Raw genomic sequence first — 115,343 nt, 5'->3', positions numbered from 1 at the left:
ATTTTAAAATTCAATAATCGGGTAATGAAACATCTCGACCATTATATCTATGATCGTTTTGGATTTAAAATCGATGAATTTTCCACTTCCAGATTTGCCCAATCCATCAGCAAAAAGGGATTGTTGTTCCATGATAAACTTGATAACATAACTCCTTACCATGCCTCGGTCAAAGTCAATAAAAATTGGCGTGGCAGTGAACTGGTAAGTACCGAAGGATTTGGTCATTCCATGCATCAGGAAGATGTCAACAATCAAATCATTACTTTTTTGGAAGCTAAATAAACTTGCGCTATTTTTCGGAAAAAATAAATCATGCAGAACATAACCCCTTTTCACGTAGCCATCCCTGTTCATAATTTGGATGAATGTAGAACTTTCTACCGCGAAGTTTTGGAATGCGAGGAAGGTAGAAGTGCCGAACATTGGGTAGACTTCAACCTATTTGGTCACCAACTTGTTATTCACTACAAACCAAAATCGGAAGAGGATCTGCATACCAATCCTGTAGATGGAAAAAATGTGCCCGTACCCCATTATGGTGTGGTATTGCCTTGGGATACTTTCCAATCATTTTCAAAAACTTTAGAGGAAAAGGGAATTGATTTTGTTATTGAGCCTTACATCCGTTTTAAAGGGGAACCAGGAGAGCAAGCAACCATGTTTTTCTTAGATCCTGCTGGAAATGCTTTAGAGTTTAAGGCCTTTAAGGATATGGGGCAGTTGTTCGCCAAATAATTACACCAGATTCAGCCCTTTTTTACGCACCCATAAATGGGCGAAGATAATATTGGGCACCCAGCACAACCAAGCCACTATTTTATAGGCAATTAAAAACTCTCCGAATAGTATCGATAAGAGAGGCAACCAGATTCTAAGGGTTACTGCTGCGAAGCATGCTGCATAACTATATACCATCATTCCTTGATGCAGGGATAAATCTTTCTTTTTAACAGCTACATAAGCTCGTAGCGTAGTAAACAGCCAAATTACTCCTAAACTGATAAAACCAATAGAAGGAATGATACCGCCCGTGGCAAAAAAACCCAAATAGACCCCACAAAGGCCACTGATCAATACGGAAACCACGTAAATTTTGCCCAGATTTCTATGTAAGTTCAATCTTTTGGCTCGTAACTTTTTACTGAATTGCGACCAGCCCATTAAAAGCGCCAAACCACCTAAACTGATATGGCCATAAAAGGCCAAGTTCCATATTTGATTGGTCAAAAGGGCATCGGATTTGCTCAAAAGCAGTCCAAAATCTTCTTCGGCGAATAAATAACTTAAGGGATATAGACCAATGCCAATGGCCAAAAGTGCGAATGCAATCCAAGCCACTTTATTCCTTACTGTTTTTGCCATATTGGTTGGTTTTCAGGAAGTAAGTTATCGAATAATTGGATATAAAAACAAGAATCTAATGCTGAAATCGTTATAAAACAACAAACAGGCATTGGATGCCTACCCAAATCCTACGAAATGAAGACAATTTTACTTTTGATTACACTTATCATGGCAAGCTTGGCAGTTTCAAGCTGTACGAATGACGAATCTGACACCGACTTTGAGTTCCTGAATCCAGATGAAGAGCAACAAGCTACTTTAAAAACGGAACAGGAAAATGTAAATTGAGTTTACGCTTTGTTATGGCGCTCACGTGCCAATAAGGTATTTTTCAACAACATGGCAATGGTCATGGGTCCTACTCCTCCAGGAACTGGGGTGATGTAAGAAGCCTTTTGGCTTACATTTTCAAAATCTACGTCTCCAGTGATGTAGTATCCCTTTTCTTTGGATTCATCGGAAACACGCGTGATCCCAACATCAATAATCACCACACCATCTTTTACCATATCCGCTTTTAGGAAATTAGGAACTCCCAATGCGGAAACTATGATATCCGCCTGAAGCGTTAAAGATTTAATGTCCTTGGTTCTACTATGAGTTAAGGTAACTGTAGAATCGGCAGCTTTCCCTTTTTGACTCATTAAAATACTAATGGGCCTTCCCACAATATGACTTCTACCAATAACCACGGTGTGCTTACCTGAGGTTTCTACATTGTATCGTCGCAAAAGTTCCATGATTCCAAATGGCGTAGCAGAGATAAATGTCTCCATATCCAATGCCATTTTTCCGAAGTTGGTCGGATGGAACCCATCCACATCCTTATCTGGATCTACGGCCATCAACACTTTTTCCTCATCAATATGTTTGGGCAATGGCAATTGCACAATATAACCGTCAATATCAGGATTTGCATTGAGTTCGGCCACTTGTTTCAACAGTTCTTCTTCGGTAGTTTCTTCGGGAAGGTGAATCAAGGTAGACTCAAAACCAATTTTTTTGCAAGAACGTACTTTACTGCCCACATACGTAAGGCTGGCTCCATCATTACCTACCAAAACTGCTGCTAAATGTGGTACTTTTTCTCCACGATCGCGCATTTGAGCCACCTCAACGGTGATTTCTTCTTTTATCTGATTGGATATTTTTTTTCCGTCAAGGATTTCCATGGGTTGTGTTGGTTTATTTTTTCTTGGTTGAATTATCGCATATTCTGCATCATCTGCATCATCTTTTTGCCGCCACCGCCTTGCATCATCTTCATCATTTTGCTCATTTGGTCGAACTGTTTCAGCAATTGATTCACTTGTTGAATTGAAGTTCCGCTACCTGCAGCAATACGTTTTTTACGGCTTGCGTTCAACAATGATGGTGTAGACCTTTCATCTGGTGTCATGGAATGAATAATAGCCTCAATATGTTTGAAGGCATCATCATCAATATCCAATCCTTTCAATGCTTTTCCAGCACCAGGAATCATTCCAATGAGGTCTTTCATATTCCCCATTTTCTTGATTTGGTGTATTTGCGTCAAGAAATCGTCGAAACCAAACTTGTTCTTGGCAATTTTCTTTTGGATTTTTCGGGCTTGTTCCTCATCAAACTGTTCTTGGGCACGTTCCACCAAAGACACCACGTCTCCCATTCCCAAAATACGATCGGCCATACGTGAGGGGTGGAACACATCGATGGCTTCCATTTTTTCACCCGTACCAATGAACTTGATGGGTTTATCTACTACCGATTTAATGGAAATGGCTGCACCACCTCGGGTATCACCATCCAATTTGGTTAAGATTACCCCGTCGAAATTAAGGACATCGTTAAAGGCTTTGGCTGTATTCACGGCATCTTGTCCAGTCATGGAATCCACAACAAACAAGGTTTCTTGCGGTTGAATGGCTTTGTGGATATTGGCAATTTCGTTCATCATCTGCTCATCCACTGCCAAACGACCTGCGGTATCGATGATCACTACGTTGCAGCCCAATGATTTTGCATGGGCAATACCTGCTTGTGCTATAGCAACTGGGTCATTGTTTTCTCGGTCCGAATATACCTCAACCCCAATTTGCTCACCAACGACATGCAACTGATCAATCGCTGCAGGACGATACACATCACAAGCGACCAAAAGTGGTTTTTTGGTTTTCTTATTTTTAAGGAAGTTCGCCAATTTACCTGAAAAAGTGGTTTTACCCGAACCTTGTAGACCAGACATCAAAATCACGGATGGATTGCCTGTTAGATCAATATCCTCAGCATCACCTCCCATTAATTGGGTCAGCTCATCCTTAACGATCTTGACCATTAACTGCCCTGGCTGGAGGGTGGTCAATACATTTTGGCCCAAAGCCTTTTCTTTTACCGTATTGGTAAATTCTTTGGCAATTTTAAAGTTAACGTCGGCATCCAACAAGGCTCTTCGTACCTCTTTTAAGGTCTCTGCTACATTGATTTCCGTAATCTGCCCATGACCTTTGAGGACGTGAAGTGCTTTATCTAACTTGTCACTTAAATTATCGAACATATGTTCTTTGTTTTAAAGAGGGACAAATTTAAGAATAAATAAAAAGAAAAAGGACGGCTTTGGGGAGAGCCGTCCTTCTTTTAAAAAAAGATTGGGGCAAAAATCTTATGGTTTTTCAAAAACCAAGGTTTTTATAGTTCCATCACCACTTTCATCTTTCAATTCGATGCGTGTTGCGGTCATGGACACGAACTTCCAGTCTTCTGTTAGTTCGGCCAAATCATCCATGGTGTCAAAGTTGATATATAGCTTCAACCCTTCTTCTGAATCACGAAGTACTCTCCATAATCCGTCTGCAACAGTATTTGTACCCATTGACACTTGCAATTGGTGAACTTCTTGGAAAGTAAAGTCCATTCCAGCATAAGAAGGGGATAAATCCACTTCTCCATATTGGTATAGTGCTACATTCCAAGCACCGCCCATTAAGGTATTTCTGATTTCCAAAACGTCTCCATCATCTGCACTATCCTCGCAAACTTTTAATAGAATCATTTCGTGGTCTGTCGTTTCATTCTTGAATTTCAACCTTGAATCCAAGAGGTCAATCAATGGCCATTCAAAACTTAATTGTGCTTCTGCCTCAATTGCAATCATCAAAGAAAGTTGCATTTGACTGTTTAATCCAATATCCCAAGTTCCTTCGGAAGCAGATACTCCATTGCCCAAAGTCACTACTCCACCAGCCATGAACTTGAATTCATAACCAAGTAGTCTTTCTATTTCTTCACCTCGGTTTTTCACCTTTTTAATGATCCACTCGCAATTTTGTAAAATGGAAATCAAAGTTTCACGATCAACTTCAGGTGAAGGCTCAGCTTCACAATTTTTTCGGAGTACAATTCGGTTGCCATTATCCTTATAGAATTTGATAACACCTTCTTCGAGTTCGTATACGTACCATTCTAGTGTGAAGTCTGCCATAGTTTCAAAATCCAAGCTCAACAACACACCGTTATCAGTTTGACTGGTACTCCATGTTCCATTAACCTCTGCGTTTAATACTCCGTGATATGTTACCGTTCCATCTTCATTGAAGATCATGAGTCTTTCTAAATATTGCTCGGTACTATCAACTTCATTTCTAATAACCTGTCTGATTTCAAAAGGACAGGATACTAAAATGGCATCCAATTCTTCTTCGGTAAAATCATCATCGTTATAATCGTTATCGTCATCTTCATCACACATATCTTTTGCCAAGGCCAAAGCTTGTGCCAACTCTGCATTATTATTTACAGTAATAACAGTACCGTCATATTTTTTAAGCGAAATAGGGTATTGAATACTCACTAGGGCATCAGATTCCAATTCTGCAAAAAAGCGTCTCAAACCAAAATCACTTTCAACAGCGACTTCTCCTGTTTGTTGATCATTGATATCAAATGTGTAAAGGGTTATGGGGTATACAAAATCAATACATTCTATATCATCATCATCTCCACCTTCCAAACAATCATCAATATAGGTTTCCAATTGTGCTTGGTTTTCGATAGTAATCTCAGTAAAATCGGAAAGTGTGATCGTAATAGGGAATAGAATATCCAAAACATGATCGGCTTCTTCCAAAGAATCGAAAATTTCTTCGACCACATCTAGATCGGCTTCAGAATCGATAGTAATATCAACACCATTTACAGAAACGGTGTATGGAAATTGAATCGCAACACAACTAGCTCCATCTACAATATTATCATAAGAACCATCGTGTGACGATGTTTGCTCAATTAAAAGAGCAGTTGAGGAACCAACTTCAATAGATTCTGGGTCTCCTCCAATATCTTCAAACTCTTCTTGGCAGGAGGTAAAACTTAATACTAAAACAACAAGGGCAAATTGCAGAATGTTGTTAACGAACTTTTTCATAACAAATGAATTTTGGGGTTATAATTCATGAGTAAAACAACACACATAAAAAAAACCCTACTTTTTCTAAATAATTTTCAAATATATTTGAGCCATAAACAAACCACTGATTATGAGCAACGTTTGTGAAGACCAAATTTTCAGCTCCATTTTCAAAGCACATTCCAAAACGGTTTTTAATTACATCTATTATAAATTCGGTAATGAGGAAAAGGCCAATGATGCTGTGCAGGAAGCTTTTGTGAAACTTTGGGAGAATTGTGCCAAGGTGAGTCCCGATAAAGCAAAATCTTTCGTGTACACCGTTGCCAACAATCTTTACCTTAATGTTATAAAAGCAGAAAAGGTTCGGTTAAAATACGCAGACCATTCCAATGACCGCTCCAATGAATCTCCAGAATTTTTGATGGAGGAACAGGAATACAAACAAAAATTGGATGATGCCCTAAATGCACTCCCTGAAAATCAGCGCACTACTTTTCTATTAAATAGGATTGATGGCAAAAAATATGCAGAAATTGCCGAAATGGAAGGTGTAAGTGTAAAAGCAATCGAAAAAAGAATGCATTTGGCACTAAAAAGTTTGCGCGAAAAAATAGATGGCATTTAACCCTACATAAAATAATATGCTAATTTTTAGAATTTTAGGTAGGGTATTTTAAAAGTTGATTGTTATAAGAACGTAAAGCATTAAACCCATGCAAGAAAATTATTTGGCAAAATGGCTTAGTGGAGAGCTCTCGGAGGAGGAACTCGCAGCATTTAAACAGTCTGCAGAGCACCAGTCCTTTGAAAGACTCAAAGAGGTTTCAAGCACGATGAAAGCCCCTAAATTTGACATGGACCAAGCTCTGGAACGCACCAAGGAAACTATTGGATCCGCTCCAAAAGTTATCACACTTAAGCCTTATAAAGCATTCTTGCGTATTGCAGCCGTAGTTGCTATACTTCTTGTTGGTTCCTATTTTTATTTAGGGACCTTGGGAGAGACCGTAAGCACGGATTTTGCCGAAAACACCAATGTTATCTTGCCAGACGATTCAGAAATTATCCTGAACGCAGCATCCCAAATTACCTACAGTAAAAAGAATTGGGATAAAGAAAGAAATATCAACCTTGAAGGTGAAGCCTTTTTTAAGGTAGCCAAAGGAAAGAAATTTACAGTGGCTACCGATCAGGGTACAGTAGCTGTTTTGGGAACCCAATTTAATGTGGAAAACAGAGAAGGCTTTTTTGAAGTCACCTGCTACGAAGGATTGGTAAGCGTTACGCACAATAATAAAGAAACCAAACTACCTGCTGGCAATTCCTTTTTGGTCATCAACGGTAAAATTATATCCGATTTGGATAAACCAACGGGAAATACTCCCTCCTGGATGCAAAACGAAAGTAGTTTTAACAGTATTCCATTGCAATTTGTATATGCAGAACTCGAAAGACAATTCAATATAAAAGTTACCACAGAAAACGTAGATACTAACCTGCTATTTACAGGTAGCTTTAACAACACTAACCTAGAAATGGCGTTAAAAAGTATTAGTACCCCGTCTCAAATCCGATTTAAAGTAGAAGACGACAACGTACTTTTTTATGCTGGAAACACATCCAAATAAATACGCTGGCCTCCTCATAGGTTTTTTGTTTTTCTTGTTTTGTTCATTTTGGATTCAAGCGCAGGAAAAACAGCAAACCTCTATTGACCTTATTTCCCATATCAAGGAACTGGAGACCACCTACAGCATTAAATTCTCTTATCTTAATAAAGATGTAGGGGGGCTTCAAATTACACTGCCAGATTCACTGAATACCCTCCAAAAACATTTGGATTTTCTGGATCTCAAGTTTCAGATCAAATCTGAAAAGCTTAGCGAACGTTTTTACACCCTTACCAAAGTCTCTTATATTGACATTTGCGGAATTGTGCTTGATAATTTCGCAGAGAATACGGTGAATGGGGCCACAGTGGAAATTTTAGGAGCAAATAATGCGCAAATTACTGGAGCTGATGGCTCATTCTACCTATCAAAAGTTGATCGGACAGCCTCAATTCGAATAAGATACCTTGGTTACAACTTAAAAATCATAAAAGCTAGTGATTTGCTAAAAGGTGAAAACTGCCCAAAAATATTGCTGTCGCCACGTTACGAGCAATTGGATGAGGTCATCGTGTACAAATTCCTTACCGCGGGGATTATAAAAGAGACAGATGCAAGTTTTACGTTAAACACCGCTGAATTTGGAATTTTGCCTGGTATGATCGAGCCCGATATTTTACAAACGGTGCAAGCACTTCCTGGTATTAAAAGTATAGATGAAACCGTTTCCGACATCAATATCCGTGGTGGAACCAACGACCAAAACCTAGTGCTTTGGAATGGAATTAAAATGTACCAATCTGGTCATTTTTTTGGTTTGATATCCGCCTTTAGCCCTTATCTAACAGACGAGGTTACCATCTATAAAAATGGCACTCCTGCAGCTTATGGGGATGGAGTTAGTGGAGTTATCCAAATGGAGACCAACAACCATATTACCCAAGATTGGTCGGGCGGTGCAGGATTTAATCTGATTAGCGGTGATGTTTATGCCGAAGTACCCCTTAGTAGAAAGTTAGGAGTTCAATTTTCAGCGCGAAGATCTACCACTGATTTTGTGAACTCTCCTACCTACAACCAATTTTTTGACAGAGCTTTTCAAAATAGTGAAATATCTGACCAAAACAACAGATCTGTAGATGATGACATTGTTCGTGACGAAGATTTTTTCTTTTATGATTTTTCAGGCAAATTACTCTACGACATTAATGACAACCATAAACTCCGAATTAGTGCCATTCACATTAAAAACGACCTGAAATATGAGGAGCAGAATCAAACCGAAAATGAGACCAGCATAAGTTTATTGCAGCAAAGCAACCTATCCTTGGGAACACAGCTAATGAGTCAATGGAACGATCATTTTTCATCCCATCTCAATGTTTATTATTCCAAGTATAATCTGGATGCGCAAAACCTCTACGGGAATCAAGTGCAACAACTTTTTCAAAACAATCAAGTCATTGAAAATGCCCTAAAGTTTGACACCAAGCTTAAATTAAAAAACACATTAAATTGGAACAATGGCTACCAATTTATTGAAACAGGTATTACCAATATCACTGTACTCAGCGAACCCACTTTTAATAGTGACATCAAGGGAGTAATACGTATCCATGCTCCTTATACCGAATTTGACTATCATTCCGAACAAAACACATTTATCGCCAAAATAGGAACACGATTCAATTTTATAGAAAATCTAAACACCTTTTCCGATTTTTTGATTGAACCTAGAGTGAACCTCAATTTTAAAATCGCCAATTATTTACGAGGTGAAGTTTTGGGGGAATTTAAAAGTCAGACCACCAACCAGATCATAGATTTGGAGCAAAACTTTTTGGGCATAGAAAAGCGAAGATGGACCTTATCCAACGGGAGTACTCTACCTGTAACCAAAAGCAAACAAGGTTCGGCAGGCATCAACTATGAGAAAAACGGGTTTTATGTTGGTTTCGAAAGCTTTTATAAAGAAGTGGATGGCATCAGTACAAAAACACAAGGATTTCAAAATTCCAACCAATTCTCAGGTGAAATTGGCAGCTATAAAGTCAAGGGCATTGAATTTTTAACCAATAAAAAAGGAGACAATTACAGCGTTTGGCTAAGCTATGCTTACAATAAAAACGACTATACTTTCGATTCGATTGCTCCACCCAATTTCCCAAACAACTTGGACATTAGGCATACGATTACTTTTGCAGGCACCTATGATTACAAAGACCTAAAATTGAGTTTGGGAATGAATTACAGAACTGGCAGACCCTATACCGAACCTTTGGATGGTCCTGAAGGATTGAACAACGATTTTTTCCCACCTCAAATTAATTACAAAGAGCCCAACAGCAGCAGATTACCTGAATATTTTAGAGTAGATGTCTCTGCCATTTATAATTTTCAACTTACGCGAAGATTAAAGGCCAATGCAGGTATTTCGGTCGTAAATATTACCAACCGCAAAAACTCCTTGAACAAATATTATCGGGTTAATTCGGACAATGAGATTGAAACTGTGGAAAACATTTCTTTGGGTATCACCCCAAATGTTAGTTTTAGGGTCAGTTTTTAACTTTCCAATTCGGGTCGCTTAAATCGAAATTGAACATGGTTCTCACTATTTCGAAGAGCTGAGGAAAATTTCTTTTGAAGGTTTCTGGTGTCTCAATAAAGCTTTCAGCCACAACGGCAAAGAACTCTACAAAATTGGTCTTGCCATAGTCCCTAAAATAAGATGTTGCCGCCAACCTACTGATAAACTCTTCTGAATGGTACATCTCATTCATTTTTAAAAGTCCCACCTTAAATCGTTTGGCTTCATAGCTCTGCTTTTTATGAGTATCTATCATTAAAGCATGGGCAACCTCATGAATCCCTAGATTGATATTGTCATTGGGGATACTGAAGCCATCTTTCAAACTTTCGGCAGAAAAAACGAGCGTTCTTAATCTTGGATTATATTCCCCAACATGGTGATTTCTGGCAATTCGAGAATAATATTTGCTAGGGTAAATAATCACACGTCGAATAGACTTTTCAAACCGATAATCGTTCAACCCTAATGTCAACAAAATGGCCGAAGCCGAAACATAAGCCTTAATATGTTCTTGGTTTTGGATATTCCCATAAAAAACAAAATGCTTTTTGGATTTAAACCAGGCAAAGCGACGCAAAAACTCCTTTCGTTGGGCAGGAGACAAATCGTGAAATGGCTTCAAAAAGTTTAAGATGAAAAGTCGTTCCTTGGCCGATATCCTCTTAACTGGATGGAACAAATTATAAAGCGTCAATCGCTCCTTCAGGACATTTTCGTAGATGGCTTTAGCAAATACAACAAATAAGCCCGCAACCAATACAATGGCAGCAATTTCTTTATCAGATTCAGAAATCTGCTGCATTACATTCGTTCTGGAACATCAATCCCTAACAAACGGAAAGCTGATTGAATTACTTCGGCCACTTTTTGGGACAATTGCACCCTAAAGTTTTTCTTTTGCTCATCGGTTTCTCCTAAAATGGACACTTGCTGATAAAAAGAATTGAACTCTTTCACCAAATCGTAAGTATAGTTGGCTACCAAAGCTGGACTAAAGTTTTCGGCTGCCAATTGGACCGTTTCGGGGAACAATTGAATCTGCTTCAATAACTCTTTCTCTTTTTCATGAAGTTCCATGGTCATGTCGAGCGCACTCGAGACATCCTCTGCCTTTCGCAAAATAGATTGGATTCGAGCGTAAGTGTACTGGATAAAAGGCCCTGTGTTTCCTTGAAAATCCACCGATTCTTCTGGGTTGAAAAGGATTCTTTTTTTAGGATCCACTTTTAAAATGTAATATTTAAGAGCACCCAAACCTATGGTTCGGTACAACTGTTTTTTCTCTTCCTCGGAATAGCCATCCAACTTGCCCAGTTCTTGGGAAATAGATGCTGCGGTATCTTCCATACTTTGAATCAGGTCGTCCGCATCCACAACAGTTCCTTCCCTACTCTTCATTTTACCACTTGGCAAATCCACCATACCATAACTTAAATGGTACAATTGCTCCGCCCAAGCATAGCCCAATTTTTTCAGAATGAGGAACAACACCTTAAAGTGGTAATCCTGCTCATTACCTACGGTATACACCATTCCATTGATATCTGGAAAATCCGTCACCCTTTGAATGGCAGTACCAATATCTTGGGTCATATAAACGGCAGTACCATCGGAACGCAACACGATTTTTTCGTCAAGTCCATCTTCAGTGAGGTCTATCCAAACACTTCCATCCTCTTTTTTAAAGAAAACACCACGTTCCAGACCATCCTTAACCACATCACGACCCAACAAATAGGTGTCACTTTCATAATACAGAGTGTCAAAATCAACCCCAAGGTTTTTGTAGGTCGTATCAAAGCCTTCATATACCCAACCGTTCATTTTTTTCCAAAGAGTCACCACCTCATCATCACCAGCTTCCCATTTACGGAGCATTTCTTGGGCTTCCAATAAAATGGGTGCTTCTTTTTCGGCCTTTTCTTTTTCAGTTCCAGCTGCAACCAATTCGGCTATCTGTTCTTTGTAGGCCTTATCAAAAGCCACATAATATTTCCCAACCAAATGATCACCCTTCAAACCTGAAGTCTCAGGAGTTTCACCCTCACCAAACTTTTGCCAGGCCAACATACTTTTACAGATGTGGATACCACGATCATTAATGATCTGGGTCTTGTATACCTTTTTTCCCGAAGCCTTTAAAATTTCAGCCACGGAATACCCTAAAAGGTTGTTTCTAATATGCCCTAAGTGCAAAGGTTTGTTGGTATTTGGGGAGGAATATTCCACCATTACCGCATCATCGGACTGGGATTTTACATAACCGAAATCCTTTTCAGAAAATATATCGTTGAAGAAATTCAGGTAGTAACTGTCCTCAATAACAATGTTCAAAAAGCCTTGAACCACATTGCATTTGGATACCTCATCAACATTTGCCGTCAAATATTCCCCAATTTGGGTTCCAATCTGCACAGGATTTCCCTTTACATGACGCAACATAGGAAACACCACCACGGTAATATCCCCTTCAAAATCCTTTCGGGTGGGTTGAAATTCTACCGAGGGCAACTCAACTTGGTACAGTTGTTTTACGGCCTCGATTACTTTTTGGGTCAAATCGTTCTGCAAACTCATTTATAAGGCTTTTCAGGGCGCAAAACTACGCATTTTTTGGGCTTTTCCCTCACCCCAAATTTAATGGTCCGCCCTAATTTGATTAATTTTAAGCATGCTTTTGAATGTTTCGTACTCCGACAAAAACATCACCAAAAAAATAGACGATGCCGTGGGCAAACCCATTCCCTTGAAAGAACGTTGGGCCATGGGCGGTATTGGGTCGCCAAAACTTCACATTACCGAAGCAAGCGTTGAGATCAATAACCTACTCATCCTCGACAATAATTTGAATACCTGCAATATTGAACTTCGACCTAAGGGCATCATTGTTGGATTCCGTTCTAGATTGGAGAGCTATGGACTGATCATCCCCTACTACAAATTAAATGTGTACAAGGGTGAGATGTCCATTCGTTCCATTTATATGGATCATTATTTTATTAAAGTGCGAACGGATACCAAGGCGATTCAAAAATTCTTTCGGAAAATGCTCGACCATCGTGCCAATAACCTTCCCACCAACATTGAAGATTTATGAAGATTCTACTAACAGGGGCAAATGGGTATATTGGAATGCGCTTGTTGCCCCAATTTTTGGAAATGGGGCATCATGTGGTCTGTGCTGTTCGTGATGAAAAAAGATTGTCGGTAGACGAAAACACCCGTTCGAAAATTGAAGTGGTGGAAATTGATTTTCTGGAAGACCCAACAAATCAAAACGTACCATCGGATATTGATGCTGCTTATTATTTGATTCATTCCATGACCTCTTCAGTCACTGATTTTGATGAAAAAGAAGCACAAGCAGCAAAAAACTTCAACACTTTATTGGCCAAAACGCAATGCGAACAAGTAATTTACCTAAGTGGCATTGTAAACGACAAAGAACTATCCAAACACCTCAGCTCACGGAAAAATGTCGAGGACATTCTCTACCAAGGCAAATTTAAACTTACCGTTCTACGTGCTGGAATTATTGTAGGATCTGGCAGCTCTTCTTTTGAAATCATTCGAGATCTCTGCGAAAAACTTCCCGTAATGATCACACCAAAATGGGTGCTTACCAAAACCCAGCCCATCGCGATTAGGGATGTGATTCAATTTCTGACGCAGGTCTTGGGCAATAAAAACACTTACAACCAATCTTTTGATATTGGTGGCCCCGATGTGCTCACTTATAAAGATATGTTGCATGGCTATGCGAAGGTACGGGGTTTTAAAAACTGGATTTTTACAGTACCAGTGATGACACCCAAACTCTCTTCCTATTGGCTCTACTTTGTGACTTCTACCTCTTATAAATTGGCGATGAACCTCGTGGATAGCATGAAAATGGAAGTGGTAGCCAAGGACAATCAACTTCAGCAAATGTTGGACATTGAAACCCACACTTATGAAGAGGCCATTGATATGGCTTTTAAAAAAATTGAGCAGAATCTGGTTATTAGCAGTTGGAAAGATAGTATTGCCAGTGGACAAATCAAGAAAGATTTAGAAAACTACATTCAAGTGCCCAAATATGGAGTTTTGCAGGACAAAAAGTCCATTCCCATCACTAATGAAAAAAAGGTGTTGAGAAATATATGGAGTATCGGAGGAGAAACAGGATGGTATTATGGCAATTGGCTCTGGAAAATCCGTGGATTTTTGGACAAGCTTGTTGGAGGGCCAGGACTTCGACGCGGCCGCACCCACCCCGATAAAATATTTCCTGGAGATGCCTTGGACTTTTGGCGGGTGTTATTGGCAGATAAAAAACGAAAACGATTACTCCTCTTCGCAGAAATGAAAACTCCTGGTGAAGCTTGGTTGGAATTCAAAATTGAAGATGGCATACTGTACCAAACCGCAACTTTTCGCCCCAAAGGTTTATTGGGTCGACTGTATTGGTATTCGGTGCTACCCTTTCACCTTTTTATTTTTGGGAACATGATCAAGAACATTGCAAAATCTTAAACTTCCCTTACAAGGAAGCTGTCACATCCGACGCCCGCCTGCGGCAGGCAGGCAGACGAGATGCAAAAATTGTTTACATTTTAAATTAAATTTCTCGACTGCGCTCGAAATGACAATTACCCCAACCCCAAGCTGTTAAAATACTATTAAGCCATATGGACGATTGCCTTTTTCTTCGCACATTGTCACAAATTCCCCTCAAGTTCGTCTAAACCACAGGCAACCTTTCACCCCCAAAAGGTGTCTTAATCATATAAACACAAACCAAGATGTCTGTAAAAAAGACCCTGTTTCTCACCTATTTTGTCACATTAATGGCATTTCCATTGGCGGCTCAAAGCATTAGTTCCCGATTGGTTGATGCCAAAACACAAAATGGGATTCCCTATGCCACCATTCAATATGGAGAACACAAAGGAGTTATCACCAACGAAGAGGGGCGATTTAGTTTTGTTCTGGAAGAAGGTGCTACCCTACCCGACTCGATTTATGTAACCTCAATGGGGTATGAGAAAAAAGGTTTCACTTTGGAACAATTGCAAGATAGTTTGGTGTTCCTAAACGCCAAAGCCATCGAATTGAGCGGAGTTTATGTGTTTGATAAGGAACTGGATGTGGAGGATATCATTGATAAAATGATAGAAAACATTCCTAATAATGTGAATAAAAGTCCTGTAAAGCAGCGATTTTTTCTTCGGAAAGCAGAACTGGCCAACATGGAAAAAGTGGATTTTGGATTTGAAAAATCATCCATTGAAGAGTTGAACAAAGAACTCATGGACAGCATTGCCAGATCCATCCCAAAAAATGCATCGCACTACACGGAAAGTTTTGGTGACCTCTATAAAAATAATACCAAGTACAAACTGAACATAATTAAAGCGGCCGATCTCTACGACAAACGAGATGTAAGTTCTTTTGAGGATTTGGCCGAACATATGGAAGAAATTTTCAAGCAAAATGTGAAACCTGGCTCCTATTTAAAAATCAAATCGGGCATTTTTAGTGAAAAGATCCAAGTGGATTCTATTTTGGATACGTTGGATGATGAACGTGTTGATCAAGTTAAAAAAGTAAAAGCACAGGTTGAAAAAGACAGTGTATCGGGATTGGTGGACAGCCAACGTTGGTCATTTCAAGAAATGCTGAGCCAGTTGTATTACAAAGAAGACACCAAATTAAACCTTATTGACAAATACAATAGGTATGAGTTTAAACTGGCTGGTTATGCCGACATTGGTGATGCAGGGGTATATGTTGTTGACTTTTGGCCCAAACGAAGCAGCGCCGATTTTAAAGGAAGACTCTATATAAATATAGAGGACTTCGCTGTAATGCGCCTTGATTTTTTCAACGTGCAACGTCTACGAAATTTCAAACTTTTGGGTATTACCTATCGGGAAACTGTGTACAAAGGCACTATGCGATTTGCCAAACTATCCAATGGAAAGTACGATCTTCAATTCATGGATTTTTCCGATGGAAAATACTTCGGAATTGACCGCCCGTTAAAAGTGGTGGAAAAAAACAAGCACGTAAAAGGTCGCCGCAAACAGAACGAACTCAAACTGAATATTGATTTTCGAATGAACATCACAAACAAATGGGAATTGGTGGTGTTCGACCAAGATCAAATTGCGGAAAACGAGTTCAAAAACTATAAAGAGGACAAAACCGTCCGCGCAACCTACATGCCTCGATACAATCCCGAATTTTGGAAAGGGTACACCATTATGGAGCCCAACCAAGCGATTCGTGGATTTACAGCCGAGGAAGAGTAGCCTGTTTTAATATTAATAAAAGCATTGTTCATTTAACTAATAAATAAATCGCTTTATCTAATTGCAAATTCATGGTTGTTTTAAAATCACAATTAATTAGTAGATTTGAAAAACAACCAATTTGAATGAATAATCTTACATTAAGAGTAATTATATTTTTATATATTTTTACTTTGATTTCTTGCTCCTCAGACCACTCCAGTGAAGAACAAAACATTGATACTACGCCCCCAGAAATTAATCTTGAAATTGCTGGTTTTGGAAAAAATTCTACTGACCCCATAATTGTTGGCCATAGCATAGATCTTAATCCAAACACGACGGACAACGAGGGTATTAAATCTGTGACTATTTTTTTAAATAATGAAGTTGTGGCGCAATCAAACACTCCTCCATTTAATTTTACAATCGATTTATCTAGTTACACTTCCAAGGTTGCTGACTTGACCAAATACAAGGAATATGTCTTAAAAGTTGTTGTAGTGGATATAAATGACAATTCCTCCGAGGTGGAGCAAATAATATATATTGATAATGATTTGCCTTCAATTTCAAATGTCACAATTGAAAATGGCACTATATTAAATGGTGATGAGAACATTGTAACCTTTAATGCTTATGATGAACAGGGAATAAAGGAGGTAAGTGCCATGGTTGACAACTCGTCTATTGTTGTTGCTGAGACAGAGACTGGATTTACCCTTGACCTCAACACATTGAATTCTGCAGATGGAGAACATTCACTTGTAATTATCGCAGAGGATTTCGCAGAAAACATTACTTCGTATCAGGTTGATTTTATTTCAGACAATACAGGGCCCGAACTTATTGTAGAAGGAATAATGGATGATATTATCCTTGGTGAGAAAACAATAATCTCAACCTCCCTTTCAGATGAATTTTCAGAAATATCAGGATTTAAAATATCAGTTGGTGATTCTCTTGTGAAAGAATTTGAAAATTTTGATGAATTAAACTTTGAATTTGATCCTGAAAGCTATGCTGTTGGAGAGTATGAATTAATTTTTGAAGCTAGTGATAGCGTTGGTAACATTTCTCAAATCAATGTTCCCATCAAAATAAAAAGATTATTGATGATAATTGATATAAAGGAAGACTATTTACCATCAAATTATCCTGCTACCCAACTTTTTTATTTAGCCTCGGACATTAACGGTAAGGTACTTGATTTTGCCAAAGGTGAAAATAATTCGATAGTGAAATTATATTCCGAAAGAGAATTTTCATTGGAAGAAGAATTCATGTTAACTCTGATGGAAATTTCTGGATACTTAAATGGTCCCCAATCGGGTGAAATGTTTACTATATCCAATCTAAAACGAAATATACATAATACATACACTTTAAAAACTAGAAAGCAAAATCCCAATTACAAAATAACAACTGACTTTAAGTTAACTGGAATGGATCCATGTGCTCAGAACTTGACTTGTTATGGTCCAGGCTATAATATATTTTACAGTCATTCCGGAGACGAAGATATTCAAATACGAACCTTTGATCACCTAGGAGACCCAACATTGTCATCAGATAAGATTTACTTGTTTTTGGAGTTTAGCTGTTTTGATCAGTATAAATATTTAGCTTTTGACAACCCACTGCCTGAGGATATAGAAACTAATATCAGTGTTTCAGATTTTATTGATGAGGGCATACAAAATTCAAGTGTAGAATTTAGCAATGTTGGATTAGTTGACATTGATATTAAGGGGTATGATTCCTTAGAAGATTATAGAACCAACAATGGATATTCAATTTTTGATGATTTAAAAAGCACCTTCTATCACCCTGGTCCAGTAAATTATTTCTGGTTAGATGTTTTTCAAGAATATAAGTTTAAAATTGTGTCTGATGACTTTGCAGTGATAGGAAGAGGACTACCTGAAACATATTATGAAGTTCCAGATTGGTCTGTGGATCATTTGCTAAATGATAAAACCATCCAATATACAATTGACTCTGGAGAGCATACCGTAGGAAAAACGATAATACAAAGGTATGCTAACCAATATGAAGGACAATTTGAATGGATTTTTGTTTTTGACAGTCAAAAAACTCAAGAAATTACAATCCCTGAAATTCCTGAAGAATTAAAAGATTATCAATTATATAATCATATGCAAAATCGAGATTTCATGTTGTATCAGTCTCAAATAACAAAATATGACGGAATTGAAACCTATGATGAATATTTGGAGAAAATTATTTTACCAAATAAATCCTATCAATCCTTTGGTGATAAAATGACTGCAAAATATAGGGTACATGAAAATGCCAGTAATGCTTTTATTATAGATGATTTTTTTATGTATCGCATTCTTTATTAATTACAAAATTGCTGTACACTGTAGTATTAAGAATTGTATATCCTTTGGTCAGTTCGTGAAAATCCTGCCTACTACAGGCAGGAGTGTCATATTAAAAACCTTCATTAGAATAAAGATTCTTCACGCTATACAGAATGGCAAAGTATTTTGTTATGCCTTTGGCAAAAACACCTCCGCCATCATACAACGGGCACTACCCCCACCACAAGTTTCAATGGTGTCCAACGGACTATGAATTATTGGACAATGCTTTTCAATCGCCTTTATTTGAGCATCAGTAAGACTATTGTATGCTTGTGTGCTCATAACCATATAACGTTGGTCGTTTGCTCCAATAACCTGAAGCATATTCCCAGCAAAATGGTACATCTGCTTTTCGGTGATGTCAATAATTTCCCTACCGTCCTTTTTAATGTGATCGACAACATTTTTGCGCTCTTTTTTGTCATCAATGGTGCTCAAGCAAATTACCACAAAGGTTTCGGCCATGGCCATCATTACATTGGTGTGGTAAATGGGCAATCGTTTGCCATCCACAGTTTGGTTGGCATGGAAAATCACAGGAAAGCAGTCGAAATCCTCACAAAACTCAATGAACAATTCTTCATGGGCACGTTCGGAAAGTGCACAATAAGCCTTTTGATTGGTACGGTCCTTTAAAATACTGCCTGTTCCTTCCAGATAAATTTCTTCATCTTCGGCCGAAGTGTAGTCCATGACATTGTTGATCACAAACCCATTTTCCTCCAAAAGCTCAAATACATCTTCGCGACGTTCCTTTCTTCGGTTTTCTGCAAACATCGGATATACGCATACGGTTCCACTTTCGTGAAATGATACCCAGTTATTGGGAAATATGGAATCAGGAGTATCTCGCTCCAACGTATCACTTATCGTAATAACATTTACACCGTGTTCCCGAAGTACCTTTACAAACTGGTCAAACTCCTCTTGTGCCTTTTTGTTGATCTCGGCATTTTTTAAGTGCGGGTCTTCTTGAAAATAATTGTTGACTGCGGTCTGTTCGTTCATCCTAAAGTTTACGGGACGAACCATTAAAATAGTGTTGGTGATCTGTGCTCTCAATCCTCTTACAAAATTAGTGCACCTGTGGCAGCAGGAATTGGGTTATAATTTATGATCTAATCAGTGGCATGGTACTGCAACGCAACAAGCCTTCTTGTTTGGCAATCTCGGCATATGGAATTTCCTCAACGGTAAATCCTTGCTCTCGCAACCAATTGTTCAAACGGGTAAAGCTTTTTTCCGAAACCACCACTTCTGGCGAAATGGAAAACACATTACTGAACATTTGATACATCTCATCTTTTGAGATTTCAAAGATATTCTCCTTTCCGAAATAATCCACCAAATATTGGTATTCCTCTTCCACCAAAAATCCGTTTTTGTGCAAAATGGCCTTGTTCTTTCCTATGGGCTGAAAGCAACAGTCCAAATGCAAAGCATTCTCCCTTGGATCGGTATTGGATTTTCTTAGTTCGAAAGATTTAACCGTTTTATTCGGAAACATTTCACGTATAAACTCTACGGCTTCAATATTGGTTCGGGCTGTAATATAACTGGCATAATCTACACCAGTATAAGTACCGATAAAAATATGATCGTTCCAAGGCATAACATCCCCGCCTTCAATATGAACTTCTTCTGGAGGACGAATAATTTTATTGGGGTCGATTATCTCCAAAACTTCATGAATGGCCTCAAACTCTCGTTCACGATCGGGCAGAATATTGGCATGAAACAATTTGTCCTCAATAACAAATGCAATATCCCGTGCAAAAATCTGATTGCAATCTTGCAAAACCTCTGGACGATACACTTCCACCCCGTATTTTTGAAAAACGGCTGCAAAGGCATCCATCTCTCTGATCATATCTTCTTCCTTTGGATAAGTGCCTGCTTTTATAAACTCAACGGATTTTGGGTCGTATGCTTCCTCAATGGTTGGTACTGGTCCATTACTTTTTGCCGTGCCTAAAATCACAGCTTTCAACGGACTCGTTTCATCCACGATGTTCAATTGCATCATATTTTAATTCTTTTAAAAGAGATTTAAGGAAATCCCACAAAAATTCTAGGGCAAATCTAGTGTTTTAAAGCAGATTTCCCACTTACAAAAAATGGAAAATATCCTATTAATCTACGGACTGCATTTCGGGCATTGCTAAAAATATAATTTTTACAACCTTTTGTTAATCAATTGTTTAAAATACACTACTTACAACGTTTTTTTGGTTCTTGATTTTGAAGTGAAAAATTTTAATAACTACATTTGTATTAAGATTTTTCTTACATATGAAAAAATTATTGTTCCCCACAATTTTAATCACCGGCGTTTTTGCCGTTGTAGGAAGTATGAAATCAATTTATGTTGAAGGCTCAGATACTATGGTGAGTACCCATGTAATTTCTCAAAATTATTCGGCCAAATACAAAGACTGTATTGATGAACAGGATTTTCCAGAAAACTATACCCCTTCTGTGGATTCGGTTGCCGTAAAAAGAGATTGGGATATTACCAAGGTCAATGCCTCAATTCAAAAATATGGTAAGTCAATGGATTCGACGGTTAAAAGCCTAAATGCCATCGATGCCCATGATTTTATACATAAAGAGTTTCAAAGATCTAAAAATATCCTTGCCGACAGTGGACTTTCGGAGATCCGAAAGCATTACCATTGTGAAATTATGCGAATTTGCTATGACAGCGATAGGTCCTTAAATGAAAGTGCCTTTGGCAGGTAGACTGTTACCCCTAAAATAAAAGGGGCAATTCTTATCGCCCCTTTTAAAATCTTTAGTCCCAAATCTTACCTTTTTTCCAAGGAAACAAATGGTCTTAAGTTTTCTCCGATATAAACCTGTCTTGGTCTTCCGATAGGTTCTTTTCTCAAACGCATTTCTCTCCATTGAGCAATCCATCCTGGCAACCTACCCAATGCAAACATTACGGTGAACATTTCGGTTGGAATACCCAATGCGCGGTAAATAATCCCTGAATAGAAATCTACGTTCGGGTACAATTTTCTATCTACAAAGTATGAATCTTCCAAAGCTTCTTTTTCCAAACCTTTGGCGATATCCAAAATTGGATCTTCAATACCTAAGTTGCCCAATACATCATCAGCTGCTTTCTTAATGATTCTAGCTCTAGGGTCGAAGTTTTTGTATACTCTGTGTCCAAAGCCCATTAATCTAAATGGATCATCTTTGTCCTTGGCCTTGGCCATATATTTTTTGGTATCTCCTCCATCAGCTTCAATAGCCTCCAACATTTCCAATACAGCTTGGTTGGCACCTCCGTGCAATGGACCCCAAAGTGCAGAAATACCTGCAGACAAGGAAGCAAACAAGCCAGCATGTGAAGAACCAACGATTCTCACGGTTGATGTAGAACAGTTTTGCTCGTGATCTGCATGAAGAATCAATAATTTATCCAAAGCATCGATAGCGATACGGTCCTTTTTGTATTCTTGGTTGGGTCTCTTGAACATCATTTTGTGAATGTTCTCCACATAGCCCAAGGTATCATCACCATAATCCAAAGGAAGTCCTTTTTTCTTGCGAAGTGTCCAAGCTACCAATACTGGGAATTTAGCCAAAATGCGCACAATTGAATTGTACATGGCACTTTCGGAAGAAACATCAACAGAAGTTGGGTTAAAGGCAACCAATGCACTGGTCAATGAAGACAATACGCCCATTGGGTGAGCTGATTTTGGAAAACCATCCAAAATTTTCTTCATTTCCTCATCCACTTGGGATTCTTCCTTAATGTCATTATGGAATTTTTCAAGTTGCTCCTTGTTTGGCAATTCACCAAAAATCAAAAGGTAGGCAACTTCCAAAAAGTCGGCTTTCTCGGCAAGGTCTTCGATGGAGTACCCACGATATCTCAAAATTCCCTTCTCACCATCGAGAAAGGTGATGGCACTTTCACAGGAACCAGTGTTTTTGTAACCTGGATCTATGGTTACCATTCCTGTTGCTGCACGCAGTGTTTTGATATCTATGGCCAATTCATCTTCAGTACCTTTAATCACAGGGAATTCATACCTTTCTCCCCCATATTCGAGTATTGCTTTATCCGACATTTTATATTTTAATAAATTAGTAAAAATAGAATGCGGAAATTACGAAAAAGCACAACCATTAACAATTTCAATTTGCTATTTGTGCAGATATTAACGCTAAAATGATATAGAAAAAATTACTTAACTCAATTTATAGAGTAGCGTGTAGTATTCATCCACAGATTTTTTCCACGTAAATCGTTTTCTCCGTGCTGCGGCTTGAATTTTTTTCCATGTTGGTTTATCATTTTCAAAGACATCGAGGGCCACATCAAACGATTCCAACATGTTCTTTATTTTCTCATCATAGGTGTCCCCATCAAAGCTAAATCCAGTCACCATATGTTCCACGGTATCTTTAAGTCCACCTGTATGGTGTACCAAACAAGGATTGCCATTTCTCATAGCCAACATCTGGCTGATACCACAAGGTTCAAAAAGGCTGGGCATAAAATAAAGGTCCGATTCCAAATAGAGGGAATCGATAAGTTTTTCGGACTGACCGTTGGTAAAAACAAAGTTCTTGTGTTTGTAGCTTAAGTCCCTAAACAGTTCTTCGTATTCAGGAGCTCCTGTTCCCAAAAGCATAAAAATGCCGTTCACTTTTTCCAATCGCTTTAAAATCTCTACGAAAGCTTCTGGCGAACGCATGAAAAAATAAAACTTCTGCTCTGTCAATCGTGCCACACTTGAAACAATAAATTTTGGTCGTTCTTCCACAAATGCCATGATTTTTTCACCTGTGTGGGCCAAAAAGTCGGCCTTATATTTTTTGGATTCTTCTTGCAACCATTGGAACAAGGCTTTTACCGTATTGCGATAAATATTCCCCTTTTTCTCTTTGTTGATGTTTTTATAGTTACAACCATTTAGAATGCCGAACAATCGTCCTTCTTCATGGGCTTGGACCAAATCATTTTCCAAACCTTCGCCACCAATAAATTCGGGAGGCGAGCTGGGTTTCATCACGTCTTCCATATAAGATGGGGAAACCGTATGCACTGCATCGGCAAAACGAATTCCCACGGCCATTAGGTTGATACAATCCTGATAACGGTAATCCATCAATCGTTGATAATTGATATCCACATCGGGGAACCAATTTTTCACAGAAGAATAATTTCCACTGAATGGGCGGATGCCTTGGATGGCCAAATTATGGATACTGTACACCACACGAATATCCTTGAGATTGGTATACTCGGGATGATATTCCCTTAGGAACAACAACAAACTTGAGTGCCAATCGTGTAAATGAACCACATCCACATCACCAAAAGCTCCCGCCTTTATAGCTTCAGCTACGGCAGTACAAAAAATAAAGTACTTGATGGCATCGGTATAAAATGGTTCTTCTGGGTCGTTGTGATAAATATGCGCAATGTCACCAGGTTCTATTTCTGGATGGTGCAATACATAATGGAATATGTTTGGAAACTCCTTTTTGGGTTTTACTTCATAAAGTTCGGCCGTGTACACCATGCCACGGAGCATAAAGTTTAAAGTGGTCTTAGGAATTCCTCCATGATGCAATCTGGAGTAAGCAGGCACAATTACGTGTACTTTATCTCCATGCTCAGAAATTTGACGTGGCACATCTCGAACCACATCACCCATTCCGCCTGCTTTGCAGTTTGCCAAAGCATCATTTTCAGCGGCAACAAAAAGAAAATTATTCATGAAGGAAATTTAAAAAAGGTGATTCTTCCACCCTTAATTTAACCAAACTTTGTTAGTGTAACAAAAAAAAGCCTTTCCAGTTTTGGAAAGGCTTCTTCTATGCTAAAAAATCATTATGCTTATTTTACCTTGAAGGCTTTTTCTTTTGGGTAATATGCGATATCTCCCAATTCTTCTTCAATTCTAAGCAATTGATTGTACTTGGCCATACGGTCACTACGAGAAGCGGAACCTGTTTTGATTTGTCCTGTGTTCAAAGCCACTGCCAAATCAGCGATGGTGTTATCTTCAGTTTCTCCAGAACGGTGAGACATTACGGAAGTGTACCCAGCATTTTTAGCCATGTTCACTGCAGCAATGGTTTCGGTCAAGGTGCCAATTTGGTTTACCTTAATCAAGATTGAGTTGGCAATTCCGTTTTCGATACCTCTAGACAAACGCTCTACGTTGGTCACGAACAAATCGTCACCTACCAATTGAACTTTATCGCCGATTTTTTCGGTCAACAATTTCCAACCGTCCCAGTCATTTTCGTCCATTCCATCCTCGATAGAGATAATTGGATATTTTTCACAAAGATCAGCCAAGTACTGTGCTTGTTCTTCGGAAGTTCTTACCATTCCTTTATCTCCTTCAAATTTAGTGTAGTCGTATTTTCCGTCTACGTAGAACTCAGCAGAAGCACAATCCAAAGCGATCATTACGTCGTCGCCCAATTTGTATCCTGCTTTTTCAACTGCTTTTCCGATGGTATCCAAAGCATCTTCGGTACCACCTTCCAAAGTTGGAGCAAAACCACCTTCGTCACCAACTGCAGTGCTCAAGTTACGGTCGTGCAATACTTTTTTAAGGTTGTGGAAGATTTCAGTTCCCATTTGCATGGCATGGCTAAAATCTTTTGCTTTAACTGGCATTACCATGAACTCCTGGAAAGCGATTGGTGCATCGGAGTGAGAACCACCGTTAATGATGTTCATCATTGGTACCGGCAATGTATTGGCACTAACACCACCTACGTAGCGATACAATGGCATTCCCAATTCGTTGGCTGCAGCTTTTGCAACGGCCAAAGACACACCTAGGATTGCGTTTGCTCCCAATTTCGATTTGTTTGGCGTACCATCCAATTCGATCATGGTTTTGTCAATATAGTTTTGCTCGAAAACAGATGTTCCGATCAATTCTTCTGCTATAACTGAATTTACGTTGTTCACGGCTTTACCAACACCTTTTCCCATAAAGGAGTCTCCACCATCTCGCAACTCAACAGCCTCATGCTCTCCTGTAGAAGCTCCTGAAGGAACTGCTGCCCTTCCCAAAATACCATTTTCGGTAACTACGTCTACCTCTACTGTTGGATTTCCTCTTGAATCCAATATTTGTCTTGCATGAATGTTGATAATAATGCTCATTTTATCTCAATATTTAGTGTTGTGATTATTCGAGTAAAGATACGAAAAGGCATGCTTTTTCCTTTATGATATCTTTCACAAATAGCTGGAAATAACTTAAAAATAAAACTACAACGTTTTAATTCTTACTGGTTTTGATCGCATCGAAAAATTGGTCGAACAAATACTCGGCATCGTGTGGTCCTGGACTTGCTTCTGGGTGGTATTGCACCGAGAAAACGTCCTTTTCCTTCATTTTGATTCCTGCCACAGTATGATCGTTCAAATGCGTATGTGTGATTTCCAATTCTGGATGCGCTTCGGTCTCTTCCCTGTTAATCGCAAAACCATGGTTTTGGGAAGTGATTTCTCCTTTACCTGTAACCAAGTTCAAAATTGGGTGGTTGATCCCGCGGTGTCCGTTGTGCATTTTATAGGTTGAAATCCCATTGGCCAACGCCAAAACTTGGTGTCCCAAACAAATTCCAAACAAAGGTTTTTCTGAATTGATCATTTCTTTGGCAGCTGCCACAGCCTCTGTTAATGGTTCTGGATCCCCAGGACCATTGGAAATGAAGTATCCATCTGGATTCCATTCTTTCATATCTTCAAAAGAGGCATTGTATGGATATACTTTGATATAGGCTCCTCTTTTGGCCAAGTTTCTTAGGATATTCTTTTTGATTCCGATATCCAAGGCTGAAATTTTAATCTCAGCATTTTCATCACCGTAGAAGTAAGGCTCCTTTGTAGATACTTTGGAAGAAAGTTCCAAACCTTCCATACTTGGCACTTGTTTCAACTCTTCTTTCAAAGCATCGATCTCATCTACTCGGGTAGAGATCAAAGCGTTCATGGCTCCATTGTCTCTAATGTAGCTAACCAATGCACGGGTATCCACATCTGAAATGGCCAATAGATTGTTTTCATTTAAAAATTCCAACAAGCTCATATTCGCGCTTGGTCTGGAATAATCGTAACTGAAGTTTTTACAGATTAAGCCCGCAATTTTAATTGAATCGGATTCTATTTCTTCCAAATGGGTACCATAATTACCAATATGGGCATTGGTAGTCACCATTAACTGTCCATAGTATGAAGGATCGGTAAAAATTTCTTGATACCCTGTCATTCCAGTATTAAAACATACTTCACCTACAGCGGTACCTTCCTTTCCTCCAACGGCCTTACCATAAAAAATGGTTCCATCGGCCAACAAAATCAACGCTTTTTTCTTTGTGTGATACTTCATTGTGTGCTCTAAAAATTCAGTTTAACAAAAAAACATAAAAAAAGGATAAGTTCTCACTTATCCTTTTTCCACTAATACAATAGTTAATAACATTCTTCTTATTCTTCAGAATCGTCAGTTTTGGTTTCAGCTGCTGCTGGAGCAGGTGCCTCAGCTTTGCTACTTCCTCCTCTTCTACTTCTTCTGGTAGATTTTTTCTTAGGTTTACCAGCGTTGTACACTTCGTTGAAGTCTACCAACTCGATCATCGCCATATCGGCGTTATCTCCCAATCGGTTTCCCAATTTAATGATTCTGGTATATCCACCTGGTCTGTCACCCACTTTTTCAGCCACTGTGCTGAACAATTCAGTGATGGCCTCTTTGCTTCTAAGGTTACTGAAAACAACTCTTCTGTTGTGCATACCTTTTTCGGTAGTCTGGTTGTTTTCGGTTTTGGCCTTAGTAATCAAAGGCTCAACAAACTGCTTCAAAGCTTTTGCTTTAGCTACAGTGGTGTTGATGCGCTTGTGCTCGATTAAGGAACAAGCCATATTGGCCAACATCGCCTTTCTGTGGGCAGATTTTCTTCCTAGGTGATTGATTTTTTTTCCGTGTCTCATGTTTCTAATTTATCATCTTGCTTCCAGACCCAATTTTAGTTGGGGAGCAAAATATGATTATTAATCTTTATCTAATTTGTATTTGCTCAAATCCATTCCAAACTGAAGACCTTTGTTGATTACCAACTCTTCCAATTCGGTCAAAGATTTTTTACCAAAGTTTCTGAACTTCATCAAATCGTTCTTGTTGAAGGAAACCAAATCTCCCAAAGTATCTACTTCAGCAGCTTTAAGACAGTTCAAAGCCCTAACGGACAAGTCCATGTCTACCAATTTGGTTTTTAACAACTGACGCATGTGCAATGATTCCTCATCGTAAGTCTCAGTTTGAGCAATTTCATCAGCCTCAAGGGTGATACGCTCATCAGAGAACAACATAAAGTGGTGAATCAAAACTTTGGCAGCTTCGGTCAAAGCATCTTTTGGGTGGATGGAACCATCAGTGATGATTTCGAAAACCAATTTCTCGTAATCGGTTTTTTGCTCTACCCTATAGTTTTCGATGCTATATTTTACGTTTTTAACTGGAGTGTAAACAGAATCAACTGAAATGCTTCCCAAGGGTGCATTTGATTTTTTGTTTTCTTCTGCTGGAACGTATCCACGTCCTTTTTCGATTACAATCTCCATGTTAATGCTCACTTTTGGATCCATGTTACAAAGCACTAAATCTGGGTTTAGTACTTGGTATCCAGAAATGAATTTTTGGAAATCTCCAGCGGTCAATTGTTCTTTTCCACTAACGGAAATAGATACAGTCTCGCTCTCAACATCATCAATCTGTCTTTTGAACCTAACTTGTTTAAGATTCAAAATGATTTCGGTCACGTCTTCTACAACGCCTGGAATAACAGAAAACTCATGTTCAACTCCATCTATGCGAACAGAAGTGATTGCAAAACCTTCCAAAGAGGAAAGTAATACTCTTCTCAGCGCATTCCCAACTGTTAATCCATAACCAGGTTCCAAAGGGCGAAATTCAAATTTCCCTTCGAAATCTGTGGAATCGATCATTATAACTTTATCGGGCTTCTGAAAATTAAGTAATGCCATAATTGGATTAATGTTGAATTCTTATTTAGAGTACAATTCGACGATCAGTTGTTCCTTGATGTTTTCAGGAATCTGAAGTCTTTCTGGAATAGTTACAAAAGTTCCTTCTTTTGTAGCTGAGTTCCAAGTAATCCATTCGTAAACACTACTATTGTTTGCCAATGAATCTTCGATAGCTTGAACAGATTTAGATTTTTCCCTTACACCAACAACATCTCCTGGCTTTAATTTGTAAGATGGAATGTTTACTAAATCACCGTTAACGGTAATGTGACGGTGTGATACCAATTGACGAGCTCCTCTTCTTGATGGAGAGATACCCATTCTGAACACTACGTTGTCCAAACGGGACTCACATAATTGAAGCAAAACCTCACCGGTTACACCTTCTTTTCTTTTCGCCTCTGCGAAAAGGTTACGGAACTGACGCTCCAAAATACCATAGGTATATTTGGCCTTTTGTTTTTCGGCCAACTGAATAGCGTATTCAGATTTTTTACCACGGCGACGGTTGTTACCGTGTTGTCCTGGAGGATAATTTTTCTTTTCAAAAGACTTGTCGTCTCCGAAAATCGCCTCTCCAAACTTTCTGGCGATTTTTGTTTTTGGTCCTGTATATCTTGCCATCTTCTAATTTTTAAAAGGTACGATTATGAATTAAGGCTTATCCTTCGATAATCTGATTGCACCTTTGATGAAGACCCTTTTTAGGGGGCCCGTTAAACAATATAATTGATAATTAAACTCTTCTTCTTTTAGGTGGTCTACACCCGTTGTGTGGTAGTGGAGTTACGTCCACGATTTCGGTTACCTCAATACCAGCATTGTGAATGGTACGGATAGCTGATTCTCTACCATTACCTGGTCCTTTAACGTACACTTTTACTTTTCTCAGACCTGCTTCGTGTGCTACTTTGGCACAATCTTCAGCGGCTACCTGAGCTGCGTAAGGTGTGTTCTTTTTAGAACCACGGAATCCCATTTTACCAGCAGAAGACCAAGAGATTACGTCTCCTTTTTTGTTGGTTAGGGAAATGATAATGTTGTTGAAGGATGCTACCACGTGCGCCTCACCAGTAGATTCTACTACTACTTTACGCTTCTTTGCTGTTTTGGTACTTGCCTTTGCCATATTTTTTAGTTTCTAGTGTTAGCTCTTAGTTATTGGAATCCTAGACTTTTACATTTCAAACAGATTCTTCTAACGTCTAAATACTAACTAATGACTGTTACTGCTTATTATTTAGTTGCTTTCTTTTTGTTGGCAACTGTTTTTCTTTTTCCTTTTCTGGTCCTAGAGTTGTTCTTGGTACGTTGACCTCTTAGTGGCAATCCAGCTCTGTGACGAATTCCACGGTAACAACCAATGTCCATCAAACGCTTGATGTTCATTTGGGTTTCTGAACGAAGCTCACCTTCAATGGTGTAAGCAGAAACTGCATCCCTGATTTTACCAATTTCTTCATCGGTCCAATCTTGAACTTTAGTATCCTCGCTTACTTGGGCGGTCTTCAAAATCTCCTGCGCCCTGCTATTACCTATACCGAAAATATAGGTAAGTGAAATAACGCCACGCTTTTGTTTAGGTATATCTACACCTGCAATTCTTGCCATAATTACCCTTGTCTTTGTTTAAATCTAGGATTCTTTTTGTTGATTACGTACAATCTGCCCTTTCTGCGTACTATTTTGCAGTCGGCACTTCTCTTCTTTATTGATGCTCTTACTTTCATGTAATTAGTATCTATAAGTAATTCTTGCTTTTGTTAAATCGTATGGACTCATCTCCAACTTTACCTTATCTCCGGGAAGCAATTTGATATAGTGCATTCTCATTTTTCCTGAGATATGTGCTGTTACCACGTGCCCATTTTCCAATTCTACCCTGAACATTGCATTAGACAATGCTTCAATAATAGTCCCGTCTTGTTCTATTGCTGGCTGCTTTGCCATATATTATGCTACTTTTCTATTTTTTCCGGTTTTCATCAAGCCATCGTAATGTCTGTTCAACAAATAAGAATTTACTTGTTGCACCGTATCGATTGCTACACCAACCATAATCAAAAGGGATGTTCCACCGTAAAATAATGCCCATGATGCTTGAACATCCATCAATTTAACCACAATTGCAGGCAATACTGCCAATAGCGCCAAGAAAACTGAACCTGGCAATGTGATCAATGACATAATTTTATCTAAATAGTCACCTGTTTCCTTTCCTGGACGAATACCTGGTATAAAACCTCCACTTCTTTTCAAATCATCGGCCATCTTATTGGTAGGCACGGTAATCGCGGTGTAAAAATAGGTGAATATTATAATTAATAGGGCAAATAGAATATTATAAGCCAATCCGAATATATCAGCGAATTGAACTTCCATCCATTGACCTGCTGCTGTATCATTAAATGTTCTACCGATTAAACTTGGCGCAAACATAATTGCTTGTGCAAAGATAATTGGCATTACACCAGATGCATTCAACTTTAAAGGAATATACTGGCGAGCTCCCATAATGTTTTTCTCATAACCACCGGAAGCAGTTCTTCTTGCGTATTGTACTGGAATCTGTCTAACTGCCATTGTTAAATAAACACTGGCCAAAATTACCAAGAACCAAACAATCACTTCAATTAGAACGAACATCAATCCACCTGCAGCTCCAGTAGTTCTTGAATCAAATTCTTGTGCAAAAGCAACAGGCATGGTAGCAATAATACCTACCATAATCAACAAAGAGATACCGTTTCCGATTCCTTTATCGGTGATTTTTTCACCCAACCACATTGCAAATACACATCCTGTTACCAAGATGATTACTGCTGGAACAATGAAATCCAAACCTTTACCCAATACAAATGCGCTATCTGGAACACCAAGTGCACCTAGACCGTACAAGTAAGCTGGTGCCTGAACTATACAGATACCAATGGTTAACCAACGTGTAATTTGGTTGATAGTCTTTCTTCCACTTTCTCCTTCTTTTTGTAGTTTTTGAAGATAAGGTATGGCAATACCCATCAACTGTACTACAATGGATGCTGAGATATAGGGCATAATACCCAAAGCGAATACCGAAGCATTCGCGAAAGCACCACCTGTAAAAGCATTAAGAATACCCAAAATTCCGCTTTCTGTTTGCGAATTCAATTGGGCCAATTGGGCAGTATCGATACCCGGAAGAACAACTTGGGCTCCAAATCGGTAAACCAATAGTAGTCCCAGTGTTAGGATGATACGTTGTCTTAGTTCATCAATCTTCCAAATATTGGATATGGTCTCAATAAATTTCTTCATGCTCTATTTCTTATAAACTTATTGCCTCACCTCCTGCAGCTTCGATAGCAGCTTTAGCGGAAGCAGTAAATTTATGTACTGATACTTTAAGAGAAGCTTTCAATTCGCCATCTCCTAAAATCTTTACCAAATCGTTTTTGTGGGCCAACCCATTTTCTACAAGGGCATCGAAAGTTACTTCGCTTTTGAAAGTACCATTGTCTACCAACTCTTGTAGTGTTCCTAGATTGATTCCTCTGTATTCCTTTCTGTTGATGTTTTTAAAACCAAACTTGGGAACACGTCTTTGCAATGGCATCTGACCACCTTCGAAACCGATCTTTTTGGAATAACCTGATCTAGATTTGGCTCCTTTGTGTCCACGGGTGGAAGTTCCTCCTTTACCAGATCCTTCTCCTCTTCCTACTCGTTTTCCTTCTTTGTGCACAGCGCCATCCGCTGGTTTTAGATTATTCAAATCCATGTGCCTTTATATTTTAAGCTTCCTCTGTGGAAACCAAGTGTTTTACCTTTTCTACCATTCCAAGGATACTAGGGGTTGCATCGTGTTCAACAACCTGCCCGATCTTGCGCAAACCAAGTGCCTCCAAAGTTCTCTTTTGGTTCTGTGGCCTTTTGATGGCGCTCTTTTCTTGTTTAACTTTAATCTTTGACATAATATCCTATGTTTATCCTTTAAAGACTTTTTCCAAAGAAACTCCTCTTTGTTTTGCTACAGTATCAGCACTTCTCAATTGCAACAAAGCATCGAAAGTAGCTTTTACTACGTTGTGAGGGTTGGAAGAACCTTGTGACTTAGACAATACGTCTTGTACACCTACTGCTTCCAATACCGCTCTCACAGCTCCACCGGCAATTACCCCGGTACCATGCGATGCAGGTTTAATGAAAACTCTAGCACCACCAAACTTACCTTTTTGCTCATGAGGAAGTGTAGCTTTTGTTAAAGGAATACGAACCAAGTTCTTTTTGGCATCCTCGATAGCTTTTGCAATTGCAGTGGCTACTTCTTTGGATTTACCCAAACCATGTCCAACAACTCCGTTTTCATCACCAACAACAACGATTGCTGAAAAACCAAAGGCTCTACCACCTTTTGTTACTTTGGTAACTCTTTGTACTCCAACCAAACGGTCTTTCAACTCCAGTCCTCCTGGCTTTACTGTTTCTACGTTTTTGTAATTCTGGTACATAGTTTCTTAAAATTTTAATCCTGCTTCCCTTGCTCCTTCGGCCAATGATTTTACTCTACCGTGATATAGGTTTCCACCTCTATCGAAGGCTACAGTCTCAATGCCGAGCTTTTGAGCTTTCTCTGCAATAGCTTTACCTACATTGGTTGCAACTTCAGACTTTGTACCTGTAGCTTCAACATCTTTATCTCTAGATGAAGCTGATGCCAAGGTAACACCGTTGTTGTCGTCAATCAACTGGGCATATATTTCTTTATTGCTTCTGAACACAGACAATCTTGGTCTTGTTTCAGTTCCGAAAGATACTTTGCGTATTCTTCTTCGGATGCGTAATTTTCTTTCAGTCTTAGATAATCCCATAGTCTTAATTATTAAGCTGATTTACCTGCTTTTCTTCTTAGTATTTCACCAACAAACTTAACTCCTTTTCCTTTGTAAGGCTCAGGCTTACGGAAAGATCTGATCTTGGCAGCTACTTGACCTACCAATTGCTTGTCGTGAGACGTTAGTTTTACAATAGGGTTTTTCCCTTTTTCGGATACGGTCTCGATTTTCACTTCTGGAGCAATATCCAAAACAATATTGTGAGAAAATCCAAGGGCAATATCCAATTTTTGTCCTTGATTGCTGGCTCTATAACCAACACCTACAAGTTCCAATTCCTTGGTCCATCCTTTGGATACACCCAAAACCATATTATTGATAAGTGCACGGTACAAACCATGCTTAGCCTTGTGCTCTTTTGATTCCGAAGGTCGTTCCAAAACAACACTTCCATCCTCAACTTTAACATCAACTCCTGAAAACTCTTGGCTAAGTTCTCCTAGACCACCTTTTACAGTAACCATGGAATCTTTCACTTCTACAGTGACTCCATCGGGAATTGCAATTGGACTATTACCTATTCTTGACATTTTTCTACTCTTTTCTCAATTAATATACGTAGCACAATACTTCACCACCTACGTTCTCTTGCTGAGCTTGCTTGCTGGTCATTACACCGTGTGACGTAGACACGATAGCAATACCCAACCCGTTCAATACTCTTGGTAAATCACCAGAACCTGTGTACTTACGCAAACCTGGTTTACTTACTCTTTGCAATTTTTTGATGATAGGTTCTTTTGTGAATTTATCGTACTTAAGGGCGATTTTAATATTACCCTGTACTTTATCTTCTTCGAACTTATAGCTCAAAATATATCCTTGGTCGAACAATATTTTGGTAATCTGTTTCTTTAGATTGGAAGCGGGAATATCCACTACTCTATGACCTGCCATGTTGGCATTTCTCAATCTGGTCAAATAATCTGAAATTGGATCTGTAAGCATTTCTTTTCTATATCTAAATTACCAACTTGCCTTTTTAACTCCTGGAATTAACCCTTGATTGGCCATTTCCCTAAAAGTAACCCTAGAGATACCGAAAGTTCTCATGTATCCTCTTGGTCTTCCGGTCAATTTGCAACGGTTGTGCATACGTACTGGAGATGCGTTTACAGGCAACTTTTGTAGCGCTTCGTAATCACCAGCTTCTTTTAAAGCTTTTCTTTTCGCAGCGTATTTTGCAACCATTTTTGCCCTTTTTCTTTCACGGGCTTTCATTGATTCCTTGGCCATACTAGTTCTTTTTAAAGGGTATTCCCAATTGAGTTAACAATGATTTTGCTTCTTTATCAGTTTCAGCAGAAGTTACAAAGGTAATATCCATACCGTTGATTCTGTTGATTCTGTCGATGTTGATCTCTGGAAAGATGATCTGCTCAGTGATACCCAAGTTGTAGTTACCTCTACCGTCGAATCCAGTAGCTCTTACTCCTTGGAAGTCACGTACCCTTGGTAGGGCAGATGTGATCAATCTATCCAAAAACTCATACATGCGTTCTCCTCTAAGGGTTACTTTTGCCCCAATAGGCATCCCTTTTCTAAGTTTGAATGTAGCAACATCCTTTTTTGATAGGGTAGCAACCGCTTTCTGACCTGTAATATTGGTCAACTCATCTACAGCGTGATCAATCAATTTCTTATCGGAAACTGCGGCACCAACACCACGGCTTACAACAATTTTCTCCAACTTAGGAACTTGCATTACGTTTTTGTAACCAAATTCGTCAGTAAGCGCTTTGATCACACGCTCTTTATATTCTGATTTTAATCTTGGAATGTAACTCATGACTAAATTACTTCATTGGATTTTTTGGAAAACCTTACTTTCTTTCCATCTCTTTCTTCATATCCAACACGTGTGGCATCGCCAGACTTAGGATCGATCAAGGATAGGTTAGAAATATGGATAGGCGCTTCCTTTTTAGTTATGCCTCCTTGAGGGTTCTGTGCACTTGGCTTCTCGTGTTTAGAAACGGTGTTCACCCCTTCTACGATAGCTTTGTTCTTTTCACGGTCTACCTTAAGTACTTTACCTTCACTGCCTTTGTGGTCTCCCGCAATGACTTTGACCGTATCCCCTGTTTTAATTTTCAACTTCATCTCTGTGATATTTCTGTTAAAGCACTTCTGGCGCCAATGAAACAATCTTCATGAACTGTCTGTCCCTCAACTCTCTCGCAACAGGTCCGAATACACGGGTACCTCTCATCTCTCCAGCTGGGTTCAACAACACACAGGCATTGTCGTCAAAACGGATGTAAGATCCATCTGGTCTTCTTACTTCCTTTTTGGTTCTAACAACAACCGCTGTAGAAACAGAACCTTTCTTTACAGTACCGTTTGGAGTAGCTTCTTTTACGGTAACTACAATTTTGTCACCCAAAGATGCGTATCTTCTTTTTGTTCCTCCTAGTACGCGGATGGTCAAAACTTCTTTTGCACCAGTGTTGTCCGCAACCTTTAATCTTGATTCTTGTTGTACCATAATTATTTAGCTCTTTCTAGGATTTCTACCAATCTCCAGCACTTCGTCTTACTCAATGGTCTTGTTTCCATTATTTTAACGGTATCGCCTTCGTTGCAATCGTTCTTTTCGTCGTGGGCAACATATTTCTTGGTCTTCAAAACGAATTTACCGTACATAGGGTGCTTCACACGCTTAACTTCTGAAACCACAATTGATTTCTCCATTTTGTTGCTGGTAACAACCCCTATTCTTTCTTTTCTTAAATTTCTGTTTTCCATAAGGCAGAACCAATTATTGTAATTCCCTTTTAGTTAATTCAGTTGCAAGTCTTGCTACCGTCCTTCTAGTCTTTCTGATCTGTAAAGGATTTTCCAATGGAGTAACGGCGTGAGCCATTTTAAGATCAGCGTGTTGCTTTTTCAACTCGGCCAATTTCTCCTTTAGCTCTTCAATTGAAAGTTCTTTTATTTCTGATTGTCTCATCTTTTCTTCTCAATTAAAAATTAAGCGGAATAATCCCTAGCTACAACAAACTTAGTCTTCACAGGTAGCTTTTGTGCCGCAAGCCTCAAGGCTTCTTTAGCAATATCCATAGGTACACCGGCAACTTCAAACATGATTCTACCTGGCTTAACTACGGCCACCCAATATTCTGGAGCACCCTTACCTTTACCCATACGTACCTCAAGAGGCTTTTTGGTGATAGGCTTGTCCGGGAATATTTTGATCCACAACTGACCTTGTCTTTTCATATATCTAGTCGCAGCGATACGCGCAGCCTCGATTTGTCGGGAGGTAATGAAGTGAGAATCCATGGACTTGATACCGAACATTCCATTGGAAAGTTGGTGCCCTCTCTGTGAGATTCCCTTCATACGCCCTTTCTGGGCTTTACGAAATTTCGTTCTTTTTGGCTGTAACATCTTACCTTAACTTTATCTTATTACTTTCTACGGCGTGGTTTTTTACCACCATCTTGTTTGCCGCCTTTTCCTTGACTCTTGCTCAATCCTACCAAAGGAGAAAGTTCTCTCTTACCGTAAACTTCACCTTTCATAATCCACACTTTAATACCCAATCTACCATAGGTAGTGTGAGCTTCGTGCAATGCATAATCAACATCTGCACGGAAAGTGGACAATGGAATTCTACCTTCTTTGTAAGATTCTGAACGCGCCATCTCAGCACCGTTCAAACGTCCGGAAATCTGAATTTTGATACCTTCTGCATTCATCCGCATTGCGGCTGCAATCGCCATTTTAATGGCTCTACGGTATGAAATTCTGCTTTCAATCTGTCTTGCTACACTAGCAGCAACCAAATTAGCATCCAATTCAGGTCTTTTGATCTCGTGAATGTTGATCTGAACTTCTTTGTTGGTGATTTTCTTAAGCTCTTCCTTAAGTTTATCAACCTCTTGTCCTCCTTTACCGATAATGATACCTGGCCTTGCGGTGGTAATGGTAATGGTGATCAACTTCAACGTTCTTTCTATAATTACTCTAGACACACTAGCTTTTGCCAAACGTGCATAGACGTACTTTCTGATCTTATCGTCTTCAGCTAGTTTATCGCCGTAATCGTTTCCTCCGTACCAGTTGGATTCCCATCCTCTGATAATTCCTAAGCGATTTCCTATTGGATTAGTCTTCTGTCCCATATTCTATATACTAGCTTTCAACGTTGTTATTGGCTTCCAAGATCATGGTTACATGGTTGGAACGCTTTCTGATTCTGTGTGCCCTTCCTTGTGGAGCTGGTCTCAATCTTTTCAACATAGTTCCTCCGTCAACACGGATTTCCTTGATGTAAAGGTCAGCATCCTCAATGCTTGCATCTTCGTTCTTAGCTTCCCAGTTAGCGATAGCAGAAAGCAAAAGCTTTTCCATCTTTCTAGAAGCCTCCTTAGGGTTGAACCTTAAAATAGCCAAAGCCATTTCGATTTGTTTCCCTCTTACCAAGTCAGCAACCAAACGCATCTTTCTTGGAGATGTTGGGCAATTGTTAAGCTTTGCAATAGCAAGTTGCTTTTTCTCTTCTTTTAACCTTTCGGCCATTTGTCTTTTACGAACTCCCATAGCTTACTTACTTTTTACCTTTGTTTTTAGCTCCAGCATGACCTCTAAACGATCTTGTTGGTGAAAATTCTCCAAGTTTGTGACCTACCATGTTTTCAGTTACATACACAGGAACAAATTGTCTTCCGTTGTGTACTGCGATGGTCTGTCCCACAAAGTCTGGGGTTATCATAGAGGCTCTAGACCACGTTTTGATAACTGATTTCTTACCTGATTCTATATTGGCTTGAACTTTTTTCTCCAAGCTAAAATGAACGTATGGTCCTTTTTTTAACGAACGTGCCATTTACTTTTCTTTTATTTCTTTCTACGTTCTATGATATATCTATTGGTGTCCTTGGTCTTAGAACGAGTTCTAAATCCTTTAGCAGGAATGCCGTTCTTAGATCTTGGGTGACCTCCTGAAGCTCTACCTTCACCACCACCCATTGGGTGATCAACAGGGTTCATAGCTACTGGTCTAGTTCTTGGTCTTCTACCCAACCATCTGCTTCTACCTGCTTTACCAGATACCAACAATTGGTGGTCAGAATTGGAAACCGCTCCAACAGTAGCCAAACAAGTGGCCAAAATCAAACGGGTTTCACCAGAAGGCAACTTAATGGTTACGAACTTACCGTCTTTTGCCATCAACTGCGCAAAAGTACCGGCACTTCTTGCCATAATTGCTCCTTGACCAGGTCTTAACTCAATACAAGAAACAATGGTACCCAATGGAATTTCACTCAATGGAAGTGCATTTCCAATTTCAGGAGCAGATCCAGTTCCAGAAACGATCTTCTGACCTACCTGCAAACCATTTTGTGCTACCACATATCTTTTCTCACCATCGGTATATTCAACCAAAGCGATAAATGCAGTTCTGTTTGGATCATACTGGATAGATGCTACAGTAGCCTCTACACCTTGTTTATCCCTTTTGAAATCGATGATACGATATCTTCTCTTATGACCTCCACCTCTGTGGCGCATGGTCATTTTTCCTTGACTGTTCCTACCACCTGACTTTTTTAACGGAGCAAGCAAGCTTTTTTCCGGCTTATCAGTAGTAATCGCGTCAAATCCGTTTACTACTCTAAAACGCTGTCCAGGGGTTATCGGTTTTAATTTTCTAACTGACATTTCTCGTCTTTATAGATTACTGTAAAAATCAATAATATCACCTTCAGCTACATCTACAATCGCTTTTTTCATTGCGTTTGTTTTACCGTGCTGAATTCCGGTTTTTGTATAACGACTCTTACGCGTTGGACCATAGTTCATGGTTCTTACCTTTTCAACAGAAACACCATAAGTTGTTTCTACCGCTTCTTTGATTTCCAACTTGTTAGCTCCAGGCTGAACGTAGAAACCGTAGCGATTGAAAAGCTCGCTATCCGCGGTCATTTTCTCCGTAATTATCGGTCTTATCAACACACTCATGATACTTCTATTTCTTTAGGTTCGATTCAATTCCCTCCAAAGCACTTTCGGTAAGAACTAAACTTTTTGCGTTAACAATTTTGTAAGTGTTTAATTCTGAACCAGTTACAACTTCGGAGCGCTCCAAATTACGCGACGACAAATATACGTTATTATTTGAATCGCCCAACACAATAAGAGACTTTTTATTTTCTATTCCCAAAGAAGTCAGGAAACTAACAAAATCTTTAGTCTTAGGAGCTTCAAAATTGAAGTCTTCCACAACTACCAAAGCTTGTTCTTTAGACTTAAGAGTCAAGGCTGATTTACGAGCCAATCTCTTAACGTTTTTGTTCAATTTTTGGGTATAATCTTTTGGTCTTGGACCAAAGATTCTACCACCACCCCTGAATACAGGAGACTTGATACTACCCGCCCTTGCGGTACCAGTACCTTTTTGTTTCTTGATCTTACGGGTACTTCCTGCAATCTCAGCTCTTTCTTTAGCCTTGTGCGTACCTTGTCTTTGATGGGCCAAATATTGCTTAACATCCAAATAGATGGCATGCTCATTAGGCTCTATTGCGAAAACATCGTCAGAAAGCTCAATGCTTCTTCCGGTTTCTTTTCCTTTAATATCTAGTACTGCAACCTTCATTACTTCTCAATTGTTACGTAAGCATTCTTGTGACCTGGAACACAACCTTTCACTACGATAAGGTTTTTATCTGCAACCACTTTCAATACTTTCAAGTTTTGAACTGTTACTCTTTCTCCACCCATTCTACCGGCCATTTTCATACCCTTAATTACTTTAGCAGGATAAGAAGCGGCACCAATGGAACCTGGAGCTCTTAATCTGTTGTGCTGACCGTGGGTCGCTTGACCTACACCGCCAAATCCGTGACGTTTTACAACCCCTTGGAAACCTTTTCCTTTGGATGTTCCGATCACATCAACAAATTCTCCTTCTGCAAAAAGGTCGGCACCAATGGTGTCTCCCAATTTGTATTCACCTTCAAAATCTTGGAATTCAACGACTTGTTTCTTTGGAGAAGTACCTGCTTTTTTAAAGTGACCTGTTTCGGCCTTGTTAGCACGCTTTTCTGCCTTGTCATCGAAACCAAGCTGAAGAGCACTGTACCCGTCAACCTCTTCGGTTCTGACTTGGGTAACCACGCATGGTCCAGCTTCGATTACGGTACATGGAATGTTCTTTCCATTCTCGTCGAAAATGCTGGTCATACCGATTTTTCTACCTATTAACCCAGACATATTTATTAATTATTAATTGTTTACTTGTTTTTAAAACTGCCAATTTCTTGGCAAAAAAATTGGGTCAAGAAAACTTTCTGCTCTGACCCAGATTTTTTTCTTTCTCCGTTTTTCTCGAACCATCGTTCGAGACATGTGCTTTTTGTTAGTTTTAAGTGTTGAGTTGAAAGTCATAAGTTAGCTACAACCTAAAACTCAACACTTAGAACTTTTATCAGACCTTAATCTCAACTTCAACACCACTAGGAAGTTCCAACTTCATTAGGGCATCGATAGTTTTTGATGAAGAACTGTAGATATCCAAAAGTCTCTTGTAAGAGCTCAATTGGAATTGCTCTCTAGATTTTTTGTTCACGTGAGGTGAACGCAAAACTGTAAATATCTTTTTGTTTGTTGGCAATGGAATTGGACCCGTTACCACCGCACCAGTAGTTTTTACTGTTTTCACGATCTTTTCAGCAGATTTGTCCACCAAATTGTGATCGTAAGATTTCAATTTAATTCTAATTTTTTGACTCATCTTGCTAAATTTAAGCGGTTACTCCTTTTGCTGCTTTGATAACTTCTTCAGCAATATTGGAAGGAGTTTCTGCATAGTGTGAAAATTCCATGGTTGAAGTTGCTCTACCAGATGACAATGTTCTCAATGCTGTAACATATCCGAACATTTCAGACAACGGCACCTCTCCCTTAACTACTTTGGAACCAGCTCTGTCGCTCATGCTACTGATAGTTCCTCTACGTCTGTTCAAGTCACCTACGATATCACCCATGTTTTCTTCAGGTGTCAACACCTCAATCTTCATGATAGGCTCCATCAATACTGATCTTGCAGATTTAGCAGCTGCTTTATATCCCATTTTGGCTGCCAATTCAAACGATAATGAATCGGAATCCACAGGGTGGAAAGAACCATCCTTAAGGGTAACTTTCATGCTATCCATTTCAAATCCAGCCAAAGGACCATTTTTCATAGCCTCTTTGAAACCTTTTTCTACTGCTGGAATATATTCTTTAGGAATGTTACCACCTTTAATCACATTTACAAATTCAAGACCTTCTTTACCTTCTTCGGCAGGCTCCATTGTAAATACGATATCAGCAAACTTACCACGACCACCTGATTGTTTCTTGTAAACTTCTCTGTGATCGGCAGATTTTGTGATAGCCTCCTTGTATTCTACTTGAGGTTGTCCTTGGTTTACTTCAACCTTGAACTCTCTTCTTAAACGGTCAACGATGATATCCAAGTGAAGCTCACCCATTCCAGAAATAATGGTCTGTCCTGAAGCTTCATCTGTTTTCACCTGGAAGGTTGGATCTTCTTCAGCCAATTTAGCCAAAGCCATACCCAATTTATCCACATCAGCCTTAGTTTTTGGCTCAACCGCGATACCGATTACTGGATCAGGGAAGTCCATACTTTCAAGAACGATAGGCGCATCCTCAGCAGACATGGTATCACCAGTCTTAATATCTTTAAATCCTACAGCCGCACCAATATCACCAGCCTCGATATAATCGATAGCATTTTGCTTATTGGAGTGCATTTGATAGATTCTGGAAATACGCTCTTTTTTACCTGAACGGTTGTTCAAGATGTAAGACCCCGCATCCAAACGACCAGAATATGCTCTAAAGAAAGCCAAACGACCTACGAAAGGATCAGTAGCAATCTTAAATGCCAAAGCAGCAAATGGTGCTTTTGGATCTGGTTTTCTAGTGATAGCCTCACCAGTATCAGGATCAGTTCCTACGATATCATCTTTATCCAATGGAGATGGCAAGTAACGACATACAGCATCCAACAAGAACTGAACTCCTTTGTTTTTAAAGGAAGATCCACAGATCATTGGGATAATCGCTCTGTCCATTACAGCAGCACGCAATGCAGCATGCACTTCTTCTTCTGTGATGGAATTTTCATCTTCGAAGAATTTTTCCATCAACTCCTCATCATATTCTGCAACAGCTTCGATAAGAGCAGCTCTATACTCTCTTACTTCGTCTTGCATTTCAGCAGGAATATCAACAACATCGAAAGTAGAACCAAAGTTCTCATCGTGCCATACGATAGCCCTGTTCTTGGCCAAATCTACAATACCTCTAAAGTCAGCTTCGTCACCGATAGGCAAAACAATCGGCACAGCATTGGAACCCAACATTTCACGAACTTGCTTACACACGTTCAAGAAGTTGGAACCTTGACGGTCCATTTTGTTTACGAAACCGATACGCGGTACTTTATAGTTATCGGCCAATCTCCAGTTTGTCTCGGATTGAGGCTCAACACCATCCACAGCACTGAACAAGAACACCAAACCATCCAACACACGCAAGGAACGGTTTACTTCTACAGTAAAGTCAACGTGTCCAGGGGTGTCAATGATGTTAAAGTGGTAATCTTTAGTGTCAGGCAATGCTTGTGCATTTTCCATGGGGAACTTCCAAGTACAGGTTGTTGCAGCAGAGGTAATGGTAATACCACGCTCTTGCTCTTGCTCCATCCAGTCCATGGTAGCCGCACCATCGTGCACCTCACCAATTTTGTGGCTCACACCAGTATAAAAAAGAATACGCTCAGTAGTTGTTGTTTTACCAGCATCAATGTGTGCCGCAATACCGATATTCCTTGTATATTTTAAATCTCTTCCCATTGTATTGATTAGAATCTAAAGTGTGAGAATGCCTTATTGGCCTCAGCCATTTTGTGTGTATCTACTCTTTTCTTCACCGCAGCACCTTCTTCTTTGGCAGCAGCCAAAATCTCAGAAGCTAATTTTTGCGCCATGGATTTCTCATTACGCTTTCTTGCGTAGCTGATCAACCACTTCATTGCAGTGGAAATCTTTCTATCTGGACGAATTTGCATTGGAATCTGAAATGTAGCACCACCTACTCTTCTACTTCTTACTTCAACGTGTGGCATTACATTGGAAAGTGCATCTTTCCACAACTCCAATCCAGTTTTTTCCTCGTCAGTGTTCTTTTCATCAACGATTGCAATTGCATCGTAGAAAATCTTGAATGCAATTGATTTCTTACCGTCCCACATCATCATGTTAACGAAACGTGTAACAAGTTGATCGTTAAATTTAGGATCTGGTAATAATGGTCTCTTTTTTGCCTGCTTTTTTCTCATCGCTTCTTCTTAAAGTTGTTTACTTTTTAGGGCGTTTTGCACCATACTTAGATCGACGTTGCGTTCTTCCCGCAACACCTGCGGTATCCAATGCACCGCGAACGATATGATATCGAACACCAGGCAAATCTTTTACTCTTCCGCCTCTAACCAATACTATCGAGTGCTCCTGGAGGTTGTGTCCTTCACCAGGGATGTATGCGTTAACTTCTTTACCATTTGTCAACCTTACCCTTGCAACTTTACGCATTGCAGAGTTTGGTTTTTTAGGTGTAGTAGTGTAAACACGCGTACAAACCCCTCTTCTTTGAGGACACGAATCCAAAGCAGCCGATTTACTCTTCTTGGTAATTGTGGCCCTTCCTTTTCGTACTAATTGTGAAATTGTTGGCATTAAATTTCTTTTAAAAACTAAATAACCCTCTTTTTGAGGGCTGCAAATGTAGTGATATTTCCCAATAATTCAAATACATGCGAATTAATTTTGACTTTAATTTTGAAAAACTTCAATGAACCTTCTGAAGCCCTCACTCAATTTCACATCAAATCACCTCAAAACAACATATCCATACCTTATAATATTAATGAATATTTGATTGTATTTAAACCCATCAAAAAGAGAAATTATTTATTGCGTATATATATTAAGGTATAAGGTACATTTCTTATTTCTTTACATCAGATTAACATTTCTTATGTTAAAAACCTTAAGAACCTACCCCACTATGAGATACGTAAGAATATTCACTCAATTTTCACAAACACCACCCCTACCCCTGCATTTTTAAGGGCCAAAGCATATAATTTACAGGAAGAATAATTCTCACCCCTTCAAATTGCATAGTTGATAATGATATTTGTAGTTATTGCACTTCTTGCATTTAAGTTCCCAGTCTTAAAGATTTTATAAAATAAGTTTGGTTTATTAACATGAAATTATGATTTTAGCCATTAGCTAATTCAAATAATTTAACAATGAGAACAAAACTTAATGGATTGTTAACGCTATTATTGGCGTTTGTTGTGCATATATCCTTTGCACAAGACAAGACGATTACAGGTACTGTTACGGATGGCGATGGCCTTCCGTTGCCTGGGGTCAACATTGTCGTTGAAGGTACCACTACGGGTACCCAAACAGATTTCGACGGAAATTACGCAATCACTGCAAGTGAAGGTCAAACTATTCTCTTCACTTACATTGGTCAAAAACCATCTACTAGAGTTGTAGGTGCTGCTAGCGTAATTAATGTACAGATGGAACCTGACACCCAAGCTTTGGAAGAGGTTGTTGTAACCGCCCAAGGTATTAAGCGTGAGAAAAAGGCTTTGGGTTATGCAGTATCCTCTGTAGGTGCTGAGGACTTGAACGACAAGACTGAAGGTGATGTTGCCAGGGTTCTTTCCGGTAAAGCTTCCGGTGTAAATATTACCTCTGCTGGTGGTATGTCCGGTTCTGCAACCAACGTGGTTATTCGTGGTTTGAGTTCCTTTAGTGGAAGTAACCAGGCCCTTTTTGTTGTGGATGGTGTGCCTTTTAGTAGTGATACCAACACAGCTGGTAACTTCTTGGATGGTAACACTGGATCCTCCCGTTTCTTGGATTTAGATCCAAACAACATTGCCAACATCGAAGTATTGAAAGGTCTTGCTGCTGCAACACTTTATGGTACTGCTGGTAAAAACGGTGTAATCTTGATTACAACTAAAGCAGGTGCTGCAACAGAAGGAAAGAAAAAATCAGAAATTACAGTAAGCCAGTCTTATTTTGTTAACGCTTTGGCTTCCTTGCCAGATTATCAAGATAAATACGGTAACGGTTTCGACCAAGCTTTCGGTTGGTTCTTCAGTAACTGGGGGCCAAGTTTCGATAGAGAAGGTGTTGCAGGATGGGGAAATCCTAACTCTTTCCCAGCTGTTTATGACATCGATTCAAACGGTACAATTCGTCACCCTTACGCAACTTCTTCACTTTCAAGTGTTAGAGATGCATTCCCAGAATTGCAAAATGCTAGATATGAGTGGAAACCTTACGATTCAGTTGAAGACTTTTTGGCTCCTGGAGGCGTAAGCAACACTTCCATCAACGTTAATGGAAGTTCTGCGGATGGAAACACCAACTACAACGTAAACTTGGGTCTATTGGATGATGAGAGTTTCGTTCCTGGTAACTCTATTCAACGTATGAACCTTTCTGTGGGTGGTAGATCAAAACTATCAAACAAATTCACAGTTAGTGCAGTTATGAACTACTCTAGAACAGATTACAAATCTCCTCCTGTAGCAGCGAGTAGAGGTAACGGTTCTTTGGGTCTTTCTTTGTTCGGTCACGTATTCTTTACACCTCGTAGTGTTGACTTGATGGGTCTTCCTTGGGAAAACCCAGTTGACAACTCTAGTGTTTACTATCGTGCAACTAACGGAATCATCAACCCAAGATGGGTACAAAACAACGTGAAGTACAGACAGCAAACCAACCGTGTATTCTGGAATGCTTCCTTGGCTTATGCTATCAACGACAACATGAACCTTACATACCGTGCAGGTCTGGATTTCTATAACGAAAGAAACACCAACTACTCCAACAAAGGTGGTGTAGGATTCAACCAAGCTATTTTTGGTTTCTTGGACACTTACGATAACAACAATACTATTTGGGATCACTATTTGGCTATTGATGGTAACTACGACTTATCCGAAAAATTGGGTATGAGCTTTACAGCTGGTGCCACAGTAAAGTCTACCATTTATGACAGACAAGGTGTTTCCAGTGCAGGACAGATTGCATATGGTATCACAAGACACTTTAACTATGAAAGTCAAACACCTATCCAATACTTGGAGAAGCAAAACATTGCTGGTATCTTAGGTCAAGCTACTTTTGATTACGACAACATGTTGTACTTGTCTTTGGCAACTAGAACTGACTGGGTTTCCAACCTTGCATCTGCCAACAACAGTATGACTTATCCTAGTGCCAGTATCTCTTTCTTGCCAACTGCTGCTTTCAGCGGAATGCAATCTGCAGGAGGTTTGAACTTCTTGAAATTAAGAGCTGGTGTTGGACAATCTGCAGCCTTCCCAGGGGCTTACCCAACCGTGAGAACAGCAAACCAAAACACAAGACAATGGGGTGACGGTGGTGAAATTACTACCAATGCCATCTCTTCATTTGCTGCTAACGAAGATCTTAAACCTGAACTTCTTACAGAATACGAACTTGGTTTCGAATCTAAATTCTTGAATAACGCAGTTTCTTTGGACTTCACTTACTTCAACAGGGTTACTAAAGACCTTATTGTAAGAGAGCCCCTTTCTCCATCCACAGGTTTTACAGTTACTCAAAGTAACGTTGGTAAAATCAAAGGTGAAGGTGTTGAAGTTGATTTAGGTGTTGACTGGTTTAGAAGTGAGACTTCTGATGGTTTCAACTGGAACTCAAGAATCAACTTCTCTACATACAAGCCTAAAGTTGTTGAACAAGAGCAGGACATTATCATCTACGGTGGTAGACAAGAATTGTTCTTGGGAGGTAACGCCGCTATCGAAGGTCAGCCTCTTGGTGTAATTGTTGGTACCGCTATCGGTAGAGACGAAGATGGAAACTTCTTGGTTGATTCTTCCGGTAACTATGTATCTGTAGAATCTGATATTAACGGTGATACACCGATCATTGGTGATCCAAACCCAGATTTCACAACAAACTTCATCAACTCTATCCGTTTCAAGAACTGGAACCTAGGTTTCCAATTCAACTGGACAAAAGGTGGAGACATGATGTCTAACACTATTGCTACATTGCTTGGTCGTGGTTTGATCACTGAAACTCAAGATAGAGAGCAAACATTTATTTTGCCTGGTGTACAACAAAGTACTGGCGAAGTAAACAACAAGCAGATCAACAACTCTTCTTTCTACTTCACCAACGTTCTTTTTGGACCTGCTGAAATGAAAATTTACGATGCTTCTGTTGTTCGTTTACAAGAGCTTTCTTTGGGTTACACATTCCCATCTAAATTCTTGGAAAAAACTCCATTTGGCTCTTTGACCATTACCGCTCAAGGTTTCAACCTTTGGTATGATGCTTACAATACTCCTGACGGTGCCAACTTTGACCCTAACGTAATGGGTGCTGGTATTGGTAACAGTCAAGGTTTTGACTATATCAACGGTCCAGCTTCTAAAAAGTATGGAATGAGTGTCAAATTGACCTTTTAAAAAAATTAACGAAAAGAAATTATGAAAAATATATTTAAATACATTTCCATAGCACTCTTGGCCCTTTTGCCTTTGAGTTCTTGCGAGACTACGGATTTGGATCTGCGCTCTAACCCGAACGCATTGTCAGAAGACCAGGCCGATCCAAACCTATTGTTGAACACGGTACAGCTGAATTACAGAAACGCCATGACCTCTTTCAACAACTTTGGCGCGCAGTTAACGCGTATCGATTATATGAGTGGTCGTATCTACTTTAACAACTTTACAGGTGCATCTTCCAATGGAATTTGGAGTAACACTTATGTAGGGATCATGTCCAACACATTGGCCATGGAACGCATTAATGCTGAGTCTGATCTTGATTACAGCTATAACGTAGCCATGGGTAAAACCATGTTGGCCCACTCCTTATTATTGTTGGTAGATTACCTTGGTGAGGCTGCTTATTCCCAAGCATTGAACCCTGCTGAGTTCCCTGCTCCACTTTTGGATGATGGACCTTCAGTTTACGCTGCAGCGCTTGATTTATTGGATGAAGCAACTGCACTATTTAATTCAACTTCTGGGCTTCCTTCAGCTGCAACAGATTTATTCTATGATGGTGATGCTTCCAAGTGGATCAAAGCTGTTAACACTATTAAAATGAAGGCGTATTTGACTACTGGAGACCTTGCTGCTTTCAACAGCATCGCTTCAGGCAGCAACTACATTACAAGTACAGAAGATGATCTTCAGTTTCAATACGGGATCAACATCCTTAACCCAGATACTCGTCACCCTGATTACCAAGGTGGATATACCGATACTGGTGTAGGACCTTACCGTTCTAACTGGATCATGTGGCAAATGTTGGAAAATGACGATCCAAGAATTCGTTACTATTTCTATCGCCAAGCCGATGGTACTCCTGGTAACGTTGATGTAAATGGTGCCGATGTTCCACCAAACGAAGAAACTCTTTCTTGTTCTTTGTTTATTGTTCCTGATCATTATGCAGGATTGCCTTACTGTAGCCTTCCAAACGGATACTGGGGTAGATCTCACGGTAACGATGAAGGTGGACCACCAGACGGATTGTTGAAAACTGCTCCTGGTGTTTACCCTGCTGCTGGTAACTTTGATGATGATAGATTTGAAGGTATCTTCCAAGGTGCTGGTGGAGCTGGTGCTGGTATTGAGCCAATTATCTTGGCCTCTTACGTAGATTTCTGGAAGGCTGAAGCTGCTTACGCTTCTGGTGCCTCAGATGCAGTTGTAACTGGTCACATCCAAGCTGGTCTTACTAAATCTATTGCTAAGACTCAATCCTTTGGAGCTTTGGATGGTGCTGCTGATTTATCTTTTGAGCCTAGTGCTGCAGAAGTTACAGCTTTCATCGACGGTATTGTTGCTGATTTCACTGCTGGTGCAACGGAAGAGGACAAAATGAATGTTTTGGGAACTCAGTTCTTTATTACAATGTACGGTGGTGGTGCTGAAGCCCACAACTTCTACAGAAGAACAGGATACCCAACCAACTTGTTGCCTAACTGGGAACCAGATCCAGGACCATATCCAAGATCTTTCCTTTACCCTTCTGATGAGGTTATCACTAACCCAAATTTGACTCAGAAGACAGATTTGACAACTCAGGTATTTTGGGATACGAATCCAGCGTCCCCTACATTCCCAGCAGCTAACTAAACCGTTTAACAAAAAATTATATACTAATGAAATCTATATATAAATTTCTCCTAGCAACACTTATCGTTGCGATTGGATGTGAAGATTCCGATCTTCCGATAGATACTATCTTGTATGATGTTGGTAGGGGTGTAGCTTTGAGACAAGTGAACTTGGTCTCAAATGAATACCCGATCGGCGATTACGATGCCGCTCTTGAAGTTCAATTGGAAGTTCAGGACAGCAAAGGAATTGTAACAGAAATGAATGTTTACGGAACTTTCGACGATGATGCCGATACATTTGATATTGATGACCAATTGATTCAAACGTTCCCAATCGGGGATTTTGAAACAAGCCAATATGGTTTACCAACTATGTTGTACATTTTGACTCAAGGTGATGCAATCAGCTTGTTGGGCCTAACAGAAGACCAAGTTGGACCTTTCGATTCATTTACATTCCGTTTTGAATTGGTAACAAGTGATGGTAGAACTTTCAGTGCAGAAGATAACACTGGTACATTAACAGGTACGTTCTACTCTTCTCCATTCAGCTACGATGTATTGATTACATGTCCTCCTAAAGCTCCTACCGCAGGTGTTTGGACAATTGAAATGCACGATTCTTATGGTGATGGATGGCAAACTACTGATGCCAATGGTGGTGATGGTGTAACCGTAACCCTAGATGACGGAACCGTTATCGAGTTTGGTATGTGTTCACCTTATTCAGCTGCTGCTGGAACATTCCTAGGTTCAGGCGACTGTATTCCTAACGATGGTTCAGATGCTACTGCTACCATTACCATTCCTGCTGGAACTGAAACAGCTACTTGGTACTTCCCTGGAGATAACTGGGGTGAAATTTCCATGGAGATCTATACTCCAAATGGAAACCTAGTAGGTAGCGTTGCTACTTCAATGCCAGCTGGTGAAATCGCTATCGATTTCTGCTATGACTAATAAATGTTAACCCTTTAGGGTAATATGTTAAATAAAAGGGTCGTTTTTAATAAACGACCCTTTTTCTTTGCTCTAAACTGTATTTTAGTCAATCTTTTGCAGACATAATTGTTTTTCTTCTTGTGTTTAAGTTAAAATTACCCTGCATCTAACAATCCCGTTGACCACACTAATTTTTATAAGTATATTCGACAAAATTCACAACCATGTTTAAAAACCAATTATTAGTACTATTTATTTCATTCTTAAGCTTTAACGGCTTTTGCCAATATGCTGGTATGGCTCCAGGAGGAACAGGAAGCATGCACGGTTCTGGAGTAACTCAAGCACTACTGAACAACTCTGTTGGAGGAATAACAGATTCCTATGAAAGATTGAAAGTAATGACCGGTATTGATCAATTTCAAGGATCTCCATATTTGGAAGATAAATTTCAAGCAACTGAAATGTTTTACGAGGATGAAGATCAAGGAAGAATTTACTACCGCTACAATGCCTATAACGAAGAAATAGAAATTAAAAATTCAACACTTGCTGACGAAGAGCCTAGAAGTTTAAACAAAGACAAGGCTATAGCAGTAATGTTGGATAACAAATACCCTTTAAGCTTTAGTACTTTTATTGATGCTAAGAACAATACACTAAATGGATATTTGGCTCTATTGAATGAAGGTGACAACTTCAAGCTTTTTAGAAGAGTAAGGGTAAAATTCACTGAAGGACAAAAAGCGCAAAATTCCTTTGTTAGTGCAATTCCCAACAGATTTACTCACTATATCGAATATTATTACCAACCCAAAGGTGCTAACCGTATCGATGAAATCCCGACAAAAAACAAAAAGTTGCTTAAAATGTTGGATGAACCTTTCAAAGCGAAACTTTCAAAATACTTGGAAGAGAACGAATTGAACATTAAAGAAGAAGCAGATTTGATTAAAGCTTTTGAGTTTTTAAACTCTTAAAATTTAAATCAACCACAATATGTAAGACCGCTTATTTATAGGCGGTCTTTTTTTTGCCCAACAAGCAATTCTAGGAATCCCTTGATTTTTTAACAAGATTTCTCCTGTGTCAATGTTAAAATACTGACAATCAACTTGACAACACTTATAATTATGAGTAACTTAGGTAAAAATCATTATTATGTCAAAAAACACACCATTAGCACTATTCATTTCATTAGTAGGTTTTTACGGATTTAGTCAGTATGCTGGCGTAACTCCAGGATCTTCAGGAGGCTTTGGGGCATCCCAAGGAGTAATTCAAAATATGAAAGGTGGAATCACCGATCAGTTTGAACGTTTAAGTAAGGAAACGGGCATTGATGAATTTCAAGGATCGCCTTATTTGGACAATTCATTTCAGGCCACTCAAATGTATTATGGCGAAGAAGCCCAAGGTAAAGTTTATTATCGGTACAACGCCTATAATGAAGAAATAGAGATCAAGAACTCTACCCTTGAAGAGGAACAGCCCAAAGCGCTCAATAAAGACAAGGCCATTACAGTAATGTTGGACAACAAATACCCGCTGAGCTTTAAAACCTTTATAGATGGAAAGGGAAATACCCTAAATGGATATTTAGCACTTTTAAACGATGGAAACAACTTTAAACTTTTTAAAAGAACCCGTGTGAATTTTAGCCAGGGACAAAAAGCGCAAAATTCATTTGTTAAGGCAGTTCCCAATAAATTTTCGCACTACATCGAATATTATTATCAACCCACAGGAGCAAAACGAATTGATGAGATTCCTACCAAGAACAAGCAATTACTTAAAATGCTCGATAAACCTTTCGAAGCCAAACTAGAAAAGTACTTGGATGAGAATGATCTGAACATAAAAGAAGAGGCCGATTTGATCAAAGCATTTCAATTTTTAAATTCTTGATCAAATCAGAACCTTAATAAGATAATTTACCGCCCATTTAGGGCGGTTTTTATTTACTTTTGCCCCATATGAAAGATAGTCAGCTCATTTACGGAATACGTGCAGTTATGGAGGCCATAAATGCCGACCAGCCCATTAATAAAGTTTTCATCCAAAAAGGCTTAAAAGGTGAGTTGATGAAGGAATTGGAATCGACCGTTCGTAAAAATGGCATCAGTGCTTCCTACGTTCCAATCGAAAAATTAAATCGATTGACACGAAATAACCATCAGGGCGCTATTGCTCAGATTTCTCCTGTTCAATTTCAAGATTTTGAAAAAATGGTGGAGCAAATAATGGAAACCGAAAAAATGCCATTATTTCTCTTATTGGATCAAGTCTCTGATGTGCGGAATTTTGGAGCCATCATTAGAACTGCGGAATGTTCTGGCGTTCATGGAATAATTGTTCCCAAAAATGGAGGAGCGCCCATTACGGATGATACGGTAAAAACTTCGGCGGGAGCCGCTTTCAATGTACCCATTGCTAAGGTCGACCATTTAAAAGATGCTATTTTCTATTTGCAAGCTTCTGGCGTTTCCATTACTGCTGCCACCGAAAAAACCGATAATGAAATTTACGATGTAGATTTTAAGAAGCCATCTGCAATAATTATGGGTTCTGAGGAAAAAGGAATTAACCCTTCTACCCTATCAGTCGTGGATAATCAAGCCAAACTACCCTTAATGGGCAATATTGGCTCGTTAAATGTTTCCGTGGCCTGTGGCATTTTTCTATACGAAGTGGTTAGACAGCGCAGATAATCAATCTTCGTTGCCAGATTCTTTATAGTGATACTTTATTTGGATTTCTTCTTCAGCTTCGTCCAAGTTTTCAATAAAGTTTCCGTCAGCATCAAAATGTCTTAAAAAAGGATCTTCGTCTTCGTTATAGTCTTCATGTTCCCAAGCATATTTTCGAACAGCAGGCAACTTCACCTTAGTGGTAAAAGCCAATAGTAGCCCCGTTAAAAATCCTGATAAATGGCCTTCCCATGAAATTTCTTCTTCAATGGGAAAAATATACCAGATCATACTGCCATAAATAAAAACAACAATCAGGGACAAAGCCACCAAACGATAATTTTTGGCCAATATCCCTTTAAAGAAAATAAAACTGGCCAAAACATAGATCAACCCACTGGCTCCAATATGATAAGAAGGCCTGGCCATAACCCAAGTGACCAATCCTGAAATCAAGACCCCAAGAATAAAGACCTTAACAGCAACACTGCGATAGAAATAGAAAAGAAAAGCAGTTAACACCGCCAATGGAATGGTGTTGTTATATAAGTGTTCCAGTGAGCCATGGATAAAAGGGCTCAATACAATGCCACGTAACCCAGTCAAGGCCCTTGGATAAACTCCAAAGTGATTCAAGTTTACATGAAACTTCACCTCGACCCAGAACACCGTCCAAATAGCCAAAACAGCTAGCATTGGAGCTACTAGAACATCGTTGGTGAATTTTAAGGTATCCTTTGATTCCATTAGCTACTAAATATCAAATTTCTGACCACGATTTTGAAATTACACAAATTGTCAGCTATAACAATAACGCCCTCAAATTTGCTTAATTTTACATCCATGAACGAACCCTTGGCAGAACGCATAAGACCTAAAACCCTTGAGGACTATATAAGCCAACAGCACTTAGTGGGACCCAATGGCGCCTTGACCACCCAGATAAAGAACGGGATAATACCTTCTTTAATATTTTGGGGGCCTCCAGGCACGGGAAAAACTACGTTGGCCAATATTATTGCGACCGAAAGCAAGCGGCCATTTTATACCTTGAGTGCCATTAGTAGCGGGGTTAAAGATGTTCGAGAGGTTATTGAAAAAGCCAAACAAAGCGGCGGACTTTTCACTTCCAAAAATCCGATTTTATTCATTGATGAAATCCATCGTTTTAGCAAATCGCAGCAAGATTCCCTTTTGGGTGCCGTTGAAAAAGGTTGGGTCACATTGGTGGGCGCTACTACGGAAAATCCAAGTTTTGAAGTCATTCCCGCCCTACTGTCGCGTTGTCAGGTCTATACCCTCAATCCTTTTGATAAAGAGGACCTGATTGCACTTTTGAAGCGTGCAATAGACACGGATAAGGAATTATCAACCAAAAAAATTGAACTAAAAGAAACGGAGGCTCTTCTTCACTTATCTGGAGGGGATGGTCGTAAATTGCTCAATATTTTTGAGTTGATTGTCAATTCAGAAAACTCGGGCAGTATTGTCATCACCAACGACTTGGTGATGAACAAAGTGCAAAAGAATACGGTGCTTTACGATAAAACTGGGGAACAACATTACGATATAATTTCAGCCTTTATAAAAAGTATACGAGGAAGTGACCCCAATGCAGCGGTTTATTGGTTGGCCCGAATGATAGAGGGCGGGGAAGATGTAAAATTCATTGCGCGTAGAATGGTAATTTTGGCTTCCGAGGATATCGGAAATGCCAACCCTACGGCTTTGGTCATGGCTAACACCACTTTTCAGGCAGTAAATACCATAGGTTATCCCGAAGCCCGCATTATTTTGAGTCAATGCGCTACCTATTTGGCAAGTTCAGCCAAAAGCAATGCCAGTTATATGGCCATTAACAGCGCTCAACAAATGGTAAAACAAACTGGCGACCTTTCGGTTCCCATGGCCATTCGCAATGCACCCACCAAATTGATGAAAGATTTGGGGTATGGGACAGGCTATGAATATGCCCATGACCATAAAAACAATTTTGCGGAGATGGAATTTCTTCCAGAAGAAATTATAGGCACAACGTTTTACCAACCGGGGAACAACCCAAGGGAAAAGGCCATGAAAGATTTTTTAAAAAACCGCTGGAAAAATAAGTACGATTACTAGAATTTGATATTCAGCTTTTTCTGCTGTTTTTTGCCATCAACTGAATACTCCAACATCCATTGCCCATCTTGCAAAAAGACCACGGCATTATTACCTTCATATTCCGTCATAAAAACATATTGCATCGAAGTTTCCTGAAGTGTAAGCACCACCTTAGGGGTATTGTCCACTAATTGGTAACCGCTTGGAATAGCTTGTGCATAAAGCACGTCCACATCGCCACTAACAATACTCGAAGGAATCGGCTCAACCGATTTATAAACTTGTTCTTCTGGAGTTGCTTTCTGCTCTATTACCTGTGCAGTAGATTTAGGCTCTACCGTTTTCACATCATTCTTATAACTAAGGGTTACCGTCTCACTGTTCTTATTTTCAGTAGCTGCATCGGGATCATAGGAATAGCCCATCCCAGCAAATGACACGAATGCATTCTGGATAGCCTCTTTATAGGCAGCCCCAAAATCTTTAATTTTACTTTTACCTTCAAGGGATCTAAACACTTCTTTGTTTTGACAATCTTTTAGTGAAATGAAAATTTTAGTTGAAAACATGCCTGATTCATCTATCACATCGGCCACTAGACCTGTGCATCGATTTCCCGCCAAATCAATAGGTAACGCATCATCATACACTACGTTAAAGCCATTTTCAGCAAAATAATACTTGATCAATGTGCTGGTCTGGTATTCGTTTACCTCTTTAAAGGCATCAAACTTTTTGGGGACAATGATGTATTTGTACTTGTTCAATTGTGCATGGGCAAAACCACTTATGCCCAGGGCAAAAACCAATATATATAGTATTCTTGTTTTCATATAATGTAGGTAATCAATTATCGTTCCAAGCTATTATTTATTCTATTCTGTAAAGATATGTAGATTCCCTCAATAGGGTTTACTTTCGTCTCAAACAGCAGTGAACAAAAGAACTAAATTCAACTAGTTTACCATAGGTAAAGGTTCACTTTTAAGATTTGTTTATGACCTAAAGAAGGTTCTTAATTTCAATAAGATCGTTAACAATTACACATTCTGAGTGATCAGGTTCTCCATTGGAGTTATAATGCACTACTTGCATACCCATTGCCTTGGCGCCAAGAATATCGGCCTCAAGATTATCACCGATCATAATGGAGTTTTTAGGGTGAACATTGGCCTCGGTTAATGCCAATTCAAAAATCTGGGGATGCGGTTTTTTCACTCCAGCCATTTCTGAATTAACTATAATTTCAAAATAATGATGGATTTGACTTCCCTTCATCTTTTTTTCTTGCACTTCCTGAAATCCATTGGTAATAATATGCAACCTATATTTTGGGGATAGGTAATCCAAAATCTCCAACGAATTGGGCAATAAATGGGTAAAAGAGGAAAGATGTTCAATATATTCGTGAGCCAACACATCTATAATCTCATCGGATACTTCAGCACCTAACTTATCGAACGTAAGTCTTAAACGTTGGTATCGCAATGCAGATTTTGTTATTTTATTTTCTCGGTATAGTGCCCACATTTGAAAGTTTATGGGTGAATACACCTCCAAAAAGACCTCAAGCTCCACCTCTACCTTGTTTTCAGTAAGAATTTTGGCAAAAGTGAGTGCTGAATTTTTTTCAAAGTCCCAAAGGGTGTGGTCCAAATCAAAAAAAACATCTGTAACAGAGTTCTTAAACATAATAGCGCTTTAATATAGATTGATAGAGCTCCATCCAATTCAAATCGTGTTCACTACCCAACAATTCATTGGAAAACACAAACGTTAAATCTCCCCTCACTTGTTTGACCACTCGATACACCTCATCCAATTTTTCAAAAACCTCATCTTTGGATTTAAAATTCACCAAAGAATAATCGTGCATAGCAAAAGGATGAATCTTTATAGGCTGCCGAATTTCGGTGTTGATATCATAAAAATAAAAAGGAGTACAAGTTCCTGCCCTGAACCCAATTTCGTGCGTGTAGCCCATGGAAAAATCATCCGTGAACTCAGTTTCCACCAAATTGCGGTATGCTGCAGGCACATTAACCCGATTATAGCGCAACCTTGAATAACTTATCGGGCGATTGATTAAGTTACCCAGTTGCCTTTTCTCCTCTCGCAACACATTGTTATCTGAAGACGACATAAATGAGGTACTTAAAGACACAATACTGTAATCCGCAATGGACTTAATCAAAAATCGAAACTTGTTGTTGTTCGTGGAAACGTTTTTATCGTGTGCCGAATGTTTCGCAAATTGAAAAAAGAACATACTCTTTATGGGAAACTTTTTATGGATTTCCACCAACTCAAAAAAGTTGTCGTAAGGATCCTTTTGGATTCCCAACAAAACTGCAAATCGCTTGATGATATTTCTAAACTTGAAATTCCCTAGATCTATAAAAAACCCACCCAAGGTTCTAGAAATACCTCTCTTAGCAAAAGCATGTGAAGTGGTCACATTGATGATTGAAGTAAACTGATAATCATTTTCCTTCGTCTCCAAATTTGGGAAACGCTCTTTAAGAGCCTCCAATAATTTATAGGCCCAAAGGTCAACAACAGGGACATTCAAAAATTTGTTTTGATAGGCGATGCTCTCTTTCACTGGAAACCTTCCCACACTATCCTTAACATGGGGCAAATACTCCTCATATCGGCTCAACAGAAAAAAACTGGCCGAAAAAATATCGAATGGCAACGTACTTTTTTCTCCTGCAGCAAAAAAGCAGGGTATTCCATCCCAATCCGAAACATTGATCTCCAAATCGTTGATCCCTTGTTCAAATAACAAATCGTTGCTCCGAATAAAGAATTCGTTTTGCAGCGGTTGTTTGGAATAGGTCATTTTAGGGCCCGAGTGCTTGATAAAATCCTCCACTTTAGTGGTAAACCCAATCTCCACCCCCAGAATCTTTTCAAAAATCTGCTTGGCAGTATACGTTAAACGATTGGTGACCTTATGGGTAAATATCAATAACATAAATACTCAATGACTATAATATTCCTTGATCTGCAAAGCTCAAATACTCGTGTTGGGCAATGATCAAATGATCCAAAACTTTTATATCTAAAGCGTCTGAAGCAATTTTCAACTTCTGTGTAATCTGTTTATCAGCATTACTTGGCATTAAAGTACCTGATGGGTGGTTATGGGCCAAAATAATACCTACAGACCCCAATTCGAGTGCCTGTTTCAACACCAACCTAACATCTACCAATGTACCCGTAATACCTCCTTTGCTCAATTGGGATTTGTGAATCACCTTGTTTGAATTATTGAGATATACAATCCAGAATTCTTCGTGTTGCAATTCACCAATTAATGGATAAAGCAGCTCAAATGCATCATGGCTACTTGCTATTTTGGTGATTTTTTTGGTATCCTCTCCCCTGCGTCTTCTTCCAATTTCCAAAGCAGCAGCAATGGTTACTGCCTTTGCCTCACCAATGCCTTTAAAACGCATTAATTGGTTAACTGATAGCTTCCCTACTTCATTCAAATTATGGTCCACTGACGCCAGAATACGCTTGGAAAGCTCCACAGCACTTTCATCCTTACTTCCCGAACCAATCAAAATTGCAATCAATTCGGCATCTGAAAGCGCAAAGCTGCCTTTCTGAACCAATTTCTCGCGTGGTCGGTCATCATCAGCCCAATTCTTAATGGAAAAGGAAGCTAGTTTTTCTTGCATGGCCTAAAGATAGGAGAATAAATTTTGTAATTTTCACTATAAATCTTTCCTTATGAAATCCCTTTTCAACACCGAAACTTACGAAGAAATAGTATCCCGATTAAATGCTTTGTCTGAAGATTCGGAACGCCAATGGGGGAAAATGGAAATAGGACAAATGCTTTATCACTGCCAATTTCCATTAAAGATTGCCTTGCGAAAACAAGGTTCAAAAACAAAGCCGAATCCTATGCTGAAAATTATGGGATTTTTTTTCAAAAGTAGTCTTTACAATGATAAACCTTGGCGACAAGGGCTACCCACAGCTAAAGGGTTAAAAGTTACCGAAGAAAAGGATTTTGCCAAAGAAAGAGAAATCTTGATAGGTTTGGTCACAGATTTCCATAAAGTAAAGACTAGGGATAGTTGGGACCCACATCCCGTTTTTGGCTCCTTCACCAATGAGCAATGGGGGCAAATGCAGTACAAGCACTTGGACCACCATCTGCGCCAATTTGGTGTTTAAAATTACTTTATTTTAAAGGTGGATATTGCGTCATAAAAATCCTCTTCGTCAACACCCATTTGTTGGCAGATCCATTTGGCACCAGCTAGGTATCCTAAATTTCCGTTTCCTGAAATTTCCAATGGCATTTCACCATCGGGCGTATCCAAATAAACAATGCCATCCTCTACAATGAACTCTGGTGTTGCGTATGGAAACTTACGAATCGGATTCTCAGTAGCCTCTACAATGTTCTTAACTTGGGCATCTTCTTCGTTAAAAGTGATACTACCTCCCTTTACAATCCCATCCACAAAAGCTTGAAATTTTTCAGTTGCATCATCGGCTTTCATATCACTCAAAAGGGCAATATTGGGGTGATAGATTTCAAATTCGGGTCTTGAATCGTTTACAGCAATCGAATCATCACTCCCTATTAGAACGATAAAATCATTTTCTTCGGAAAGTTGCATACTTTCATCCAATACAAAATCCACCGATTTATCGTTAAAATCCAGAACGTGCAATATCATTTCAGCAACCGTATTTCGCCCAGAACCAGCAATCACAACTCTAGTTTTATATTGCACTTGCTCAAACAAGAATTCAGCGTAAGAAAGTGTTTTGACTCCCAATTCTTCTGCACGCTGCAATTCCGCGTTGTCGGAAGTCATTTCAGAACCAAAAACAACTGCATTTATTCCATCGTGAATTTTTTCAGAAAAATAACCTAGTTCACTCGGAAGCAAATCTTTAGCATCCAATAAAGATTCAACCTGATTTTCCATTTCCGAAGCACTCACGGACACTTGATGACCAAAAGCTTGCATAGCAACCGCCAAATTGGCCATTCGCTTCTCTTCAACCCCTGTAAAATGTATCTGCATGAATTCTGTTTGATCTTCAAAAATAGGCAATGTACAATCCATTGCAAACTATCAAACCTCCTGATTAATCCTTAACTTGGTCATAAATAAAAAGAAATGAATTTAGCCGATATAACTCCCAAAGAAATTATGCCAGGATACCACGGAAAATTGGTGCACGGTGAACAAATGAGTTGGGTGTTTTGGGATGTGGACAAAGATGCCGAAGTACCCGAACACCATCATATCCACGAACAGATCATGCATGTGGTCGAGGGAACTTTTGAGTTTACGCTTGGAGGTAAAACAGATATCTACCACCCAGGGGATGTGGTGGTGATCCCTTCAAATGTTCCACATAGTGGAAAAGCTTTGACCCCTTGTAAATTGATGGACATTTTCACCCCAGTACGAGAAGAATATAGATAATTATGAATATTTCGCTTTTAGGAAAAAATGCTCTTGTTGGGGGCAGTAGTAAAGGAATTGGGGAAGCCATTGCTCGTCAACTGGCAGATAGCGGTGCCAATGTAACCCTTATGGCACGAAATGAAGATCGAATGCAATCCATCGTACGAGAAATGGATAGTTCCCAAGGCCAAAAACACCAATTTTTGGTAGTTGATTTTTCGGATTTTGAAGCTTTTCAAAAGACCATTTCGGACTTCTTCAAATCCAATACCGTGGATATTTTGGTGAACAACACCCAAGGCCCACAAGCTGGTGGTGCTCTCGAAAAAACCGTTGCAGATTACCAAGAAGCATTCGATTTACTTTTTAAATCGGTAGTTTTTACCACCGAATTGGCATTAAAACATATGCAAGACCAAAAATGGGGCAGGATCATAAACGTTGCATCCATTTCGGTAAAGGAGCCACTAAATTATTTAGCACTTTCAAATTCGATAAGGGCTGCTGTGGTAACTTGGGGCAAAAGTTTGGCCTATGATGTGGCAAAAGATGGCATTACCGTAAACAATACGCTAACGGGATATTTTGATACCGACCGTATTGCTCAACTCAATGTAAAAAAAGCTGAAAAATTAGGAATTTCCCCTGATGAAGTTCGCAGCAATATGGAACAACAAGTTCCCGTGAAACGAATCGGAGATCCAAAAGAATATGGCTATTTAGTGGCGTTTTTGGCTTCGGAACAAGCAGCATTTATCACGGGAACAAATATTCCCATCGATGGTGGGCTTTTGAAATCCTTTTAGGATTTACAAACTCATTTTATCCTTAAAAATATAGGATTGTCTGCGTGATACCTCCACCTCTTCCCCATTGTTCATGGCCAATTTTAATTTACCATTGAACCAGGGCACCACATTTTCAATATAATTGGTGTTTACGATTTGTTGTCGATTGGCCCTAAAAAAGGCATCTTCAGGTAGCTTTTCCTCTACTTGGTTCAAGGATTTATATAGCATTGGTTTTTTGTCCTCGAAAAATACGCGGGTATAGTTGCCCACAATCTCGAACATGGAAATATCCGATATCTTCACCAACCAACAAGCTTCCCCATCTTTAATAAATATTTGACTGTTGGGTGTAAGTCGTTTTGTCGTATCTGCAGGATTGTGAATGTTGGATAATTTGGCCCTTACCTTTTCCAAAGCCATATCAAACCGCTTTTGGCTTACAGGTTTGAGCAAATAATCCAAAGCATTGTATTCGAATGACTTAATTGCAAATTCGTCGTAGGCCGTAGTGAAAACTGTAATAGGCACCTCATCCAACATCTCCAAAAGTTCAAAACCATCTTTTTCGGGCATGTTAATGTCCAAAAACAATAGATCAGGATTCTCTGATTGAATCAGTTCAAAACCCTCATCTACATTGCTGGCTTCACCAATCAATTCCAAATCGGCGTGCTCTTTTATAAGCTGCTTCAGCTCATTACGAGCCAAACGGGAATCTTCAACAATTACAGCTTTGATTGTCATATCAATGGAATTTTAACCTGTGCCACTACCTCATCGGATATTTCCTCCAAATTAAAAGATGCACGATCAGCATACAACAATTTAAGTCGTTGTTTTATGTTGATCAATCCCAATTGGGTGGAATCTTTGGAAATTTTGAGTTTTCCTGTATTCCTAACTTCAATAATCAACTCATCATCAACTTTTTTAATGCCCAAAACAATCCGTCCCCCATTCTTAAGATTGGAAATACCGTGTTTGGCAGCATTTTCTACCAACAACTGAATAATCATAGGAGGAATCTTTAGATCCAAAGTGTCGCTATCCACTTCCTTTATAAACTCCAAACGGTCTTCAAACTGTATTTTAGACAGGTCGATATAATTATCAACTACCTCCAACTCTTCCCGAACAGGAATATCATTTACATTGTTTTTGGTAAGGGAGTAGCGCATGATCTCGGAAAGCTTGGTCAACATCTCTCTGGATTTTTCCACATCTTCCAACATCAGCCCTCGAATATTATTCAGACTATTGAACATAAAATGTGGATTGATCTGCCCTTTTAAGGTATTGAGCTGTGCTTGTTTTAAGGTGGAATTCAATTCCAGACGTTCAATGCGGTTTTGATTTAGCTTCAACAGCAATTTTATTACCAAATAGGTAATGGTCCAAGCGCCGACCAAAAACAATGAATTCAACACCTGAATCCAAAATTTATCGTAAGCCTCGAACATATGTCGTTCTGCTTCGGTGATTTCTGGACCAATTTTCACATATAAAATTCCAAAAATCACATTCATGGCGCCAAATAAAGTGGCCGCCAAAAGGGAAGAAACGAAGATTTTTACAACCTCTTTAAAACCAAAGGAATCAAAATCAACATGCCTTTTCAGATACCATCGCAATACCGATGTTGAGGAAATTCCAATGAACATTCCTGCGAAAATTGAAAAAACGATAAGCTCTGTGCTTATATTCTGGGGCACAAAAATGGATATGGAATTTATAAACCCCCAGCCTATAAACTGTAAGGCCCAAAATGCGGTATTCCTGTTTTTCTTGTTCAGTTTCATGTACTACCGTATCCTAAAGGATACTCGACAATTTAATTTGATGTTTGAGTCTGCTTCTTTTTAAAGGGATTATGGCATTTTTTTCTTGAGGGCAAAAATGCAATCCATGACATGCTTATTCCTGCATAAAAGATAGGATAATAGCTCCCATATTCCCACTGGTTGAATTTACCGAAAATTGAAATGCCCACAAGGACAACGCCAAGAACCAAAACTATTTTTTGTGATGTATTTAATTTTTTCATGATGTCTGTTTTTAAGATTGTTGAACAACTCCCTATTATAAAAGGATACTTACTAAAACTGTGATCAGAATTTTGGCCAGTGCGATCATAATGTTTGTTTTAATTGTTTGATGAAACAAATGTATATGAAGTAAACTCCCAAAAGAATTCAATTATGATGAGTGGTAATTCCGTTATCCTGAACGGTAAATCCAATCTTAAAAAAGAAAAAGGGAACGAAATTCGCCCCCTTTATAACTGAATATCAACAGTTTTATCAATCCTTTAATGGCAATGGAATTTCTTGTTGCCCTAAATGTTTGGCATAAAAGCCCATCATGGATCTATAAAGATCCAAACGATTTTCTTCTTTCCCAAAACCATGTCCTTCATCATACTTTACCATATAGGGCACATCATATCCTTTATTGCGCAATGCACTAACAATTTGATCGGATTCATCAATGTTTACCCTTGGATCATTGGCTCCTTGCACCACAAACAATGGTTTTTTGATTTTATCAATTTGATAAACGGGCGAAACCTCTTCCATTATGACCTTTTCTGCAGGGTCATCCTCATCATACCAAATCTCTTTCATGATTTTCAAATAGGGCTTCCAATACGGAGGAATCGTTTTCATAAAGGTGAACAAATTGGAAACACCAACATAATCAACTCCACAAGCATATAAGTCTGGCGTTTTTGTCAACCCTCGTAAAACGGCATACCCTCCATGACTACCGCCGTAAATGGCTGCCTTATCTGGATTCACCCAGCCTTGCTCCACAACATATTTAAGGCCATCCTCTACATCATCCATGGCTTTCCGTCCTATTTCCTTAAAGCCCGATTCCAAAAATTGGCGTCCGTAACCTCCAGAAATTCTAAAATTCACTTGCAAGGTTGCATATCCCCTGCTGGCAAATAGTTGTGCTTCTGGGTTAAAACCCCAAGAATCACGAACTCCCTGAGGCCCACCATGTGGATTTACAATTACGGGCACTTTTTCCCCTGCCAATGCAGCCTTTGGAAGTGTTATGTACCCATGCAAGGTGATTCCATCCCTGCTTGTAAAGGTGATAGGTCGCATTTCGGCCATATCCTCTGGTTTTAACTGTGGCATGGTATTGTACAGTTCTGTGAGTTCGTCTTTGTCCACATTGTATGCATAGTACATGCCATAGACCTTATCGCTGTCCACGTAAAGCATGTATAAATTTTCGTCCTCTGTGCTATCCAAAATACTGTATTGCATTCCAGGGAGTTCCTTTTTAATGGTTGCATCCATTTTCTTGAAAACGTTGCTTATTGGAACTATTACACTCTTTTCCCCTTCATAGGCGATGTAATCTATCTCATAATTTCGGGTTCTAGATAGGCTTCCATTTTCCACATCATATTGCTCATGGGAAAAAGTCTTTTCTATGACTTTGTTTTCTTTTAGATCAAATAATTGGATTTCGGATTTATCAGTATCCAAATTGGAAATCACATAGGCATCATGCGGATAATCGGTTGCATAATTAAACTCCGCTATGTAAAAATTGTCCTTCCAGCTAAGTTGCTTCAAAATTTTATATCCACCTTCACCATCTTCATAATATACATCTTGATCCACACCATCCCTAAGTCGGGCAAAACCTTTTAGTTTGCCATTTTTATCAAAATCGTAACCCAAAATGGGGTTGGATGGATCTTCATTGGTGTACAATTGGGTAATTTCCCCAGTAACCACATTCAATTTATAAGGCTCAAATACCTCTGGGTTATTTTTGTTCAATTCTACAATAATATGCTCTTTGTCATCACGTAAAAGTTCATTGAACTCTGCCCGCACGCCATCGTAGGGAGTAAGATCTTTTAAATTTCCTCCGTCGAGGTCCACCGCATAAATATGGTAGTTTTCATTCCCTCCTTTATCCATGGAGAAATATAGTCTTTCGTTGTTAAGCCAACCGTAGACCCTCACCAATTCCTCCTTCTCTTCTATCGCCATTTTTATTTCATTGGTTTCCATGTTTTTCACATAGATGTGGCGCTTTCCATTTGCATCACTTTCGCGATAGGACAAGTATTTTCCATCTGGTGAAAATCGAAACGTAAATGCTTTGGGATTGCCAAAGTAATCTTCTACGGTGTAACGGTAATCACCTTGATCTAATGCAGCAAGAGCGGATAATTCCTCATCTGAACTTGCCAAGGAAGTGTCTCCTGGTTTTTCTTGGGCATTTGTGGGACTCCAAAAAGACATCGAAAGGGATATTCCCAAAGACCAAAATAACTTTTGTGTTGTTTTCATACGTGTGTAATTAATGGTTTAGATATTATGTTGTTTAAAAGTGTGATTGACTTAACTACCGTAATAACCATTCCATGAACAATGCACTAAAACTTACATTGAACAGGATAAAACGTGGGGAACAAAATGCTGAAGATGTACAAAAAACATCAGTCAGTTTTAGGGGGAAATTTCGAAAAAACTTTCTTTACAATAGCGGATAGGTTATGCTCTCGTAAGTTTGGGGAAGAATTATTATTATAACCACTTTCTGCAAGGGCCTGCCAAACCAAAGCATCGCGTTCGGCATCTACAAGGTCGAATTGGATACTCCTTTGGGTATTGGAACCACCAACGGGAACACCTACCGATATTCCGCCGCCAACGTTTCTACCTCCACCGCCTATGCCTAAACCAACTGAACTCTTGGGTGCAGTATGGTATTCTTGGCTCATGATATTTATTAAAAACTCAGGTTCCTCGGCCAAACGATAACCGCGAACCTGCAAAGTGGAATCCAAAATTCGTAGCAATCTGTTTTCATCCAACTGACTCAAACCTGATTGCATATCGGGCATGTAATTGTAAGACCTATACGTTGAAAAATTTACGGCTTTGTCATAATCATATTTCACTTGAACGGACGAACAGCCCATCAAGAAAACTACAAACAACATTGATAAAACATATCGCATAGGAAAACAAGCCTATCTGTCTCCTCTAAATGTAACTAATATTTTAATAGAAACTACTAAGTATCAGCATTATTCGTTCATCAACACCCAAAGCTTATCCTTGAGTTGCTGAATGCCCAATCCACTTACAGAAGAAATAAAAGTGAATGGAATGCCATCAAAATCGTTTTGTATGTCTTCCTTCATCTCTTCAATGAGTTCATCGTCCAACATATCGCATTTGGAAATAGCGATCAAACGGTTTTTATCCAACAATTCAGGATTATAACGTCTCAATTCATCCAACAGAATGGCATATTCCTGACTTACATCTTTGCTATCGGCAGGAATTAGAAATAGAAGGGTGGCATTTCGTTCAATATGGCGCAAAAAGTAGTGGCCTAAACCCTTACCTTCCGCAGCACCTTCAATAATCCCAGGAATATCTGCCATCACAAAACTTTTGAAATCGCGATATTCCACAATCCCTAAATTGGGTTTTAGGGTAGTAAATTCATAATCGGCAATTTTAGGTTTGGCCGAGGTCATCGCCGAAAGTAATGTTGATTTACCCGCATTAGGAAATCCAACCAATCCGACATCGGCCAACACCTTCAACTCTAAGGTCACATGTGCTTCTTGACCTGGAATACCTGGTTGTGCATATCTTGGGGTTTGATTGGTCGGCGTTTTAAAATGCCAATTTCCTCGACCTCCCATACCACCTTCCAACAGGATTTTTTCCTCCTCGTCGGCGGTAATCTCAAATAGCACTTGGTTGGTTTCCGTATCCCTGACCACAGTACCTAGCGGAACCTCCAAATATACATCGGTACCATCGGCACCTGTACTTCGGTTTTTACTGCCATGCTCACCATGACCTGCCTTAAAATGCTTTTTAAACCTGTAATGGACCAAGGTCCAAAGGTTTTTATTTCCTTTTAAGATCACATGACCACCGCGACCACCATCTCCACCATCGGGACCTCCTTTGGCTACATATTTTTCACGGTGTAAATGCGCAGAACCTTTCCCCCCGTTTCCAGAAGCGACATGCACCTTTACATAATCCACAAAATTGCCCTCGGTCATGCTATCAAAATTTTATGTAGAAATTGATTAAAGTGAATCGATCACCTCACTCAAACGCTTGGTAATTTCATCAATCTCCCCGATTCCATTCACCGAATGAAATTTGCCTTGTTTGTCGTAGTAGGCCTTTAGGGGTGCTGTTTTTTCATTGTACTCATCAAAACGGTTGCGGATCTTGCTTTCGTCTTGATCATCGGAACGACCACTGCTTTTGCCGCGTTCCAACAAACGAGCCACCAAAATATCGTCTTCGGCTTCAAGTGCAATTGTTGCGTTAACTTTCATGTCCTTAGATTCCAAGAAATTGTCCAATGCCTCAGCCTGTGCTTCAGTTCTTGGAAAACCATCAAAAATAAAACCTGCTGCATCGGGATTTTTCTCAACCTCGGCCTTCAACATATCAATGGTTACTTCATCGGGCACCAAATCTCCTTTATCAATGTACGACTTTGCCAATTTCCCCAAGTCGGTTCCATTCTTAATGTTGTAACGGAACACATCTCCTGTTGAAATGTGTTTTAGGTCATACTTTTCTTTTAAAAACCCTGCCTGGGTACCTTTTCCTGCCCCGGGCTTGCCAAAAAGCACTAGGTTGATCATATCAGCTTTATTTAATTGGTATACTTCTCTTAGATTTCTGCCTTGTTCGTTATAATCCAGACCATACCCAACGATAAAATCGTCTGGGATTTCCAAGCCTACATAATCAATGGCATATTCGCCATTGTATATTTCGGATTTATAAAAAAGGGCACCGATTTTAAATTCCTTCGCATTGGTATTGGAAAACAAATGAACGAGTTGCTTTAAAGTGCGACCAGTATCCACTACATCTTCCAAAATGATCACGCTTTTCCCTTCCAATTCTTCCGATACATCCAATAAGGTTTCCACAATCCCAGTGGAAGTAAGCCCTTGATACGAACTCAAACGCACAAAAGACACCTCACAGGGATGTTGGTAGGCCTTTAAAAAATCGGACACAAACATAAAAGCCCCATTGAGCACTCCTACAAAAAGAGGCACCTCATCCTTATAATCCTTTGCAATTTCTTGAGCCATTTTATCTATGGCAGCAAGAATCTGCTCTTCCTTTAAATAGGGTTTAAAAGTTTTGTCGTGAAGCTTTATCAATGTGTTCCAGTTATGGTCGGTTGGCAAAGATAGCATTTTTAAGGGTGTTAAACCCAGTGTTCTTTTATAGCTTCATGGAATTCATGTATTTTTGCAATCATTCCAATTAGCAGAGCAATGCAATTTTTTTCTTCAGACTTTAAATTAGGTATTTTAGGTGGTGGTCAACTGGGCAAAATGATGCTCTATGAAACCCGAAAATGGGATATTTACACCAAGGTGATGGACGCTTCACCAGAAGCTCCGTGCAAGATAGCTTGCAATGAATTTGTAGAGGGCAGCTTGATGGATTTTGATGCCGTTTACAACTTCGGAAAAGATGTGGATGTGCTCACTATTGAAATTGAAAACGTAAACTTGGATGCCCTTGAAAAGTTGGAACACGAAGGAATAAAAGTGTATCCACCAACAAAAACATTACGCACTATTCAGAATAAGGCCACCCAAAAATTATTTTATACCGACCACGGAATTCCAACTTCACCATTTACACGGTTTGCCTACACCTCGGAAATTGAGGATAGCATTCACAATGGAGGATTGGATTTTCCTTTTGTTTGGAAAAGTGCCCAATTCGGGTACGATGGTCAAGGTGTAAAAGTGGTGCGCAAAATGGAAGACCTTGAAAATCTTCCCAATGTAGAGTGCATTGCCGAAAAATTGGTCGATTTTAAAAACGAATTGGCGGTAATCGTAGCCAGAAACACCAAAGGAGAAGTGGTTACCTACCCTGTGGTTGAAATGGAGTTTCACCCTGAAGCCAATCAAGTGGAATATGTAATCTGCCCAGCCCGAATTGATGAAAAAGTAGCCAAAAAAGCACAAGAAGTTGCCCTGAAAGTTTCGGAAGAAATGAAACAAATTGGGTTATTGGCCGTGGAAATGTTCCAAACCCAAGACGATCAGATTTTGGTGAACGAAGTTGCTCCAAGACCTCACAACAGTGGTCATTACAGTATAGAAGCCAGTTATACCAATCAATTTGAACAACATATTAGAGCCATATTGGGCTTACCTTTAGGTAAAACGGAGAGTAAAGTGGCTGGAATAATGGTAAATTTGGTTGGTGCCGAAGGACACACAGGTAATGTGGTCTATGAAAATATGGAAGAAATTTTGGGTATGGATGGGGTTACCCCTCATATTTATGGCAAGAGACAAACGCGTCCTTTCCGTAAAATGGGCCACGTAACCATTGTAGATGAAGATATGGTGAAAGCCCGTGCCATGGCACAAAAAGTAAAAGAAACCATTAACGTTGTAAGCAAATAATACTATGAGCAAAGTAGCCGTAATCATGGGAAGCACAAGTGATCTTCCCGTTATGCAAGATGCCATTGATATACTTAAAGGTTTTTCGATTCCCGTGGATGTGGATATTGTTTCTGCACACCGTACTCCCGAAAAACTGTTCGATTTTAGTAAAAACGCCCACAAAAATGGTTATGCCGTAATAATTGCAGGTGCTGGTGGGGCAGCTCATTTACCAGGTATGGTGGCCTCCATGTCTCCGCTTCCAGTTATCGGAGTGCCTGTGAAAAGCAGCAACTCCATTGATGGTTGGGATTCGGTTCTTTCTATTTTACAGATGCCTGGAGGTGTTCCAGTTGCCACCGTTGCATTGAACGGTGCAAAAAACGCAGGTATCTTGGCAGCACAGATTATCGGAAGTGCCAACTCAGAAATTCTTGAAAAAATTGAAGCTTACAAAGAGGGCCTCAAAGAAAAAGTGATCAAAGGGGCAGAAGAAGTCAAAAAAACCTTTTAAAACCCAAGGTTGCCATGAGTTATAATCAGATTGGCATCTTAATCGGAATTTGTGCCATCGCTTTTTTCGGATTTACTCTAAAAAAAGTGGTCACCCCCTATTTAAGAAGTATTTGGCGCAGCGGTATTTTGGTATTTACACTGTATGCCGCTTTATTGATTTATATTGAAATTCATTGGCAGTTTATTTCCGATTATGCTAGCAAATTTGACCTAAATGGCAATGGTTTTGTGGACATGAACGAATACTCCGAAGAAGCCATCAAAGCCATGAACAAAAAAACGTACGGTACCAATGTGAGGATTTACGCCCCGTTGACGATGGCAGCCTTGGCCTCCATTATAGGCTTTGCCTATTTGGTTTCTGATGTTGCCGTTATCCGTTTAAAAAATAAAGAACTTAATAAGTCTATATGAACAACCCATTATTGGAGCCTTTTAACCAAGCTCCATTTTCCAAAATAAAAAACGAGCATTTTAAACCTGCTTTTCTTCAAGCTATCGAAGATGCAAAACAGGAGATAGATGACATTACTTCTAATCCTGAGCATCCAACATTTGAGAACACTGTGGTTGCATTGGATTTTGCTGGACAACAATTGGATCGAATCTCCAGTGTGTTTTTTAATCTGAATTCAGCGGAAACCAATGAAGAAATTCAAAAAATAGCGCAGGAGGTCTCCCCATTGCTTTCAGAGTTTGGAAACGATATTACCCTAAATGAGGCATTGTTTCAACGTATAAAAACAGTCTACGAGAATAGAGATTCCCTTGAACTAACTCCAGAACAAGCAACTCTTTTGGACAAAAAATATAAGAGTTTCAGTAGAAATGGAGCCAATTTGAATGAAGCCGACAAAAAACGACTTCGTGAAATCGACGCTGAATTATCAAAACTAAAATTGACCTTTGGCGAAAACGTATTGGCAGAAACCAATGCCTACGAACTTTTGTTGACCAACGAAGAGGATCTTAAAGGGCTTCCCGAAGGTGAAAAAGAAGCCGCAGCTCATTTGGCAGAATCAAAAGGTAAAGAAGGTTGGTTGATCACTTTGGATTATCCCAGCTACATTCCCTTTATGAAATATGCCGAAAACAGGGAATTGCGCAAAGAACTTGCATTGGCATTTGGGAGCAAAGGATTTCACAACAACCAATTCGATAATCAGGAAAACATCCTCAAAATTGTCAATTTACGATACGAACGAGCCAATTTATTGGGCTACCCAACTCATGCACACTTTGTATTGGAAGAACGCATGGCAGAAACTCCAGAAAAGGTGCTGGAATTCTTAAACGAACTTTTGACCAAAGCCAAACCAGCAGCTGAAAAGGAATATGCAACCTTGGAGGAATTTGCCAAGGAATTGGATAGCATTGACCGTTTGGAAAAATGGGACAGTGCTTTTTATTCTGAAAAATTGAAACAGAAACTCTTCAATTTGGACGATGAAAAATTGAAGCCCTATTTCAAACTGGAAAATGTGATCAATGGGGTTTTTCAAGTTTCTGAAAAATTGTTTGGGCTAAAATTCAAAGAAGTTCAAACCATTGATAAATACCATGAAGAAGTAAAAACTTTTGAGGTGTATGATGAGCAAGACAACTTCATCTCGTTGTTCTATGCCGATTTTCACCCAAGACCAGGCAAACGTGGAGGTGCTTGGATGACCTCTTTCAAATCACAATACACCTTAAACGGTGTTAACAGCAGACCACATATTTCCAATGTTTGCAACTTTACCCGTAGCACCAGCAAAAAACCCTCTTTATTGACCTTTAACGAAGTAACAACACTTTTTCATGAGTTCGGACATGCTTTGCATGGCATGTTGGCCAATACCACCTACCCTAGCCTTTCAGGAACATCGGTATATTGGGATTTTGTGGAACTGCCAAGTCAAGTTTTGGAAAATTGGTGTTACGAAAAAGAGGCTTTGGAACTTTTTGCCTTCCACTACGAAACAGGTGAATTAATCCCGATGGAATTGGTTGAAAAAATTAAAGAATCATCCAATTTTCAAGAGGGTATGGCAACGGTTAGACAGTTGAGTTTCGGATTTCTGGATATGGCTTGGCACGGAACCGACCCAACAAATATTAAAGATGTTAAAGCATACGAAGTAGAAGCTTTTGCAAATACCAATTTGTTCCCTGAAACCCCTGAAACTTGCATGAGCACGGCTTTCTCACACATTTTCCAAGGTGGATATTCATCAGGTTATTACAGCTACAAATGGGCAGAGGTTTTAGATGCAGACGCATTCTCTTACTTTAAGGAAAATGGCATTTTTAGTAGGGAAATTGCCAATAAGTTCAAGGATAATGTACTTTCAAAAGGAGGAACTGAAAACCCCATGGAATTGTATAAAAGATTTAGAGGTTCCGAACCAAATATTGACGCTTTGCTGGAACGGGCAGGTCTTTTGGAAGTCAATGAATAAAAAAGTTTGAATCTTGTGTAAGTATTAAAATCTAGGCACGTCTAACACCTTTTTTAGGAGGAAAACACCAATTCCCTTAAAAAAATTACATTTGAGAATCACTGATTGAAAATGGCCAAACACCAACTACATCCTGAAAATTGGGTAGACCAACATGCTGATTATCTTTTCAACTATGCTGTTGGAAGAGTAAGCGATGCTGAAATTGCCAAAGATTTGGTTCAGGAAACATTCATGGCTGGCCTTAATTCTTCCAAAAATTTTAAAGGCGATGCTGCGGAACGTACTTGGTTGGTGTCGATTTTAAAACGAAAAGTGATTGACCACTACCGAAAAATCAATTCCAAAAAAGGAAAAGCAGAAGTTCGTATGAGCTACAGCTCGGATACGGATGCCGAAGGCGATTGGTTGGAACAACAAGTGGCAGACCCTTTTAGCAAGGATGGTGATAATGTGATGGAAAACGAGGAATTGGGTATGGCCATTCAAGATTGCATGTCCAAATTACCTGAAAAGCAAGCCTTGGTCTTTAAAATGAAGACCATTCAAGATATGAGCACTGAAGATGTTTGTAATGAACTGGGAATAAATCCGTCCAACCTTTGGGTAATGATCCATAGGGCCAGAACGGCTTTAATGGGTTGTTTAAATGAAAATTGGTTTTAGAAATGAAGATTACATGTGAAGAGGCATCAGGCATCTGCGATAAATCACAATACAAAGAAGCAGGCTGGTGGGAAATCTTTAAACTCCGCCTACATCTTTTGTATTGTAAAACCTGCAAGAAATACTCCAAAAAAAATACGGAGCTCAGTTCTCTTTGTGACCGTGCAGGACTTACCGTTCTTACCAAAGAAGAAAAGGAAAAAATGAAAAAGGATTTAGAAAAAAATCTTTAGAAATAATTTTCTACTCCCCAAAACAAACAAAACCAAAATATTGGAATAGCTTCCACCCAAAATGGCACAAAATACTTTGTATATAATTTCCTTTTAGCCAATAGTACCCATATTAAAGCCACACAAAGCACCAATCGAAATTCTACTTCCAAAAGATGAACCTCATCTTTCAAAAAGGTCAAAAGAAAAAATAACACGGTTAAACCCACGCCCAATTTCTGGGTATTGGGCACTCCCAAAACTTGAGGTAAAGTTCTCAATCCCTTATCATCCCACTGCATATCCCGAATCTCAAAAGGGATAATCAATACCAGAACCAGTAAAAATCGCTGTAAAAAAGACACCCAAAAGTCCCAATTTAAAGGTGATTCGGTATCAATCACTGGCAGAAGCACTGTGAATCCTGCCCAAACAAAAGCCACGATATATACTTTTAAACCTGCTAAATTCCTTAGGTTTTTAGCTCTTGGCAATAAAGGCACCGCATAAAGTGCAGATAAAATGCCCAGAATAAATGTCGCTATCCAAATTTCTTGTTTCAATTGTATCAAAAAATAGAGGGCAAAAACAAAGGAAATAAAACTAAAAATCTGTATCACTTTGTGATAAGCATTCGATACAATAATGTATTTATAGGCTTCAACTCCATACTTGATGAAATTATAGCAAACAATCACGCTAAAAAAGATAAAACCCAATAGGTTTAAATCGGAGAAAGATCCCAATAAATGGAAAGTCACCCCTGCCATGGCCAATACCGAAAATGCCACATGAATACTGGCATCCAGATAAAAATCAAAAAAAGCTTTTAGGGTTCGCATGAGAGAAATTCTTTCCTGAAACAACAAAGGTTAATTGCTGGTTAACAACTTTGGATCTCTGTAGTCCAAAATTGCCCATTTTCATCGAATTAATCCCTAATTTTGTGCACTTTATTGGATTGAACATGAACACAGAGCTTTTTGCCGCCAGACACATTGGCATCACTGAAAAAGACATGCCCCATATGTTGCAAACCATTGGGGTTGAGAATTTGGACCAACTCATTTATGAGACCATTCCAGACGATATCAAACTAAAAAAACCTTTGGACCTTCCTGCTGGAATTCCTGAACACGAATTCTTGAAACACCTTCAAGGTTTGGCCCAAAAAAATAAAATCTTTAAAACCTATATCGGGTTAGGGTACCACGAGTCGTTGACTCCTTCTGTGATCCAACGAAACATTTTGGAAAACCCAGGATGGTACACCGCCTATACCCCCTACCAAGCAGAAATTGCACAAGGTAGATTGGAGGCCCTGTTGAATTTCCAGACCATGGTAAGTGATCTTACGGGAATGGAAATTGCCAATGCTTCCCTTTTGGACGAAAGTACCGCCGCAGCAGAAGCCATGACTATGTTGTTTGAATTGCGTAGCCGTCCACAGAAAAAAGAAAATGTGTGCAAATTTTTTGTTTCTGAAGAGATATTGCCACAAACCTTAAGTCTATTGCATACTCGCGCAATACCTTTAGGTATTGAATTGGTTGTTGGCAACCACGAGACTTTTGAATTCTCTGAAGATTTCTACGGTGCCATGTTGCAATACCCAGGAAAACACGGGCAGGTTAATGACTATGCTTCCTTTGTGAAAAATGCAAAGGCCAATGAAATCAAAGTAGCTGTTGCGGCAGATATTTTGAGTTTGGTGATGCTTACCCCTCCAGGTGAATGGGGCGTTGATGCTGTAGTAGGAACTACCCAACGTTTCGGAATCCCATTAGGTTATGGTGGACCTCACGCTGCCTTTTTTGCTACCAAAGAAGAATATAAAAGAAATATCCCTGGCAGGATCATCGGAGTGACCAAGGACACTGACGGCTATCGCGCACTTCGAATGGCGCTTCAAACCAGAGAGCAGCACATTAAAAGAGACAAAGCTACTTCCAACATCTGTACAGCTCAGGTTTTATTGGCTGTTATGGCTGGAATGTATGCCGTTTACCATGGTCCTGAAGGATTGAAATTTATCGCCAATAAAGTTCACACCTCTGCCAAGTTATTGGCAAAAGGATTGGAATCCATTGGATTGAAACAGGTAAATTCTGCCTTTTTCGATACCATCAGCGTAAAAGTTGGTAACATCGACAAGCTAAAAGAAGTTTGCGAGAGCAGGGAAATCAACCTAAACTATATTGATGACGAAACGGTTTCCATTTCTTTGAATGAAGCCACTTCAGAAGAAGATTTAAAACTATTGCTTTCTTGTTTTATCGTTTCCCAAGATAACACAGATGATATTTCATTTGAAGGTGGAGTTGAAGAAGTAATCCCAACTTCACTGCAACGTACTGCACCTTATTTGGAGCACGAAGTTTTCAGTTCGTACCATTCGGAAACCGAATTGATGCGCTACATCAAAAAATTGGAGCGTAAGGATTTGGCATTGAACCAATCCATGATTTCATTGGGTAGTTGCACCATGAAATTGAATGCCGCTTCAGAAATGTTGCCTTTGAGCTGGCCACATTGGGGCAATATTCACCCCTTTGTTCCTTTGGAACAAGCAGAAGGTTACCAAGAAGTTTTAAAATCTTTGGAAGAGCAATTGAATGTGATTACAGGATTTGCTGCAACCTCATTGCAACCCAACTCTGGGGCTCAAGGAGAATACGCAGGACTTATGGTGATTCGTGCTTACCATGAATCCCGTGGTGAGGGACACAGAGACATCTGTATAATTCCAGCTTCTGCACATGGGACGAACCCTGCTTCAGCTGTTATGGCAGGAATGAAAGTGGTGGTGACCAAAACCGATGAGAACGGAAACATTGACATGGTGGATTTGGAAGATAAAGTAATCAAACATGCAGAGAACCTTTCTGCATTGATGGTAACTTATCCATCTACCCACGGCGTTTTTGAATCATCCATCAAACAAATCACCAAATTGATCCACGACAATGGAGGTCAAGTGTACATGGACGGTGCCAATATGAATGCACAGGTTGGATTAACCAACCCTGCAACCATCGGCGCAGACGTTTGTCACTTGAATTTGCACAAAACTTTTGCCATTCCTCACGGAGGAGGCGGACCAGGTGTTGGACCCATTTGTGTGGCCGAACAATTGAAACCTTTCCTACCATCCAATCCTGTTGTGCCTACTGGGGGCGAAGAAGCTATTACAGCTATTTCTGCCGCACCTTGGGGAAGCTCTTTGGTATGTTTGATTTCATACGGATACATTAAAATGTTGGGAGCTGAAGGTTTGACCAACGCAACCAAAGCTGCTATTTTGAACGCCAACTACATCAAAGACCGATTAAAAGGTAAATTCGATGTGTTATATACAGGTGAACGAGGTCGTGCAGCCCACGAAATGATCATCGACTGTAGGCCTTTCAAAGCCAACGGTATTGAGGTAACCGACATTGCAAAGCGATTGATCGATTACGGATTCCACGCACCAACGGTTTCCTTCCCAGTGGCAGGAACGTTGATGATCGAGCCTACAGAGAGTGAAAGTCAAGCAGAATTGGATCGATTCTGCGATGCTCTGATTTCAATTAGAACTGAAATTGACGAAGCTTCTGCAGACGAGCCTAATAACGTACTTAAAAATGCTCCGCACACCTTGGGCATGCTTACGAGTGACGATTGGGATATGCCATACAGTAGAGAAAAAGCAGCCTATCCATTGCCTTATGTTGCAGAAAATAAATTTTGGCCAAGTATTCGCAGAACCGATGAAGCATTTGGGGATCGTAATTTGATCTGTACCTGTGCGCCAATCGAAGATTATATTGAGGCCTAAAAACCACTATAAACACTGATAAAAAGCCCTGACCAATCCATTTGTGCAGGGCTTTTTTATGCTTTAAAAACAACAAAGTTGTTGTTGAACATTGTAACATTTATTATGCATGCATAATACTTGATTTTTGATTGTTGTATCTTGTTGAATAACATAAAAATTCCTCCTAAACATGAAAATTGGCATCACTGGAACTGGCAGTTATATTCCTTCAGTTGTTACTGATAATGATGATTTTTTAAACCACGAATTTTTGGGAGTTGACGGCTCAAGCTTTGAGCAAGAAAACACCGTTATTATTGAAAAATTTCAGGCAATCACGGGAATTGCTTCACGTAGATATGCCAAGCCAGAACTTAAAACCTCAGACATAGGGTTTTTGGCCGCAGAAGAGGCCATCTCCAATGCTGGTATTGATAAAGAAGAACTAGATTACATCATCTTCGCACATAATTTTGGAGACTTAACCCCAGGAAAAATACAGGGTGACACTTTGCCCAGTCTTGCCTCTCGGGTAAAGCATTTATTGCGTATTAAAAATCCAAAATGTGTGGCATACGATCTTATTTTTGGTTGTCCAGGTTGGATTGAAGGAGTTATTCAAGCCAAAGCATTTATTCAAAGTGGCTTGGCCAAAAAGTGTTTGGTCATCGGCGGGGAAACCCTTTCACGAGTGATTGATCGTCATGATCGTGACAGTATGATTTTTTCCGATGGAGCTGGTGCTACCATTTTGGAAGCAAACCCATCATCTGGAGAGATCTTAGCACACGCTTCGGCCACTTATGCCAATGATGAGGCCTATTATCTTTATTTCGATAAAACCAACAGTTCAAAAGGTTGTACCAACACTCGGTACATAAAAATGCAAGGCCGTAAAATTTACGAGTTTGCTTGCATTAATGTGCCAAAAGCAATGGCGGAATGTTTGGATGAAAGTGGAGTGAATATTGATGATGTAAAAAAGATATTCATTCACCAAGCCAATGAAAAAATGGATGAAGCCATCATCAAACGTTTTTATAAAATTTATGGCAAAAAAGTACCTGACCACATTATGCCCATGAGTATTCACAAACTGGGAAATAGCTCGGTTGCTACCGTACCAACTCTTTTAAATTTGGTTGAGAAAGGTGAACTTCCTGAACATAAATTAGAGAAAGGCGATGTGATCATGTTTGCTAGCGTAGGTGCAGGTATGAACATTAATGCGGTGGTTTATCGTTATTAAAACAAGTTCAAGGGTCAAGTTCAAATTCAAAGCTCCTCAAACTTACCACTAAAACCAAAAAGTAATTTGGGAATTGTGGTTTGTTTTTTGGAATTTTAACCCATGTACGAAAACAACTTTCCGAATAAGCGCTACAAACACACTTTAGAGTTTTTAAGCAAGCACATTTCAACTTCAGATTCCATTTTAGATCTAGGTGTGGAAAACCCCTTTTCTAAAATCATGAAATCCAACGGGTATAAAGTTGAGAACACCAAAGGTGAAGATCTGGATGTAGAGTTTAAAAGTGTTTCGCAATCCAATGCCGATGTTGTGACCGCATTTGAAATATTTGAGCATTTGGTAGCTCCATATAATGTTTTAAAGGAAATCAAGGCCAAAAAATTAGTGGCCAGCATTCCCATGCGATTGTGGTTTGCAGCAGCCTATCGAAGTAAAACTGACCCTTGGGACCGACATTATCACGAGTTTGAAGATTGGCAATTTGACTGGCTTCTTGAAAAAGCTGGATGGAAAATAAAGGACACCGCCAAATGGACCAATCCAACAAAAAAGATTGGATTCCGACCCCTACTCCGCTACTTCACCAATCGCTACTATATTGTTTACGCGGAACGAGCGTAAAATTGTAATTTACTTTTGAAATCAAAGTCCATGCGAATCAGCATTGTCATTCCTGCGCATAACGAAGCAAACTTTTTAAAAGATTGCTTGGATTCCTTTGTTGCTCAAACATACTTACCCAACGAACTTATTGTGGTGGATGACAATTCAACAGATGAAACCTTTGCAATTGCTCAGGAATTTGCAGATAACCATCCATGGATAAAAGTTGTGCAACGGCAATCCGCTGACACTCATATTCCAGGTAAAAAAGTAGTGGACACTTTTAATTTTGGTTTGGAACATGCTTCAGAATTTGATCTTATTGGAAAATTTGATGCTGATATTATCCTTCCCTCCAATTATTTTGAAATGATGGTTAATCAATTTCAATCAAACTGGAAATTGGGCATGTGTTCTGGGCTATTATTTATTGAAAAAAATGGGCAATGGATTTATGAAAACATTGCAGACAAAAAACATATTCGTGGTCCCATAAAACTATACCACAAAGCTTGTTTTGATCAAATTGAAGGTTTACGACCTGGGGTTGGTTGGGATACTGTGGATACCCTTTTGGCGAATTACCACGATTTTGAAACGAAAACCGTTCCAGAGCTTCATGTAAAGCACCTTCGGCCAACGGGACATGGTTATAGTTCCAAAAATTTTCAAGCAAAAGGAGAAGCCCTATATAAAATGAGGTATGGTTTGGTTCTTACTAAAATTGCATCTCTTAAAATGGCTTGGCAGGCAAAAAACCCTTTGCTTTATTCTCAAGTGATCATTGGTTTTCTTAAAGCCTTCTTTCAAAACCAACCGAAATATGTCACTAAAAAAGAAGGCGCTTTTATCCGAAACTATCGCTGGAAGGGCATTTTTTCCAAACTATAACCCAATCAACACTTCTCCTACTTTAGAGGTTTCATATTCCTACAATTTCAACAAATACTTTGTGTTTGTCAATTGATATTGGGCATTCATCAATTCACTAAGGATTTAGAATTTCCTTAGGCTAACTTTATTTGAATATTATAATTCCCAATGCCAGATGAGGGGTTGCAATAGCATACATACGAATGAAACCTTTTCTCATCATCAAAAAACCATTATTGTGGGCGGCACTTTCTTTTGTGTTCACCCAAATACTCAATGCTCAAGTGCCTGGCGAAAGTTATTTCGACAATACAGGTTTCGTTGAATATATTCAGGGAGACCACCCTGTAATCATCACTGTCCCACACAATGGGTATTTAGAACCAGACAATATTCCCGATAGGTCTTGCAACGGATGTAAATATGGGAGTGATTCGCACACCCAAGAAATGGCAAGAACACTTATCGATGCCTATTTTGAACAAACAGGACACTACCCCCATGTTATTATCAATCTACTTGCTAGAGTAAAGTTTGATGCCAACAGACCCATTGACGAGGCTGCAGATGGAAATGCAACTGTGAAAATTGCATGGCAGAATTACCAAGATTTTATCATCGCAGCGAAATCGGAAATCGAACAAGATTATGGGAGAGGTATCCTTTTCGATTTCCATGGCCACAGTCATGATGTAGAAAGAATAGAACTTGGATATACCCTCACAAAGGAAGAATTGGCCTTACCATCAGAAGTACTCAATTCTTTTGATCTAGTAGATGGTAGTGGCATTAAAACATTGATTCTGGATAATCCCTTGCAGCAAACCCATGCGCAAATGTTAACAGGTCCGTTTAGCTTGGGTGCTTTGATTCAAAATAGGGGTTATCCAACCGTACCAAGTCCAGATGATCATTACCCACTGGCAAACGAGGACTATTTTACAGGTGGATTTACCATTTTCACCCATAGTTCTAGACGGGATAATAACAGTTCTATAGACGGACTCCAAATTGAGGTGAACAGTGATATTCGGTTTGATGAAGTACTAAGAACCGATTTTTCCATTGATTTGGCAGATGCCATTTTTGAATATCTAACACTATTTTATTTATCTGAAGAGGTCCTTGATGATGTTGATCAAGATGGTGACAATTCAAATGTAGACTGTGATGACAACAACCCGAATATAGGACCAAGTCAAACAGAGATTCCCTATAACGGCATTGACGATGACTGCAATCCCGAAACCTTGGATGATGATTTGGACCAAGATGGATTTACCCAAGAAAATGATTGTGACGACTCTAATCCAAACATCAATCCCAATCAGGAAGAAATACCCTATAATGGTATTGACGATGATTGCGCCCCAGAAACCTTAGATGACGATTTGGACCAAGATGGATTTGCCCAAGAAAATGATTGTGACGATACAGACCCAAACATCAATCCAAATGCGGATGAAATCTTGGACAATTTAATTGACGAAAACTGTGATGGTGAATTGGGTACATCTACAATTGAACCTCCAAATCCAGTTGAGCCTACAGGCGAACTTATTTTTTATCCAAATCCAACTGACGAACTTTTATTAATCATCAATGCCAAAGCCTTAAACTTCTATGTAGAGTTTTTTGATACCAGTGGAAAACTCATTTATAAAGTGGCCAATCAAAAAAAAATGCACTTGGCGCATTTATCCAGCGGTCAATATATTATGGTGTACCACGATTTGACAGCTGGAAAGGCAGTCTCAAAAAAGATTTTAATAAAGTAAACTACTCTAACACCTCCCCAATAGGCTTACCTGTTGCCCCATTAGGAAATGCAATACCCAAAAGAGCCGAAATGGTAGGGGCAATATCAGGAATTTCAGTTCTATTCACCGTACTACCATGTTTTATTCCCTTTCCAAAGAACAACAAAGGCGCATGGGTATCATAAATAAAAGGTGAGCCGTGGGTAGAACCAGTAGTTCCGTATGAAATATATCCAGTGTTGGTCACTAAAAGTACATCGCCAGAACGTTTTTGGTTATAGCCGTTCTGTAAAATGTACGGAATACCTTCCGTATACTCGTTTTCCCACATTTGATGCGCGGTATATACCTTACTAATGCCATCATAAGACAAAAATTCCTTGGCAATATCCTCTTGCGCATCTTCTAAATCGATATCCAAATTGGATAATATTTTATGGTCTAAAAACACTTGGTAATTGGAAATATCCTTTACCACATCGGTGGTGCCATATTTATATTGAAGAAACTCATTGAATTTGCTTTTCATCCCATCCATATCCAAATAGCCTGCAGGAATCTTTTGATCTATTAAATAGGTTGGCACATCGATGGCAGCATGATCGGCTGTTAAAAATACAGTGTACTCTCCTTCTCCTACTTTTTCATCCAAAGTGGAAAACAAACGAGCTAAATCTTGATCCAATCGGATGTAAGTATCTTCAATTTCTTTGGAATTCACACCGAAAAAGTGTCCCACATAATCGGTACTGGAAAAACTTACTGCCAAGAAATCGGTAATATTATCTTGCCCCAATCCTTCTCCTTCCAAAGCAGCCAAAGCAAAATCGGTGGTGATGCTATTTCCAAAAGGACTTCTTCTTATCAAATCAAATTGATCATTTTGCTCCCAAATCGCAGGAAGGTCATGCGGAAATGCATTTGTTGTTTCTCCCTTTTGTAAACCTTCATAGTTATTGGCATCGGTGCCACTTTCAACATACGTTTCTATTGGCCTCAAGGTATTCCAAGGCTTTTTATAGACCTCAACCGCATCCGAAGCATTAAAATCAACCACCCATTGCGGCAAGGCATCCATGTAATAAGAACTTGTAATCCAGTTTCCATCCTTTTTTCCTTCAAACCAATAGGCCGCATTGGCAGAATGACCAGCTGGAAGGATAGCTCCTCTATCTTTTAAAGCAATTCCAATTACTTTTCCTCTTTGTTGGGTGTGTAAACGTAATTGATCTGTTACTGTAGAGGTCAACATTCGATGTGGAGACATTTGTCCAGCTTTGGAAGTAGTTCCCACAGATTTGTAACTATCATCTCCAGCGCAGTACACCTCTGCACCTATTGTTTTATCGTACCAATCGTTTCCAATGATTCCGTGCATCGCTGGGGTAGTTCCCGTGTATACCGAAGTGTGCCCAGGACCCGTGCTTGTTGGAGCGTAATTAAAATGGTTGTTTTTGGCATTAAATCCCTCATTTACCATTCGTTTAAAACCACCTTCCCCATATTGATTCCAAAAACGGGTCAAATAATCGTATCGCATCTGATCAACCACAATACCCACTACCAATTTTGGATTTTGGGCTATGGATTCTACTGGCTGAACTTCATCTACATTCTTTTTTCTACGCTGTCCGTAAGAAAAATTGATGCTGCACAATACTAAAAAAGATAAAACAAGGTTGGTCCTATTCATAATCTGGATTTATTCAAAATGACCACAAAACTATTCAATTATCCTGTTTAAAATTTTAAATCAAGGTTAAATGCTCCACAATATTCTTATTTTTATCACCTCAAGTCCATAAAGCGAATGAAATACCTAGAAGCGATTGGGAAATACTTCATCATGATCTGGGAAGTATTTAAAAAGCCTACCAAATGGCGCATCATGAAATCCTTGATTTTGAAGGAAGTCGACGACTTGGTTTTTGGCGCTATGGGTATCATAATCTTTATTTCCTTTTTTATTGGTGGTGTTGTAACCATCCAAACCGCATTGAACTTAACCAACCCTTTGCTACCAAAAAGCCTTATTGGATTTGCTGCACGACAATCGGTGATTTTGGAATTCGCACCAACGTTCACCTCAATTATTATGGCAGGTAAAGTAGGGTCGTATATCACTTCGAGCATTGGTACCATGCGGGTAACGGAGCAAATTGATGCCTTGGAAGTTATGGGAGTGAACTCTTTGAACTACTTGGTATTTCCAAAAATTATTGCTGTAATGATGTATCCTTTTGCAGTAGCTGTTTCCATGTTTGTTGGAATCACAGGCGGATGGGTGGCTGCTGTTTTTGGTGGATTTGCACCCAGTGGTGAGTTTATTAAAGGGTTACAAATGGATTTCGACGCATTTCATGTTACCTACGCCTTAATAAAATCTGTTGTTTTTGCCTTTATTATAGCAACCGTGCCTTCTTACCATGGTTTTTATATGAAAGGCGGTGCTTTGGAAGTTGGTAAAGCAAGTACCACTTCGTTTGTTTGGACCAGTGTGGTGATCATTATCACAAACTATATATTAACGCAATTGCTTTTGGGCTAATGATTGAAGTAGACAACATACATAAATCGTTTGGAGAACACCACGTTTTAAAAGGGATTTCCACTTCTTTTGAGAAGGGTAAAACCAATTTGATCATTGGTCAGAGTGGTTCGGGAAAAACAGTGTTTCTTAAATGTTTATTGGGTCTTTTTGAACCCGACGAAGGCAACATTTGCTACAACGGTCGATTCTATTCTGAATTATCGACTAAAGACCGTAGAAACCTTCGTCAAGAAATGGGTATGGTGTTTCAAGGAAGCGCTTTGTTCGATTCCATGACCGTGGAAGGCAATGTGATGTTTCCTTTGGATATGTTCACCAATCAATCCCGATCAGAAAAACAGGATCGTGTGGATTTTGTTCTGAAGCGCGTTAATTTGATTGATGCCCATAAAAAATACCCTTCCGAGATTTCTGGAGGTATGCAAAAAAGGGTGGCCATTGCAAGGGCCATTGTGATGAATCCGAAATATTTGTTTTGTGACGAACCGAACTCTGGTCTAGATCCCAAAACGGCCATTCTAATCGATAATCTGATTCATGAAATTACCACGGAGTATGATATAACCACCATTATCAACACTCACGATATGAACTCGGTAATGGAAATCGGGGAAAAGATTCTCTTTTTGAAAAATGGTTACAAAGAATGGGAAGGCACCAACAAGGAAATCTTTAAAACAGACAACCAAGCTGTAACCGATTTTGTGTATTCTTCGGAGCTTTTCAAAAAAGTAAGACAGATGTATTTGGAGGAACGGAATTAATCCGACATCTAAAAATACTTATTCCACCTCTTTTACCACCAAAGTAGAATCTTGCAGTCTTAACTTCAACCAAGCCAACATCTTTTTGGAATCTGTCTCTTTTTGATTATTACGAACCCCATCGTTCCATTTAATCTCAAAAACAGGAACCGTATCCAGCTTTTTAAAATCGGTTTTAATGAGATAAGAAAACCCCAATTCGGAGATGTTCTCATAGTTCGCTTTGGCCTCTCTACTGATTTCACTGAACGGAATCTGTTTTCCAACACTAAACTGGAGTTTAGCAACTTCAGCCTCCAACAATTTGATTTGTTCGTCTTTGTTCATGAGTTCGGCCTTGTTCTTCTCATAAAGTTCACTCACATAGTTGAACTTTTCTTCAGAATCATCCTTGCCACCTTGAATAACATGAAGTTCCACATCCTTCAAACGGGAATACTGTTCTTTTTGCGAACGCCAAGTGTTTATCACATTGTCAGGAACCAATTCATCTCCCATGAAAACCACTTCAATTACTGAAGCCTCATCATCCGAGTATTCCAATTTGGTAAGGTTGTCCACATATCTTCCTGCTCCATCAAACTGGTACACTTCAACGGTTTCCCTTAAAAATTCTTGGGCCTGTTTTTTAAACAACGACTCTTGAAAGACTTGATAAAAGGTAAAACCCGCAGGAATCATCACCAAAATTCCAGTTATCGACGCCAATCTTGCAATAAGCCTACGTCTTTGCGAATTGGCGTAACGCACCATCGGGAATCGTAAAAATTTGATGACCAAAAAGGTAGCCAAACCAATAAATATGGTGTTGATGATGAACAGGTACATAGCACCTGCTGCATACCACGGCTTGCCAATGGCCAATCCAAAACCAACAGTACACAAAGGCGGCATCAACGCAGTGGCGATGGCCACACCGAAAATAACACTGGCAATGGTGCCTTTTTTGGCCCTGGCAATTACCAATGCCAAACCACCAAAAAATGCAATAAGCACATCGCGAATATCAGGTTTGGTACGTGCCAGAAGCTCAGATGATTCATCACGAAGCGGAAATAAATAAAAGAACAAAAAGGCGGTAATCACACTCAAAACTACCATTACGGTGAAGTTTTTGAGCGATCTGCGTAAAGTATCGATATCGTTGATGGCCAAAGAAAGCCCCATCCCCAAAATTGGACCCATTAAGGGAGAAATTAACATGGCACCAATTACTACAGCTGTAGAGTTGGCATTTAAACCAATGGAAGCGATAAAAATAGAACATACCAAAATCCAAGAGGTATGCCCTTTAAAGGGAATATCTGCAATAATGGAGTCTTTGGTGGCCGCGGCATCCGTATTGGAACGTATTTCCAAAAGTTCCGAAAGAAACATACGAACACTACCCAAAAGACCTTTAAAGTCCTTTTTTACCTCATCCCCACTATCCTTTTTAGGTGGAATACCATCTTTGATTTGTTCTTCGCTCATATATTACGCGAACTGGTCGCCAAATTTATCTTTAACCTGCCCCAATACTTTTTTAATATCTTGTTGCTTATCCTTGGGATAGATCAACAACACCTCTTCTTTATCTACAATGACATAGTCTTCCAATCCGTCAACCACCACAACCTTTCCTTTGGGAGACCTGATCATATTTCCCTTGGCATTTTCCAACAATACCTGAGCGTTTACAACTGCATTTTCGTTGGCATCTTTATCCAATTTATCATACAGCGCACCCCAAGTCCCAAGATCGTTCCAATCGAAGGTTGCAGGCAAGGTGTAAATAGATTTGGATTGCTCCAAGATAGCATAATCAATGGATATGTTATCTGCCTTGGCATAATTTTCTTGAATAAAGGCTTTTTCCTCGGGCGTATTATAGCAAGACATTCCTCCACCGAACAAATCATATTGGCTCGGTTGGTAATTTTTAAATGCCTCTACTATGGTTGCTACACTCCACATAAAAATTCCAGCATTCCATAGGAAATTACCTTGTGCCAAAAACTCCTTTGCGGTTTCATAATCAGGTTTTTCTCTGAACTGAGACACCTTTTTTAAATTTTCGTCACTTCCCTTTTCAAATTCGATATATCCAAAGCCTGTGTTTGGAAACGTTGGCTGGATTCCTAAAGTACAGAGGGCATTTTCATTTTCGCATTTATCAAAACATGCAATTACATCTTTTTCAAAGGCATCCTCATCCTCGATCCAATGATCACTTGGTGCTACGATCATCACCGCATTTGGATTCATTTTTTGAATCTTTAAAGAAGCATATAAAATACAGGGGGCCGTATTTCGCATGGCTGGTTCCAACACCACTTGTTCGGGCTTTACCTTTGGTAACTGCTCCAAAACCAAATCGTTGTATCGCTCATTGGTCAGGATCAAGATGTTTTCTGTTGGAATAAACTTGTTCAACCGATCGAATGTTTTTTGAATCAAGGTTTTTCCACTCCCCAACATATCGTGAAACTGTTTTGGGTTGGATGATGTACTTACTGGCCAAAATCTGGATCCTACTCCACCTGCCATTAAAATGGCGTAATAATTTTTGTTCATTTTTATGTTTTCAAATTAAAAGGTGGTCAATTGGTTTCCTGCACTAACTCCACCTCGGCATTTGGCTGGAACAAATATAATCTGCCCGTAGCCAATTCTACACACTCGTAACGTTTTACTTTTTTATTTCCCCTTCGGTACAATTTACCATTGTACAAACGAAATACACTGCCATAGGGAAGCTCGAACACATAGCTCTGATTTCTTTCTTCGGTATCAAAAGCCTTTAGTGCTATCGACAATCTTGCATCTGTACTGCTACTAGCCTTTGGGTTCTTAAAATGGTTCGCAATAATAGGCAATAATTGGTTTGGAAAAACTTCTGGTCTGATAAATGGAACCATTAAATGTTGAAAGGTACGTTTCCATTCTGTTCCATGGGGTTTTATTCGACGACCATAGGTTTCAAAGGCCACCAAATGCGCAATTTCGTGGACGAGTGTAATTAGAAATCGGTATTTGTTGAGGGACGCATTTACCGTAATCATGTGCAGACCATTAGGCAATCTTCGATAGTCTCCATGACGCGTTACCCGATGGTTTACAATTTTAAGATGCACCCCATGCGTCTTGATCAATTCAAAGCAAGGCATCACAGCTCGTTCTGGAAGGTATTTTTGAAGGGTGGTTTCCACTAGAACAAAGTTAAGTGTTAAGGTAGAAACATCATTTTAAGGAATCAATAAATTAATCAGGGTGTACTATTACTTACTTGCAACAATTTACCATTGTACATTTTGTGTCCAGTCAAAGCAAATTCCTTGATATAGGTTGCCATTTCTATGGCAGTAACTGGAGCTTGATATCCAGGGAAAGCCTCTTCCAACATTTCGGTTTGAACGGCTCCCAAGGCCAAAACATTAAAACTTGGTCCTGACTCTTTAAATTCTTCAGCCCAAAGTTCTGTCAATGTAATCACCGCCCCTTTACTGGAACTATAGGCGGAAAGTCCTGCAAATTTCATACTGCCTTGTACGCCGCCCATAGAACTTATGGTGACCACATGTCCTTTTTTACCCATTTGAGGTAAAACGGCTTTGGTCATTTCGGCCACACCAAACACATTTACTTTGTAAACAGATTCAAATTCTTCAGCCGAAGTTTCCATAAAAGGTTTGTTAACCAAACTACCTGCATTGTTGATGAGCACATCCACCACATGCCATTGTTCGATAAACTCCTCTACTTTTTTAAAATGAGATGGATTTCCCAGATCAAAAGAAAAAGTATGCACATTGGAAAACCCCAAACTTTCCACAGGTTTTGTATTTCGTGAAAGAGCCAACACTTGATGCCCCTCTTGAGCAAAAAGCTTGACCAATTCCAATCCAATTCCTCTACTTGTTCCTGTTATGATAATGTTTGCCATGAACTTGACCTCTCGACTCCGCTCGAGGTGACATTTTATGTTATTTAGTTAATTGAACTTCCTGTGCAGGCGCATTTGCTATCCCTTCCAAAACAGGGATTGTTTTATTTACCAATTGCGCCATATGTGCAAAATCCATGATTTCTGGTTCGTCCCCAACTTTATGGTAATGGTCAAAATTGGTAAAATCGAAGGTGCAAAATGTATGCGATGGAACACCAAATTCTTGATGGAACGCATAATTATCTGAACGCTGATACAAATTCATTCGTTGTGCCGTAGGCAAAAACCCTATTAAATTCTCCTTTGCATAAGTATTACCTACGGCCGCCAAATTGGACATTTCATATCCTGTGATGTACATGAAATAATCTTTGTCCTGCATTGGTACACCTGTCATTTCAAAATTGAGCATAGTGTAAAGGTTAAGGTCTGCTTCCTTCAATTTCTTAGCTAAATGCTTGGCGCCAAGAAGCCCTTTTTCTTCCGCACTGAACAATGCGAAAATCAAAGTGCGTTTATTGGTTTTGTTTGTTCCAAAATATCTGGCAAACTCCAAAACAGAAGTCGTTCCCGATGCATTATCGTTAGCACCATTGGCTATCGCATCTCCATTTTCCATTTCAACAATTCCGATATGGTCGTAATGCGCACCTATTACAATAAACTCATTCTTTAATGTAGGGTCATTTCCCTCAACCACACCCACAACATTGTAAGATGGCTTTTTAAAATTGGAAAGGGTATCCCTATAACTTTCAAAATATGGTGTTACACCATAGGCTTTAAAATGATTTTCTATATACTGTGCTGCTTTTTCGATTCCTTCACTTCCTGAATCGCGGCCTTTTAATTCATCCGAAGCCAAATAGTTCATAATTTGACCAATACGATCCGCATTGGAAAAATCATCTTTTGAAACATTTGACTTTACTGTAGGAGGAGACGGAACAACTGCTGCTGTAGAACCCGTTTGTGTACTGGAGCAGGTTGCAAACAACAATGCACTTAAAACATATAGAAATATTTTCATCGTTTTTTGATTTTGAATTTTTTAAAGATAAAAAAAGCATCCCAAAAGGGATGCTTTAATATTATGTGTTACCTACCATCCCTTTCGACTACGCTCAAGGGACAATTAGTACTATGCCAACATGGTCACTGGATTCTCCAAGTAAGCTCTCAACGTTTGCAAGAACTGGGCACCTGTTGCTCCATCTACGGTTCTGTGATCACAAGCCAAGGTGATTTTCATAGTACTTCCCACTACAATCTCCCCGTTTTTAACCACTGGTTTTTCAACAATGGCTCCTACAGATAAAATAGCAGAGTTCGGTTGGTTAATAATGGATGTAAATTCCAAAATTCCGAACATTCCCAAGTTTGAAACAGTGAAGGTACTTCCTTCCATTTCATCGGGCTTAATTTTCTTATTACGAGCTCTACCAGCCAAATCTTTCACAGATGCACCCAATTGAGATAGGGTCATTTGGTCAGCAAATTTGATTACAGGTACTACAAGACCCTCATCTACAGCCACAGCAACACCCATATGCACGTGATGTTTATATACCGTAGTATCACCATTCCATGAAGTATTTACCTGTGGATGCTTTTTAAGGGCCATCGCACAAGCTTTCAATACCATATCGTTGAACGATACTTTAGTATCTGGTAAATTGTTGATTTGTGATCTTGAAGCTTTTGCATTTTCCATATCTACCTCGATAGTAAGGTAGTAATGTGGTGCAGAGAATTTGGATTCACCCAAACGCTTGGCAATTACCTTACGCATGGTTGAGTTTTTCACTTCCTCTATGCTTTCTTCTCCTACTGGTAAAGCAATTGGTGCTACTGGCGCTGATTCAACTGCTTTTTCAGGAGCAGGGGCAGCAGTTTGTGAAGGTTGATAGCTTTCAACATCCTTCTTTACAATTCTACCGTGATCACCTGTTCCTTTTACATCGGCCAAGTTGATGCCTTTTTCACTGGCTATCTTTTTAGCCAATGGAGAAGCCAATATACGTTGTCCATCGGATGAGGCTGAAGCCACAGGAGCGGCTGTGCTTGTTTCGGCTGCAGGCGCTTCTGTTTTAGTTGGTTCAGCAGCTGGGGCACTTGTTGCACCTCCTCCTGACTGAGCACTTAAAACGGCATCCACATCGGTTCCTGCAGGACCTATAATGGCCAATAAAGAATCAACAGGAGCACCTTCTCCTTCTTGAATTCCGATATACAATAAGGTTCCTGAGTAGAAAGACTCAAATTCCATTGTGGCTTTATCAGTCTCGATTTCAGCCAAAATATCGCCTTCTTCTACAGTATCACCTACCTTTTTCAACCAGCTGGCAACGGTACCTTCTTCCATGGTATCGCTCAACCTTGGCATGGAAACTACTTCCACACCTTCTGGAATAGATACTGGAGCACTTGCTGGTGCGGCAGCTTCCGCTGGTTTGGTTTCAGCTACTTCCTCTTTGGCTGGAGTAGCACTCGCTCCGTTCAAAAGTGCAGAAAAATCTTCTCCTTCGTCGCCGATAATGGCCAAAAGTGAATCTACAGGCGCACCTTCTCCTTCTTGAATTCCAATATGGAGCAATGTACCTTGATGGAAAGATTCAAATTCCATGGTAGCCTTATCAGTTTCGATTTCGGCCAATATATCTCCTTCTTCAACTTTGTCCCCTACTTGTTTGAGCCATTTTGCCACGGTACCTTCTTCCATGGTATCGCTCAATCTAGGCATGGTGATTACTTCTGCCATCTACTTATAATTTATGTTGTAAAAATGGATAGTCTTCTTGTTCGTAAACGGTATCGTACAATTGCTCCAATGGTGGGAAATCGGAATTTTCTGCAAATTCCTCACACTCCTTCACTAAATCTTTCACCCTTTTGTCAGCTGCTTTCAACTCCTCTTCCGTTGCGTATCCTTTTTCAAGAATCACATCTTTCACTTGGGTAATTGGATCTATCTTTTTGTACTCCTCTACTTCTTCTTTGGTTCTATAGTGCTGCGCATCGGACATAGAGTGACCTCTATATCGGTACGTTTTCATCTCTAAGAAAGTTGGACCTCCACCAGTACGAGCACGCTCAATGGCTTTGTCCATTTCTTTTGCAACTGCAGCAGGGTCCATTCCGTCTACAGGCCCACAAGGCATTTCGTATCCCAATCCCAGTTTCCAGATATCTGTACTGAATGCTGTTCTTGCTACCGAAGTACCCATTGCATAACCATTGTTCTCACAAATGAAAACAACTGGCAATTGCCACAACATGGCCAAGTTGAATGCTTCGTGCAATGATCCTTGACGCACTGCACCATCACCCATATAACAAAGGGTTACAGAATCCCTTTTGAAGTATTTATCCCCGAATGCCAAACCAGCACCCAATGGAATTTGTCCACCCACAATTCCGTGACCACCATAAAAACGATGCTCTTTGGAGAAAATGTGCATGGATCCTCCCATACCTTTTGAGGTACCAGTAACTTTACCGTAAAGTTCTGCCATTACTCTTCTTGGGTCAACCCCCATTCCAATTGGCTGAACGTGGTTTCGGTAAGCGGTGATCATTCTATCCTTGGTAAGATCCATGGCATGCAGTGCTCCAGCCAAAACGGCTTCCTGTCCGTTGTAAAGGTGCAAAAAGCCCCTTACTTTTTGTTGGATATAAACTGCTGCTAATTTGTCCTCGAATTTTCTCCAGAACAACATGTCCTCGTACCATTTTAGGTAAACTTCTTTGGTGATTTTTTTCATCAACTGTAGTATTAATTGAAATTTCCCTGTGGTTGGGAAGAGCAAAAATACATATATAAATGTTTTGTAAAAAGAATTGATTTAAGAATCGCCCAAAAATGAACTATTGAATGCTAAGGGGAGGATATCTTTCATTGAAGGACACTTATAAATTGGGCCTTTTGGAGCTTTCAATAAAATTGGAATCGAAGTGGTTTGCTTTTGCTCATATTCGATAATGGACTGTCTGCAATTTCCACAAGGGGCAGCAGGTTCGGACAGGGCATGACCATCCGACCCAGCACTGATTGCCAAACACTTAATAGCCACTCCTGGAAATCTTGCGCCAGCTTGAAAAATAGCTACACGTTCTGCACAAAGTCCTGCTGGATAAGCCGCATTTTCCTGATTGTTTCCAATCACTACCTCGCCGTTTTCCATGAGTACGGCCGCACCTACTTTAAAATTGGAATATGGAGCATAGGCATTTAAACGGGCTGTATCTGCTTGTTGTAACAATTTTTGCTCCATTTGTGACAGCTCCGAGCCATCCTCAAAAATCTGTAATTCAAAACCTATTTGCTTTTTCTTCATGCTAAGATGATGTCTTCCAAAAATAAAAAAACCCATCCAATATGGACGGGTTTAGTTATATGATTGAAAATCTTATTAGTCGTTGTAAAACTCTTCCCCAAAATTAAAGGAAAGCGAAAAACGCAAAGTGTTTTCCAATGGGTTTCTAACTTGTGAGGTTGAGAACAAGTAGGAAAGGTCTATTTGAGCGGATTTAAATTTGAACCCAGCACCTAAGGTGAAGAACTTTCTTGAACCTTTTTCTTCACTTTCATTAAAGTAACCTGTTCGCAACATAAAGGACTCTCTAAATTGGTATTCTGCTCCCAAGGCCCAAGTTACTTCTTTTAGTTCTTCACTAAATCCATCAGGAGCATCTCCGAAAGATTCAAAGATTCCGCTAAAAAAGCCAATATTCTGATACTGGTCATTATCCTCTGCATCGATATCACCATCACCGTCAAAATCTCTAGGTGTTGGCACCAATAATTTATTAAATTCAGTATTGATAGCCAACTTGTTGTCTTGATCAAAAATAAAATCGAAGCCACCTCCAAATTTTAGATTGGTAGGCAAAAAGTTTTCTTGTCCACCTTCATCATATTGCAACGAACCACCTAAATTGGAAATATTAAAACCAGCTCTCCAACGTCCATCAAAACTTGCATAGGCAATTTCTCTTGATCGATAAAAACCAGCAATATCTACTGCAAAGGCATTGGCTGCCTGAGAGTCTTGCGTTCCATCTTGGAACCTAAGGTTAGAGCTTATAAATCTACCTCCAACAGCCATAGAGAATGTTTCACTCAATTTCAATGAATATGAACCATCCAATGAAAATTCATTTGGCTTTACTATGGTAGCGCTTTGATCAAAAGTTTGTCTCAACTCAATTTCTCCCAAACCAAAATAGCGCAATCCAACAGCAAATGCGCTTCGGTCATTCAGCTTATTATAAAAATTGGCATTTAATAAGGAAACATCGTTTACAATAGTTTCCAAATAAGGAGTATAACTAACCCCAACTCCCATTTTTTGGTCTGCAAAAGCATATTTAGCAGGGTTCCATTGTTGCGAATACACATCGAACGAAGTTGCAACTCCCATATCCCCCATACCAGATGCCCTTGCATCGGCTGCAATGGTTAAAAATGGTACTGCAGTGGTGATTGCTCTTTCTTGCTGTGCACTAATTTGTGGCGCTATAACCAAGAAAGCTACCACAATTAAAAACTTTTTCATTCTAAAATTTTAGCATTTAGTAATGTCCCCGTTTCCCTAATAATTCTAAGAAACAATACAAATTAAACGGTCTTTTGGTGAAATTCTTATATCTGCATCTATAAATTTTATGGTATTTCGTTCAAAACACTACTAATCCAGTTAAAAGGTATTTATATGTCTTTTAACTTATTCCAATCCGTTAAAAACCAATATGGGCTATACTATTTTCAAAGCATCTCCGTTAGAAAGGTGTAGCAATGTAGAAAATTTGAACTTTGCCACAATTATTTGACAAACACAAAATATAATGGCAAAAACGTCGTTTTAATGCCATCGAAAGATTTTTAAAATCAAAACAAATTGAAGCGCTTAGGGAATAAACCCCTGAGTTTTAAAGTACTCAAGCCCAAATTATGAAAAAACACTTAATCAAAGTTGTACTTTCTTGCGCCGTTGTGATGGGAGGATTATCCAGTTGTAAAAATTCCTCAGGATCAAAGGACACTTCTAGAGCCACAGGATGGAAAATCAACGCCAAGGAGGGTGGATTTCAATACAATTCGGATTTCAAGGAGCAAGAAACTCCTCCTGGAACTGTTTTTGTTGAAGGTGGAACTTTCACCAAAGGTAAGGTCCAGGACGACATTATGCACGATTGGAACAATACGCCAACCCAACAACACGTGCAGTCTTTTTATATGGACGAAACCGAGGTCACCAACGTAATGTATTTGGAATATTTGGATTATTTAAAGGCGGTTTACCCACCAGACAATCCAAACTATGCCAACATTTATAAAGGTGCTCTTCCAGATACTTTGGTATGGAGAAACCGATTGGGCTATAATGAAACCATGACTAACAACTACCTAAGACACCCTGCTTTTGCAGAATATCCAGTAGTTGGTGTTAACTGGGTGCAAGCAACTCAATATGCCGAATGGAGAACCGACAGGGTTAATGAGGTAATGTTGGAAAGAGAAGGATATATTGCCGAAGATGCAAAATACAAAGTATTGAACGGTGAAATGTCTGGAACCTTCAGCACAGAAGCTTATTTGAACAATCCTGAATCTGTTTACGGTGGTGAGATTGATTCATTACAAGGAAAACAAAAGAAGGATTCCATTAGTGCTTTTGCTAAAAGAAGTAGCGGTGTTATTATGCCAGAATATAGACTTCCAACCGAAACTGAGTGGGAATATGCAGCACAAGCTCTTGTTGGAAGCCGCGAGTATAACAACTATAGAGGTAGAAAAAAATATCCTTGGGAAGGTGATTACACCAGAAATGGACAGCGCGTAGGTCGTGGAGACCAGTTGGCCAACTTTAAGCAAGGAAAAGGTGATTATGGCGGTATTGCAGGATGGTCTGACGATGGTGCCGATATCACAGGAGAAGTTAAATCTTATAAGCCAAACGATTTTGGTCTGTATGACATGGCTGGTAACGTAAGCGAGTGGGTGGCCGATGTATATCGTCCTATCGTTGACGACGAAATCAGTGACTTTAACTACTACCGTGGTAACATCTTCATGAAAAAAGCTATTGGTGAAGATGGAAAAGTTGAAATCTTGGAAGATCAAATTGTGTATGACACTTTGCCAAACGGTAAAATTGTAGCCATCAACCTTCCAGGGGAAATCAAAGAAGTTCCTGTTACCGAACAAGAAACCTATTTGAGAACCAACTTCGATAAGAGTGACAACCGTGGATTTAGAGATGGGGACGCTGGTTCCGCTAGATTCTATGACAGGTTTGCCGCAGAAGACGAAGATCAACGTAAAATGTACGACTCTCCAAATCACAAGGTAGAGCGTAACGAAGATGGAGAATTGGTTCGCCAATATGACACATCCAACTATAGAACAACCTTAATCAACGACGAAGTTCGCGTTTACAAAGGTGGTTCTTGGAGAGACAGAGCTTTCTGGTTAGACCCAGCACAACGTAGATATTTGCCACAATATATGGCAACAGACGATATCGGATTTAGATGTGCTATGTCCAGAGTTGGTTCAAAATCCAAATCCAATAAAACAGTTCGCCACAAAAAAGCGAGATAAACATACCCTTGAGTATTTAAAAAAAGCCCCGGCAATTGTCGGGGCTTTTTTTATCTTCGAACTATGAAAATGGAAGCTTTGCACGCTCTTTTTTTAGAGCATCCCACAATTTGTACGGATACAAGAAAAGTAACCGATAACTGTTTGTTTTTTGCCTTGAAAGGTCCAAACTTTAATGGCAATGCTTTTGCCCAAGAAGCATTGGACAAAGGTGCTACGTATGCCATTATTGACGAGACGGATTACAACACCTCGGATAAGTTTATCCTTTGTGAAGATGTTTTGGAGACCCTGCAACAACTGGCCACCTACCACCGAAAGCAATGCAAGGCAAAAATCATTTCGCTAACGGGTAGCAATGGCAAAACCACGACCAAGGAGCTTATCAATGCCGTTATTTCCAAAAAATACAAGACCATTGCCACAAAGGGCAATTTGAACAACCATATCGGGGTTCCGTTAACCTTGTTGTCAATACAAGAAGATACGGAAATGGCCATTGTGGAAATGGGCGCCAACCACATTGGGGAAATTGAAATGCTTTGTAACATCGCCCAGCCCGATTTTGGATACATTACCAATTTTGGAAAAGCACACTTGGAGGGGTTCGGGAGCGTTGAGGGTGTGATTCAAGGGAAAAGTGAGCTTTATAATTTTATAAGATCGAATGGTGGGCATATCTTCTTTAATGCCGATGACCCCATTCAAAAGGAAAAATTGAACAGCTGTACCAAGAAAATTGGTTTTAGTACAACGGACCACCAATTTTATAACATTGAGTTTTTAAAGGCCAATCCTTTTGTAACCTTAAAGGTTGAGGAAACCACCATTACAACCCAACTCATCGGAAAATATAATTTTCCGAATTGTTGTGCGGCTATCATCATGGGTAAATATTTTAATGTGCCTTTGGAGGAGATCAAATCGGCCATCGAGTCCTACCAACCCCAAAACAACCGTTCACAGATCTTGGAAAAAAATGGGTTCAAGATTATTTTGGATGCCTACAATGCCAACCCGACCAGCATGAAGGCCGCTTTGGAGAATTTCAGTTTGATGGATGCCGAACACAAGACCCTGATTATTGGAGATATGTTCGAGTTGGGAACAACCGCTACCGAAGAACACCAAGCCATTGCCGATTTGGCGAAAGAACTGAATTTTCAAGATGTTTATTTGGTGGGTAAGAACTTTTTCGGCACACAAACAGACCTATTGCAATTTGAAACCTTTGATGCCCTAAAAGCACATTTGGAAGACCAACCACTAAAAAAAGGAACCCTATTGATCAAAGGTTCTCGAGGAATGGCGTTGGAACGGGTTTTGGATTTGGTTTAAACCCGTTGTTTATTTGAACTCTTATCGGTCTACGCCATTAGTATTTAGATAGCAATTAATTAAGGTCAATGTTTGCAGTAGTTTTTTCTATTTTAATTTTCCCATCCTCAATTCCTAATATTTTGAATTTAGTTTTCAATCTTGGGTTAGGAATTTCCAGTTCAGGATGTGATTCTCTAAAAGTGTCCAAGATCTCTTTCTGGAAATCCTTAGGGTAAAAAACTTCTACAATTCCAGATTTCTCGTCATATGTCCAAGTTCCTTCGACCCTTTGGTAAACAATGGGGCAAAGGGCATCTTGAATTACTGCCAAAAATTCACATTTATTATAGGCTTTGAAAACAATATCTGATTGTCTTACTGATTTTCCTGTTTCGGAAATGTCACAAGTGACATATATCCATTGCTTAATTCCATTTTCTTTTGTAATTGGTTCCTTTTTCCAACAGCCATACAAATCAAATTCAGAAACTGTAAGGTTCTGTCCAAAAGATGAGTTTATAACCATCAATAAAGGAGTGAGTAAAAAGAAAAAGCTTCTCATAATGAATGATTGTTCAAAAATTGCTCCAAATTACAACCAACTTGCTTTTAGAAAAGTAAAATACATCACTATACACCCAAATTGGCATATAACCGATGTATTCGACATCATTTATTTAGTCGAAACCAAAAGCTCTCGCACATCCACATCAAGAAATTTAGCTATTTGATGGAATACCTCAATGGAAGGTTGCACATCATTGGTACACCATCTAGAAACCGTTGACTCAGTTTTATCAAGATGTTTAGCCAATTCTTTTGAGGAGACATTATTTTCCGCTAAAACCGCTTTTATTCTATTGTAATTTATTTTATCCATAGTGCAATTAAATTGCCGTCCTACGCTAATATAATTAGACTAAAAATCATCAGATAACAATCAAATTGCGGTTTCATGCAAATTTCTTTTCGCTTGACACTAATTATATTACATTAAACAATAATTTATTGTAATTTCATGAAAATTTATTTCCATCTAAATACAATTAACCTACAAAATGACAAAGCAATACACCAAATCCGACCTAGAACAGATCATCGCGCTACAACAAGAGAGTTTACAGGCCATGCAAAAGGCATTGGGCAGTTTACGGCACCAAAACGAGCGTTTGGAGCGCAACAACCAAAAACTACAACGAAAAATTTCGGGATATAAGTAGAGAAAGTGGGATATACTGGATTCGAACCAGTGACCTCTGCCCTGTCAAGGCAGCGCTCTAAACCAACTGAGCTAATATCCCATTAAAAAGCGGTGCAATATCGTAATTAATTACCAATCGCCATACTCCGCAGAGTTTTTTGAGGTTTCGTGCAAGGTAATGTGCAATTGCTGTCCAGATTGTAGCTTGGGTTTTAAAATATCGTAGATCACTTTTACAAAATACTCTGTGGTGGGCAACAGGTCTTTAAACTCAGGGCAATCCAAGTTGAGGTTCTTATGATCAAAACGCTCTTCCACCTCATCACGGATCAACACACCCAAATCGGCCAAATCCATCACAAAGCCCGTATCAGGATCCACTTCACCTCGAATTCTAACCTCAAGGTCAAAATTATGCCCATGAAAGCTTGGGCTGTTACATTTTCCAAAAACAGCAATGTTCTTTTCATCGCTCCAATTTGGGTTATGGAGGCGATGGGCGGCATTAAAATGTCCTTTTCTACAAATGGTCGCAATCATGCTGCAAATGTACTTCCTTTTTGATCAAACCATATTTTCCAAATCAAAAAAAACGGCAACACAAAGCTCAGTTCCTTTCGGGACTAAAATTGACATTTCCATCGGTTCTTTTTAAATTTATAGTGAATAGATTAATCCTATAAAAAATCGCTAAAATGAAAATTACCTTTTTAGGTCATGCTACATTGCTGTTGGAAATGAACGGCAAAACCATATTGTTCGACCCTTTTATTTCTGGGAATGAATTGGCTTCGAACATCGACATCAATTCCCTTAAAGTGGACTACATTTTTGTGACCCACGGCCACCAAGACCATGTGTTGGATGTGGAGGCCATTGCCAAAAACAATCCCGAAGCCCTATTGGTTTCCAATTTTGAAGTTGTTTCTTGGTTTGGTGAAAAAGGAGTCCAAGGACACCCCATGAACCACGGCGGAAAACTCACCTTTGATTTCGGAACTGCGAAATATGTAAACGCCGTTCACTCCAGTGCATTGCCCGATGGCAGCAACGGGGGAAACCCAGGAGGCTTTGTGATCTATGATGATTCAAAATGCATTTATATTGCTGGTGACACCGCTTTGACCAAGGACATGGAACTCATCCCCATGAGCTGCCCGAAATTGGATATTGCCGTGCTTCCAATTGGAGACAATTTCACCATGGGCTATGAAGATGCAACCATTGCAAGTGATTTTATTGCTTGCGATAAGATCATCGGATGCCACTACGATACATTTCCACCAATTATATTGAACAAAGAAAAAGCTGTTGGGTATTTTGAGCAGAAAGGAAAGCAATTGTTGTTGCCCGATATTGGGGAATCAATAACCGTATAAAAACAAAAAAGCCTTCGAGAAATCGAAGGCTTTTTTTTGTTGTGGGCGCTGAGGGATTCGAACCCCCGACCCCCTCGGTGTAAACGAGGTGCTCTGAACCAACTGAGCTAAGCGCCCATTATTTTCCGTAATGGGAGTGCAAATATAACACTGTTTTTGATTTAAAAAACAAAAAAATGAAAAAAATTACACTACTTCTGCCACAACAAAAGTACTCCCTCCCACATAAACCATATCGGTGCTTTGCGCATTTTCCAAAGCCGCTGCAAAACCCTTTTGAACGGACCCATATTTTTCTCCCACAAGCCCCTGTTCTTTAGCTAGTTCACAAAGTGTATTCACATCCATACCTCGTGGAATGGCAGGTCTCACAAAATAATAGCTAGCTTCTTTCGGAAATAATCCTAAAACAGACTTTACATCTTTATCATTTACAAATCCTAGCACGATATGCAACCGATCATAGGATTGTTTTGCCACCTGTTGCAAAACCAATTGCAAGCCCTCTTTATTATGGGCCGTATCGCAGACCACCAAAGGTGATTTTTGCAAAATTTGCCAACGACCTAAAAGCCCCGTATTGGCAACCACTTTTTTGAGGCCATCGTTTATAGCCTTTTCGGATATAGCAAAACCCTTGAGTTGTTGAATGGTGGCCACTACCCCATTCATATTTTTTTGCTGGTAATCGCCCAACAAATCGGTTTTAAAACCTTCTGCAAGATGTTCATCGGCAAAAACTATATCCGATTTAAGCTGGTGCGCGATCAGATTGAAAATCATTTTGGTTTCTGGTTGGGTTTCACTGATAACTACAGGAACCTTTGGTTTAATGATTCCTGCTTTTTCCAAAGCAATTTTCTCCAAAGTATCACCCAAAAACTGTGTATGATCTAATCCGATATTGGTAATCAAGGAAACTTCAGGGGTTATAATGTTTGTGGAATCCAAACGACCTCCAAGCCCAACCTCAATAATAGCAACATCCACTTCTTCTTGCGCAAAATATTGAAATGCCATTCCTACGGTCATTTCAAAAAATGAAAGCTTGTGGTACTCCAAAAATGGCTTGTGCTGTGCAATAAAGTCCACTACGAATTCTTCACCAACAACTTGCCCATTTATTTTAATGCGCTCCCTAAAATCCTTTAAATGGGGAGATGTGTACAATCCGACTTTATGGCCCGTTTCCTGAAGAATGGAAGCCAACATATGGCTACTGGAACCTTTTCCGTTGGTTCCCGCTACGTGGATGCTTTTAAATTTTTTTTCGGGATTTCCTAGAACAGATGCAAAATGGAGAATGTTGTCCAATTTGGCATTCATGGCCACCGCACCTTTTTGTTGGTACATGGGCAACTGAACAAACATCCAGTCCAAAGTCTCTTTATAGGTCACTACTGCCCTAGTTTAAAAACAATCACAATAAATCCAATTTGCTGTGGCTTAGCATCACCATCACTATTCCACTTGTAAGTTAATGCAGTTTTTTCTGCCGCTTCCAACAAGCACGGGGCTGCATTTAGTGTTCCTTGGATTCCTGGTTCCGCTTTAACAACTTTTCCACTCTGGTCAACATAAATCCTAACTACAACCCTACCCTCTTCGTTGCAATCTTGCCTAACAATTTTACTATCAAGTAATTTTCGTCCTTTAAGACCATATCCGACTGTTCCAACATCTCCTCCTCCAGGACCTCCCCCATAGTATGAAGTTGCATAAGGGTCACCGTCAGGTTGACCTTTGTCTCCAGCACGATCATCATCACCCTCACTTCCTGTAGTAGTGCCATCAGATTTACCAATACCTCCTATCAAGGCATCAATATTATTTTTCTTGGCTTCCTCTTCCTGCCTTTTGCGTTCTTCGGCCTCACGTTTCTCTTGCGCGATACGCTCTGCTTCGGCTTTTGCTTTTTCAGCTTCTTCTTCCGCTTTACGTTTGGCTTCTTGCTGTTGCCTTAGTTTGATAGTTTCGGTATCATCACTGGTCAACACCTTTTCAACTGGAGCTTCCTCAACCACAGCTTCTTTGGGTTGCACAGGTTCTTCCACTTGCTCTTGAGGTTCTGCTGGAGTAGGAACTTCCCTAGGCTCTGACCTCACTTTTTCTTTAGGCTGCACTTCACCACTACCAAAATCCATGGTGCCGAAATTCACGGCAATACCATTTTCAATCGGTGGATCTAAATAGGTAAGTCCAATATAAAAAAGCAATAGGAGCAGCGCGCTTAACAAAAGTGTTGTAAGCGTGAAAGATTTTTTCTTGTGTCTCGTATCTAAAAAGGACATTAATTTGGCCGCACCGCCAAGATAACCTTGTATTTGTTTCTATTGGCTATATCCATAACGTTAACTGCCTCTTTGATGGCTACGTTTTCTTCTGCCCTTAGAATGATAGTTGGCTTGTCTTGACCTTCAAGTGCCTTTTTTAATTCAATTTCAATGTATTCCTTGTTAATCTGCTCGTTGTTCACATAATACTTTAAGTTCTTGTCGATAGTAACCGAAACATTCTGTGTATTGGTAGATTTCCCTTTTGCCTTTGGCAAAAGTAAATCGAGTGCATTTGGCGCGTTGGACGTCAGCATGAAAAACACCAACAACAGAAATACAATATCTGTCATTGACGACATGCTAAACTCCGGGCTTACTTTATTTCTTCCCTTAAGTTTCATAGGAAAACTATATAGGTTCGTTCAATAAATCTAAAAACTGTACGGCGTTGGCTTCCATTTGGTGAACCACTTTGTCCGTTCTAACCACCAAGTGGTTGTACCCGATGTAGGCGATAATACCAACCACCAAACCAGCAACTGTTGTGGTCATTGCGGTATAAATACCAGATGCCAAAGATCCCATTTCAGCTTGACCGCCACTGCTTGCCATTTCGTGGAATGCCAAAATCATACCAATCACGGTTCCCAAGAAACCAATCATAGGTGCAGCACCGGCAACTGTGGCCAAAACACTCACGTTTTTCTCCAATTTGTACACCTCTAGGGTACCTGCGTTCTCGATTGCAGTATTAATATCGTCCAAAGGTTTACCAATTCGGGCAACACCTTTTTCAGTTAAACGTGCCACGGGAGAATCCGTTTGGGCACATAAAAGTTTTGCAGCCTCCAGTTTTCCGTTCATGACGTGGTCACGAATCTGGTCCATGAAGTTTTTATCTATTTTGGATGCTGCCTTAATGGCAAAAATGCGTTCAAAATAAATATACATTGCTACAAATAGAAGAACAAAAAGTATCATTATAATAATGATACTTCCTGTTCCGCCATTAACGATAAGATCTATTACGGATAAGGTCTTTTCTTCTGATATAGAGGCAGCTACCTCCGCACCTTCCGTTGCTTCTTGAAACATAATCATATAAAATCCCCAATTTAATTTGCAATTATAACGGAGATTTTTGAACTAAAGTATTTTTTAGAACAAGAATCGCATTACCATGAAACAAATTGACCCGGCCAAGAAGCCCAATAAGGCCAACCAAGATATCTTCTTAACGTACCAGAAAAAGTCAATCTTCTCCATTCCCATGGCAACAACACCTGCTGCAGAACCAATAATAAGCATACTACCACCTGTACCTGCAGAGTAAGCGATAAAGTGCCACAGTTGGTCATCCAATGGCTCGGAGAACATCCCCAAACTGGCAGCAACCAATGGTACGTTGTCAATTACAGCAGAACCTACACCCAATAGCAATACCACAAGGTCAGAAACTGTAGTTCCTTCCATCTCCGTACCCATCAATGGCATACTTTGCTTTAAGCCTTCTGCAAAGTTGAACAACAAGCCTAAGGATTCCAATGCGGCAACCGCCATCAAAATACCCAAGAAGAACAAAATACTTGGCAATTCAATTTTAGTTAAAGCACTATGAACAGGACTATGGTGAGCAGCAGCATCGCTTTCGTGATCTACTGAAGAAATTGATATTTTTTTATTGCTATAGATTTCAGCAAATGTTGCTACTACAGCCAAAGACAACATCATACCCACATATGGAGGTAAGTGCGTAATAGTTTTAAAAATTGGAACAAATACAATCGCACCCAAACCTAGGTACAACATGGTTGGTCCAAATTTAGATTTGAGAGGCTCCTCTTCTTCGGCATCAATTTCACCTTTAAAAGCAGGCAAGAATGAAGCGATAAAAGAAGGCACCAACATACACACCAAAGAAGGAATCAACAAGTGCTCGATCAACATGGCAGTGGAAACTTTATTTCCGATCCAAAGCATGGTCGTGGTAACATCCCCAATTGGAGACCAAGCACCACCAGCGTTCGCTGCGATAATGATCAAACCTGCATACCAGATTCGTGTATCTCTGTCCTTAACAATTTTCTGAAGGATGGAAATCAACACGATGGTTGCGGTTAAGTTATCGATGATTGCGGAAAGAATAAATGCCAAAAAGGAGAATATCCAAAGAATTTTCTTTTTGCTTCTTGTTTTTACAAAGGATTTAATGGTCGCAAAACCATCGAAATAGTCAATGATCTCAACAATGGTCATAGCTCCTAAAAGGAATACCAAAATCTCAGAAGTCTTTCCTAAGTGGTGAAGCAAAGTTTCCTCCAACAACTCCAATTTCTCTTCGTGCTCTAACAATCCGAAGTTTTCCATCAAATGATGGGCACCGGAATCAAACCAAGTGGAGAATCCATCCAAACCGAACGCCATTAGCGCCCAAAGAATGGCCATCATGGCCAAGGCTGGAATAAGTTTATCAATCTTTAAATTATGTTCAAGGGTGATTGCCAAATAGCCTAATACAAATATGACAATTAAAAGGGTTTCCATTATAAGTTGGTTTAATTAAGGTATTATTATTTTGAGTAGTTATCTGTGCGGCTAAAGATATTCAAAATGAGGTTTTCCACATAATCTTATCCTTATAAAATATTGTGACACCCAAAATTTAACTTCTCAATAATTCCAAAAAACTTTTCATCATTCGTATTTAAAATTCACTTTTTATGAAAATATAATATTACAAAACTATATTTGTAGGTAGTTTTTAATTATTTTTCAGTTTTATGGACTTCACACTTTCCGAAGAACAGTTAATGATACAACAGGCGGCAAAAGATTTTGCCCAAAATGAATTGCTTCCAGGCGTAATTGAGCGAGACGAAATCCAAAAATTTCCAAAAGAATTGGTGAATAAAATGGGAGAGCTTGGCTTTTTAGGCATGATGGTGAACGAAAAATATGGAGGAAGTGGTCTGGATACCCTCTCTTATGTTTTGGCCATGGAAGAATTATCCAAAATTGATGCCTCGGCATCCGTTATGGTTTCCGTAAACAATTCATTGGTTTGTTGGGGGCTCGAAACGTATGGTTCAGAAGCCCAAAAGGAAAAATACCTCACTCGCTTAGCGACTGGAGAAATTATTGGCGCTTTCTGTCTTTCGGAACCCGAAGCAGGGAGTGATGCCACTTCACAAAAAACCACTGCACTGGATAAAGGTGACCATTACCTATTAAATGGGACCAAAAACTGGATTACCAATGGGAACCAAGCCGAAGTGTATTTGGTAATTGCACAAACCGATGTAGAAAAAGGACATAGGGGCATCAACGCCCTTATTGTGGAAAAAGGAGCGGAAGGTTTTGAGATAGGTCCCAAAGAAAATAAACTGGGCATTCGAGGAAGCGATACCCACTCCTTAATGTTTAATGATGTAAAAGTTCCGAAAGAGAACCGCATTGGTGAGGATGGCTTTGGATTCAAGTTTGCCATGAAAACTTTGGCAGGAGGTAGAATCGGAATTGCAGCCCAAGCCTTGGGCATTGCTGCAGGAGCATACGAACTTGCCTTGCAATACTCCAAACAACGTAAAGCATTCGGTACAGAAATTTCGAACCATCAGGCCATTGCCTTTAAATTGGCCGATATGCATACCAAAATTCAGGCAGCTCGCCATTTGGTTTATCAAGCTGCTTGCGACAAGGACAATGGCAACGATTACACCCTTTCTGGAGCTATGGCAAAATTATATGCTTCCGAAGTTGCCATGGAAACAGCAGTGGAAGCCGTACAGATTCATGGCGGAAATGGTTTCGTAAAAGAATACCATGTAGAGCGATTAATGCGTGATGCGAAGATTACCCAGATCTATGAAGGAACATCCGAAATTCAGAAAATTGTGATTTCGAGAAGTATTCTTAAAGATTAAAAATTCAGCACCCCCTCAAAAAAGAGGGGGTTCCTTTTTTTAAACACCCTTTTATTTCCCAACCTCCCTTCTCAACTCAAAGCACCTACCCCTCAAACAGGGTGAAAATCGATGAAATAGGCTTTTCACTGTAGGGAAGCCCACAATTTTGGCTGTGGATTTGAGATAATGATAATTTAACATTCCTTTAATTCTATAATTGCGCTTTTTTTAACCTTCCAATCATTACGTTGATTATTTATCTGATAATCAGCAAAAACCTTATTATCTATTCATCTATTTTGATAAATTTGAGGAAATACGTTAATGATGGGATTGGAAAAGCAAGGTTTATATTTACCAGAATTTGAGCATGATAACTGTGGTGCAGGATTTATCTGTAGCCTTAAAGGAATAAAGTCCAACGACATAATACACAAGGCCCTCGAAATACTCGATCGTCTTGAGCATAGAGGTGCTGTTAGTTCAGATGGCAAAACTGGGGACGGAGCTGGAATATTAATTGATATTCCACATGACTTCTTTAAAGATGCTTGTCCATTTGAATTGCCAGAAGCGGGTTCTTATGCCGTAGGAAACGTATTTCTACCCCAAAAGCAAAACCAGCGTGATTTTTGCATTAGCGTACTCGAAGAAAATTTCAAAAAACAAGGCCTACAAATATTAGGTTGGAGAAAAGTACCCGTAAACAGATCTGTACCTGGTCGTATCGCAGCAGAGACAGAACCTTATGTAATGCAGGTTTTTGTTGGAAAAGGCGAATCCTTGGACGATTTTCAATTCAACCTAAAACTTTTCATTGCACGTAAAATTACGGAGCATACCATCATAGAAAGCAAACTTTCTGAAAGCAAATTTTTCTACCTGCCCAGTCTATCCACCAAAATCATCATTTTTAAAGGGCTTTTGGTACCTAAAGACATAAGCAGATTTTACGAAGATCTTTTAGACCCAAGAGTGGTAACGCGTTTAGCCTTGGTACACCAAAGATTCTCCACCAATACATTCCCAAATTGGGATTTGGCACAACCCTTTCGATATATGTGCCACAATGGTGAGATCAACACCCTAAGAGGTAACGTTTCCCGCATGCGCTCTCGCGAGGAATTGATGGAAAGCGACTGGTTCGGGGAAGATATCAAAAACATTTTACCGATAGTACTACCAGCAAAATCGGATTCAGCCAGTATGGATATGGTAGTGGAACTGTTATTGATGACAGGTCGTTCCCTACCAGAGGTGATGATGATGTTGGTACCGGAAGCATGGGAGAAAAACCCTGAAATGTCCGAATCTAAAAGAGCGTTTTACGAGTATAACTCTTGTTTAATGGAGCCTTGGGACGGTCCAGCCTCCATTCCATTTACCGATGGAAATTATATTGGTGCTGTTTTGGACCGAAACGGACTTCGTCCATCAAGATATTCTGTGACCAAACAAGGGTATGTGATTATGTCCTCCGAAACTGGGGTTGTTGAACTTGACCCAGAGGATATTGAATTCCACGGAAGATTGGAACCAGGAAAAATGTTCTTGGTAAACATGGAAGAAGGCCGCATCGTAAATGATGAAGAAATCAAAGAATCCATTGCCTCCAAGCACCCTTATAAAAAATGGTTGAAGGATAATTTGGTTCACCTTCGCGATATACCATATAATGATTGTCCAGTTTTCTTCGGTGAATTTCCATTGAAAACCAGAAGAACTGCATACGGATATACCCAAGAGGACATCAACACCATTATTATGCCGATGGCTGAAAATGGGAAAGAACCAATCGGCTCCATGGGTTCCGATACACCAATTGCGGTATTATCTGAGCGTCCGCAATTGATCTACAATTACTTTAAACAACTTTTTGCCCAGGTAACCAACCCACCTTTGGATGGTATTCGAGAAGAATTGATTACCGACATCAGTCTTACCTTGGGTAGTGATCATAATATTTTCGACTTTTCTGAACTGCACTGTCGAAAATTGAAAATCCAAAACCCAGTGATCTCCAAAGAGGATTTGGATAAAATAAAAAATTATGATGCCAGTCCAGATTACAAAGTGGTTTCCATTTCCATGCTATATGAAATTGCAAGGGGACTTAATGGTTTGGAAGAAGCATTGGACTCCATATTAAAACAAGCATCGGATGCCATTGACCAGGGCGCAAACATCATTATTCTATCCGATAGAATGGTTAGCACTGAAATGGCTCACATTCCAGCACTTTTGGCTTGTTCTTATGTAAACAGTGGACTTAGAAAACTGGGCAAACGTTCCAAATTGAGCATCATCATTGAATCTGCAGAACCAAGAGAGGTACATCATTTTGCTCTATTGTTCGGATTTGGTGCCAGTGCCATCAACCCATACTTGGTAAACGAGATCATTGGAGAACAAATCAAAGAAAACAACATCACCGATTATACTTTCGAGGAAGCCATTTACAATTATAATAAAGCGGTTGGAAAAGGAATTCTTAAGGTGATGAACAAAATTGGGATATCAACCTTGAACTCTTATCGTGGATCCCAACTTTTTGAGTGTATAGGAATCAACACCAAAGTGGTGGACAAATATTTCCCAAATACACCCACACGTATTCAAGGAATTGGCCTTTACGAAATAGAAAAAGAAGTGGCCAAACGCCATACCAAGGCCTTTAGCAAAAAGGAAATAGCAGCTGACCTCGATATTGAAGTTGGCGGAGAGTACCGATGGAGAAGAAACGGTGAAAAGCACATGTTCAATCCATTAAGTGTAGCCATGCTTCAAAAGTCGGTACGCAATAACGAGCCGGAAACCTATAAGGAGTATTCCAAAATGGTGAACGAGCAATCCAAAAACTTAATGACCATACGTGGACTGTTCGAATTTTCGAACTATGACCCCATTCCCATTGAAGAAGTAGAACCTTGGACCGAAATCGTAAAAAGGTTTAAAACTGGGGCCATGTCCTACGGAAGCATCAGTAAGGAAGCACATGAAAATCTTGCGATTGCCATGAACCGAATTGGAGGAAAGAGCAATTCAGGTGAAGGTGGTGAGGATTCGGCTCGTTTTTATAGAAGTCAAACAGGCGATTGGAAAAACAGTGCCATCAAACAGGTGGCATCGGGTAGATTTGGGGTAACCTCCAACTATTTGTCCAATGCCCAAGAAATTCAAATAAAAATGGCCCAAGGGGCAAAACCTGGAGAAGGTGGACAATTACCTGGCCCAAAAGTAAACCCAGCCATTGCCAAAACACGTAATTCAACCCCTTATGTGGGATTGATTTCACCACCACCACACCACGATATATATTCCATTGAAGATTTATCGCAGTTGATCTATGATTTAAAATCAGCCAACCGTGAAGCTCGTGTGAATGTAAAATTGGTTTCCGAAGTTGGTGTTGGAACCGTTGCTGCAGGGGTGGCAAAAGCCAAAGCTGATGTTGTTTTGATTTCTGGTTTTGATGGCGGTACTGGAGCGTCTCCATTGACTTCATTGAAACACGCAGGACTTCCTTGGGAACTTGGAATTGCTGAAGCGCAACAAACGTTAGTGCTGAATGATTTAAGAAATAGAATTGTCCTCGAATGTGATGGACAATTAAAAACAGGACGTGATGTTGCCATCGCCTGTCTTTTGGGAGCCGAAGAATTTGGTTTTGCAACCGCACCTTTGGTAGCTTCAGGCTGTATTATGATGCGTGTTTGCCACTTGAATACCTGTCCGGTAGGTATAGCAACACAAAATCCAGATCTACGTAAAAAGTTCAAAGGAAAACCAGAGCACGTGGTAAACTACATGTACTTTGTGGCCCAAGAGCTTCGTGAGATTATGGCAAAATTGGGTTTCCGTACCGTAAATGAAATGGTCGGACAAGTTCAAAAATTGGATAGAAAGAAGGCCATTAGTCATTATAAAGCAGCTGGAATTGACCTTACACCTATCCTATATCAAATTGATGTACCAGAAGGAACAAAATTCTATAACACAGAAAAACAAACTCACGATATATTCAAATCAATAGAATTTGAAATTATTGGCAAGGCTCACCCTGCACTGTTCAGAAAAGAAAAAACCTCTTTGGATTTTCCTATTCACAATACCGATAGAGCAGTTGGAGCCATCATCAGTAATGAGATTTCCAAAATTTATGGAGCAGATGGACTTCCCGAAAACACCCTTAAATTAAACTTTACTGGATCGGCTGGACAGAGCTTCGGGGCATTTGCAACCAAAGGTTTGACCATGGTAGTGAATGGAAATACCAACGATTATTTAGGCAAAGGACTTTCAGGCGCCAAATTAGTGATTAAGGTACCATTCAAATCCACCATAAAACCAGAAGAAAACGTAATTACAGGTAACGTTACCCTGTATGGAGCAACTTCTGGAGAGGCTTATATCAACGGAAAGGCTGGTGAGCGTTTCTGTGTTAGAAACTCTGGAGCAAAGGCTGTTGTAGAGGGCATCGGAGACCATGGTTGTGAATACATGACAGGAGGTACCGCAGTAATCCTCGGTGATGTTGGTAGAAATTTTGGAGCCGGTATGAGCGGTGGCATCGCTTATGTGTATGATAAAGATGGAACATTTGCGAAGAAATGTACCGGAGAAGCCTTGAATCTATTGCCTGTTGAAGAAGACAACGACATCAAGGAATTGAAAGGACTTATAGAAAACCACTACAATGCCACATTGAGTCCATTGGCACAAAAAATATTGGAAGATTGGGAAGAGTGCCTTCCAAAGTTTATTAAAGTATTCCCAGAAGAATACCGTCAGGCACTTATTCGATTGGAACAAGAAAAAATGGAAACCCTATAATTTTTGAAACATGGGAAAGACAACAGGATTTATGGAATTTGACAGGAAGGACGAAGGATACGCCCCTGTTAAAGAACGCATCAAAAATTATAAGGAATTTACGCAACCGCTTAAAGAGGCTGAGTTGAAAAACCAAGGGGCACGTTGCATGGATTGCGGCATACCTTTTTGCCATAGTGGTTGTCCACTTGGCAACTTAATCCCCGATTTTAACGATGCCGTCTATCGTGGCAAATGGGAAAAGGCAACCAAAATATTGCACTCCACCAACAACTTTCCAGAATTTACGGGAAGATTGTGTCCTGCTCCCTGTGAAGAAGCATGTGTTTTGGGTATCAACGAGGACCCAGTTTCCATAGAAAATATTGAAAAGAACATTGTTGAAACTGCCTTTAAAAATGGATGGATCCAACCTGAAATCCCATCCAAAAGAACTGGGAAATCAGTGGCCGTTATCGGTTCTGGACCTTCTGGTTTGGCAGCAGCCCAACAATTAAACCGTGCTGGACATTTGGTAACAGTGTTCGAACGTGATGAAAAAGCTGGAGGTTTACTTCGCTACGGAATTCCTGATTTTAAGATGGAAAAAAATGTCATTGACCGCCGTTTGGAGGTGATGGAAAAAGAAGGGATCATATTTAAAACTGGAGTTCATGTTGGGGTTGATGTGACCGCTACAGACCTTAAAAAAGAATTTGATTCCATTGTACTTTGTGGAGGTGCCACAGTAAGACGTCACCTTCCAATTCCAGGCTCCGATGCCAAGGGAGTTGTTCAGGCAATGGATTTTCTGCCACAGAATAACCGCAAAGTGGATGGCATCCCTTATAAAGGAGAAGAACTATCCGCTAAAGGCAAAAAAGTAATCGTAATTGGTGGAGGTGACACAGGTTCGGATTGTATTGGAACCTCTATCAGGCATGGTGCCGTATCGGTAACCAATTTTGAGATTATGCCGAAAAGCACCACTAGCCGCCCTGATGGACAGCCTTGGCCATTTTGGCCCATGCGATTGCGTACTAGCACTTCACATAAGGAAGGTGCGGAAAGAGTATTTAGTATATCGACCAAAAATTTCAATGTCGATAGCGAAGGAAATTTGAAGAGTTTAGTTACAGTAGAAGTGGAATGGGTAAAGTCCCCAGGGCAAAGACCAATAATTAAAGAGGTTGAAGGCACTGAAAAAGAATGGGAATGTGATCTAGCATTACTGGCCCTGGGCTTTACTGGTTCTGAAACTACCATTGCGGACCAACTTGGACTGGAAATGGACCCTAGAACCAACATCAAGGCTTCTGCAAGTGACTATAAAACAAATATACCCGGTGTATTTGCCGCTGGTGATCAACGAAGAGGTCAATCTTTGATTGTCTGGGCCATTTCCGAAGGAAGACAAGCTGCCCATCATGTGGATAAATTTTTAATGGGAAAATCAGAGCTGCCATTAAAAGGTGATGGTGACTTACCAAGAGTTTAGCACACATAAATATCAACTATACACACGTTACTCCTCAATACTTTTGTATTGGGGAGTTTTTTTTGAATTCCATTAAAAACTAAACGACAGATCTACCTTTTCCTTAATCCAATTATAAATCGTTATATTTCAACTACATAAACACATTAACCATCTATACATTAATCCAGTAATTGGATAATAATTTCGATATATTGAAATTGATGACCGTCCCTTAGACTTACCTCCACTTTCCTCTGTGCTGTGTTTTACCAACCAAAAACATTAGTATCATGAAAAATTATTTCTTGTTCCTTGTATTGATTCTTTTAACTGTTTCATGTAAATCAAAAGAAAAACAAAACGAAGCAATAGAACCAACTCTAGAGGAAGCTGTAGACCCTTTAAAAGATGGTCAGGTTGAAATCATTACAAAAAGTATGGAATTCTTTTCCGCAGACACCTTGTACTCGGGATGGAACACGTTGTTTTATGAAAATCAATCCCAAGAAGTCCATTTTGTACTTATGGACCTATATCCTGAAGGTAAAGACATAAACAATACCAAAAATGAACTGCTACCACCTTTTGACGAAGGTATGAAGCAGATAATGCACGGTGATATGGACAAAGCCATGGAAGTCTTTGGTGAAATTCCAGAATGGTATTTTCAAGTAAAATTCATGGGTGGTACAGGGTTAATTTCGCCAAAACATACTGCTAAGAGTACGGTATATTTAGAACCAGGTTTATATACAATGGAATGTTATGTAAAAATGTTCAATGGGGAATGGCATACCTCACATGGAATGATCAAGCAAATTATAGTGCAGGAAGAAACTACTGATTTAGATCAGCCAACTGCGAGCATATCCGTTGACATTTCGAGTACAGAAGGTATTGTTGTACATGACAGCATCACATCAGGAAATCAAATATTTCAAACCAATTTCATTGACCAAAAAATATACGAACATTTTGTGGGACATGACGTCAATTTGGTTCGCTATGAAACAGGAGCTAATTTGGACTCTTTGATACAATGGATGAATTGGATGGATCCAAAAGGGTTGATTACCCCCTCACCGGAAGGATTTACTTTCTTGGGTGGAATGAACAATTTATCTGAAGGTGAAAAAGGTTTTTTTGAAGCAGACCTCACTCCTGGCAACTACGTTCTTATTTCAGAAGTTCCTGCTGCAGATGAAAAGAAATTACTTTATTCTTTTACCATAAACTAGCAAACATCAAAAAACAAAAAAGCCCGATACTAAAGTATCGGGCTTTGAGGAAGGCGGCGACCTACTCTCCCACCTGGTGTGGCAGTACCATCGGCGCAAACGGGCTTAACTTCCCTGTTCGGAATGGAAAGGGGTGGGCCCCGTCGCCATGGCCACCTAGATCTTCAATATTTTAAAGTATGACATATTTTGGGACGGATGCGTGCATCCGTAAAGAAGAGTCAACGAAGTATGTTTTTTTATAAAGAACCTGCGAGAGGGCTGCGCAAGCTTACGGGCAATTAGTACCGCTCGGCTACATGCATCGCTGCACTTCCACCTACGGCCTATCGACGTGGTCATCTCCCACGGCCCTTTAAAGAGATCTCATCTTGTGGCGGGTTTCGCGCTTATATGCCTTCAGCGCTTATCCCATCCCGACTTAGCTACCCGGCGATGCCCCTGGCGGGACAACCGGCGCACCAGTGGTCGGTCCAACCCGGTCCTCTCGTACTAGGGTCAGGTCCACTCAAATCTCTAACGCCCGCAGTAGATAGAGAC

Annotated in this window: 118 protein-coding genes, 2 tRNA genes and 2 rRNA genes (1 of these 122 running past the window's edge); 42 read left to right on the top strand and 80 right to left on the bottom strand. The window is 39.6% G+C overall.

The features are described 5' to 3' along the window. Both BLQ18_RS07300 and BLQ18_RS16990 read left to right on the top strand, forming a co-directional pair. On the top strand, window positions 1-285 hold the final stretch of the coding sequence (locus BLQ18_RS07300; RefSeq protein ID WP_090293796.1) for an alpha/beta hydrolase. 558 nt of this gene lie to the left of the window's left edge; 285 of the gene's 843 nt are visible here — the last part of the coding sequence; its start codon lies off the left edge, out of view; it ends in the stop codon at window positions 283-285. A 30-nt stretch (window positions 286-315) separates the two neighbouring features. Then, on the top strand, window positions 316-738 hold the full coding sequence (locus BLQ18_RS16990) for a VOC family protein (RefSeq protein WP_175443730.1): 423 nt from the start codon (window positions 316-318) through the stop codon (window positions 736-738). Here BLQ18_RS16990 and BLQ18_RS07295 read toward each other — a convergent pair whose 3' ends face one another. Beyond that, on the bottom strand, window positions 739-1,365 hold the full coding sequence (locus BLQ18_RS07295; RefSeq protein ID WP_090293795.1) for a DUF2306 domain-containing protein: 627 nt from the start codon (window positions 1,363-1,365) through the stop codon (window positions 739-741). It abuts the gene before it with no gap. Window positions 1,366-1,482: 117 nt separating this feature from the next. Here BLQ18_RS07295 and BLQ18_RS16985 point away from each other — a divergent pair, with 117 nt between their 5' ends. Beyond that, window positions 1,483-1,635 carry a hypothetical protein gene (locus BLQ18_RS16985; protein ID WP_175443729.1) on the top strand — a complete coding sequence of 51 codons (153 nt, stop codon included), beginning with the start codon at window positions 1,483-1,485 and terminating at the stop codon, window positions 1,633-1,635. A 2-nt stretch (window positions 1,636-1,637) separates the two neighbouring features. Here the strand turns inward: BLQ18_RS16985 and folD are convergent, their stop codons facing one another. From folD to BLQ18_RS07280, 3 genes are all read right to left on the bottom strand, one after another. Next, entirely contained in the window at window positions 1,638-2,519 is an 882-nt protein-coding gene (gene folD, locus BLQ18_RS07290; RefSeq protein ID WP_090293794.1) for a bifunctional methylenetetrahydrofolate dehydrogenase/methenyltetrahydrofolate cyclohydrolase FolD, read from the bottom strand. 32 nt (window positions 2,520-2,551) lie between these two features. Next, complete coding sequence (gene ffh / locus BLQ18_RS07285; protein ID WP_090293793.1) at window positions 2,552-3,880, bottom strand: signal recognition particle protein; 1,329 nt, start codon at window positions 3,878-3,880, stop codon at window positions 2,552-2,554. 105 nt (window positions 3,881-3,985) lie between these two features. After that, entirely contained in the window at window positions 3,986-5,746 is a 1,761-nt protein-coding gene (locus BLQ18_RS07280; protein ID WP_090293792.1) for a hypothetical protein, read from the bottom strand. A gap of 112 nt (window positions 5,747-5,858) precedes the next feature. Between BLQ18_RS07280 and BLQ18_RS07275 the strand changes: the two genes are divergently transcribed. The 3 genes from BLQ18_RS07275 to BLQ18_RS07265 all read left to right on the top strand — a co-directional run bounded on the left by BLQ18_RS07275 (window position 5,859) and on the right by BLQ18_RS07265 (window position 9,910). Next, window positions 5,859-6,356 (top strand): RNA polymerase sigma factor, encoded by a 498-nt coding sequence (locus tag BLQ18_RS07275; protein ID WP_090293791.1) that lies wholly within the window; start codon window positions 5,859-5,861, stop codon window positions 6,354-6,356. Window positions 6,357-6,444: 88 nt separating this feature from the next. Next, window positions 6,445-7,359, top strand: a complete 915-nt coding sequence (locus BLQ18_RS07270) for a FecR family protein (protein WP_090293790.1) — start codon at window positions 6,445-6,447, stop codon at window positions 7,357-7,359. Next, window positions 7,337-9,910, top strand: a complete 2,574-nt coding sequence (locus BLQ18_RS07265) for a TonB-dependent receptor (protein ID WP_090293789.1) — start codon at window positions 7,337-7,339, stop codon at window positions 9,908-9,910. Before BLQ18_RS07270 ends, BLQ18_RS07265 begins: the two co-directional genes overlap by 23 nt. Here BLQ18_RS07265 and BLQ18_RS07260 read toward each other — a convergent pair. Next, a complete protein-coding gene (locus BLQ18_RS07260) occupies window positions 9,900-10,736 on the bottom strand; it encodes a zinc-dependent peptidase (RefSeq protein ID WP_090293788.1) in 837 nt (278 codons plus the stop codon). The two genes, BLQ18_RS07265 and BLQ18_RS07260, sit on opposite strands and share 11 nt — an antisense overlap. Continuing rightward, window positions 10,736-12,511, bottom strand: a complete 1,776-nt coding sequence (gene argS / locus BLQ18_RS07255) for an arginine--tRNA ligase (protein WP_090293787.1) — start codon at window positions 12,509-12,511, stop codon at window positions 10,736-10,738. The genes BLQ18_RS07260 and argS overlap by 1 nt, the downstream gene beginning before the upstream one ends. 94 nt (window positions 12,512-12,605) lie before the next feature. Here argS and BLQ18_RS07250 point away from each other — a divergent pair, with 94 nt between their 5' ends. The 4 genes from BLQ18_RS07250 to BLQ18_RS07235 all read left to right on the top strand — a co-directional run bounded on the left by BLQ18_RS07250 (window position 12,606) and on the right by BLQ18_RS07235 (window position 18,578). Beyond that, window positions 12,606-13,031 (top strand): hypothetical protein, encoded by a 426-nt coding sequence (locus tag BLQ18_RS07250; protein ID WP_090293786.1) that lies wholly within the window; start codon window positions 12,606-12,608, stop codon window positions 13,029-13,031. Continuing rightward, entirely contained in the window at window positions 13,028-14,449 is a 1,422-nt protein-coding gene (locus BLQ18_RS07245; protein ID WP_090293785.1) for an SDR family oxidoreductase, read from the top strand. Before BLQ18_RS07250 ends, BLQ18_RS07245 begins: the two co-directional genes overlap by 4 nt. 269 nt (window positions 14,450-14,718) lie before the next feature. Beyond that, on the top strand, window positions 14,719-16,230 hold the full coding sequence (locus BLQ18_RS07240; protein WP_090293784.1) for a peptidase associated/transthyretin-like domain-containing protein: 1,512 nt from the start codon (window positions 14,719-14,721) through the stop codon (window positions 16,228-16,230). 125 nt (window positions 16,231-16,355) lie between these two features. Next, the gene (locus BLQ18_RS07235; RefSeq protein WP_090293783.1) at window positions 16,356-18,578 is read left to right on the top strand and encodes an Ig-like domain-containing protein; all 2,223 of its coding nucleotides are present in this window, start codon (window positions 16,356-16,358) and stop codon (window positions 18,576-18,578) included. 150 nt (window positions 18,579-18,728) lie between these two features. On the opposite strand, the gene ctlX is transcribed toward BLQ18_RS07235, so the two are convergent. After that, complete coding sequence (gene ctlX, locus BLQ18_RS07230) at window positions 18,729-19,634, bottom strand: citrulline utilization hydrolase CtlX (protein WP_090293782.1); 906 nt, start codon at window positions 19,632-19,634, stop codon at window positions 18,729-18,731. Between the two features lie 79 nt (window positions 19,635-19,713). Then, on the bottom strand, window positions 19,714-20,628 hold the full coding sequence (locus BLQ18_RS07225) for a dimethylarginine dimethylaminohydrolase family protein (protein WP_090293781.1): 915 nt from the start codon (window positions 20,626-20,628) through the stop codon (window positions 19,714-19,716). Between the two features lie 266 nt (window positions 20,629-20,894). Between BLQ18_RS07225 and BLQ18_RS07220 the strand changes: the two genes are divergently transcribed. Further along, window positions 20,895-21,344: a hypothetical protein gene (locus tag BLQ18_RS07220; protein WP_090293780.1), complete on the top strand. Its 450-nt coding sequence runs from the start codon at window positions 20,895-20,897 to the stop codon at window positions 21,342-21,344. 65 nt (window positions 21,345-21,409) lie between these two features. On the opposite strand, the gene BLQ18_RS07215 is transcribed toward BLQ18_RS07220, so the two are convergent. The 36 genes from BLQ18_RS07215 to rpsL all read right to left on the bottom strand — a co-directional run bounded on the left by BLQ18_RS07215 (window position 21,410) and on the right by rpsL (window position 44,287). Continuing rightward, complete coding sequence (locus BLQ18_RS07215; protein ID WP_090293779.1) at window positions 21,410-22,693, bottom strand: citrate synthase; 1,284 nt, start codon at window positions 22,691-22,693, stop codon at window positions 21,410-21,412. Between the two features lie 120 nt (window positions 22,694-22,813). Beyond that, window positions 22,814-24,352 (bottom strand): glycogen synthase, encoded by a 1,539-nt coding sequence (locus BLQ18_RS07210; protein ID WP_090293778.1) that lies wholly within the window; start codon window positions 24,350-24,352, stop codon window positions 22,814-22,816. 119 nt (window positions 24,353-24,471) lie between these two features. Then, complete coding sequence (gene eno, locus BLQ18_RS07205) at window positions 24,472-25,764, bottom strand: phosphopyruvate hydratase (RefSeq protein WP_090293777.1); 1,293 nt, start codon at window positions 25,762-25,764, stop codon at window positions 24,472-24,474. A gap of 118 nt (window positions 25,765-25,882) precedes the next feature. Next, on the bottom strand, window positions 25,883-26,995 hold the full coding sequence (gene carA, locus BLQ18_RS07200) for a glutamine-hydrolyzing carbamoyl-phosphate synthase small subunit (RefSeq protein WP_090293776.1): 1,113 nt from the start codon (window positions 26,993-26,995) through the stop codon (window positions 25,883-25,885). A gap of 98 nt (window positions 26,996-27,093) precedes the next feature. Further along, entirely contained in the window at window positions 27,094-27,597 is a 504-nt protein-coding gene (rplQ, locus tag BLQ18_RS07195; RefSeq protein ID WP_090293775.1) for a 50S ribosomal protein L17, read from the bottom strand. 60 nt (window positions 27,598-27,657) lie between these two features. Further along, window positions 27,658-28,650 (bottom strand): DNA-directed RNA polymerase subunit alpha, encoded by a 993-nt coding sequence (locus BLQ18_RS07190; protein ID WP_090293774.1) that lies wholly within the window; start codon window positions 28,648-28,650, stop codon window positions 27,658-27,660. 21 nt (window positions 28,651-28,671) lie between these two features. Further along, window positions 28,672-29,277 (bottom strand): 30S ribosomal protein S4, encoded by a 606-nt coding sequence (gene rpsD, locus BLQ18_RS07185; RefSeq protein WP_090293773.1) that lies wholly within the window; start codon window positions 29,275-29,277, stop codon window positions 28,672-28,674. 112 nt (window positions 29,278-29,389) lie between these two features. Further along, window positions 29,390-29,782, bottom strand: coding sequence for a 30S ribosomal protein S11 (rpsK, locus tag BLQ18_RS07180; RefSeq protein WP_090293772.1), 393 nt, complete (start codon window positions 29,780-29,782; stop codon window positions 29,390-29,392). Window positions 29,783-29,889: 107 nt separating this feature from the next. Further along, on the bottom strand, window positions 29,890-30,264 hold the full coding sequence (rpsM, locus tag BLQ18_RS07175) for a 30S ribosomal protein S13 (protein ID WP_090293771.1): 375 nt from the start codon (window positions 30,262-30,264) through the stop codon (window positions 29,890-29,892). Window positions 30,265-30,266: 2 nt separating this feature from the next. After that, window positions 30,267-30,383 carry a type B 50S ribosomal protein L36 gene (ykgO, locus tag BLQ18_RS07170; protein ID WP_010519235.1) on the bottom strand — a complete coding sequence of 39 codons (117 nt, stop codon included), beginning with the start codon at window positions 30,381-30,383 and terminating at the stop codon, window positions 30,267-30,269. Window positions 30,384-30,387: 4 nt separating this feature from the next. Further along, window positions 30,388-30,603: a translation initiation factor IF-1 gene (gene infA, locus BLQ18_RS07165; RefSeq protein ID WP_014031991.1), complete on the bottom strand. Its 216-nt coding sequence runs from the start codon at window positions 30,601-30,603 to the stop codon at window positions 30,388-30,390. 3 nt (window positions 30,604-30,606) lie between these two features. Then, the gene (gene secY, locus BLQ18_RS07160) at window positions 30,607-31,950 is read right to left on the bottom strand and encodes a preprotein translocase subunit SecY (protein WP_090293770.1); all 1,344 of its coding nucleotides are present in this window, start codon (window positions 31,948-31,950) and stop codon (window positions 30,607-30,609) included. A gap of 10 nt (window positions 31,951-31,960) precedes the next feature. After that, window positions 31,961-32,413: a 50S ribosomal protein L15 gene (rplO, locus tag BLQ18_RS07155; RefSeq protein WP_090293769.1), complete on the bottom strand. Its 453-nt coding sequence runs from the start codon at window positions 32,411-32,413 to the stop codon at window positions 31,961-31,963. A 13-nt stretch (window positions 32,414-32,426) separates the two neighbouring features. After that, window positions 32,427-32,606, bottom strand: a complete 180-nt coding sequence (gene rpmD, locus BLQ18_RS07150) for a 50S ribosomal protein L30 (protein ID WP_090293768.1) — start codon at window positions 32,604-32,606, stop codon at window positions 32,427-32,429. Between the two features lie 12 nt (window positions 32,607-32,618). Next, the gene (rpsE, locus tag BLQ18_RS07145; RefSeq protein ID WP_090293767.1) at window positions 32,619-33,143 is read right to left on the bottom strand and encodes a 30S ribosomal protein S5; all 525 of its coding nucleotides are present in this window, start codon (window positions 33,141-33,143) and stop codon (window positions 32,619-32,621) included. 6 nt (window positions 33,144-33,149) lie between these two features. Beyond that, window positions 33,150-33,503 (bottom strand): 50S ribosomal protein L18, encoded by a 354-nt coding sequence (rplR, locus tag BLQ18_RS07140; RefSeq protein WP_090293766.1) that lies wholly within the window; start codon window positions 33,501-33,503, stop codon window positions 33,150-33,152. 11 nt (window positions 33,504-33,514) lie between these two features. Then, window positions 33,515-34,057, bottom strand: coding sequence for a 50S ribosomal protein L6 (gene rplF, locus BLQ18_RS07135; protein WP_090293765.1), 543 nt, complete (start codon window positions 34,055-34,057; stop codon window positions 33,515-33,517). Window positions 34,058-34,076: 19 nt separating this feature from the next. Beyond that, window positions 34,077-34,475, bottom strand: a complete 399-nt coding sequence (rpsH, locus tag BLQ18_RS07130) for a 30S ribosomal protein S8 (RefSeq protein ID WP_090293764.1) — start codon at window positions 34,473-34,475, stop codon at window positions 34,077-34,079. Between the two features lie 18 nt (window positions 34,476-34,493). Beyond that, the gene (rpsN, locus tag BLQ18_RS07125; RefSeq protein WP_090293763.1) at window positions 34,494-34,763 is read right to left on the bottom strand and encodes a 30S ribosomal protein S14; all 270 of its coding nucleotides are present in this window, start codon (window positions 34,761-34,763) and stop codon (window positions 34,494-34,496) included. A gap of 1 nt (window position 34,764) precedes the next feature. Next, window positions 34,765-35,316 carry a 50S ribosomal protein L5 gene (gene rplE, locus BLQ18_RS07120; RefSeq protein WP_090293762.1) on the bottom strand — a complete coding sequence of 184 codons (552 nt, stop codon included), beginning with the start codon at window positions 35,314-35,316 and terminating at the stop codon, window positions 34,765-34,767. A gap of 2 nt (window positions 35,317-35,318) precedes the next feature. After that, window positions 35,319-35,630, bottom strand: coding sequence for a 50S ribosomal protein L24 (gene rplX, locus BLQ18_RS07115; protein ID WP_090293761.1), 312 nt, complete (start codon window positions 35,628-35,630; stop codon window positions 35,319-35,321). Window positions 35,631-35,646: 16 nt separating this feature from the next. Beyond that, entirely contained in the window at window positions 35,647-36,015 is a 369-nt protein-coding gene (gene rplN, locus BLQ18_RS07110; RefSeq protein WP_090293760.1) for a 50S ribosomal protein L14, read from the bottom strand. Between the two features lie 2 nt (window positions 36,016-36,017). Next, window positions 36,018-36,275, bottom strand: a complete 258-nt coding sequence (rpsQ, locus tag BLQ18_RS07105; RefSeq protein ID WP_014032003.1) for a 30S ribosomal protein S17 — start codon at window positions 36,273-36,275, stop codon at window positions 36,018-36,020. 13 nt (window positions 36,276-36,288) lie between these two features. Next, window positions 36,289-36,480: a 50S ribosomal protein L29 gene (gene rpmC / locus BLQ18_RS07100; protein ID WP_090293759.1), complete on the bottom strand. Its 192-nt coding sequence runs from the start codon at window positions 36,478-36,480 to the stop codon at window positions 36,289-36,291. Between the two features lie 20 nt (window positions 36,481-36,500). Further along, a complete protein-coding gene (gene rplP / locus BLQ18_RS07095; RefSeq protein WP_090293758.1) occupies window positions 36,501-36,920 on the bottom strand; it encodes a 50S ribosomal protein L16 in 420 nt (139 codons plus the stop codon). Between the two features lie 20 nt (window positions 36,921-36,940). Then, window positions 36,941-37,657 carry a 30S ribosomal protein S3 gene (gene rpsC, locus BLQ18_RS07090; RefSeq protein ID WP_090293757.1) on the bottom strand — a complete coding sequence of 239 codons (717 nt, stop codon included), beginning with the start codon at window positions 37,655-37,657 and terminating at the stop codon, window positions 36,941-36,943. A gap of 10 nt (window positions 37,658-37,667) precedes the next feature. Next, window positions 37,668-38,075 (bottom strand): 50S ribosomal protein L22, encoded by a 408-nt coding sequence (gene rplV, locus BLQ18_RS07085; protein ID WP_090293756.1) that lies wholly within the window; start codon window positions 38,073-38,075, stop codon window positions 37,668-37,670. Between the two features lie 7 nt (window positions 38,076-38,082). Then, the gene (rpsS, locus tag BLQ18_RS07080; RefSeq protein WP_090293755.1) at window positions 38,083-38,361 is read right to left on the bottom strand and encodes a 30S ribosomal protein S19; all 279 of its coding nucleotides are present in this window, start codon (window positions 38,359-38,361) and stop codon (window positions 38,083-38,085) included. 11 nt (window positions 38,362-38,372) lie between these two features. After that, window positions 38,373-39,197 carry a 50S ribosomal protein L2 gene (rplB, locus tag BLQ18_RS07075; protein WP_090293754.1) on the bottom strand — a complete coding sequence of 275 codons (825 nt, stop codon included), beginning with the start codon at window positions 39,195-39,197 and terminating at the stop codon, window positions 38,373-38,375. A gap of 9 nt (window positions 39,198-39,206) precedes the next feature. Then, complete coding sequence (gene rplW / locus BLQ18_RS07070; RefSeq protein ID WP_090293753.1) at window positions 39,207-39,497, bottom strand: 50S ribosomal protein L23; 291 nt, start codon at window positions 39,495-39,497, stop codon at window positions 39,207-39,209. Between the two features lie 7 nt (window positions 39,498-39,504). Beyond that, window positions 39,505-40,134 carry a 50S ribosomal protein L4 gene (gene rplD, locus BLQ18_RS07065; protein WP_090293752.1) on the bottom strand — a complete coding sequence of 210 codons (630 nt, stop codon included), beginning with the start codon at window positions 40,132-40,134 and terminating at the stop codon, window positions 39,505-39,507. Beyond that, window positions 40,134-40,751, bottom strand: coding sequence for a 50S ribosomal protein L3 (rplC, locus tag BLQ18_RS07060; RefSeq protein WP_090293751.1), 618 nt, complete (start codon window positions 40,749-40,751; stop codon window positions 40,134-40,136). The genes rplD and rplC overlap by 1 nt, the downstream gene beginning before the upstream one ends. Window positions 40,752-40,965: 214 nt before the next feature. Beyond that, window positions 40,966-41,271 carry a 30S ribosomal protein S10 gene (rpsJ, locus tag BLQ18_RS07055; protein WP_026915146.1) on the bottom strand — a complete coding sequence of 102 codons (306 nt, stop codon included), beginning with the start codon at window positions 41,269-41,271 and terminating at the stop codon, window positions 40,966-40,968. 10 nt (window positions 41,272-41,281) lie between these two features. Further along, window positions 41,282-43,408, bottom strand: coding sequence for an elongation factor G (gene fusA, locus BLQ18_RS07050; protein WP_090293750.1), 2,127 nt, complete (start codon window positions 43,406-43,408; stop codon window positions 41,282-41,284). An 8-nt stretch (window positions 43,409-43,416) separates the two neighbouring features. Continuing rightward, complete coding sequence (rpsG, locus tag BLQ18_RS07045; RefSeq protein ID WP_090293749.1) at window positions 43,417-43,893, bottom strand: 30S ribosomal protein S7; 477 nt, start codon at window positions 43,891-43,893, stop codon at window positions 43,417-43,419. A gap of 19 nt (window positions 43,894-43,912) precedes the next feature. Beyond that, window positions 43,913-44,287: a 30S ribosomal protein S12 gene (rpsL, locus tag BLQ18_RS07040; protein WP_013305196.1), complete on the bottom strand. Its 375-nt coding sequence runs from the start codon at window positions 44,285-44,287 to the stop codon at window positions 43,913-43,915. A 581-nt stretch (window positions 44,288-44,868) separates the two neighbouring features. Here rpsL and BLQ18_RS07030 point away from each other — a divergent pair. From BLQ18_RS07030 to rlmB, 6 genes are all read left to right on the top strand, one after another. Then, window positions 44,869-48,111 (top strand): SusC/RagA family TonB-linked outer membrane protein, encoded by a 3,243-nt coding sequence (locus BLQ18_RS07030; RefSeq protein ID WP_090293747.1) that lies wholly within the window; start codon window positions 44,869-44,871, stop codon window positions 48,109-48,111. Between the two features lie 21 nt (window positions 48,112-48,132). Beyond that, the gene (locus tag BLQ18_RS07025) at window positions 48,133-49,797 is read left to right on the top strand and encodes a SusD/RagB family nutrient-binding outer membrane lipoprotein (RefSeq protein WP_090293746.1); all 1,665 of its coding nucleotides are present in this window, start codon (window positions 48,133-48,135) and stop codon (window positions 49,795-49,797) included. Between the two features lie 26 nt (window positions 49,798-49,823). Beyond that, a complete protein-coding gene (locus BLQ18_RS07020) occupies window positions 49,824-50,741 on the top strand; it encodes a hypothetical protein (RefSeq protein ID WP_090293745.1) in 918 nt (305 codons plus the stop codon). 206 nt (window positions 50,742-50,947) lie between these two features. Further along, on the top strand, window positions 50,948-51,703 hold the full coding sequence (locus BLQ18_RS07015) for a hypothetical protein (protein WP_139150372.1): 756 nt from the start codon (window positions 50,948-50,950) through the stop codon (window positions 51,701-51,703). 181 nt (window positions 51,704-51,884) lie between these two features. Continuing rightward, entirely contained in the window at window positions 51,885-52,631 is a 747-nt protein-coding gene (locus tag BLQ18_RS07010; protein ID WP_090293743.1) for a hypothetical protein, read from the top strand. Between the two features lie 68 nt (window positions 52,632-52,699). After that, entirely contained in the window at window positions 52,700-53,434 is a 735-nt protein-coding gene (gene rlmB, locus BLQ18_RS07005; RefSeq protein WP_090293742.1) for a 23S rRNA (guanosine(2251)-2'-O)-methyltransferase RlmB, read from the top strand. Here the strand turns inward: rlmB and BLQ18_RS07000 are convergent, their stop codons facing one another. After that, window positions 53,435-54,160 carry a rhomboid family intramembrane serine protease gene (locus tag BLQ18_RS07000; RefSeq protein ID WP_090293741.1) on the bottom strand — a complete coding sequence of 242 codons (726 nt, stop codon included), beginning with the start codon at window positions 54,158-54,160 and terminating at the stop codon, window positions 53,435-53,437. It lies immediately after the preceding gene. Window positions 54,161-54,256: 96 nt separating this feature from the next. Here BLQ18_RS07000 and BLQ18_RS06995 point away from each other — a divergent pair, with 96 nt between their 5' ends. Then, window positions 54,257-55,534 carry a replication-associated recombination protein A gene (locus tag BLQ18_RS06995; RefSeq protein ID WP_090293740.1) on the top strand — a complete coding sequence of 426 codons (1,278 nt, stop codon included), beginning with the start codon at window positions 54,257-54,259 and terminating at the stop codon, window positions 55,532-55,534. On the opposite strand, the gene BLQ18_RS06990 is transcribed toward BLQ18_RS06995, so the two are convergent. The 4 genes from BLQ18_RS06990 to radC form a co-directional block, all read right to left on the bottom strand. After that, complete coding sequence (locus BLQ18_RS06990) at window positions 55,531-56,349, bottom strand: hypothetical protein (RefSeq protein WP_090293739.1); 819 nt, start codon at window positions 56,347-56,349, stop codon at window positions 55,531-55,533. The genes BLQ18_RS06995 and BLQ18_RS06990 overlap by 4 nt on opposite strands. A 169-nt stretch (window positions 56,350-56,518) precedes the next feature. Further along, window positions 56,519-57,208, bottom strand: coding sequence for a YjjG family noncanonical pyrimidine nucleotidase (locus BLQ18_RS06985; RefSeq protein ID WP_090293738.1), 690 nt, complete (start codon window positions 57,206-57,208; stop codon window positions 56,519-56,521). After that, window positions 57,201-58,496 (bottom strand): polysaccharide deacetylase family protein, encoded by a 1,296-nt coding sequence (locus BLQ18_RS06980; RefSeq protein ID WP_090293737.1) that lies wholly within the window; start codon window positions 58,494-58,496, stop codon window positions 57,201-57,203. The genes BLQ18_RS06985 and BLQ18_RS06980 overlap by 8 nt, the downstream gene beginning before the upstream one ends. 13 nt (window positions 58,497-58,509) lie before the next feature. Beyond that, on the bottom strand, window positions 58,510-59,208 hold the full coding sequence (radC, locus tag BLQ18_RS06975; protein WP_090293736.1) for a RadC family protein: 699 nt from the start codon (window positions 59,206-59,208) through the stop codon (window positions 58,510-58,512). Between the two features lie 52 nt (window positions 59,209-59,260). On the opposite strand from radC, the gene BLQ18_RS06970 reads away from it, so the two are divergent. Beyond that, window positions 59,261-59,713 (top strand): DUF1569 domain-containing protein, encoded by a 453-nt coding sequence (locus BLQ18_RS06970; protein ID WP_090293735.1) that lies wholly within the window; start codon window positions 59,261-59,263, stop codon window positions 59,711-59,713. A gap of 2 nt (window positions 59,714-59,715) precedes the next feature. Here BLQ18_RS06970 and BLQ18_RS06965 read toward each other — a convergent pair whose 3' ends face one another. Further along, window positions 59,716-60,579 carry a Mur ligase domain-containing protein gene (locus tag BLQ18_RS06965; protein WP_139150371.1) on the bottom strand — a complete coding sequence of 288 codons (864 nt, stop codon included), beginning with the start codon at window positions 60,577-60,579 and terminating at the stop codon, window positions 59,716-59,718. A gap of 96 nt (window positions 60,580-60,675) precedes the next feature. Between BLQ18_RS06965 and BLQ18_RS06960 the strand changes: the two genes are divergently transcribed. Both BLQ18_RS06960 and BLQ18_RS06955 read left to right on the top strand, forming a co-directional pair. After that, the gene (locus BLQ18_RS06960) at window positions 60,676-60,987 is read left to right on the top strand and encodes a cupin domain-containing protein (protein ID WP_090293733.1); all 312 of its coding nucleotides are present in this window, start codon (window positions 60,676-60,678) and stop codon (window positions 60,985-60,987) included. A 2-nt stretch (window positions 60,988-60,989) separates the two neighbouring features. Continuing rightward, complete coding sequence (locus BLQ18_RS06955) at window positions 60,990-61,775, top strand: SDR family oxidoreductase (protein WP_090293732.1); 786 nt, start codon at window positions 60,990-60,992, stop codon at window positions 61,773-61,775. 3 nt (window positions 61,776-61,778) lie between these two features. Here BLQ18_RS06955 and BLQ18_RS06950 read toward each other — a convergent pair whose 3' ends face one another. The 7 genes from BLQ18_RS06950 to BLQ18_RS06925 form a co-directional block, all read right to left on the bottom strand. Beyond that, on the bottom strand, window positions 61,779-62,504 hold the full coding sequence (locus tag BLQ18_RS06950; protein ID WP_090293731.1) for a LytR/AlgR family response regulator transcription factor: 726 nt from the start codon (window positions 62,502-62,504) through the stop codon (window positions 61,779-61,781). Next, complete coding sequence (locus BLQ18_RS06945) at window positions 62,501-63,559, bottom strand: sensor histidine kinase (protein ID WP_090293730.1); 1,059 nt, start codon at window positions 63,557-63,559, stop codon at window positions 62,501-62,503. Before BLQ18_RS06945 ends, BLQ18_RS06950 begins: the two co-directional genes overlap by 4 nt. A gap of 32 nt (window positions 63,560-63,591) precedes the next feature. Further along, the gene (locus BLQ18_RS16875) at window positions 63,592-63,804 is read right to left on the bottom strand and encodes a hypothetical protein (RefSeq protein ID WP_139150370.1); all 213 of its coding nucleotides are present in this window, start codon (window positions 63,802-63,804) and stop codon (window positions 63,592-63,594) included. A 256-nt stretch (window positions 63,805-64,060) separates the two neighbouring features. After that, the gene (locus BLQ18_RS06940; protein ID WP_090293729.1) at window positions 64,061-66,085 is read right to left on the bottom strand and encodes a S9 family peptidase; all 2,025 of its coding nucleotides are present in this window, start codon (window positions 66,083-66,085) and stop codon (window positions 64,061-64,063) included. 149 nt (window positions 66,086-66,234) lie between these two features. Then, on the bottom strand, window positions 66,235-66,741 hold the full coding sequence (locus BLQ18_RS06935) for a DUF4136 domain-containing protein (RefSeq protein ID WP_245668082.1): 507 nt from the start codon (window positions 66,739-66,741) through the stop codon (window positions 66,235-66,237). An 87-nt stretch (window positions 66,742-66,828) separates the two neighbouring features. Continuing rightward, complete coding sequence (obgE, locus tag BLQ18_RS06930) at window positions 66,829-67,830, bottom strand: GTPase ObgE (protein WP_090293727.1); 1,002 nt, start codon at window positions 67,828-67,830, stop codon at window positions 66,829-66,831. A 27-nt stretch (window positions 67,831-67,857) separates the two neighbouring features. Then, entirely contained in the window at window positions 67,858-68,964 is a 1,107-nt protein-coding gene (locus BLQ18_RS06925) for an adenylate kinase (protein ID WP_090297386.1), read from the bottom strand. A gap of 117 nt (window positions 68,965-69,081) precedes the next feature. Here BLQ18_RS06925 and BLQ18_RS06920 point away from each other — a divergent pair, with 117 nt between their 5' ends. The 6 genes from BLQ18_RS06920 (at window position 69,082) to BLQ18_RS06895 (ending at window position 74,074) form a co-directional block, all read left to right on the top strand. Further along, a complete protein-coding gene (locus BLQ18_RS06920; RefSeq protein WP_090293726.1) occupies window positions 69,082-70,236 on the top strand; it encodes a 5-(carboxyamino)imidazole ribonucleotide synthase in 1,155 nt (384 codons plus the stop codon). Window positions 70,237-70,240: 4 nt separating this feature from the next. After that, a complete protein-coding gene (gene purE, locus BLQ18_RS06915) occupies window positions 70,241-70,732 on the top strand; it encodes a 5-(carboxyamino)imidazole ribonucleotide mutase (RefSeq protein ID WP_090293725.1) in 492 nt (163 codons plus the stop codon). 14 nt (window positions 70,733-70,746) lie between these two features. Then, complete coding sequence (locus tag BLQ18_RS06910; RefSeq protein WP_090293724.1) at window positions 70,747-71,148, top strand: hypothetical protein; 402 nt, start codon at window positions 70,747-70,749, stop codon at window positions 71,146-71,148. After that, window positions 71,145-73,175, top strand: a complete 2,031-nt coding sequence (locus BLQ18_RS06905) for a M3 family metallopeptidase (RefSeq protein WP_090293723.1) — start codon at window positions 71,145-71,147, stop codon at window positions 73,173-73,175. Before BLQ18_RS06910 ends, BLQ18_RS06905 begins: the two co-directional genes overlap by 4 nt. 111 nt (window positions 73,176-73,286) lie before the next feature. Further along, a complete protein-coding gene (locus tag BLQ18_RS06900) occupies window positions 73,287-73,841 on the top strand; it encodes a sigma-70 family RNA polymerase sigma factor (protein WP_090293722.1) in 555 nt (184 codons plus the stop codon). A 2-nt stretch (window positions 73,842-73,843) separates the two neighbouring features. Beyond that, on the top strand, window positions 73,844-74,074 hold the full coding sequence (locus tag BLQ18_RS06895; RefSeq protein ID WP_090293721.1) for a hypothetical protein: 231 nt from the start codon (window positions 73,844-73,846) through the stop codon (window positions 74,072-74,074). Here the strand turns inward: BLQ18_RS06895 and BLQ18_RS06890 are convergent. Further along, on the bottom strand, window positions 74,071-74,895 hold the full coding sequence (locus BLQ18_RS06890) for a UbiA prenyltransferase family protein (RefSeq protein ID WP_090293720.1): 825 nt from the start codon (window positions 74,893-74,895) through the stop codon (window positions 74,071-74,073). The genes BLQ18_RS06895 and BLQ18_RS06890 overlap by 4 nt on opposite strands. 125 nt (window positions 74,896-75,020) lie before the next feature. Here BLQ18_RS06890 and gcvP point away from each other — a divergent pair, with 125 nt between their 5' ends. The 5 genes from gcvP (at window position 75,021) to BLQ18_RS06865 (ending at window position 82,361) form a co-directional block, all read left to right on the top strand. After that, window positions 75,021-77,873: an aminomethyl-transferring glycine dehydrogenase gene (gene gcvP / locus BLQ18_RS06885; protein WP_090297382.1), complete on the top strand. Its 2,853-nt coding sequence runs from the start codon at window positions 75,021-75,023 to the stop codon at window positions 77,871-77,873. 172 nt (window positions 77,874-78,045) lie between these two features. Beyond that, window positions 78,046-79,104, top strand: coding sequence for a 3-oxoacyl-ACP synthase III family protein (locus tag BLQ18_RS06880; protein ID WP_090293719.1), 1,059 nt, complete (start codon window positions 78,046-78,048; stop codon window positions 79,102-79,104). A 102-nt stretch (window positions 79,105-79,206) separates the two neighbouring features. Then, entirely contained in the window at window positions 79,207-79,728 is a 522-nt protein-coding gene (locus BLQ18_RS06875) for a class I SAM-dependent methyltransferase (protein ID WP_090293718.1), read from the top strand. Between the two features lie 30 nt (window positions 79,729-79,758). Beyond that, on the top strand, window positions 79,759-80,601 hold the full coding sequence (locus tag BLQ18_RS06870) for a glycosyltransferase family 2 protein (RefSeq protein WP_090293717.1): 843 nt from the start codon (window positions 79,759-79,761) through the stop codon (window positions 80,599-80,601). A gap of 185 nt (window positions 80,602-80,786) precedes the next feature. Next, window positions 80,787-82,361 (top strand): MopE-related protein, encoded by a 1,575-nt coding sequence (locus tag BLQ18_RS06865; protein WP_090293716.1) that lies wholly within the window; start codon window positions 80,787-80,789, stop codon window positions 82,359-82,361. A gap of 1 nt (window position 82,362) precedes the next feature. Here BLQ18_RS06865 and pafA read toward each other — a convergent pair whose 3' ends face one another. Beyond that, complete coding sequence (gene pafA / locus BLQ18_RS06860) at window positions 82,363-84,036, bottom strand: alkaline phosphatase PafA (RefSeq protein ID WP_090293715.1); 1,674 nt, start codon at window positions 84,034-84,036, stop codon at window positions 82,363-82,365. Window positions 84,037-84,153: 117 nt separating this feature from the next. Here pafA and BLQ18_RS06855 point away from each other — a divergent pair, with 117 nt between their 5' ends. Together BLQ18_RS06855 and BLQ18_RS06850 are read left to right on the top strand one after the other, a co-directional pair. Next, entirely contained in the window at window positions 84,154-84,891 is a 738-nt protein-coding gene (locus BLQ18_RS06855) for an MlaE family ABC transporter permease (RefSeq protein ID WP_090293714.1), read from the top strand. After that, on the top strand, window positions 84,891-85,658 hold the full coding sequence (locus tag BLQ18_RS06850) for an ABC transporter ATP-binding protein (protein WP_090293713.1): 768 nt from the start codon (window positions 84,891-84,893) through the stop codon (window positions 85,656-85,658). Before BLQ18_RS06855 ends, BLQ18_RS06850 begins: the two co-directional genes overlap by 1 nt. Before the next feature lie 18 nt (window positions 85,659-85,676). Here the strand turns inward: BLQ18_RS06850 and BLQ18_RS06845 are convergent, their stop codons facing one another. The 9 genes from BLQ18_RS06845 to porV all read right to left on the bottom strand — a co-directional run bounded on the left by BLQ18_RS06845 (window position 85,677) and on the right by porV (window position 95,144). Then, the gene (locus tag BLQ18_RS06845) at window positions 85,677-87,131 is read right to left on the bottom strand and encodes a DUF389 domain-containing protein (RefSeq protein ID WP_090293712.1); all 1,455 of its coding nucleotides are present in this window, start codon (window positions 87,129-87,131) and stop codon (window positions 85,677-85,679) included. A 3-nt stretch (window positions 87,132-87,134) separates the two neighbouring features. Beyond that, the gene (locus tag BLQ18_RS06840; RefSeq protein WP_090293711.1) at window positions 87,135-88,214 is read right to left on the bottom strand and encodes a mannose-1-phosphate guanylyltransferase; all 1,080 of its coding nucleotides are present in this window, start codon (window positions 88,212-88,214) and stop codon (window positions 87,135-87,137) included. A 26-nt stretch (window positions 88,215-88,240) separates the two neighbouring features. After that, window positions 88,241-88,849: a SprT-like domain-containing protein gene (locus BLQ18_RS06835; RefSeq protein WP_090293710.1), complete on the bottom strand. Its 609-nt coding sequence runs from the start codon at window positions 88,847-88,849 to the stop codon at window positions 88,241-88,243. 56 nt (window positions 88,850-88,905) lie between these two features. Then, window positions 88,906-89,583, bottom strand: a complete 678-nt coding sequence (locus BLQ18_RS06830) for an SDR family NAD(P)-dependent oxidoreductase (protein WP_090293709.1) — start codon at window positions 89,581-89,583, stop codon at window positions 88,906-88,908. 40 nt (window positions 89,584-89,623) lie between these two features. Continuing rightward, window positions 89,624-90,616 carry a M28 family metallopeptidase gene (locus BLQ18_RS06825; RefSeq protein WP_090293708.1) on the bottom strand — a complete coding sequence of 331 codons (993 nt, stop codon included), beginning with the start codon at window positions 90,614-90,616 and terminating at the stop codon, window positions 89,624-89,626. Between the two features lie 111 nt (window positions 90,617-90,727). Further along, window positions 90,728-92,347 carry a pyruvate dehydrogenase complex dihydrolipoamide acetyltransferase gene (locus BLQ18_RS06820; protein WP_090293707.1) on the bottom strand — a complete coding sequence of 540 codons (1,620 nt, stop codon included), beginning with the start codon at window positions 92,345-92,347 and terminating at the stop codon, window positions 90,728-90,730. 4 nt (window positions 92,348-92,351) lie between these two features. Next, window positions 92,352-93,350 carry a pyruvate dehydrogenase (acetyl-transferring) E1 component subunit alpha gene (pdhA, locus tag BLQ18_RS06815; RefSeq protein WP_090293706.1) on the bottom strand — a complete coding sequence of 333 codons (999 nt, stop codon included), beginning with the start codon at window positions 93,348-93,350 and terminating at the stop codon, window positions 92,352-92,354. A gap of 81 nt (window positions 93,351-93,431) precedes the next feature. Then, window positions 93,432-93,923: a cytidine deaminase gene (cdd, locus tag BLQ18_RS06810; protein ID WP_090293705.1), complete on the bottom strand. Its 492-nt coding sequence runs from the start codon at window positions 93,921-93,923 to the stop codon at window positions 93,432-93,434. Between the two features lie 75 nt (window positions 93,924-93,998). Beyond that, window positions 93,999-95,144 (bottom strand): type IX secretion system outer membrane channel protein PorV, encoded by a 1,146-nt coding sequence (porV, locus tag BLQ18_RS06805; protein WP_090293704.1) that lies wholly within the window; start codon window positions 95,142-95,144, stop codon window positions 93,999-94,001. A 395-nt stretch (window positions 95,145-95,539) separates the two neighbouring features. Here porV and gldJ point away from each other — a divergent pair, with 395 nt between their 5' ends. Both gldJ and BLQ18_RS06795 read left to right on the top strand, forming a co-directional pair. Beyond that, window positions 95,540-97,192, top strand: coding sequence for a gliding motility lipoprotein GldJ (gldJ, locus tag BLQ18_RS06800; protein WP_090293703.1), 1,653 nt, complete (start codon window positions 95,540-95,542; stop codon window positions 97,190-97,192). Window positions 97,193-97,255: 63 nt separating this feature from the next. Next, a complete protein-coding gene (locus tag BLQ18_RS06795; protein ID WP_090293702.1) occupies window positions 97,256-98,530 on the top strand; it encodes a UDP-N-acetylmuramoyl-tripeptide--D-alanyl-D-alanine ligase in 1,275 nt (424 codons plus the stop codon). A gap of 55 nt (window positions 98,531-98,585) precedes the next feature. On the opposite strand, the gene BLQ18_RS06790 is transcribed toward BLQ18_RS06795, so the two are convergent. Both BLQ18_RS06790 and BLQ18_RS06785 read right to left on the bottom strand, forming a co-directional pair. Continuing rightward, window positions 98,586-99,074 carry a hypothetical protein gene (locus tag BLQ18_RS06790; protein WP_090293701.1) on the bottom strand — a complete coding sequence of 163 codons (489 nt, stop codon included), beginning with the start codon at window positions 99,072-99,074 and terminating at the stop codon, window positions 98,586-98,588. A gap of 111 nt (window positions 99,075-99,185) precedes the next feature. Further along, entirely contained in the window at window positions 99,186-99,392 is a 207-nt protein-coding gene (locus BLQ18_RS06785; protein WP_090293700.1) for a helix-turn-helix transcriptional regulator, read from the bottom strand. 178 nt (window positions 99,393-99,570) lie between these two features. Between BLQ18_RS06785 and BLQ18_RS16980 the strand changes: the two genes are divergently transcribed. Beyond that, complete coding sequence (locus tag BLQ18_RS16980; protein ID WP_175443728.1) at window positions 99,571-99,732, top strand: hypothetical protein; 162 nt, start codon at window positions 99,571-99,573, stop codon at window positions 99,730-99,732. A 6-nt stretch (window positions 99,733-99,738) separates the two neighbouring features. On the opposite strand, the gene BLQ18_RS06780 is transcribed toward BLQ18_RS16980, so the two are convergent. Together BLQ18_RS06780 and BLQ18_RS06775 are read right to left on the bottom strand one after the other, a co-directional pair. Next, window positions 99,739-99,813 (bottom strand) — tRNA-Val (locus BLQ18_RS06780). Between the two features lie 29 nt (window positions 99,814-99,842). Beyond that, window positions 99,843-100,253, bottom strand: coding sequence for a 6-carboxytetrahydropterin synthase (locus BLQ18_RS06775; RefSeq protein WP_090293699.1), 411 nt, complete (start codon window positions 100,251-100,253; stop codon window positions 99,843-99,845). A 155-nt stretch (window positions 100,254-100,408) separates the two neighbouring features. Here BLQ18_RS06775 and BLQ18_RS06770 point away from each other — a divergent pair, with 155 nt between their 5' ends. Continuing rightward, window positions 100,409-101,092, top strand: a complete 684-nt coding sequence (locus tag BLQ18_RS06770) for a metal-dependent hydrolase (RefSeq protein ID WP_090293698.1) — start codon at window positions 100,409-100,411, stop codon at window positions 101,090-101,092. A gap of 42 nt (window positions 101,093-101,134) precedes the next feature. Here the strand turns inward: BLQ18_RS06770 and BLQ18_RS06765 are convergent. The 6 genes from BLQ18_RS06765 to nhaD all read right to left on the bottom strand — a co-directional run bounded on the left by BLQ18_RS06765 (window position 101,135) and on the right by nhaD (window position 105,912). Further along, window positions 101,135-101,209 (bottom strand) — tRNA-Val (locus tag BLQ18_RS06765). A gap of 69 nt (window positions 101,210-101,278) precedes the next feature. Continuing rightward, the gene (locus tag BLQ18_RS06760; RefSeq protein ID WP_090293697.1) at window positions 101,279-102,490 is read right to left on the bottom strand and encodes a bifunctional folylpolyglutamate synthase/dihydrofolate synthase; all 1,212 of its coding nucleotides are present in this window, start codon (window positions 102,488-102,490) and stop codon (window positions 101,279-101,281) included. Continuing rightward, window positions 102,490-103,383 carry an energy transducer TonB gene (locus BLQ18_RS06755; RefSeq protein ID WP_090293696.1) on the bottom strand — a complete coding sequence of 298 codons (894 nt, stop codon included), beginning with the start codon at window positions 103,381-103,383 and terminating at the stop codon, window positions 102,490-102,492. Before BLQ18_RS06755 ends, BLQ18_RS06760 begins: the two co-directional genes overlap by 1 nt. Then, window positions 103,383-103,769: an ExbD/TolR family protein gene (locus BLQ18_RS06750; protein WP_090293695.1), complete on the bottom strand. Its 387-nt coding sequence runs from the start codon at window positions 103,767-103,769 to the stop codon at window positions 103,383-103,385. The genes BLQ18_RS06755 and BLQ18_RS06750 overlap by 1 nt, the downstream gene beginning before the upstream one ends. Window positions 103,770-103,776: 7 nt before the next feature. Then, complete coding sequence (locus BLQ18_RS06745; RefSeq protein WP_090293694.1) at window positions 103,777-104,469, bottom strand: MotA/TolQ/ExbB proton channel family protein; 693 nt, start codon at window positions 104,467-104,469, stop codon at window positions 103,777-103,779. Window positions 104,470-104,526: 57 nt separating this feature from the next. After that, on the bottom strand, window positions 104,527-105,912 hold the full coding sequence (nhaD, locus tag BLQ18_RS06740; protein WP_090293693.1) for a sodium:proton antiporter NhaD: 1,386 nt from the start codon (window positions 105,910-105,912) through the stop codon (window positions 104,527-104,529). Between the two features lie 236 nt (window positions 105,913-106,148). On the opposite strand from nhaD, the gene BLQ18_RS06735 reads away from it, so the two are divergent. The 4 genes from BLQ18_RS06735 to BLQ18_RS06720 all read left to right on the top strand — a co-directional run bounded on the left by BLQ18_RS06735 (window position 106,149) and on the right by BLQ18_RS06720 (window position 114,803). After that, a complete protein-coding gene (locus tag BLQ18_RS06735) occupies window positions 106,149-107,291 on the top strand; it encodes an acyl-CoA dehydrogenase (protein ID WP_090293692.1) in 1,143 nt (380 codons plus the stop codon). A 309-nt stretch (window positions 107,292-107,600) separates the two neighbouring features. Next, window positions 107,601-112,106, top strand: coding sequence for a glutamate synthase large subunit (gene gltB, locus BLQ18_RS06730; protein WP_090297379.1), 4,506 nt, complete (start codon window positions 107,601-107,603; stop codon window positions 112,104-112,106). A 10-nt stretch (window positions 112,107-112,116) separates the two neighbouring features. Further along, the gene (locus tag BLQ18_RS06725; RefSeq protein WP_090293691.1) at window positions 112,117-113,583 is read left to right on the top strand and encodes a glutamate synthase subunit beta; all 1,467 of its coding nucleotides are present in this window, start codon (window positions 112,117-112,119) and stop codon (window positions 113,581-113,583) included. A gap of 272 nt (window positions 113,584-113,855) precedes the next feature. Next, complete coding sequence (locus BLQ18_RS06720) at window positions 113,856-114,803, top strand: hypothetical protein (RefSeq protein WP_090293690.1); 948 nt, start codon at window positions 113,856-113,858, stop codon at window positions 114,801-114,803. Window positions 114,804-114,851: 48 nt separating this feature from the next. On the opposite strand, the gene rrf is transcribed toward BLQ18_RS06720, so the two are convergent. Both rrf and BLQ18_RS06710 read right to left on the bottom strand, forming a co-directional pair. Beyond that, window positions 114,852-114,963, bottom strand: a 5S ribosomal RNA gene (rrf, locus tag BLQ18_RS06715). A 101-nt stretch (window positions 114,964-115,064) separates the two neighbouring features. After that, window positions 115,065-115,343 (bottom strand): 23S ribosomal RNA (locus tag BLQ18_RS06710); the annotation flags it as partial.

It is taken from the genome of Flagellimonas zhangzhouensis (assembly GCF_900102925.1).
Classification (GTDB): domain Bacteria; phylum Bacteroidota; class Bacteroidia; order Flavobacteriales; family Flavobacteriaceae; genus Flagellimonas; species Flagellimonas zhangzhouensis.
This window is presented reverse-complemented; position numbering and strand designations above follow the sequence as displayed.

Bases quoted from the DNA above. Each gene is read 5' to 3' on its own strand.
- BLQ18_RS16990 (WP_175443730.1), top strand. From the start codon at position 316: ATGCAGAACATAACCCCTTTTCACGTAGCCATCCCTGTTCATAATTTG.
- BLQ18_RS07295 (WP_090293795.1), bottom strand. From the start codon at position 1,365: ATGGCAAAAACAGTAAGGAATAAAGTGGCTTGGATTGCATTCGCACTT.
- BLQ18_RS16985 (WP_175443729.1), top strand. From the start codon at position 1,483: ATGAAGACAATTTTACTTTTGATTACACTTATCATGGCAAGCTTGGCA.
- folD (WP_090293794.1), bottom strand. From the start codon at position 2,519: ATGGAAATCCTTGACGGAAAAAAAATATCCAATCAGATAAAAGAAGAA.
- ffh (WP_090293793.1), bottom strand. From the start codon at position 3,880: ATGTTCGATAATTTAAGTGACAAGTTAGATAAAGCACTTCACGTCCTC.
- BLQ18_RS07280 (WP_090293792.1), bottom strand. From the start codon at position 5,746: ATGAAAAAGTTCGTTAACAACATTCTGCAATTTGCCCTTGTTGTTTTA.
- BLQ18_RS07275 (WP_090293791.1), top strand. From the start codon at position 5,859: ATGAGCAACGTTTGTGAAGACCAAATTTTCAGCTCCATTTTCAAAGCA.
- BLQ18_RS07270 (WP_090293790.1), top strand. From the start codon at position 6,445: ATGCAAGAAAATTATTTGGCAAAATGGCTTAGTGGAGAGCTCTCGGAG.
- BLQ18_RS07265 (WP_090293789.1), top strand. From the start codon at position 7,337: ATGCTGGAAACACATCCAAATAAATACGCTGGCCTCCTCATAGGTTTT.
- BLQ18_RS07260 (WP_090293788.1), bottom strand. From the start codon at position 10,736: ATGCAGCAGATTTCTGAATCTGATAAAGAAATTGCTGCCATTGTATTG.
- argS (WP_090293787.1), bottom strand. From the start codon at position 12,511: ATGAGTTTGCAGAACGATTTGACCCAAAAAGTAATCGAGGCCGTAAAA.
- BLQ18_RS07250 (WP_090293786.1), top strand. From the start codon at position 12,606: ATGCTTTTGAATGTTTCGTACTCCGACAAAAACATCACCAAAAAAATA.
- BLQ18_RS07245 (WP_090293785.1), top strand. From the start codon at position 13,028: ATGAAGATTCTACTAACAGGGGCAAATGGGTATATTGGAATGCGCTTG.
- BLQ18_RS07240 (WP_090293784.1), top strand. From the start codon at position 14,719: ATGTCTGTAAAAAAGACCCTGTTTCTCACCTATTTTGTCACATTAATG.
- BLQ18_RS07235 (WP_090293783.1), top strand. From the start codon at position 16,356: ATGAATAATCTTACATTAAGAGTAATTATATTTTTATATATTTTTACT.
- ctlX (WP_090293782.1), bottom strand. From the start codon at position 19,634: ATGGTTCGTCCCGTAAACTTTAGGATGAACGAACAGACCGCAGTCAAC.
- BLQ18_RS07225 (WP_090293781.1), bottom strand. From the start codon at position 20,628: ATGATGCAATTGAACATCGTGGATGAAACGAGTCCGTTGAAAGCTGTG.
- BLQ18_RS07220 (WP_090293780.1), top strand. From the start codon at position 20,895: ATGAAAAAATTATTGTTCCCCACAATTTTAATCACCGGCGTTTTTGCC.
- BLQ18_RS07215 (WP_090293779.1), bottom strand. From the start codon at position 22,693: ATGTCGGATAAAGCAATACTCGAATATGGGGGAGAAAGGTATGAATTC.
- BLQ18_RS07210 (WP_090293778.1), bottom strand. From the start codon at position 24,352: ATGAATAATTTTCTTTTTGTTGCCGCTGAAAATGATGCTTTGGCAAAC.
- eno (WP_090293777.1), bottom strand. From the start codon at position 25,764: ATGAGCATTATTATCAACATTCATGCAAGACAAATATTGGATTCAAGA.
- carA (WP_090293776.1), bottom strand. From the start codon at position 26,995: ATGAAGTATCACACAAAGAAAAAAGCGTTGATTTTGTTGGCCGATGGA.
- rplQ (WP_090293775.1), bottom strand. From the start codon at position 27,597: ATGAGACACGGAAAAAAAATCAATCACCTAGGAAGAAAATCTGCCCAC.
- BLQ18_RS07190 (WP_090293774.1), bottom strand. From the start codon at position 28,650: ATGGCATTACTTAATTTTCAGAAGCCCGATAAAGTTATAATGATCGAT.
- rpsD (WP_090293773.1), bottom strand. From the start codon at position 29,277: ATGGCAAGATATACAGGACCAAAAACAAAAATCGCCAGAAAGTTTGGA.
- rpsK (WP_090293772.1), bottom strand. From the start codon at position 29,782: ATGGCAAAGGCAAGTACCAAAACAGCAAAGAAGCGTAAAGTAGTAGTA.
- rpsM (WP_090293771.1), bottom strand. From the start codon at position 30,264: ATGGCAAGAATTGCAGGTGTAGATATACCTAAACAAAAGCGTGGCGTT.
- ykgO (WP_010519235.1), bottom strand. From the start codon at position 30,383: ATGAAAGTAAGAGCATCAATAAAGAAGAGAAGTGCCGACTGCAAAATA.
- infA (WP_014031991.1), bottom strand. From the start codon at position 30,603: ATGGCAAAGCAGCCAGCAATAGAACAAGACGGGACTATTATTGAAGCA.
- secY (WP_090293770.1), bottom strand. From the start codon at position 31,950: ATGAAGAAATTTATTGAGACCATATCCAATATTTGGAAGATTGATGAA.
- rplO (WP_090293769.1), bottom strand. From the start codon at position 32,413: ATGGATTTGAATAATCTAAAACCAGCGGATGGCGCTGTGCACAAAGAA.
- rpmD (WP_090293768.1), bottom strand. From the start codon at position 32,606: ATGTCAAAGATTAAAGTTAAACAAGAAAAGAGCGCCATCAAAAGGCCA.
- rpsE (WP_090293767.1), bottom strand. From the start codon at position 33,143: ATGTACCAGAATTACAAAAACGTAGAAACAGTAAAGCCAGGAGGACTG.
- rplR (WP_090293766.1), bottom strand. From the start codon at position 33,503: ATGGGATTATCTAAGACTGAAAGAAAATTACGCATCCGAAGAAGAATA.
- rplF (WP_090293765.1), bottom strand. From the start codon at position 34,057: ATGTCAAGAATAGGTAATAGTCCAATTGCAATTCCCGATGGAGTCACT.
- rpsH (WP_090293764.1), bottom strand. From the start codon at position 34,475: ATGCTTACAGATCCAATTTCAGATTATTTGACCAGATTGAGAAATGCC.
- rpsN (WP_090293763.1), bottom strand. From the start codon at position 34,763: ATGGCCAAGGAATCAATGAAAGCCCGTGAAAGAAAAAGGGCAAAAATG.
- rplE (WP_090293762.1), bottom strand. From the start codon at position 35,316: ATGAGTTACATTCCAAGATTAAAATCAGAATATAAAGAGCGTGTGATC.
- rplX (WP_090293761.1), bottom strand. From the start codon at position 35,630: ATGAAGTTGAAAATTAAAACAGGGGATACGGTCAAAGTCATTGCGGGA.
- rplN (WP_090293760.1), bottom strand. From the start codon at position 36,015: ATGGTACAACAAGAATCAAGATTAAAGGTTGCGGACAACACTGGTGCA.
- rpsQ (WP_014032003.1), bottom strand. From the start codon at position 36,275: ATGGAAAACAGAAATTTAAGAAAAGAAAGAATAGGGGTTGTTACCAGC.
- rpmC (WP_090293759.1), bottom strand. From the start codon at position 36,480: ATGAGACAATCAGAAATAAAAGAACTTTCAATTGAAGAGCTAAAGGAG.
- rplP (WP_090293758.1), bottom strand. From the start codon at position 36,920: ATGTTACAGCCAAAAAGAACGAAATTTCGTAAAGCCCAGAAAGGGCGT.
- rpsC (WP_090293757.1), bottom strand. From the start codon at position 37,657: ATGGGACAGAAGACTAATCCAATAGGAAATCGCTTAGGAATTATCAGA.
- rplV (WP_090293756.1), bottom strand. From the start codon at position 38,075: ATGGGAGTTCGTAAAAGACAAATGGCCGAAAGGTTAAAAGAAGAGAAA.
- rpsS (WP_090293755.1), bottom strand. From the start codon at position 38,361: ATGGCACGTTCGTTAAAAAAAGGACCATACGTTCATTTTAGCTTGGAG.
- rplB (WP_090293754.1), bottom strand. From the start codon at position 39,197: ATGTCAGTTAGAAAATTAAAACCGATAACCCCTGGACAGCGTTTTAGA.
- rplW (WP_090293753.1), bottom strand. From the start codon at position 39,497: ATGAGTGTGTTGATAAGACCGATAATTACGGAGAAAATGACCGCGGAT.
- rplD (WP_090293752.1), bottom strand. From the start codon at position 40,134: ATGAAGGTTGCAGTACTAGATATTAAAGGAAAAGAAACCGGAAGAAGC.
- rplC (WP_090293751.1), bottom strand. From the start codon at position 40,751: ATGTCTGGGTTAATAGGTAGAAAAATCGGTATGACCAGCATTTTCGAC.
- rpsJ (WP_026915146.1), bottom strand. From the start codon at position 41,271: ATGAGTCAAAAAATTAGAATTAAATTGAAATCTTACGATCACAATTTG.
- fusA (WP_090293750.1), bottom strand. From the start codon at position 43,408: ATGGGAAGAGATTTAAAATATACAAGGAATATCGGTATTGCGGCACAC.
- rpsG (WP_090293749.1), bottom strand. From the start codon at position 43,893: ATGAGAAAAAAGCAGGCAAAAAAGAGACCATTATTACCAGATCCTAAA.
- rpsL (WP_013305196.1), bottom strand. From the start codon at position 44,287: ATGCCAACAATTTCACAATTAGTACGAAAAGGAAGGGCCACAATTACC.
- BLQ18_RS07030 (WP_090293747.1), top strand. From the start codon at position 44,869: ATGAGAACAAAACTTAATGGATTGTTAACGCTATTATTGGCGTTTGTT.
- BLQ18_RS07025 (WP_090293746.1), top strand. From the start codon at position 48,133: ATGAAAAATATATTTAAATACATTTCCATAGCACTCTTGGCCCTTTTG.
- BLQ18_RS07020 (WP_090293745.1), top strand. From the start codon at position 49,824: ATGAAATCTATATATAAATTTCTCCTAGCAACACTTATCGTTGCGATT.
- BLQ18_RS07015 (WP_139150372.1), top strand. From the start codon at position 50,948: ATGTTTAAAAACCAATTATTAGTACTATTTATTTCATTCTTAAGCTTT.
- BLQ18_RS07010 (WP_090293743.1), top strand. From the start codon at position 51,885: ATGTCAAAAAACACACCATTAGCACTATTCATTTCATTAGTAGGTTTT.
- rlmB (WP_090293742.1), top strand. From the start codon at position 52,700: ATGAAAGATAGTCAGCTCATTTACGGAATACGTGCAGTTATGGAGGCC.
- BLQ18_RS07000 (WP_090293741.1), bottom strand. From the start codon at position 54,160: ATGGAATCAAAGGATACCTTAAAATTCACCAACGATGTTCTAGTAGCT.
- BLQ18_RS06995 (WP_090293740.1), top strand. From the start codon at position 54,257: ATGAACGAACCCTTGGCAGAACGCATAAGACCTAAAACCCTTGAGGAC.
- BLQ18_RS06990 (WP_090293739.1), bottom strand. From the start codon at position 56,349: ATGAAAACAAGAATACTATATATATTGGTTTTTGCCCTGGGCATAAGT.
- BLQ18_RS06985 (WP_090293738.1), bottom strand. From the start codon at position 57,208: ATGTTTAAGAACTCTGTTACAGATGTTTTTTTTGATTTGGACCACACC.
- BLQ18_RS06980 (WP_090293737.1), bottom strand. From the start codon at position 58,496: ATGTTATTGATATTTACCCATAAGGTCACCAATCGTTTAACGTATACT.
- radC (WP_090293736.1), bottom strand. From the start codon at position 59,208: ATGCAAGAAAAACTAGCTTCCTTTTCCATTAAGAATTGGGCTGATGAT.
- BLQ18_RS06970 (WP_090293735.1), top strand. From the start codon at position 59,261: ATGAAATCCCTTTTCAACACCGAAACTTACGAAGAAATAGTATCCCGA.
- BLQ18_RS06965 (WP_139150371.1), bottom strand. From the start codon at position 60,579: ATGCAGATACATTTTACAGGGGTTGAAGAGAAGCGAATGGCCAATTTG.
- BLQ18_RS06960 (WP_090293733.1), top strand. From the start codon at position 60,676: ATGAATTTAGCCGATATAACTCCCAAAGAAATTATGCCAGGATACCAC.
- BLQ18_RS06955 (WP_090293732.1), top strand. From the start codon at position 60,990: ATGAATATTTCGCTTTTAGGAAAAAATGCTCTTGTTGGGGGCAGTAGT.
- BLQ18_RS06950 (WP_090293731.1), bottom strand. From the start codon at position 62,504: ATGACAATCAAAGCTGTAATTGTTGAAGATTCCCGTTTGGCTCGTAAT.
- BLQ18_RS06945 (WP_090293730.1), bottom strand. From the start codon at position 63,559: ATGAAACTGAACAAGAAAAACAGGAATACCGCATTTTGGGCCTTACAG.
- BLQ18_RS16875 (WP_139150370.1), bottom strand. From the start codon at position 63,804: ATGAAAAAATTAAATACATCACAAAAAATAGTTTTGGTTCTTGGCGTT.
- BLQ18_RS06940 (WP_090293729.1), bottom strand. From the start codon at position 66,085: ATGAAAACAACACAAAAGTTATTTTGGTCTTTGGGAATATCCCTTTCG.
- BLQ18_RS06935 (WP_245668082.1), bottom strand. From the start codon at position 66,741: ATGTTGTTTGTAGTTTTCTTGATGGGCTGTTCGTCCGTTCAAGTGAAA.
- obgE (WP_090293727.1), bottom strand. From the start codon at position 67,830: ATGACCGAGGGCAATTTTGTGGATTATGTAAAGGTGCATGTCGCTTCT.
- BLQ18_RS06920 (WP_090293726.1), top strand. From the start codon at position 69,082: ATGCAATTTTTTTCTTCAGACTTTAAATTAGGTATTTTAGGTGGTGGT.
- purE (WP_090293725.1), top strand. From the start codon at position 70,241: ATGAGCAAAGTAGCCGTAATCATGGGAAGCACAAGTGATCTTCCCGTT.
- BLQ18_RS06910 (WP_090293724.1), top strand. From the start codon at position 70,747: ATGAGTTATAATCAGATTGGCATCTTAATCGGAATTTGTGCCATCGCT.
- BLQ18_RS06905 (WP_090293723.1), top strand. From the start codon at position 71,145: ATGAACAACCCATTATTGGAGCCTTTTAACCAAGCTCCATTTTCCAAA.
- BLQ18_RS06900 (WP_090293722.1), top strand. From the start codon at position 73,287: ATGGCCAAACACCAACTACATCCTGAAAATTGGGTAGACCAACATGCT.
- BLQ18_RS06895 (WP_090293721.1), top strand. From the start codon at position 73,844: ATGAAGATTACATGTGAAGAGGCATCAGGCATCTGCGATAAATCACAA.
- BLQ18_RS06890 (WP_090293720.1), bottom strand. From the start codon at position 74,895: ATGCGAACCCTAAAAGCTTTTTTTGATTTTTATCTGGATGCCAGTATT.
- gcvP (WP_090297382.1), top strand. From the start codon at position 75,021: ATGAACACAGAGCTTTTTGCCGCCAGACACATTGGCATCACTGAAAAA.
- BLQ18_RS06880 (WP_090293719.1), top strand. From the start codon at position 78,046: ATGAAAATTGGCATCACTGGAACTGGCAGTTATATTCCTTCAGTTGTT.
- BLQ18_RS06875 (WP_090293718.1), top strand. From the start codon at position 79,207: ATGTACGAAAACAACTTTCCGAATAAGCGCTACAAACACACTTTAGAG.
- BLQ18_RS06870 (WP_090293717.1), top strand. From the start codon at position 79,759: ATGCGAATCAGCATTGTCATTCCTGCGCATAACGAAGCAAACTTTTTA.
- BLQ18_RS06865 (WP_090293716.1), top strand. From the start codon at position 80,787: ATGAAACCTTTTCTCATCATCAAAAAACCATTATTGTGGGCGGCACTT.
- pafA (WP_090293715.1), bottom strand. From the start codon at position 84,036: ATGAATAGGACCAACCTTGTTTTATCTTTTTTAGTATTGTGCAGCATC.
- BLQ18_RS06855 (WP_090293714.1), top strand. From the start codon at position 84,154: ATGAAATACCTAGAAGCGATTGGGAAATACTTCATCATGATCTGGGAA.
- BLQ18_RS06850 (WP_090293713.1), top strand. From the start codon at position 84,891: ATGATTGAAGTAGACAACATACATAAATCGTTTGGAGAACACCACGTT.
- BLQ18_RS06845 (WP_090293712.1), bottom strand. From the start codon at position 87,131: ATGAGCGAAGAACAAATCAAAGATGGTATTCCACCTAAAAAGGATAGT.
- BLQ18_RS06840 (WP_090293711.1), bottom strand. From the start codon at position 88,214: ATGAACAAAAATTATTACGCCATTTTAATGGCAGGTGGAGTAGGATCC.
- BLQ18_RS06830 (WP_090293709.1), bottom strand. From the start codon at position 89,583: ATGGCAAACATTATCATAACAGGAACAAGTAGAGGAATTGGATTGGAA.
- BLQ18_RS06825 (WP_090293708.1), bottom strand. From the start codon at position 90,616: ATGAAAATATTTCTATATGTTTTAAGTGCATTGTTGTTTGCAACCTGC.
- BLQ18_RS06820 (WP_090293707.1), bottom strand. From the start codon at position 92,347: ATGGCAGAAGTAATCACCATGCCTAGATTGAGCGATACCATGGAAGAA.
- pdhA (WP_090293706.1), bottom strand. From the start codon at position 93,350: ATGAAAAAAATCACCAAAGAAGTTTACCTAAAATGGTACGAGGACATG.
- cdd (WP_090293705.1), bottom strand. From the start codon at position 93,923: ATGAAGAAAAAGCAAATAGGTTTTGAATTACAGATTTTTGAGGATGGC.
- porV (WP_090293704.1), bottom strand. From the start codon at position 95,144: ATGAAAAAGTTTTTAATTGTGGTAGCTTTCTTGGTTATAGCGCCACAA.
- gldJ (WP_090293703.1), top strand. From the start codon at position 95,540: ATGAAAAAACACTTAATCAAAGTTGTACTTTCTTGCGCCGTTGTGATG.
- BLQ18_RS06795 (WP_090293702.1), top strand. From the start codon at position 97,256: ATGAAAATGGAAGCTTTGCACGCTCTTTTTTTAGAGCATCCCACAATT.
- BLQ18_RS06790 (WP_090293701.1), bottom strand. From the start codon at position 99,074: ATGAGAAGCTTTTTCTTTTTACTCACTCCTTTATTGATGGTTATAAAC.
- BLQ18_RS06785 (WP_090293700.1), bottom strand. From the start codon at position 99,392: ATGGATAAAATAAATTACAATAGAATAAAAGCGGTTTTAGCGGAAAAT.
- BLQ18_RS16980 (WP_175443728.1), top strand. From the start codon at position 99,571: ATGACAAAGCAATACACCAAATCCGACCTAGAACAGATCATCGCGCTA.
- BLQ18_RS06775 (WP_090293699.1), bottom strand. From the start codon at position 100,253: ATGATTGCGACCATTTGTAGAAAAGGACATTTTAATGCCGCCCATCGC.
- BLQ18_RS06770 (WP_090293698.1), top strand. From the start codon at position 100,409: ATGAAAATTACCTTTTTAGGTCATGCTACATTGCTGTTGGAAATGAAC.
- BLQ18_RS06755 (WP_090293696.1), bottom strand. From the start codon at position 103,383: ATGTCCTTTTTAGATACGAGACACAAGAAAAAATCTTTCACGCTTACA.
- BLQ18_RS06750 (WP_090293695.1), bottom strand. From the start codon at position 103,769: ATGAAACTTAAGGGAAGAAATAAAGTAAGCCCGGAGTTTAGCATGTCG.
- BLQ18_RS06745 (WP_090293694.1), bottom strand. From the start codon at position 104,469: ATGATTATGTTTCAAGAAGCAACGGAAGGTGCGGAGGTAGCTGCCTCT.
- nhaD (WP_090293693.1), bottom strand. From the start codon at position 105,912: ATGGAAACCCTTTTAATTGTCATATTTGTATTAGGCTATTTGGCAATC.
- BLQ18_RS06735 (WP_090293692.1), top strand. From the start codon at position 106,149: ATGGACTTCACACTTTCCGAAGAACAGTTAATGATACAACAGGCGGCA.
- gltB (WP_090297379.1), top strand. From the start codon at position 107,601: ATGGGATTGGAAAAGCAAGGTTTATATTTACCAGAATTTGAGCATGAT.
- BLQ18_RS06725 (WP_090293691.1), top strand. From the start codon at position 112,117: ATGGGAAAGACAACAGGATTTATGGAATTTGACAGGAAGGACGAAGGA.
- BLQ18_RS06720 (WP_090293690.1), top strand. From the start codon at position 113,856: ATGAAAAATTATTTCTTGTTCCTTGTATTGATTCTTTTAACTGTTTCA.